76 protein-coding genes (1 of these 76 cut by a window edge) are annotated in these 99,746 nt (G+C 72.2%); 38 read left to right on the top strand and 38 right to left on the bottom strand.

Annotated elements, in window-relative coordinates; genetic code table 11:
* Positions 1-807: Mu transposase C-terminal domain-containing protein (locus tag I8N67_RS02925; RefSeq protein WP_234044855.1), on the top strand; the 807-nt coding region annotated here is incomplete at its 5' end.
* Here I8N67_RS02925 and I8N67_RS02915 read toward each other — a convergent pair.
* The gene (locus I8N67_RS02915) at positions 802-1,641 is read right to left on the bottom strand and encodes an aminoglycoside phosphotransferase family protein (RefSeq protein WP_234044854.1); all 840 of its coding nucleotides are present in this window, start codon (positions 1,639-1,641) and stop codon (positions 802-804) included. The genes I8N67_RS02925 and I8N67_RS02915 overlap by 6 nt on opposite strands.
* Positions 1,642-1,933: 292 nt before the next feature.
* Between I8N67_RS02915 and I8N67_RS02910 the strand changes: the two genes are divergently transcribed.
* Positions 1,934-2,572, top strand: a complete 639-nt coding sequence (locus I8N67_RS02910; protein ID WP_200300954.1) for a PadR family transcriptional regulator — start codon at positions 1,934-1,936, stop codon at positions 2,570-2,572.
* Positions 2,573-2,662: 90 nt separating this feature from the next.
* Here the strand turns inward: I8N67_RS02910 and I8N67_RS02905 are convergent, their stop codons facing one another.
* Complete coding sequence (locus I8N67_RS02905) at positions 2,663-3,091, bottom strand: type II toxin-antitoxin system Rv0910 family toxin (protein ID WP_200300953.1); 429 nt, start codon at positions 3,089-3,091, stop codon at positions 2,663-2,665.
* 279 nt (positions 3,092-3,370) lie between these two features.
* Between I8N67_RS02905 and I8N67_RS02900 the strand changes: the two genes are divergently transcribed.
* Positions 3,371-3,907 carry a Clp protease N-terminal domain-containing protein gene (locus I8N67_RS02900; RefSeq protein WP_200300952.1) on the top strand — a complete coding sequence of 179 codons (537 nt, stop codon included), beginning with the start codon at positions 3,371-3,373 and terminating at the stop codon, positions 3,905-3,907.
* A 105-nt stretch (positions 3,908-4,012) separates the two neighbouring features.
* Complete coding sequence (locus I8N67_RS02895; protein WP_200300951.1) at positions 4,013-5,020, top strand: EamA family transporter; 1,008 nt, start codon at positions 4,013-4,015, stop codon at positions 5,018-5,020.
* Between the two features lie 98 nt (positions 5,021-5,118).
* Here I8N67_RS02895 and I8N67_RS02890 read toward each other — a convergent pair whose 3' ends face one another.
* Complete coding sequence (locus tag I8N67_RS02890) at positions 5,119-5,811, bottom strand: pyridoxamine 5'-phosphate oxidase family protein (RefSeq protein WP_200300950.1); 693 nt, start codon at positions 5,809-5,811, stop codon at positions 5,119-5,121.
* 35 nt (positions 5,812-5,846) lie between these two features.
* Between I8N67_RS02890 and I8N67_RS02885 the strand changes: the two genes are divergently transcribed.
* Complete coding sequence (locus tag I8N67_RS02885) at positions 5,847-7,214, top strand: aminotransferase class I/II-fold pyridoxal phosphate-dependent enzyme (protein ID WP_200300949.1); 1,368 nt, start codon at positions 5,847-5,849, stop codon at positions 7,212-7,214.
* 34 nt (positions 7,215-7,248) lie between these two features.
* Here I8N67_RS02885 and I8N67_RS02880 read toward each other — a convergent pair whose 3' ends face one another.
* Complete coding sequence (locus I8N67_RS02880; RefSeq protein WP_200300948.1) at positions 7,249-8,187, bottom strand: DMT family transporter; 939 nt, start codon at positions 8,185-8,187, stop codon at positions 7,249-7,251.
* Between the two features lie 75 nt (positions 8,188-8,262).
* Between I8N67_RS02880 and I8N67_RS02875 the strand changes: the two genes are divergently transcribed.
* On the top strand, positions 8,263-9,174 hold the full coding sequence (locus tag I8N67_RS02875) for a LysR family transcriptional regulator (RefSeq protein ID WP_200300947.1): 912 nt from the start codon (positions 8,263-8,265) through the stop codon (positions 9,172-9,174).
* A gap of 61 nt (positions 9,175-9,235) precedes the next feature.
* Here I8N67_RS02875 and I8N67_RS02870 read toward each other — a convergent pair whose 3' ends face one another.
* The gene (locus tag I8N67_RS02870) at positions 9,236-9,703 is read right to left on the bottom strand and encodes a pyridoxamine 5'-phosphate oxidase family protein (RefSeq protein WP_200300946.1); all 468 of its coding nucleotides are present in this window, start codon (positions 9,701-9,703) and stop codon (positions 9,236-9,238) included.
* Between the two features lie 106 nt (positions 9,704-9,809).
* Between I8N67_RS02870 and I8N67_RS02865 the strand changes: the two genes are divergently transcribed.
* Positions 9,810-10,475 (top strand): cysteine hydrolase family protein, encoded by a 666-nt coding sequence (locus tag I8N67_RS02865; RefSeq protein WP_200300945.1) that lies wholly within the window; start codon positions 9,810-9,812, stop codon positions 10,473-10,475.
* Positions 10,476-10,500: 25 nt separating this feature from the next.
* On the opposite strand, the gene I8N67_RS02860 is transcribed toward I8N67_RS02865, so the two are convergent.
* A complete protein-coding gene (locus I8N67_RS02860; protein ID WP_200300944.1) occupies positions 10,501-11,016 on the bottom strand; it encodes a Rieske (2Fe-2S) protein in 516 nt (171 codons plus the stop codon).
* Positions 11,017-11,339: 323 nt separating this feature from the next.
* Between I8N67_RS02860 and I8N67_RS02855 the strand changes: the two genes are divergently transcribed.
* From I8N67_RS02855 to I8N67_RS02835, 5 genes are all read left to right on the top strand, one after another.
* Complete coding sequence (locus I8N67_RS02855; protein WP_200300943.1) at positions 11,340-12,497, top strand: ABC transporter substrate-binding protein; 1,158 nt, start codon at positions 11,340-11,342, stop codon at positions 12,495-12,497.
* A gap of 145 nt (positions 12,498-12,642) precedes the next feature.
* Entirely contained in the window at positions 12,643-13,959 is a 1,317-nt protein-coding gene (locus tag I8N67_RS02850; protein WP_200300942.1) for an AMP-binding protein, read from the top strand.
* A 7-nt stretch (positions 13,960-13,966) separates the two neighbouring features.
* On the top strand, positions 13,967-14,680 hold the full coding sequence (locus I8N67_RS02845; RefSeq protein ID WP_200300941.1) for a 4'-phosphopantetheinyl transferase family protein: 714 nt from the start codon (positions 13,967-13,969) through the stop codon (positions 14,678-14,680).
* 27 nt (positions 14,681-14,707) lie between these two features.
* Positions 14,708-15,094, top strand: a complete 387-nt coding sequence (locus I8N67_RS02840) for an ArsR/SmtB family transcription factor (protein ID WP_200300940.1) — start codon at positions 14,708-14,710, stop codon at positions 15,092-15,094.
* The gene (locus I8N67_RS02835) at positions 15,091-15,324 is read left to right on the top strand and encodes a hypothetical protein (protein WP_200300939.1); all 234 of its coding nucleotides are present in this window, start codon (positions 15,091-15,093) and stop codon (positions 15,322-15,324) included. Before I8N67_RS02840 ends, I8N67_RS02835 begins: the two co-directional genes overlap by 4 nt.
* A 57-nt stretch (positions 15,325-15,381) precedes the next feature.
* Here I8N67_RS02835 and I8N67_RS02830 read toward each other — a convergent pair whose 3' ends face one another.
* The 13 genes from I8N67_RS02830 to I8N67_RS02770 form a co-directional block, all read right to left on the bottom strand.
* The gene (locus I8N67_RS02830) at positions 15,382-16,338 is read right to left on the bottom strand and encodes an ArsR/SmtB family transcription factor (protein ID WP_200300938.1); all 957 of its coding nucleotides are present in this window, start codon (positions 16,336-16,338) and stop codon (positions 15,382-15,384) included.
* 74 nt (positions 16,339-16,412) lie between these two features.
* On the bottom strand, positions 16,413-17,354 hold the full coding sequence (locus tag I8N67_RS02825) for an ATP-binding cassette domain-containing protein (protein WP_200300968.1): 942 nt from the start codon (positions 17,352-17,354) through the stop codon (positions 16,413-16,415).
* A 19-nt stretch (positions 17,355-17,373) separates the two neighbouring features.
* Complete coding sequence (locus tag I8N67_RS02820; protein ID WP_200300937.1) at positions 17,374-17,592, bottom strand: MbtH family protein; 219 nt, start codon at positions 17,590-17,592, stop codon at positions 17,374-17,376.
* Between the two features lie 87 nt (positions 17,593-17,679).
* Entirely contained in the window at positions 17,680-19,296 is a 1,617-nt protein-coding gene (locus I8N67_RS02815) for an amino acid adenylation domain-containing protein (protein WP_200300936.1), read from the bottom strand.
* Between the two features lie 74 nt (positions 19,297-19,370).
* The gene (locus tag I8N67_RS02810) at positions 19,371-20,342 is read right to left on the bottom strand and encodes a TauD/TfdA family dioxygenase (RefSeq protein ID WP_200300935.1); all 972 of its coding nucleotides are present in this window, start codon (positions 20,340-20,342) and stop codon (positions 19,371-19,373) included.
* A gap of 398 nt (positions 20,343-20,740) precedes the next feature.
* On the bottom strand, positions 20,741-23,311 hold the full coding sequence (locus I8N67_RS42210; protein WP_200300934.1) for an FtsX-like permease family protein: 2,571 nt from the start codon (positions 23,309-23,311) through the stop codon (positions 20,741-20,743).
* Positions 23,308-24,132: an ABC transporter ATP-binding protein gene (locus I8N67_RS02800; protein ID WP_200300933.1), complete on the bottom strand. Its 825-nt coding sequence runs from the start codon at positions 24,130-24,132 to the stop codon at positions 23,308-23,310. The genes I8N67_RS42210 and I8N67_RS02800 overlap by 4 nt, the downstream gene beginning before the upstream one ends.
* Positions 24,129-25,271 (bottom strand): sensor domain-containing protein, encoded by a 1,143-nt coding sequence (locus tag I8N67_RS02795; RefSeq protein ID WP_200300932.1) that lies wholly within the window; start codon positions 25,269-25,271, stop codon positions 24,129-24,131. The genes I8N67_RS02800 and I8N67_RS02795 overlap by 4 nt, the downstream gene beginning before the upstream one ends.
* Positions 25,268-25,501, bottom strand: a complete 234-nt coding sequence (locus I8N67_RS02790) for a hypothetical protein (protein ID WP_200300931.1) — start codon at positions 25,499-25,501, stop codon at positions 25,268-25,270. The genes I8N67_RS02795 and I8N67_RS02790 overlap by 4 nt, the downstream gene beginning before the upstream one ends.
* Complete coding sequence (locus I8N67_RS02785; RefSeq protein ID WP_200300930.1) at positions 25,498-25,827, bottom strand: ArsR/SmtB family transcription factor; 330 nt, start codon at positions 25,825-25,827, stop codon at positions 25,498-25,500. Before I8N67_RS02785 ends, I8N67_RS02790 begins: the two co-directional genes overlap by 4 nt.
* A 150-nt stretch (positions 25,828-25,977) precedes the next feature.
* A complete protein-coding gene (locus I8N67_RS02780; protein ID WP_200300929.1) occupies positions 25,978-26,517 on the bottom strand; it encodes a flavin reductase family protein in 540 nt (179 codons plus the stop codon).
* Positions 26,514-27,860 (bottom strand): cation:proton antiporter, encoded by a 1,347-nt coding sequence (locus tag I8N67_RS02775; RefSeq protein ID WP_200300928.1) that lies wholly within the window; start codon positions 27,858-27,860, stop codon positions 26,514-26,516. The genes I8N67_RS02780 and I8N67_RS02775 overlap by 4 nt, the downstream gene beginning before the upstream one ends.
* 39 nt (positions 27,861-27,899) lie before the next feature.
* Positions 27,900-29,450, bottom strand: a complete 1,551-nt coding sequence (locus I8N67_RS02770; protein ID WP_200300927.1) for a tryptophan halogenase family protein — start codon at positions 29,448-29,450, stop codon at positions 27,900-27,902.
* Positions 29,451-29,762: 312 nt separating this feature from the next.
* Between I8N67_RS02770 and sbnB the strand changes: the two genes are divergently transcribed.
* From sbnB to I8N67_RS02700, 14 genes are all read left to right on the top strand, one after another.
* Positions 29,763-30,824, top strand: coding sequence for a 2,3-diaminopropionate biosynthesis protein SbnB (gene sbnB, locus I8N67_RS02765; RefSeq protein ID WP_200300926.1), 1,062 nt, complete (start codon positions 29,763-29,765; stop codon positions 30,822-30,824).
* Positions 30,825-30,839: 15 nt separating this feature from the next.
* Positions 30,840-31,817 (top strand): 2,3-diaminopropionate biosynthesis protein SbnA, encoded by a 978-nt coding sequence (sbnA, locus tag I8N67_RS02760; protein WP_200300925.1) that lies wholly within the window; start codon positions 30,840-30,842, stop codon positions 31,815-31,817.
* A gap of 221 nt (positions 31,818-32,038) precedes the next feature.
* Complete coding sequence (locus I8N67_RS02755) at positions 32,039-34,273, top strand: MMPL family transporter (RefSeq protein WP_307835130.1); 2,235 nt, start codon at positions 32,039-32,041, stop codon at positions 34,271-34,273.
* 171 nt (positions 34,274-34,444) lie between these two features.
* Positions 34,445-35,239 (top strand): AfsR/SARP family transcriptional regulator, encoded by a 795-nt coding sequence (locus I8N67_RS02750; RefSeq protein WP_307835129.1) that lies wholly within the window; start codon positions 34,445-34,447, stop codon positions 35,237-35,239.
* 191 nt (positions 35,240-35,430) lie between these two features.
* The gene (locus tag I8N67_RS02745) at positions 35,431-36,396 is read left to right on the top strand and encodes a LysR family transcriptional regulator (protein ID WP_200300924.1); all 966 of its coding nucleotides are present in this window, start codon (positions 35,431-35,433) and stop codon (positions 36,394-36,396) included.
* A gap of 55 nt (positions 36,397-36,451) precedes the next feature.
* Entirely contained in the window at positions 36,452-36,727 is a 276-nt protein-coding gene (locus I8N67_RS02740) for an acyl carrier protein (RefSeq protein ID WP_200300923.1), read from the top strand.
* Between the two features lie 29 nt (positions 36,728-36,756).
* Positions 36,757-37,992: a beta-ketoacyl-[acyl-carrier-protein] synthase family protein gene (locus I8N67_RS02735; RefSeq protein WP_200300922.1), complete on the top strand. Its 1,236-nt coding sequence runs from the start codon at positions 36,757-36,759 to the stop codon at positions 37,990-37,992.
* The gene (locus tag I8N67_RS02730; RefSeq protein WP_200300921.1) at positions 37,992-39,077 is read left to right on the top strand and encodes a beta-ketoacyl synthase N-terminal-like domain-containing protein; all 1,086 of its coding nucleotides are present in this window, start codon (positions 37,992-37,994) and stop codon (positions 39,075-39,077) included. The genes I8N67_RS02735 and I8N67_RS02730 overlap by 1 nt, the downstream gene beginning before the upstream one ends.
* Before the next feature lie 317 nt (positions 39,078-39,394).
* Entirely contained in the window at positions 39,395-40,141 is a 747-nt protein-coding gene (gene fabG, locus I8N67_RS02725; RefSeq protein ID WP_200300920.1) for a 3-oxoacyl-[acyl-carrier-protein] reductase, read from the top strand.
* A 34-nt stretch (positions 40,142-40,175) separates the two neighbouring features.
* Positions 40,176-40,886, top strand: a complete 711-nt coding sequence (locus tag I8N67_RS02720; RefSeq protein ID WP_200300919.1) for a 2-hydroxychromene-2-carboxylate isomerase — start codon at positions 40,176-40,178, stop codon at positions 40,884-40,886.
* A gap of 101 nt (positions 40,887-40,987) precedes the next feature.
* A complete protein-coding gene (locus I8N67_RS02715) occupies positions 40,988-52,561 on the top strand; it encodes a non-ribosomal peptide synthetase (protein WP_200300918.1) in 11,574 nt (3,857 codons plus the stop codon).
* Positions 52,558-53,385: an ABC transporter permease gene (locus I8N67_RS02710; RefSeq protein ID WP_200300917.1), complete on the top strand. Its 828-nt coding sequence runs from the start codon at positions 52,558-52,560 to the stop codon at positions 53,383-53,385. The genes I8N67_RS02715 and I8N67_RS02710 overlap by 4 nt, the downstream gene beginning before the upstream one ends.
* A gap of 26 nt (positions 53,386-53,411) precedes the next feature.
* Positions 53,412-54,698: a cytochrome P450 gene (locus tag I8N67_RS02705; RefSeq protein ID WP_200300916.1), complete on the top strand. Its 1,287-nt coding sequence runs from the start codon at positions 53,412-53,414 to the stop codon at positions 54,696-54,698.
* Position 54,699: 1 nt separating this feature from the next.
* Positions 54,700-55,665: a TauD/TfdA family dioxygenase gene (locus I8N67_RS02700; protein ID WP_200300915.1), complete on the top strand. Its 966-nt coding sequence runs from the start codon at positions 54,700-54,702 to the stop codon at positions 55,663-55,665.
* Between the two features lie 114 nt (positions 55,666-55,779).
* Here I8N67_RS02700 and I8N67_RS02695 read toward each other — a convergent pair whose 3' ends face one another.
* On the bottom strand, positions 55,780-56,571 hold the full coding sequence (locus I8N67_RS02695) for an FkbM family methyltransferase (RefSeq protein WP_200300914.1): 792 nt from the start codon (positions 56,569-56,571) through the stop codon (positions 55,780-55,782).
* 201 nt (positions 56,572-56,772) lie between these two features.
* On the opposite strand from I8N67_RS02695, the gene trpC reads away from it, so the two are divergent.
* On the top strand, positions 56,773-57,576 hold the full coding sequence (trpC, locus tag I8N67_RS02690; protein ID WP_200300913.1) for an indole-3-glycerol phosphate synthase TrpC: 804 nt from the start codon (positions 56,773-56,775) through the stop codon (positions 57,574-57,576).
* 536 nt (positions 57,577-58,112) lie between these two features.
* Here trpC and trpD read toward each other — a convergent pair.
* Complete coding sequence (gene trpD / locus I8N67_RS02685) at positions 58,113-59,198, bottom strand: anthranilate phosphoribosyltransferase (protein WP_372443614.1); 1,086 nt, start codon at positions 59,196-59,198, stop codon at positions 58,113-58,115.
* A gap of 119 nt (positions 59,199-59,317) precedes the next feature.
* Between trpD and pdxR the strand changes: the two genes are divergently transcribed.
* The gene (pdxR, locus tag I8N67_RS02680) at positions 59,318-60,712 is read left to right on the top strand and encodes a MocR-like pyridoxine biosynthesis transcription factor PdxR (protein ID WP_200300912.1); all 1,395 of its coding nucleotides are present in this window, start codon (positions 59,318-59,320) and stop codon (positions 60,710-60,712) included.
* On the opposite strand, the gene I8N67_RS02675 is transcribed toward pdxR, so the two are convergent.
* Together I8N67_RS02675 and I8N67_RS02670 are read right to left on the bottom strand one after the other, a co-directional pair.
* A complete protein-coding gene (locus I8N67_RS02675; protein ID WP_200300911.1) occupies positions 60,687-61,310 on the bottom strand; it encodes an anthranilate synthase component II in 624 nt (207 codons plus the stop codon). The genes pdxR and I8N67_RS02675 overlap by 26 nt on opposite strands.
* Positions 61,307-62,839, bottom strand: a complete 1,533-nt coding sequence (locus I8N67_RS02670; RefSeq protein ID WP_200300910.1) for an anthranilate synthase component I family protein — start codon at positions 62,837-62,839, stop codon at positions 61,307-61,309. Before I8N67_RS02670 ends, I8N67_RS02675 begins: the two co-directional genes overlap by 4 nt.
* 177 nt (positions 62,840-63,016) lie before the next feature.
* On the opposite strand from I8N67_RS02670, the gene I8N67_RS02665 reads away from it, so the two are divergent.
* A complete protein-coding gene (locus I8N67_RS02665; protein WP_200300909.1) occupies positions 63,017-64,387 on the top strand; it encodes a class II 3-deoxy-7-phosphoheptulonate synthase in 1,371 nt (456 codons plus the stop codon).
* On the opposite strand, the gene I8N67_RS02660 is transcribed toward I8N67_RS02665, so the two are convergent.
* From I8N67_RS02660 to I8N67_RS02615, 10 genes are all read right to left on the bottom strand, one after another.
* On the bottom strand, positions 64,359-65,084 hold the full coding sequence (locus tag I8N67_RS02660) for a thioesterase II family protein (RefSeq protein WP_200300908.1): 726 nt from the start codon (positions 65,082-65,084) through the stop codon (positions 64,359-64,361). The genes I8N67_RS02665 and I8N67_RS02660 overlap by 29 nt on opposite strands.
* Positions 65,085-65,474: 390 nt before the next feature.
* Positions 65,475-70,172 (bottom strand): non-ribosomal peptide synthetase, encoded by a 4,698-nt coding sequence (locus I8N67_RS02655; RefSeq protein ID WP_200300907.1) that lies wholly within the window; start codon positions 70,170-70,172, stop codon positions 65,475-65,477.
* 41 nt (positions 70,173-70,213) lie between these two features.
* The gene (locus I8N67_RS02650; RefSeq protein ID WP_200300906.1) at positions 70,214-75,130 is read right to left on the bottom strand and encodes a non-ribosomal peptide synthetase; all 4,917 of its coding nucleotides are present in this window, start codon (positions 75,128-75,130) and stop codon (positions 70,214-70,216) included.
* Positions 75,123-76,106: a 3-hydroxyacyl-CoA dehydrogenase family protein gene (locus I8N67_RS02645; protein WP_307835128.1), complete on the bottom strand. Its 984-nt coding sequence runs from the start codon at positions 76,104-76,106 to the stop codon at positions 75,123-75,125. The genes I8N67_RS02650 and I8N67_RS02645 overlap by 8 nt, the downstream gene beginning before the upstream one ends.
* Before the next feature lie 32 nt (positions 76,107-76,138).
* Complete coding sequence (locus I8N67_RS02640; protein WP_200300905.1) at positions 76,139-81,481, bottom strand: condensation domain-containing protein; 5,343 nt, start codon at positions 81,479-81,481, stop codon at positions 76,139-76,141.
* A 22-nt stretch (positions 81,482-81,503) separates the two neighbouring features.
* A complete protein-coding gene (locus I8N67_RS02635) occupies positions 81,504-83,411 on the bottom strand; it encodes a non-ribosomal peptide synthetase (protein ID WP_200300904.1) in 1,908 nt (635 codons plus the stop codon).
* Between the two features lie 23 nt (positions 83,412-83,434).
* Complete coding sequence (locus tag I8N67_RS02630; protein WP_200300903.1) at positions 83,435-84,484, bottom strand: HAD-IIIC family phosphatase; 1,050 nt, start codon at positions 84,482-84,484, stop codon at positions 83,435-83,437.
* Complete coding sequence (locus tag I8N67_RS02625; protein WP_200300902.1) at positions 84,481-85,728, bottom strand: acyl-CoA dehydrogenase family protein; 1,248 nt, start codon at positions 85,726-85,728, stop codon at positions 84,481-84,483. The genes I8N67_RS02630 and I8N67_RS02625 overlap by 4 nt, the downstream gene beginning before the upstream one ends.
* A complete protein-coding gene (locus tag I8N67_RS02620; RefSeq protein ID WP_200300901.1) occupies positions 85,712-85,981 on the bottom strand; it encodes an acyl carrier protein in 270 nt (89 codons plus the stop codon). Before I8N67_RS02620 ends, I8N67_RS02625 begins: the two co-directional genes overlap by 17 nt.
* The gene (locus tag I8N67_RS02615) at positions 85,978-86,928 is read right to left on the bottom strand and encodes a ketoacyl-ACP synthase III family protein (protein WP_234044900.1); all 951 of its coding nucleotides are present in this window, start codon (positions 86,926-86,928) and stop codon (positions 85,978-85,980) included. Before I8N67_RS02615 ends, I8N67_RS02620 begins: the two co-directional genes overlap by 4 nt.
* A gap of 301 nt (positions 86,929-87,229) precedes the next feature.
* Between I8N67_RS02615 and I8N67_RS02610 the strand changes: the two genes are divergently transcribed.
* From I8N67_RS02610 to I8N67_RS02580, 7 genes are all read left to right on the top strand, one after another.
* A complete protein-coding gene (locus I8N67_RS02610) occupies positions 87,230-87,985 on the top strand; it encodes a HipA family kinase (RefSeq protein WP_200300900.1) in 756 nt (251 codons plus the stop codon).
* A complete protein-coding gene (locus I8N67_RS02605) occupies positions 87,982-88,392 on the top strand; it encodes a DUF3037 domain-containing protein (protein ID WP_200300899.1) in 411 nt (136 codons plus the stop codon). The genes I8N67_RS02610 and I8N67_RS02605 overlap by 4 nt, the downstream gene beginning before the upstream one ends.
* Positions 88,393-88,596: 204 nt before the next feature.
* The gene (gene fabG, locus I8N67_RS02600) at positions 88,597-89,358 is read left to right on the top strand and encodes a 3-oxoacyl-ACP reductase FabG (protein WP_200300898.1); all 762 of its coding nucleotides are present in this window, start codon (positions 88,597-88,599) and stop codon (positions 89,356-89,358) included.
* Positions 89,359-89,370: 12 nt separating this feature from the next.
* The gene (locus I8N67_RS02595; RefSeq protein WP_200300897.1) at positions 89,371-90,138 is read left to right on the top strand and encodes an SDR family oxidoreductase; all 768 of its coding nucleotides are present in this window, start codon (positions 89,371-89,373) and stop codon (positions 90,136-90,138) included.
* 189 nt (positions 90,139-90,327) lie between these two features.
* Entirely contained in the window at positions 90,328-91,908 is a 1,581-nt protein-coding gene (locus I8N67_RS02590; protein WP_200300896.1) for an ABC transporter substrate-binding protein, read from the top strand.
* A 132-nt stretch (positions 91,909-92,040) separates the two neighbouring features.
* Positions 92,041-92,724 carry a uracil-DNA glycosylase gene (locus I8N67_RS02585; RefSeq protein ID WP_200300895.1) on the top strand — a complete coding sequence of 228 codons (684 nt, stop codon included), beginning with the start codon at positions 92,041-92,043 and terminating at the stop codon, positions 92,722-92,724.
* Between the two features lie 242 nt (positions 92,725-92,966).
* Positions 92,967-93,458, top strand: a complete 492-nt coding sequence (locus I8N67_RS02580; protein ID WP_200300962.1) for a hypothetical protein — start codon at positions 92,967-92,969, stop codon at positions 93,456-93,458.
* A gap of 23 nt (positions 93,459-93,481) precedes the next feature.
* Here the strand turns inward: I8N67_RS02580 and I8N67_RS02575 are convergent, their stop codons facing one another.
* A complete protein-coding gene (locus tag I8N67_RS02575) occupies positions 93,482-93,970 on the bottom strand; it encodes a hypothetical protein (protein WP_200300894.1) in 489 nt (162 codons plus the stop codon).
* A gap of 207 nt (positions 93,971-94,177) precedes the next feature.
* Positions 94,178-94,690 (bottom strand): DinB family protein, encoded by a 513-nt coding sequence (locus I8N67_RS02570; RefSeq protein ID WP_200300893.1) that lies wholly within the window; start codon positions 94,688-94,690, stop codon positions 94,178-94,180.
* Positions 94,691-94,764: 74 nt separating this feature from the next.
* On the opposite strand from I8N67_RS02570, the gene I8N67_RS02565 reads away from it, so the two are divergent.
* Positions 94,765-95,673 (top strand): Gfo/Idh/MocA family protein, encoded by a 909-nt coding sequence (locus I8N67_RS02565; RefSeq protein WP_200300892.1) that lies wholly within the window; start codon positions 94,765-94,767, stop codon positions 95,671-95,673.
* On the opposite strand, the gene lnt is transcribed toward I8N67_RS02565, so the two are convergent.
* Together lnt and I8N67_RS02555 are read right to left on the bottom strand one after the other, a co-directional pair.
* Positions 95,594-97,159, bottom strand: coding sequence for an apolipoprotein N-acyltransferase (gene lnt, locus I8N67_RS02560; protein WP_200300891.1), 1,566 nt, complete (start codon positions 97,157-97,159; stop codon positions 95,594-95,596). The two genes, I8N67_RS02565 and lnt, sit on opposite strands and share 80 nt — an antisense overlap.
* 130 nt (positions 97,160-97,289) lie before the next feature.
* Positions 97,290-97,787, bottom strand: coding sequence for a nuclear transport factor 2 family protein (locus I8N67_RS02555; RefSeq protein WP_200300890.1), 498 nt, complete (start codon positions 97,785-97,787; stop codon positions 97,290-97,292).
* A gap of 167 nt (positions 97,788-97,954) precedes the next feature.
* On the opposite strand from I8N67_RS02555, the gene I8N67_RS02550 reads away from it, so the two are divergent.
* Entirely contained in the window at positions 97,955-98,572 is a 618-nt protein-coding gene (locus I8N67_RS02550) for a DUF4291 domain-containing protein (RefSeq protein ID WP_200300889.1), read from the top strand.
* 23 nt (positions 98,573-98,595) lie between these two features.
* Here the strand turns inward: I8N67_RS02550 and I8N67_RS02545 are convergent, their stop codons facing one another.
* On the bottom strand, positions 98,596-99,746 hold the 3' portion of the coding sequence (locus I8N67_RS02545) for a serine hydrolase domain-containing protein (protein ID WP_200300888.1). It continues 76 nt past the right edge of the window; only the last 1,151 of its 1,227 coding nucleotides appear in the window; its start codon lies beyond the right edge, outside the window — the gene reads right to left on this strand; its stop codon occupies positions 98,596-98,598.

Genomic DNA, 99,746 nt, shown 5'->3' with positions numbered 1-99,746 from the left:
AAGCCGCACATCGAGAAGATGCTGGGCTCCGTCGCGACGATGTTCGCCCAGTTCCTCCCCGGCTACACCGGCCGCAACACCGACCATCGCGGTCGGCACCCGGAGGAGGAGAACCTGTGGTCACTGCCCGAACTGCAGGGTCTGCTGGACGAGTGGATCGTCGCCCACTGGCAGAACCGGCCGCACGAGGGGCTGCGTGATCCCGACCACCCCGGACGCCTGTTCACCCCCAATCAGAAGTACGCCGCCCTGGTCGAGGCCTGCGGTTATGTCCCGGTCGCGCTCAGCGGCCAGGACTACATCGAACTCCTGCCCGCGGCCTGGCGGGCCGTCAACTCCTACGGCGTCCGGATCAACAACCGCACCTACGACGCCCCCGAACTCGGGCCGATGCGGCGGCGTGACTCGGGCATCACCGCCAAACGCGGACTCTGGGAGGTCCACCGCGACCCCTACGACGTCTCCCGCGTCTGGGTACGCAATCACCGCGGCGACGGTGAATGGGTCCAGGCGACCTGGAAGTACCTGAACCGGGCTCCGGTCCCCTTCGGCGACCTGGCCTGGGACCACGTCAGCCACCAACTGCCCAAGGCCACCGAGGAAGAACTCGCCGAGGCCGTCGCCGCCCTGCTCACCCGCGCACACGCCGGCCCCGCCCGGCCGACGGCGAAGAAGACTACTCGTTCTTCGTCAGCACGGTCATCGCGGTGCTGGTCGTCGACGCGACGAACTGCTGCCAGCCGGGCAGGACGGTCAGGTACTGGCCGAAGTCGTCGTGCGGGCCGCTGTCGGGCATCGTCGTCATGATCTCTTCCAGGGGTCCTCGAGCGGGTCGAAGAGCCCCAGCGGGATCACCTCGGCCATGGTTTCCTCGTCCTCCGCCGGCTCGTGCGGGGCGGGTTTGTCCTGCGTGCTCAGCGGTGGCGGGGTTGTCGCCGCCGTCGGCGTGGTGGCCTTGGTGCGGGCCGCGACGCGGCGGTCCTTCTTGGCCGTTGCGGCTTTCCTGTCGATGACGCCGGGCAACTCGGCGCGGTCCCCTGCCAAGAGGCCGTAGCTGTCGGCAAGAATCCGCAGCCGTTCGGCCGCATCCAGCCCGGAGGGATAGAGAGCGGCCGCGGACTCGGGATCAAGCATGGGCACCCAATAGCGGGCAGTCATGGCGATGTCCCAGAGGGCACGGCCCGGGGCCGCCAAGTCGAAATCGATCAGGGCCGCGGCGCGACCGTCGCGGAAGACGACGTTGTCCGGGCACACATCGTTGTGACACAACATCGTTCCCCCCTCCGGGTCGGCGAGGTCCGGGGACCACTCGGCGCGGGTGTCGACCGCGACGGCCGCGCTGGTCTCATGCAGACGCCGCAGCAGACTCCCCACCGATTCGAGGGCAGAACTTGTCATCGCCCAGTCCGGGAACGGCGGCAGAGCCACGTCGCCAGGGATGAAAGTCAGCTGCTCATGGCCATCCGCGGTGAGACCGACAGGGGCCGGCGCCGCGTCGAAGCCGTGCTCCTTCAGCTCAAGGAGATAGGCATGGAGGTCGCGCGCGTTGCGCGGTGCCGGTCGCTCCACCAACTCCCCTCGGCGGAAAACTGCCCCCGCGTTCGCCATGCCGCCGACCAGCGCCTCGTCTTCAGCCGTCATGAGGATCACGCTATCGCCAGATCGACGCCGCGCGGGCCGGGCTGCACAAGCGCTAACGAGACCTGCCAGCGCGAAACGACAGAGCCGCCAACGGTCGTCCATGACTGACACGAATCTGCAAGTTGTCATCCTTAACTGACACAGACAGCCATCGATCGCCCTTCAGCGGCAATCGATCAACGTTCACTGGCACAGGTCAGGAGCGATGTTCCGGCGAGGCATTGTCATCCGACAGGTTCCGATATATCGTTGAGGCATCGCGACAGATCAACGATGGAATGGAGTGATTGCGATGCGTTCCCGTGGAGAAGACTTCGGATTCGAGCGTGGACATGGACGTCATGGCGGTGAGCACCGCCAGGGTCGAGGTGACGGCGAGGCGCTGCGTGGTGCCTTCGGGCCTTTCGGGCCGGGCCATGGTGGTCCCGGGCCCTTCGGGCCTTTCGGTGCGGGCCCCTGGGGTGGCCGCGGACGCGGCGGACCCCGGGGGAGGGCGCGGCGGGGTGACGTACGTGCGTCGATCCTGGTCCTCCTCAAGGACAGGCCCATGCACGGTTACGAGATGATCCAGGAGATCGCCGAGCGCAGTGGCGGGGCGTGGAAGCCCAGTCCCGGCTCGGTGTACCCCACCCTCCAGCTGCTGGAGGACGAGGGCCTGATCGTCAGTGAGGCCGAGGGCGGCAAGAAGCTGTTCTCGCTCACCGAGGCCGGTCGCACCGCCGCCGACGAGGGGCCGGAGGCTCCTTGGGAGGAGGCCTCGCGCGGGGTCGACTGGGAGGCGCTGAGCGAGATCCGGCAGGCCGGCTTCGGCCTGATGGAGGCGTTCGGCCAGGTCTGGAAGACCGGCGACAAGGACCAGCGCGACAAGGCGCTGGTGGTGATCAACGAAGCCCGCAAGAAGCTGTACCTGATCCTCGCGGATGAGGACTGACGGGCAGTGGCGGGCGAGTGGTGAGTAGTCGGTAGTGTGTGAGGGTGCCCCGCGGAGGTCTCCGCGGGGCACCCTCGTGTGCGTCGTCCGCTACGTCACCAGGCCGTTCAGCTTGCGCAGGGACTCGCTCAGCGCCGCCGTGGCGGAGTTCTTGAGCTTGCCCGCCATCAGGGAGACGGCGGCGCCGGTGAACCGGCCGTCGACGCGGACCGTGGTGGCGTCGCCGTCGGGGGTGAGGGTGTAGCGGGTGGCGAGGTCCACGGCCATCGGGCCCTTGCCCTGGATGGCGAGGGTGCGGGCGGGTTCCAGTTCGGCGATGGTCCACTCGACCTCCGCCGGGAAGCCCATCAGTTTCAGGTTCTCCTGGAAGGTGCCGCCCACTTCGAGCGTCTCCGGGCCGCCCTTGGGGAAGGCGGTGTGGGTCGTGTTCCACTCGCCGTACGCGGACCAGTCGACGAGCCGGGCCCAGACCTGCTCGGCGGGTGCCTCGATGCGTGCCTCCGCGCTGACATCGGCCATGTGACAACCCCTTGGGTCTCGGACGGTGGTGTCGCGGAACGTAGCCTCGGGGCCCGGAACATTCAATACTGATGGGCCGTCAGGTTCCCGGAACGGACCGGCGGGCGCGGGTGGTTGCGTGTGGGGCGTAGGGCACGGTGGCGCGCGCCCCTTGGACGGGATGTGCGGATCTCATCCGTAGGGAGGAGACGGCGGTCGTCCCTACGCAAGCTGCGTCGGACGGCAAGATGCTTCCTTTCGGGGATGACTCGGGCCAGTGGGACTGATGGGGTGGAGGACGTGCGACCCCGTATTCCCCGGCAGTCGGCCGTAGACCATGGTCCGGACCACGTGGAGATCGAGGGCAGGCTCACGGAGGAGCTGGCCTCGGTGGTCGCCGGTGCGCGCAGACGGGCGCTCCGTGACGGGGACCGGCAGATCGACACGGCCCATCTGCTGCACACGCTCCTGGAGTACGACCCCGGGGCCCGTGCCGTCTTCGACGGCTCGCAGGTCGCCCGGCTGCTCGGATATCTCGTGCAGCGCAGCATCGGTTACGGGCTGCGCTGGCAGATCGGTGTCGAGGACGCAGGCGTCGTCCCGGGCGTGCCGGGTACGCCCGGCTGGTCGCCGGTGGCGGCCCGTGCGATGAATCAGGCGTACGACCGGGCCGTGCGGCGGGGCGAGGGGCGTACCCGTGGCGTCGATCTGCTCGCGGTGCTCGTCTCGGCCGCCGGGTCGCGAGCCGTGGAGGTGCTGGGCAAGGTGGGGATCGATGTGGGGGCGGTGGCGGGGTGGATCACGGAGTGCGGGGTGGGTGGCGGCGGGGGGCGTTGAAGCGAAGGCCGTTGAGGCGAAGGTCGTTGAAGCGCGCTCGCCTGGCGTCCAGCCGGTGAGACAGGTGTCATCTGGGGTGACGCTCCTGTCGTCGGCTGTCATCATGTGCCGGTGCATATGTCTCAGGGGAGTCAGGGGCAGCGGGGGCGGGGTGCAGGGCTGGGGCTCGCGCTCGGGTCCGCGGTCGCCTTCGGCGGATCGGGCACCGTGGCCAAGCCGCTCATCGAGGCGGGGCTCGACCCGCTGCATGTCGTGTGGCTGCGGGTCGCCGGCGCCGCGCTGTTGATGCTGCCGCTCGCCGTGCGCCACCGGGACCTGGTACGGCGCCGGCCCGCGTTGCTCGCCGGGTTCGGACTGCTGGCCGTGGCCGGTGTGCAGGCCTTCTACTTCGCCTCGATCTCCCGCATCCCCGTCGGCGTCGCGCTCCTCGTCGAGTACCTCGCGCCGGCCCTCGTCCTCGGCTGGGTGCGGATCGTGCAGCGTCGGCCGGTGACGCGGGCCGCCGCCTTCGGGGTCGTCCTCGCGGTCGGCGGGCTCGCCTGTGTCGTCGAGATCTGGTCGGGGCTCAGCTTCGACGCGCTGGGCTTGCTGCTCGCGCTCGGGGCGGCCTGCTGCCAGGTCGGGTACTTCGTGCTGTCCGACCAGGGGAGCGGCGGGGGCGCGGAGGCGCCGGATCCGCTCGGGGTCATCGCCTACGGACTGCTGGTCGGGGCCGTGGTGCTCACGGTGGTGGCGCGGCCGTGGGGGATGGACTGGTCCGTGCTCGGGGGTACGGCGCGGATGGACGGGACGGCGGTGCCTGCCTGGTTGCTGCTCGGGTGGGTCGTGCTGATCGCCACGGTGCTCGCCTATGTCACCGGCGTGCTGGCGGTGCGGCGGCTGTCTCCGCAGGTGGCGGGGGTGGTCGCGTGTCTTGAGGCGGTCATCGCGACGGTGCTCGCGTGGGTGTTGCTGGGAGAGCATCTGTCGGCGCCGCAGATCGTGGGCGGGGCGGTGGTGTTGGCCGGGGCGTTTGTCGCGCAGCGGTCTGCGCCGGGGAGCGCGGAGCCTCGGGAGGTCGCGTCCGGGGGCGGTGGAGTCGAGGCGGAGTTGTCGGTGCGCAGTGGCCGGTGAAGCGGCGTGGGGTCCGGTTGTCGGCCGACTCGGGACGTGTGTGGTTGCTCGCGCGGTTCCCCGCGCCCCTGAAGGGGCGCGGTCGGCCGACTGAACCGTCAGCCCAGCAGGGCCTTGAGGTAGCTGGGGAGCTCGGTGTCGGGGGCCAGGTCCGGGTCCGGGACGGGGGCGCTGTAGCCCTTGCGGAGGGGGACGATGCCGGCCCAGTGGGGGAGGGCGATGTCCTCCGGCTCGTCGTTGACGCCGCCGGTGCGGGTCTTGGCGGAGACCTCGTCCAGGTCGAGGCGGATCACGGCGGTGGCGGCGAACTCCTTGCCGTTGGCGGGCCGGCAGTCCCGCGATCGGCCCGGGACGACCTGGTCCACGAGGGCGTCCAGCGCGATCCGCCGCTCCTGCGGGTCGGTGACCTGGTGGGCGGTGCCGTGCACGACCACCGAGCGGTAGTTCATCGAGTGGTGGAAGCCGGAGCGGGCCAGGATCAGGGCGTCCACGTGCGTGACCGTCAGGCACACCGGGAGACCGGGGTCGGCCTGGCCCGTCATCCGCAGCGGGCGCGAGCCCGTCGAGCCGTGCACATAGAGGGTCTCGCCGACCCGCCCGTACAGCGTGGGCAGCACCACCGGGGCGCCGTCGCGGACGAAGCCGAGATGGCAGACATACCCCTCGTCGAGCATCGAGTGCACCAGTTCCTTGTCGTACGAGGCCTTGTGGGCGGCCCGGGTGGGGACGGTGCGGTCGGTGGGGGTGTAGGCGGCGGGCGGCGGTGTCGTCGACTGCGGGGTCCCCGTCATTGCGTTCTCCATTGCGCTAGTGCATAATCTGCTTTGTGCTAGGAGAATACATGGTCACTGGGCGGCGCGCAGCTGAGATCGCGGCGAGCGTCGAGCGCGCGGTGGGGTCGGGGGAGCTGGAGCCCGGTCAACTGCTGCCGCCGATGCGGGAGTTGGCGACCCGGCTCGGGGTGAATCCGAACACCGTCGCGGCCGCCTATCGCACGCTGCGCGAGCGCGGGGTCATCGAGACCGCCGGGCGGCGGGGGAGCCGTGTGCGGCCCCGGCCGGCGACGACGGGGCGTGAGTACATCCGGGTGGAGGTGCCGGACGGGGTGCGTGACCTGGCCGACGGCAATCCCGACACGACCCTGCTGCCCCGCCTCGCGGAGGTGTTCGCGGCCGCTGCCGAGCAGAGTGACCGCGAGCCGGTGCTGTACGGATCGGGGGCCGTGGAGCCCGAGTTGGCGCGGATCGCGCGGGCCGACCTGGACGCGGACGGAGTGCCGGACGGGCCGGTCACCGTCACCTCCGGGTCGCTCGACGCCATTGAGCGGGTCCTGGCCGTCCACCTCAAGCCCGGGGATGCCGTGGCCGTCGAGGACCCGGGGTGGGGCAGCATGCTCGACCTCGTCCCGGCGCTCGGCCTGCGGGTCGTCCCGGTCGGTGTCGACGACGAAGGGCCGCTCGCCGACGACGTACGAGCGGCTCTGGAGGCCGGGGCGCGGGCCCTGGTCGTCACCGACCGGGCGCAGAACCCGACCGGGGCGGCGGTGAGCGCCAAGCGCGCGCGTGCCCTGCGGTCGGTGCTCAAGGCGTATCCGGAGACCCTGCTCATCGAGGACGACCATGGCTACCGGATCGTCGATCAGCCCCTCCACCCGCTGGCCGGCGTCACCCACAGCTGGGCCTTCGTGCGGTCGGTCGCCAAGGCGTACGGCCCCGACCTGCGGCTCGCGGTGCTCACCGGGGACGCCGCCACCGTCGACCGGGTGCGGGGACGGCAGCGGCTGGGGCCGGGCTGGGTGAGCCGGCTGGTGCAGCGGGCCGTTGTACGGCTGTGGTCCGGCGGGGCGGTGGACGCGACGGCCGTGGCGGCGGCGTACGGGCGGCGGCGGGACGCGCTCATCGGCGCGCTCGCGCGGCGCGGGGTCGAGGCGCACGGGGTCAGCGGGATGAACGTGTGGATCCGGGTCCCGGACGAGACCGGCGCGGTCGCCCGGCTGCTGCACGCCGGCTGGGCCGTCGCGCCCGGTGCCCGCTTCCGGATGGGCGCGCCGCAGGGCATCCGGATCACGGTCTCCACGCTCACGGAGGAGGAGATCGGGAGGGTGGCGGACGCGGTGGCCTCGGCCATCGGGTCGGCATCGGGCGGGAGTTACGCGTCGGGTGGGGATTACCTGTCGGGAGGCGGCTACGCGTGACGTGGGAGGTCACGTACGGCCGAGCGGCGCGCTGTCATCTGCGCGGCCTGGCCTGGGTCAGAGCCGCGCCCGCCAGGACGATCGCCGCGCCGACCGGGGTCGACCAGGTCAGGGACTCGCCGAGGAGTGCGACGCCCGCGGCCGTGGCGATCACCGGGATGAAGTAGGTGACCATCTGGGCGGTCGTGGGGCCGGCCTCGGAGACGAGCCCGTACTGGATGAGCATGGCCACGCCGGTGCCGAGGGTGCCCAGGGCGACGACCGCCAGCAGGGGCAGGACCGGGAAACTCGTCGGCAGGGTGGTGAACAGCGGCGTGACCAGGGCCAGTTGGGCGGTGGCGAGGAGGAGTTGGGCGCCGGTGAGGGAGAGGTGCGAGTCGGTGGTGCCGGCCAGGGTGCGGCGGAGGTAGATCCAGCCGATCGGGTAGCTGAGGGAGGCCAGCAGGGCCAATGTGGTGCCTCCGGCGTCCAGGCTGCTGAAGCCCTGCCAGGCGCCGAGCACGGTGAGCACACCGAGGAAGCCGAGGCCGAGACCGGCGACCCGGACCCGGGTCGGGCGGTCCTCGCAGAGCGCGACCAGGGAGAGGGCCATGCCCCACAGCGGTGAGGTCGCGTTGCAGATGCCCGCCAGCGTGGACGGGATCGTCAGCTCCGCGTAGGCGAAGAGCGAGAACGGCAGCGCGTTGAGGAGGAAGGCCGCCACGACGAGGTGCCCCCAGGTACGGGCGCCGCGCGGCAGCCGCTCCCGCTTCACCGCCATCGCCGCCGCGAGGACCAGTGTGCCGAACAGCAGCCGCCCGAAGGTCACCTGGAAAGGCGCGTACGCCTCCGTGCCCACCTTGATCAGGAGGAAGCTGAAGCCCCAGACGAGGGAGAGGAAGGCGAAGCGCAACCGCCGGTCGACGGCGGCGCGACGGCCTTGGGGGCCTTGGGGGGCATGGGCGGGGGTCCGGGTGGGCGTGGCGGCGGTCATGCCCGTAACGATGCCGCCGATCGATCTCGTAGCACAATCGAGAATTCGTGCGCTGCATCTCGTAGCATCACTTACATGTTGAATCTGGAGCGCCTGCGCACCCTCGACGCCCTCGCCCGGCACGGCTCGGTCAGCGGGGCGGCCGACGGCCTGCATGTGACGACCTCGGCCGTCTCGCAGCAACTGGCCAAGCTGGAGCGGGAGGTGGGACAGCGGCTCCTCGCCAAGAACGGGCGGGGGGTGCGCCTGACCGATGCGGGACGGCTGCTCGCCGACCATGCCGCGCAGATCCTGTCCCAGGTCGAGCTGGCGCAGTCCGACCTGGAGGCGCAGCGCGGGCAGGTGGTCGGCGAGCTGCGGCTCGCCGCGTTCCCGTCGGCCGTCCGGGGACTGTTCCCCGCTGCCTTCCGCACACTGCGGGACCACCATCCGGCGCTGCGCGTGCGGTCGCGGGAGCTGGAACCCGAGTTCGCGATCAACGCGGTGCTCCGGGGCGACGTCGATGTCGCGGTCGTCCTCGACTGGTACAACAAGCCGCTGCCCGTGCCCGAAGGGCTCGCCCGGGCCGCGCTCCTCGACGACCCCGTGGAGGTGGCGCTGCCCGGGGGCCACCCGCTCGCCGGCCGGGACGAGATCGACCTGGAGGAGCTGGCGGACGAGCCATGGGTCGCCTGGCCCGAGGGCGAGTTCTGCCACGAATGGCTGCTCTACACACTGCGCGCCAACAGTATCGAGCCCCACATCGCCCACCGGGCGGGCGAGCACCATACCCAACTCGCCCTGGTGGCCGCCGGGTTGGGTGTGTGCATCGCGCCCCGGCTCGGCCGCGACCCGATGCCGGCCGGCGTACGGACCGTGCCGGTGCGCCACCGGGTCCACCGCAGCGTCTACGCGGTGTGGCGCGCGGACGCGGACCGGCGGCCGTCGATCAGGGCGGCGGTGGAGGCGCTGAGGTCGGCCGGGGGCACGTGCGGGACGCAGGGCTGATCAGGGGGGAGGGAGGCTTTGGCTGTCGGCTTCGGCAGTCACCATGACTCGCCTCGCCGGGTCACGGTGACCCCATCTTGCGGAAGTCCCACGAGGCGACCGCCTCCGGGGTCAGTCGCAGCCAGGCGTGCCTGCCGTCGTGCGGCAGCTCGTCGATGCCGAAGTTCTTGCGGGCGAACAGCCGCTCCACCCGGGCGAGTTCGGGGTTCGGCTCGCCCGTGCGCGGTGCCTCGCCGATGAACTCGACGCTGCCGGACAGCTCGACGCCGCGCAGTTCGCCGTACTCCTCGCCCGCGTCGACCACGACGGCGACGCGCGGGTCGCGGCGCAGCGCGGCCCAGCGCTTGCTGCGGGTGATCGAGTACAGCCAGAGCGAGGTGCCGTCCCAGACGAACCAGAGCGGGCTGATGTGCGGGGCCCCGTCGGCCAAGACCGTCGCGACGCGACAGGTCCGCCGGGTGCTCAGGAACTCGTCCAGTTCGGCGGGCTCCATCATGATCTTCCGGCCCCGGCGCTGAGTGACGGTCATGAAAATCCCCTCCGCAGGCGTGGCGTCACAAGAGCATGGGACGTCTTCCGTCCATGTGCAAGGGGCGCTACGCTCGCCCGCCCGCCCTCGGCGACAAGGGGATGCCATGGCGTCGTACGCGATCGGTTCGAAGAGGCACCGGGAGCTGAGCGGGCTCCTCGAACCCGCCACCACCGTCCTGCTCACCGTCGAGTGCCAGCAGGGTGTCGTCGGACCGGACGGCGCGCTGCCCGAACTCGCCCGCGAGGCCCGCTCGTCCGGGGCGCTCGCCAACATCGCCCGGCTGGTCGCCGTGGCCCACGGCAGCGGGGTGCAGGTGCTGCACGCCATCGCCGAGCGGCGGCCCGACGGACGGGGCGCCAACCGCAACGCCCGCCTGTTCCGCGCGGTCGAACGGCTGCCCGTACGGCAGTTGACGGGCACCACGGCCGTACGCGTCGCGCCGCCCATCGAGGTGGCCGAGGAGGACCTGATCGTACGGCGGCTGCACGGGCTGTCCCCGTTGGCGGGCACAGACGTGGACGCGCTGCTGCGCAATCTGGGGTGCCGCACGCTGATCGTCACCGGTGTCTCGGCCAATGTGGCCGTGCCGAACGCGGTGTTCGACGCGGTGAACCTCGGCTACACGGTCGTCGTGCCCGGGGACGCCATCGCGGGGGTGCCCGCCGACTACACCCCCGCGATGGTCCGCCACACCCTCGCGTTGGTCGCCACGGTCGCGACCACGGACGAGGTGTCGGCGTGTCTGGAACGGCCCGATCGCCGGGCATGAGCAACTGGCCGGAATCCGGTCGGAATCAGGCCAGCATGATCGACTCGCCGCTGACGCTGACGTCCTTCGCGGGCAGCGCCTTCGTCGCCGGACCGCTCTGCACGCTGCCGTCGGCGATCGAGAAGTTGCTGTTGTGACAGGGGCAGTTGATCACGCCGTCGGAGATCGACTTCACCGCACACCCCTGGTGGGTGCAGACGGAGGAGAACGCCTTGTAGGTGCCCGCCTCCGGCTGGGTGACGACGACGCCCTCACTCTCGAATATCTTGCCGCCGCCCTCGGGGATGTCGGAGGTCTTGGCGATCTCGGTGCCGCCCGCGCTGTCGCCGCCGCTCGCCTCACTGCTCGCGTCGCTGCTCGCCTCACTGCTCGCCTCGCTGCTCGCGCTGCCGTCGGCCTGGGAGTCGACCGTGGACGAGCTCGACGAGTCGTCCTCCGACCCGCACGCGGTCAGCGCTGCGGCGAGCCCCGCCACGCCGGCCGCGGCCATGACGGTACGGCGGCCCGGAATCGAAGAGGGTTTGATCGTTTCGCTGGTCATGCTGACGGTTCCTTCCGAGATGGCTCTGCACTTTCGCCCATGGATACGGCGAGGCCGTGCTTGAACGTTCAGACAGGTGCACATCTTGACCTGTCCGAGATCACAACGGCGTCAAAAGCAGCTGTCTGAAAGCTGTCGGTAGGAGCGGCGCCCGCCCCGGGCACCGTGGACAACGCCGCGAGCGAGTCTTCAACCGTTCGATTGAACGGGGCCGAACCTTTGGGGCGACGCGCGCCGACCCACCGAGGCGCCCAGCGTGGTGGTGCCCCCGTACGCGACCGCACACGACGGGGTCGGCCGAAGAGCAGGAAGGGACTTCCCCCATGTTCAGCGACTTAAGCAGGCGGCGGGTACTCACGGCGGGCGCGGGAGCCGTGATGGGCGCGGCGTCAGTGGCGTCGACGTCCGTCACATCGGCGGCCGCCGCACCGGCCGGCAGGTCGGCCTCGTCCGGAACCACCGCGGGCCGTGGTGAGGAGACCCGCTCGCTCGACGAGTTGTATCAGGACGCCGTCGCGGAGGGCGGCAAGCTCGTGATCTACGCGGGCGGCGACCTCGCCGACTCGGGAAGCGGCGCGAGCGCGCGAGAGGCCTTCCGCCGGCGCTTCCCGGAGATCGACCTCACGCTCGTCGTCGACTACAGCAAGTACCACGACGTCCGCGTGGACAACCAGTTCGCGACCGGCACCCTGGTCCCCGACCTCGTGCAGTTGCAGACGCTGCACGACTTCACCCGGTGGAAGCGCGAGGGGCGGCTGCTGCACTACAGGCCCGCCGCCTTCAGCAAGCTCCACAAGCAGTTCAGGGACCCGGACGGTGCCTGGGCGGCCGGGATGGTCATCGGCTTCAACTGTCTGTACGACGTGGCGGCGGCCGGGGCCGACGCACCGCGGACACCGCTGGATCTGGTCGACCCGCGGTGTAAGGGCGCCATCGCCTCGTCCTACCCCCACGACGACGACGCGGTGCTCTACCTGTACGCCCTGTACGCGGAGACCTACGGCTGGGACTGGGTGGCCGACTTCGCCGCCCAGCAGCCGCAGTTCGCCCGCGGCTCCTTCTCGCCCGGCTCCGCGGTCGGCGCCAAGCAGAAGATCATCGGCGTCGGGACGGGCGGCAGTCCGCTCAGCACCGGCCCGACGCGTTGGGTGATGCCCGACGGGCACCCGTTCATGGCGTGGGGACAGCGGCTCGCGATCCTCAGGCAGGCCGCCCGTCCCACAGCGGCCAAGCTCTACGTGAACTGGCAGCTGTCCACCGAGCGCCAGACCTCCAGCGGCTGGTCGGTACGCACGGACATCGCCCCGCCCACCGGTCTGAAGCCGATCTGGGAGTACCCGGACGCCAACCTGGACGGCTTCCCCCGGTTCATGGAGGACCGTGCCCGGGTCGAGCAGCTGAAGCAGACCTTCGCCCTGTACTTCGGCGAGGTCAAGGGCGACCCGACCCCGGGGTGGCCGGGCCTTCACCCGGGCAGGTAGCGGGCGGCGCCCTTTCCTGGGAGTTGAACGTGCCGGCCCGGCTTCCGGCCTCGGCGGACATCGGTTCGGATCACTGTCAGTGACACGTCAGCACGGCCCGGCAGCATGACGGTGGGACGAGTGGCCGGACAGGGAGGACGAACCGATGAGCAGCGCACCGCCGAACGGGAACGTTGTCGAGGACCTCCGGGCGGCCGCCCCGCCACCGGCCCGGACGGTCGTGGGCCTGCTGCGCGACCGCGCCACGGGCCCGGGTGCCGACCGGCCCCTGTTCACCGCCCTGGGAGCGGCGGGCGAGCGGATCGCGTGCCTCACCCCGGCCGAGCTCGACGCGCGCGCCCGCGCGGTCGCGGCCGCGCTGCACGAGACCGGGCGGCCCGGCGACCGGGTGATCGTCCCGCCGATGCCGGGCCTGGACTTCCACGTCGCGTTCTTCGGCTGCCTGTACGCCGGGATGGTCGCCGTACCGGTGGCGGACGCGACCGGACCGGTCGCCGCCGCCATCGCCCGGGACTGCCGCCCCGGCGCGGTGCTGGTGCCGGACGCCGCCGCTCCAGGGCCCATGCCGGGCGTGCCCCGGGTCGCCGTACGGGGGCGGGTGCGCGCGTCCCGCCACTGGCGCGGCGGCCCCATGGCCCTGGACCCCCTGGCCCCGGCGCTGCTTCCGTACGCCGCGCGGCCCGACGGGCGGCGGCCGAGCGGTGTCGCCGTCGGCCACGGCGCGCTGGTGGCCGGCCAGGCGGCGGTGCGCGACCGGTGCGACATCGACCCCGGTACGACCGTCGTGAGCTGGCTGCCCCTCTGGCACGGCACGGGACTGGCCACGGCGCTGGTCCTTCCGCTCGTGTCGGGGGCGGCTGCCGTGACCCTGGAGCCCGCCGCGTTCGTGCGGGACCCGCGCGTGTGGCTGCGCGCCGTCGAGGCGGAGGAGGACGTCTTCGCCGCGGCGCCGGACATCGCCTACGAGCTGTGCGTCAGGCGCGTCCCGGCGGCTGAGCGGATGCGCATCGACCTGTCGACGTGGCGGGTGGCCGCCGTCGGGGGCGGTGGCGGGGGCGGGCGGCCGGTCAGGGCCCGGACGCTGCGCCGGTTCGCCGACGCGTTCCGGCCCGGTTTCTTCCGCGAGGAGATGTTCGCCGCGGGCTACAGCACCGGCGGCGGAACGCTCGGCGTCACCCTGGCCCGGCCGCTCCACCCGACAGTGGCCGGGCACTACGACCGCGCGGCCCTCGCCCGGGGGGAGGCGGTGCCCGTATCCCGGGCCGGAGGCGGCGGGGTCGAACTGGTCGGCCGTGGAACGCCGTTGCCGGGCATCGGTGTGCGGGTCGTCGACCCCGCGTCGCGCCGGGCGGTCCCGGAGCGGGTCGTCGGCGAGATCTGGGTGGACGCGCAGGGGGGCGCCGGCAGCCGTACCGGAGACCTGGGTTTCTTCGACGGCGGCGAGCTGTTCGTGACGGGCTGACCCCGGCGTGATCGAGCGGATCCTGCCGCCGTACGTCGCCGCCGTCGAGGCCTTCTCCGACCCGCCGGGCGCCCGGCTCCTCCCCGAGGAACGGGCCGTCGTGGCAGGCGCCGCGGAAGGACGCCGGCGCGAGTTCACGACCGTACGGCACTGCGCCCGCCTAGCCCTCGCCGAACTGGGCCGGCCGCCGGTACCGCTCCTGCCCGACGCCGACGGCGCCCCGCGGTGGCCGGACGGGGCGGTCGGCAGCATGACGCACTGCCGTGGCGGCTACCGCGCCGCCGCCGTGGCCCCGCGCACCGCAGCGCGGGCCATCGGGGTGGATGCCGAACCGCACCGGCCGCTGCGGGAGGGGGTACTGGCGAGCGTCGCACGTCCCGGCGAACGCGCCGGGCTGGCGGCGCTCGAACGCGCGGGCGCGGCGGTGTGCTGGGACCGGTTGCTGTTCTGCGCGAAGGAAGCCGTGTACAAGGCGTGGTTCCCGCTCACCCGCGTGTGGTTGGGCTTCCACGACGTGGAGGTCGACTTCGAGCCCCGTACCGATGTGTTCCGGGCACGGGTGGTGGGGGTCGGGGCGGCCGCCCGGGAGGGGGCGAACGAACCTTCGTTCCTCGACGGGCGGCTGACCGGCCGGTGGGTCGTCGGCCATGGCGTGGCCGCCGCCGCGGTGGCCCTGCCATCGTTTGACATCGGCGCAGGTCGTGGGAAAGTCTCGTCCTAAAGTTTCCCGGGATGTCAGAGGTGGGCCATGACCAGCGAGGAGCTTCTGGCTGTTCTCGCTGCCGTGGGTCACGCACAGCGCCTCCGCGTCATCGCGGAGCTCTCCGAAGGCCGGATGTACGTCAGCGAACTGGCCCGCCGCCTCGGGATGTCCCGCCCCCTGCTGTACATGCACCTGGAACGGCTGGAGAAAGCCGGCCTGGTCGTGGGCAACCTGGAGCTGTCCGACGACGGCAAGGCGCTGAAATACTTCGAACTGGGCGCGTTCGACCTGCACTTGAATGTCGATACGATCCTCGCGGCCGTACGGGCCGACGCCCGGGCGGTGGACGCCGGTGCCGCGCCGGAGCGGGCGGACGCGGAGGGCCCGCAAGACCAGAAGGACCTGAAAGACGTGAAGGGGAAACGCACATGACCGGGGCCGTCATCGCCATCGCCGTCGTTCTGATCATCGTCGGCGGCATCACAGCGAGCGTGGTCGCGTACTTCAGACTGCAGCGCCACCGTGCCGACGCCGTGGCCATGGCCTCGTACCGCAAGCTCGCCGAGGAAGCGGTCGCCCAGCAGGAGTCCCTGCGGTCCCAGCTCGCCGAACTCGGCGACCGCGTCAAGGCCGTCGAAGCGCTGCTCCGCAGCGTCGACTAGCTTGATCTTCGACCTGTGCGCGGGGGCGCGGGGCTCCTGCCTGTGCGGTGTGCGCGGTTACGAGGCGCGTCGCTGCCGGGGGACGGTCTCCAGGGGCGATCGCCCCCGCTGGCGAACGAGGTTCTGGGGCGGGAGCGTCCGGACGACCCGGCCGTCCAGCAGGGCGACGCCCAGCGGGGTCACCGTGTGCAGCACGGTGTTGCGGATGCGGCGGGTGGTGATCAGGCCGGTTTCGCGCAGCACCGTGGTGTGCTGGCTCGCGCCCGCCGCGGAGATGCCCAGATGGTCGGCGAGTTGGCTGGTGGTGCAGGTGGCCCGCAGCACGCGCAGCGCGGCCGCCCGGGTCTGGCCCACCAGGGCGCCGAGCGACTGCGGCCGGCCGTCCGGCTCCTCCCACAGCGCGGCGGCGCGCGCCAGGTCGGGCGGCGCGGCGAACGCCAGCACCGCCTGCTCGTTCTCCGCCGTGGCCGACATCAGCCGGCCCGGCCGGTGGTTGAGGAACACCGACGGCGTGAGGACCAGGCCCCGCCCGTCGAGGTGGATGTCCTCGTCGGGCCCGCCCGGGATCTCCAGGACGGGGGAGCGCCAGGTCATCCGGGGGTGCAGCGTGGCCAGCAGTTGCTCCACTCCTCCGGCCATCACGATCCTGCCGCGCGCCTCGCACTCGGCCTCCAGATAGGCGCGTACCTGGTCCCAGTACGGGGCCACCGCCGCCTGCCACACCTCCGGCAGTTCGGCGGGCCGGCCTGCCGTGGCGGTGTCCTCGCCGTACCACTCGGCGTACCGCTCGGCGTGCGCGATGAGCAGCTCCGGGTCGAGGACGCCACCGCCGTGCGCGGACGGCGACGACCATCGGGGCAGCCGTTTGGAGACCTGGCTGCGCCACCGGGCGTAGGGCGCCCCGACGCTGCGGCTGAGGAGGCCGGCCGCGAAGGCCGTCTCCACGAGCGGCCCCACGGTGGGCCGCAGCCGGGTTCTGGCGAAGTCGGCGGCGTCGAAGTGGATTCTCTGCATGGTGGGCCCCCGTAGTCCCGCGGCCAGGCGCGGGAAGAGAAAGAAAGAAGGTGGGAGAAGACGCGGAGAAACGTTTAGGCAGAGCGGCCGGTGAGGGAGACGAAGACATCGTCGAGAGTCGGCCGCCGCAGTGCGAAGTCGGCGACCTCCACGTTCTCCCGGTGCAGCGCGGCAGCCGCCGTGGCGATGTCGTGCATGCTGTCCATGCCGTCGCCGACGGCGATGGAGACGACCCCCTTCTCGCGGTCCACCACCGGCTCGGCGGCGGTGGACCGGCGCAGCGCCGACACCGCGGCGGGCACCCCGTCCGGGTGCGTGACAACGATTTCCAGCCGCTCCTCGCCGACCTTGCGCTTCAGCTCGTTCGGCGTACCGTCGGCGATCACCCGGCCCGCGTCCACGACCACGATCCGGTCGGCGAGGTAGTCGGCCTCCTCCAGGTACTGCGTCGTCAGCAGGACGGTGACGCCGTCGGTGACGAGTTCCCGCACCGCCGACCACAGGGCCATCCGGCTCGCCGGGTCCAGACCGGTGGTGGGCTCGTCGAGGAAGAGCACCGACGGCCGCGCGACCAGGCACGCGGCCAGGTCCAGGCGCCGCCGCATGCCGCCCGAGTAGGTACGGGCCGGCCGGTCACCCGCGCCCGTCAGGTCGAACCGGTCGAGCAGCTCCGCCGCCCGCGCCCGCGCGGCCCGCCTGCCCAGGTGCAGCAGCGTGCCGATCAGCACCAGGTTCTCGCGGCCGGTGAGGAGTTCGTCCACCGCCGCGTACTGGCCGGCCAGGCCGATCCGCCGGCGTACCTCGCGGGGCCGGCTCACCACGTCGTACCCGGCGACCTCGGCGCGGCCGCCGTCCGGGACCAGCAGCGTCGCCAGCGTGCGTACCGTGGTCGTCTTGCCGGCGCCGTTCGGCCCGAGCAGACCGAGCACCGTACCGGCCGGCACCGCGAGGTCGACCCCACGCAGCGCCTGGGTCCGCCCGTACCCCTTGCGCAGCCCCTCCGCCTGAATCGCCATGTCCACGGGTCAGGGTCCCTCAAGAGGCCTGCGGGGCACTGGCCTCGCGCAGGCTCAGGGGGCGCATGTCCGTCCAGTTCTCCTCGACGTACGCCAGCGCCGCGTCGCGCGGGCTCTCGTCGAGGGCGACGGTCCAGCCGTCCGGCCGCTGGGCGAAGGCCGGCCACAAGGAGTGCTGGCCCTCGCCGTTCACGAGTACGAGGAACGTTCCGTCCTGGTCGTCAAAGGGGTTCGACACGTCGCCCACTCACTCCCGTATCCGAGTCGTATGTCGCGCACGTCGTATGCCCGACGCATTGTCATGCTGTCGGATTTCACTGACACGTCACTGACCGTCCGCTGATACGGAGTCCTGCCCCGCCCAACGGGCCGGGTGCCCCGACTGCCGCCGTGTCGCGGCCACATCACACTTGCCGTTGGAGTTGAACACGAGCTCCCGGACGACGTGCACCTCATTGGGTACGAGGCCCGAGGGCAGTGCCTCGGAGAGCGCCGCGCGCAGCGTCCCGGCGAGCGCCTCGCCGTCGGTGCGCGCCGGGTCCGTGGCGCGGACGAACAGCTCCAGGCTGTCGACGGGGCCCCGCACGACGTCGAAGGCCGCGTCGGCGACGCCGGGCACGGCCAGCACGTGGTGGCGCAGCTCGCCCAGCTCGACGCGGTAGCCGTTGACCTTCCACTGGTCGTCCCGGCGCCCGAGGTGGAGCAGGAGCCGCTCGGGGAGCAGCTCGGCCATGTCGCCGGTACGGTACGCCGGGCCCGGCGCGCCGCCCAGTTCCCGCTCGTCGATGAACCGGTCGCCCGCGCCCGCGCCGCCCAGGTATCCGGCGGCGACGGCGCGCCCGGCGATCACCAGTTCGCCGGGCCGGCCGGGTGGCAGCGGCCGCAGCTGCTCGTCCACCACATAGGCGCGGGTGTTCCAGGCGGGTGTGCCGATGGGCACGGTGGGCGTACCGGGCAGGGCGGTGTTGTCGAAGCGGTGGGCACAGCAGCCGATCGTCGTCTCGGTAGGGCCGTAGTGGTTGACGAGCCGCACGCCGTCGAGCCGGGAGCCCAGCGCGATGATGAGTGCCGGGTCGAGCGCCTCGCCCCCGAACATCAGCAGCCGGGTCGTCCGGTCGTAGCGGGGCGGCTCGGCGAGGGCCTCGAAGAACCGGGCGTGGGAGGGGGTGAGCTTGACGAAGGTGTACGGGTCCGCCCCGGCGCCGAACAGCGTGGCCTGGTCCCACAGACCGGGCACGGTCACCACCCGCGCGCCCTGGGCCAGCGGCACCCACAGGGACGTCATGGCCAGGTCGTAGCCGAGGCTGGCGAACAGCGGGCTGCCGCTCCCGCCCGCCCCGACGAGCGACCCGCACCAGGCCACGTAGTTGGCGAGCGACGCGTGCGGGACCATGACGCCCTTGGGCGTGCCGGTCGAGCCGGAGGTGAACACGACGTACGCGATGTCCTCACCGCGCGGCAGTTCGTGCTCCGGTGGGGTGCGGACGTCCGCGAGCTCCGCCACGTCGATGACGGGTACGTCGACGGCGGGCAGCCGGCCCGCGGCCACCGGCCCGTCGTGGACGAGGGCGGCCGGCCGGGCGCCGGCGAGCACCGCGGCGACGCGCTCGGCGGGGTGGGTCGGATCGATGGGCACGTAGGCGGCGCGCAGGGACATGGCGCCGAGCGCGGCGGCGATCACCCCGGCGGTCCGGTCGGCCCACACGGCCACCCGGTCGCCGGGGCCCACCCCGGCCTCCCGCAGCACGGCGGCCACGACGAGGGCGCGGTGCCACAGCTGCCGGTACGTCCAGGACGTGCCACCGGACCGGACGGCCACGGCGTACGGGCGCACGCGCGCGTGCGCCCGTACGAGCCGCACCACCGAGTCCGCTCCGATGTCGCGCACCTCACCGGACAGCATGCCGGGGTGCGCCGTTGACGAGACCGCTGACGAGACCATCGCTGCTCCTGTTGTCGGCTGTCGGGGCCGGGCGCGGGCGCCCGCGCCCGGCCCCGGCGAGACGGGATGAAGGGTCAGCTCAGCGCGGCACGGCTGACCATGTCGCCCATGGCCACGATGATCTTCCGTTCGCCCTCGAAGGGGTCCCGGCCGTGCGAGACGAGCATGTTGTCGATGATCGCCACATCGCCCCGCTCCCACAGGAAGCGCTGCGCCAAGGAGTCGTAGAGCGAGCGCAGCAGGGTGACGGTGGCCTCGTCGATCGGGGAGCCGTCACCGAAGAACGCACTGCGTGGGTACGCGGTCTCGTCGTCGCCGAACAGCGACCTCATGACCTCCCGGACGGACGGCTCCAGACAGGCCGTGTGGTGCAGGAAGAGCTGGTTGAAGAAGACCTGCTCACCCGTGCCGGGGTGCTGGACGACGGCCGGCGCGTTCTGCGTCGTCCGCAGGACGCCGTCGGGCAGCCACTCGCACTCCACACCCTGGGCGCGGCAGCGCTTCTCCACCTCGTCGCGGTCGCTGGTGCCGAACATCTGCTCCCAGCCGACGTCGAGGCCGGGGATGAAGTTGCGTACGTAGCGGATGCCGAGCGCCTGGAAACGGCCGCGCGACTCGTCCGGGAGCGCCTCCCACACCTTGCGTCCGTCGACGATCGGCGTCGCACCGCCCTTGCTCGACGGCTGTACGCAGCAGAAGAACTGGCGGCTGGGCCACTGCGGCATGTGGGAGCTCTCGTGGTGGAACAGGATCGACTGCTGGGCCGGGTACGGCGTCGACTTGTAGACCCGGTCGGCGTCCTTCTCGTGCGGGAGATCGCCGTAGTCGCCGTACAGGGTGTTCACCAGGGAGGAGGCCACTGCCTCGAACGCGTCGGCGTCCGCGACGCCGAAGCCCCGCAGGAGGACCGCGCCGTGGGTGAGGAGCAGTTTGTCGATGGCCGGGCGGTGCTGTGCCGCCCACTCCACAGCGTCGAGGTCCGGTGTCTCACACCGGAGCAGGGGCGGATAGATCTCGTCGTTCAATGAGACGCCAGGACCGAACATTCCCGACCATCCCTTCCGCTCGTGATCGCAGACACCGGCCGCGCCTCGTCCGAGGCCGCTTCGGTCTGCCCGACGGAGTGACACCGCCGGGGGCCCGGCGGCACCATGGGACGTGTTCGGCTTCTGGTCGTGCGTCAACTGGCTTGGCATCGTGCTCAGTAGGAACGGACACGAGTCTAGGAACGCGGGTGTGGCCCGGCCATGCTCTTAAGTTCCGGGCGAAAATCGCAGGTCATCTCTGGTTCGAAGCGTCAGCGGCGCAGCGGCACAGCGGCGCAGTGGTGATCAGGTGGGCCGGGGACGACAACGTCGGCGTTCAAGACCACGACCGGGTCTTGAACGCCGACGTCACGCGTGACCCCCAGTCGACCAACAGGGCCTTTCACGCCTGGCGTTCGCTACTCGCGCACGCCCGCCATCTCGCCGGGCTTGCCGCGCAGGACCAGCCTGGCGGACAGCAGCGTGGTGGCGAGGGTCAGGCCCAGCGCGGCGCCGACCACCCCGACGAAGATCCACGGGGAGCCGTCCGGGACCGGCGAGCCCAGCACGCTGATGCTCAGCGGTACGAGTGTGAGCGCCGCGACCAGCACGCCGAGCACGATGCCGGCGGCGGCCACCAGGAACGCCTCGACCGTCATCATCTGCATCACCTGGCGACGCGTGGAGCCGATCAGCCGCTGGAGCATGAACTCCCGACGCCGCTCGGTCGTGGAGATGACCTGGGTGTTCACCAGGGCGATCGTCGCGTACCCCACCACCATCCCGAGCAGCAGGTACGACATCCACGTCTGCGTGTCGTCCGACTCCGCCTGGACGACGGCCAGCGCCGCGCGGTCGGCGACCCGGAGGCCCGGGTGGTCGGCCGCCAGCTTGGACAGCGTTCCGATGAGCTCGGCCTGGTCCGCTCCCGGCTCGGCCTTCACCATGATCTGCGGCAGCAGACCCGAGTCGGTGTGCGGCACCAGAAGGGCGGCGGGCAGCAGCGCGGTCTCGTACCCGCGCCGGCCGTCGAGCGTGGCGACCAGGGTCAGTTCGGCGCGGGTGCCGTCGCCCAGCCGCATCGGCACCTGGTCGCCCAGCTCGTGCCCGGACTCCTCGGCGAACGCCGTCGGCAGGGCGACGGTGTCGCCGGTCAGCTCCGCCAGGCTGCCGCTGGAGGCGCGATACGCGGTCGTCCGGTCCAGGCCGGCGGGGGTGACGCCCTGGAGGGGCACCTCCGTGGGCTCCGGCTCGTCGGGCTCGTCGTCCGCGTCCTCGCTGCCGGGCGTCGGCTTCTCGGGCGTGGGCGGGTCGATGTAGCCGATGGTGGAGACCTGGGCCGACGCGGCTTCGACGCCGGGCTGGCGGGCCACGGTCTCGACCAGGTCCAGCGGCAGGCCGCCGCTGACGGAGGTGACGACCAGGTCGGCCCGCAGGTTCTCACGGAACGCCCGCTCCGCGCCGCTGGACTGGGTGGTCTGGAGGTAGATCAGCGCCAGGGCCAGGCCGCTGGCGAGCATGACGGGCATCACCGCGCCCGCGAACCGGCTCGTACGGGCCTTGGCGTTGAGCGAGGCGAGCGAGCCGGCGAGGCCCGTGAAGGCGCGCAGCGGCCCGCGCAGCACCGCGGTGATCATCTTGGCGAGGCCCGGACCGAGCAGGCCGAAACCGGCCGTCCACAGCATCGCCGCCGGGGTCGCCGTGCTGCCCGCCGACGGGCCGGCGATGTTCGCGGTGACCAGGGCGAGCGCGGTGCCGCCACCGAGGAAGAGCAGCGCGAAGACCAGCCGGGACTTGCTGAACCAGCGTTGCTGGAGCGAGGCTTCGGCCAGCGCCTCGGTCGGCCGGGTACGGGTCGCGGCCCGTGCGCCGAGGAACGCCGCGCCGAGCGCCGTGAGCAGCGCGGTGGCGACACCGACGGCCATCGGGACGAAGCCCGCGCGGAAGGCGATCGTCTCGGGGACGACCCCCGCACCGGCGAAGGCGTCCAGCAGCCACCGGCCGATCATCGGGCCGGGGAAGCATGCGAGCGCGGTGGCGAACACGGCGATGAACAGCGTCTCGCCCAGCACCATCCGCCGCAGCTGGGCCGGGGTGGCGCCGATCGCCCGCAGCAGCGCGGACTCCCGCTGCCGCTGGTTCAGCGACAGGCCGACCGTGCTGGAGACGACGAAGACGGTGACCGCGGCGGACAGACCGCCGAACACGGAGGCCAGGGTGACGAGTTTGCTGCCCTCGGCGATGACGTCGGGGTTCTCCGCCCAGCCGCGCTCGTCCCCGGACAGCACCTGCGCCGGCGCGTCGCCCACCACCTTCTCGACGGCCTGCTCGACCGGTCCGAGGGCCGTGCCCGGCGCGGTGAACACGCCGATGGAATCCGCCCGGCCGGGCCGGCCGGTGGCCTCGGCCGCCTCGGTGTCGGTCAGGAAGACCGTCGCCGGGTCGCCGGAGCCGGGGCCGGAGACCAGCGCGGTGACGCGGTGGTCGCCGGCCGTGCCGCGCAGCGCCAGGCGCAGTTCCTGGCCGACGCGTACGCCGTTCTCTCCGGCGAACCGCGCGTCCAGGGCGATCTCGCCCGCCGCCGACGGCGCCTCGCCCTGCTCGATCCGGTACGGCGCCAGCTTGGCGGACGACCAGCCGTGGCCGGTCAGTTGGGCGCCGGCCTGCTCGTCGCCCAGCACGGCGGCCGGGAACGAGACGTCCGCGACGGCGTCGCTCACGCCTGGCACGGCCTTGATCCGCTCCACCAGCGCGGTGTCGACGCGGATGCGCTCGGGGAACATGTCGCGCCGGGTGCCGGGGTAGCGCTGGTCGCCGGTGACGACGACCTGCGCGGCGGCGAGGCGCTCGGGCGGGGCGGCCCTGTGCAGGCCCGTCTCGAAGAGGCCACCGCATCCGACGACGATCGCGGCGCCGAAGAACAGCGCGATGAACGTCGCGATGAAGCCGCCCTTGTGGAACCGCAGGGTCTTGAGCGCGAGCCTGATCACCGCCGTGCCCCCCGGCCGTGGGAGGTGCCCGGAGCGGCGGTGGGCTCGTTGCCCCAGGCCCCGAGGTGGGTCATCCGTTCGGCGACCTGGTCGGCGGTCGGCTGGTCCAGGGAGCTGACGATCCGTCCGTCGGCCAGGAACAGGACGCGGTCCGCGTGCGCGGCGGCCATCGGGTCGTGGGTGACCATCACGATGGTCTGCCCGGACCACTGGACGGCCTCGCGCAGCAGCGTGAGCACCTCGCGCGCGGTGTACGTGTCCAGGGCGCCGGTCGGCTCGTCACCGAAGATGACGGCGGGCTTGGTGATCAGCGCCCGCGCGATGGCGACCCGCTGCTGCTGGCCGCCGGAGAGTTCACCGGGGCGGTTGCCCCGCCGGTCCGACAGGCCGACGCGGTCGATGACCTCGTCGACCTCGGCCCGCTTGGGCCGGCGGCCGGCGAGGCGCAGGGGCAGGGTGACGTTGTCGACGACGCTCAGCGCGGGGAGCAGGTTGAAGGCCTGGAAGATGAAGCCGATGCGCTCCCGGCGGAGCTTGGTCAGTTCCTTCTCGCCCAGCGGGGCGAGGTCCACGCCGTCGAGCAGGACGGTCCCCGACGTGGGCCGGTCGAGCCCGGCCGCGCAGTGCAGGAACGTGCTCTTGCCGGAACCGGAGGGGCCCATGACCGCTGTGAAGCTGCCGCGCGGTAAGCCGATGGTCACGCCGTCGAGGGCGGCCACCTGGTTCTTCGAGCCGCCGTAGACCTTGCGTACGGAGTCGAGCTTGACGACCTCGTAGCCGCCGTGTCCTTCGTGACCGTGCGGGCTCGGTGTCCCGTTCATGTGCGGTGTCCTCCGTGTGCGGTGGGCCCGGCGGCCGGGCGTGAGGGGGTGAGGGAGAGCGGGCCGGGCGCGGCGAGCACGTGTTTGGCCTCGGCGAGCGGGTCCGGCGGGGGGCGGAGCAGGGCGTGGGCGACGGTCAGGTGGAGCCGGGCGGCCGCCACCACGGCGTACGAGGCGTACATGGCCAGGGCGAGGAAGACGGCCGAGGCGATCAGCGCGGCCGGCCAGGTGTCGATCCAGATCCCGGGGCCCGTGCCGTCCGACCGGCCGAGCCGCACCCCGTCCGCGAAACTCCCGTCCGCCTGCCGGGACTCGACCGCCCAGAACCACAGGGGCAGCGAGACCCCGGTGAGCAGGGGCAGCCAGAGTGCCAGCGTGAGCGCGTCGAGGAGCAGCAGGAACGGGTGGAGCAGGATCAGGTAGCAGCAGTCGCGGTAGAAGACGGGATCGGTGCAGCGGGCCTTCAGGTGTCCGACGAGCCCCGGTTCCGTGACCTCCTGATAGGCGTACGGGATCGGCGCGTCGACCAGTACGGCCCGGCCGCGTTCGACCTGGGCGCAGCACCGGACCACCCACACCGAACCGATGGTGAGCGCCACCGTCACGGTGAGCTGGCTGAAGACGATGCCCACGAGGACGGCGGCGGTCGCCACCGCGAAGAACACGCTGCCGGCCATGACGTACCCGGCGAGGTACCCGGTCGCCCGCCACGGGGCGGCGGACACCAGCATGCGCACCGGGTTCCCCTGCCGGGGCATCCGGCGCGCGGGCAGCAGCGAGGCCCTGAAGGCCGCCACGAGGGAAGGCCGCGAGCGCGTGGACGCGGCCCCGCCCTTGTGCCGGGCCGGGTGCGGGGCGGAGCCCCCGGGCGGGTTCCCGGTCGCCGACGAGGCGGACGGGCCGCCCGAGGCGGGCTCGTGGAGCGTTCCCGGCACGGGCCCGAACGGGTCGCCGGAGACCGGGGCCCCCGGTGCTGCACCGGGCGGGTTGCCGGGCGCGGCTTCGAACGGCGCCCCCGGCGCGACGTCGAACGGGGTGCCGGGCGCGGCTTCGGGCCGGGCTTTCGGCGTGGTGCCGGGCAGGGGGCTGGGCGAGGTTGCGGGGGTGGCGCAGGGCGGCGGTGGTTCGGGCGGTGTCATCCCACACTCCGGAGCAGGGTCTCGATCGACTTGAGGCGGTCGTCGAGGGCGCCCAACTGCCGGCGGAGGGCCTCGTGTCCGGCGCTCGCGTCCTCGGCGAGCCTGCGATAGGAGGCCATGGCGACGGCGTCGGCGCGGTGCCGCTGGAGCCGGAAGTAGGCGAGGACACCGAGGGTGCTGCCACCGGCGATGATCAGGATGATGGCGATCGTGATGACGGCGCCGGTCATGTGGGGATTCCCTTCACGTCACTGACTGTGCCTTTCGCGTCCGCCGCCACGGCCGCGGCTATCGTCTCGGCGTTCACATGCAGGTCGAACGGCGCCAGTTCGAAGTACTTCAGCGCCTTGCCGCTCTTCGACAACTCCAGGCTGCCGACCACCAGACCGGCCTTCTCCAGCCGCTCCAGGTGCATGTACAGCAGCGGTCGCGACATCCCCAGGCGGCGGGCCAGCTCGCTGACGTACATCCGCCCCCCGACGATCTCCGCGATGACCCGGAGGCGCTGTGCGTGGCCCACGGCGGCGAGCACGGCCAGCAGCTCCTCGCTCGTCATGGTCCACGCCCTCTCACTCCAGGAAGCATGTAAGTCGAGACTTACATATGACGTTGAGGGCTGTCAAACGTCATGCGGGACCTTCTCCTGTCCGGGCAGTGCGAAGGCCCGGCCCCCGAGGGGGGACCGGGCCTGGCGTACGACGGGTCGTCACATGGCGGACCAGGAGCGGAACTGCCGCAGCCCGTAGAGGAGTGGAGGACGGGAGTGCCGTTCGACGATGTGGCGCGCGGCGCCGAACACGGTGACGTGGCTGCCGATCTTCTGGGTCAGGACGACATCGCAGTCCGCGACGGTGTGCGCGTCCCTGGACAGATGGGGGCCCGCCATGTCCGGCGTCTGCTCCCACGGGAGGAGGTCGAAGCGGCGCGGGTTGCCCGAGGCGAAGAGCTCGGCGGCCTCCCGCGCGCCCTCGTGCAGCAGGTTGACCGCGAACACGCCGCTCTTCACGATCGCCTCCAGCGTCGGACTGCCGTCGCGGAGGCAGACCAGCAGTGTGGGCGGATCGAGCGACACGCTGCACGCCGCGGAGCACGTCATCCCGCGCGGCGCGCCCTCGTGGTCGGTGGTGGTCACCACGCAGACACCGGTGGGGAATCCGCTCATCATGGCGCGGAAGCCGTCGGGGGTGGCCCGAGCGGGCACCGGCGGGGCGGCCGGGGGCGGGGTCCGTATCGCGGGGTCGGTCATCGCGTACCGCCTTCTGTCTCTACGGGAAGCTTGTCGCGGTCGGAACGGTGCTGGGGGATACGCCCCGGGAGGCGCACGGTGAGGCGCTCCGTGCGGCGCCGGGCGCGGCGTTCGTCGCGGCGGTCGAGCGCGTTCAGCAGCGGGCCGGTCATGGCGGTCGTCACCAGGGCCATCACCACCAGCGCCAGCACCAGCGGCGCCGACAGGACGCCCGCGCTCAACCCGGCCTGTAGCACGATGAGTTCGGTCAGACCCCGGGTGTTCACCAGCACGCCGATCCGGCACGCGGTGGAGCGCGGCAGGCCGCCGAGGCGGGCACCGGCGTAACCGCCGAGCACCTTTCCGGCACAGCCGAGCACCACGGCCACCGCGATCAGCGACCAGGAGGCGGCCGCGAACGCCCTGGTCAGCACGGTGATGCCGGTGACCACGAAGAACGCGGGCGCCAGGGCGCGGCCCACCCGGGACACCGTGGAGACCGCGCCGGCCCAGGGGGCCCGCTCGTCACCGGGCACGGCCAGCCCGACCAGGGCCGCACCGAGGATGGCGGTCATGCCCAGGTGCTCCATGACCAGCGCCACGCCCAGCGCCGAGGCGCCGAGCGCGACCGCCGTGGTTCTCGGCAGCCGTACGCAGATGCCGCGGGCCGCGCGCGTGCGCAGCCCGTACCGGACCGCCAGCGCGCACACCGCGCCGAACAGCAGCGCCCGCGCGGAGTGCAGCGACCCCGTCAGGTCGCCCGCGCCGAGGCTGATCGCGACCGTGAGCAGCAGCCACCCGACCGCGTCGATGGCGATGGCCGACGCCAGCGCGAGCCGGCCCGCCGGCGACTCGCCCATGCCCCGGTCGGCGAGGATCCGCGACATCACCGGCACCGCGGTGATCGACATGGCCACGGCGACCATCAGGACGAAGGCGGGCAGCGGTGCGGTGCCCCTGACCGCCGCGCCGCCGGTGAGGCTCACCCAGCCGGTCAGCAGCAGCCCGGTGAGCAGGGGCGGCACCAGAGACCCGGCGACCACCCAGCCCATGGTGCGGTGCGGCGGCCGGTCGGGACCGATCCGCAGCTTGTGGGCGAGGCCGACCAGGAACAGCACCAGGCCGGCCTGGCCGAAGAGGGTGAGGATGTCGAACACGGGGCCCGGCAGCACCGCGTCGAGGAAGGCCGTGCCGAACAGGGCGATCACAGCGGGCCCGGCCAGCAGGCCCACCGTGATCTCCCCTATGACCTCCGGCTGACGCAGCCTCCGGGCGGCCGACCTCCCCGCCGCGGCGAACAGCAGCACGACGGCGAGCGCCGCCACCGCGTGCGTGGTCCGCAGCAGGAGGTCCAAGACGTCCATGGCGTGGGGGTCCTTCCCGATCGGCTCGGTGCGCGCGGGTCAGCTCAGCTGCGTGAAGTAGTCGTAGGCCTTCGGCAGCGCCTCGGTCAGCCGCTGCGTCTTCTCCCGGATCTGCTCGAACTCCCGCTGTGCGGCGCCGCCGTCGGCCAGGGCCAGCGCGGGCGACGGCTTGAGGTCGATGCCGCCCATTCCGAGGAGGATGCACATGTACGAGTACGGCGGCAGTCCGTGGTAGTACGGGTAGACCGTCTCCGAGTCGGGGAGCTGCACCTTCCACTTCTCGATGCGCTCGGCGAGGGAGTCGGGGATCTGCCGGGTCTTGGTGTCGCGCCAGTACTGCGTGTCGTTCCGCTTGGCCGCCACGTAGTGCAGCACCAGGAACTCCCGTACGCCGTCCATGACATGGGAAATGGTGTTGTTGTACAGATCGCGGTGCATGGAGTTCCAGTCCGCGCCCGGGAAGTTCTTCACCAGCTGCTCGATGGCGTGGTGGATGAAGAAGATACCGGTGGATTCCAGCGGCTCGACGAATCCACTGGACAGGCCGATGGCCACACAGTTCTTGACCCAGGAATTCCGGCTGCGGCCGATGCGCATACGGATGTGATTGGCCTCGACATCATCGGCGGCCGGGCCGACGAATTCCCGCAGGGTGCGCTCCGCCTCTTCCGGGGAGAGGTAATCCTTGGCGTACACGTAACCGGTGCCGACGCGGCCCGTCAGCGGAATCGTCCAGATCCAGCCGGCGTCCTGGGCGGTCGACGTCGTGCAGGGCAGAATGCCGCGGCGCTCCATGTCCATCGGCACCTGGAGAGCGATCGCGCTGTCATTGGGGAGGGTGTCCTGGTAAGAGATGAAGGGCTCCTCCAGGGCCTGGTTCAGCAGCAGCCCGCGGAATCCGGTGCAGTCGATGAACAGGTCGCCGGTGAGGTCGCCGTGCTCGGCGGTGCGCACCTCGGTGATCCAGCCCCGGTCGTCCAGGGAGACCTCCCGGACGTCGTCCACGATGTGCTTGACGCCGCGCTCCACCGAATACGCCGTCAGGTACTTGGCGAGCAGCGCGGCCTCGAACTGGTAGGCGTACGGGAACTGCGTCTTACCCTGGTGCTCGGACATCGTCAGGCCCTGCATCTCGTCCACGCCCTCGTCGAAGGGCTGGTCGATGAGCCTGCCGTCCCGGTGGCGCGGGCTGAGACCGGCGTCGATGACGGACGCCATCACGAAGCAGTCCTTGTCGAACCGGTCCGTCGGGCCCTGCTTGAGCCACCAGTCGGTGAGCGGGAAGCCGTTGACCGACCGCATCTGCTCGAAGGGGTGGTAGAAGTAGTGCCCCTTCTCGCGCCAGTTCTCGAACCGGACGGCGAGCTTGTACGTGGCGTTGCAGGCCGGCATCCAGTCCTTCTCCTTGAGCCCCAGGAACTCGAAGAAGTGGCGGATGTCGCTGAACGTGGCCTCGCCGACGCCGACGGTGCCGACGTTCCCCGATTCCACGAGGGTGATGTTTATTCGGTCACCGAACGCGGCCTTGAGATAGGAGGCCGTCATCCAGCCCGCCGTTCCGCCGCCCACGATCACTACGTTGTTGAGCACTGGTTACTCCCGTCGGTAGCTCCACGATTTCCGGTTCCGGAAGGCCGGATTGCCGGTCGCAGATGGCACCGGCCCGACCGTGCGGTTCTCGGGGTGGCGCCACCGAGGAAGAACCCTAGGCAGACGGGGAAGTGCGGGACAGATCATTAAGTGTTGGGCGAAAATCGCAGGCCATCACGGCGGTTGACGCGATGTCAGCAGTATGTCAGCGGGAAGCAGCAACATTGCCGCGCCAATGGTGGCGGGCGTCGGCCGAGTGTCGTTCCGCCCGGGGGTGGCAACGGGTCGCCCGCCTACTGCAATGGAGTTTGCATGACACAGCAAGTCCATGTCCCGCCGTTCGCCGTGATTCCCGGCGCCCAGGTGGACCGTGTGCTGTCCGGCAACGAGAAGGGCACCGTCGACCTGGTGGAAGCGGCGTACCGGGTGCACGGTGAGGGCGACACGGTCAACCCGCCCTCGTACTTCCTGCGCTTCCCCGACCGCCCCTCCGCACGCATCATCGCCCTGCCCGCGTCGATCGGCGGCGGTACGCGGGTCGAGGGGCTGAAGTGGATATCCAGCTTCCCGCAGAACGTGGGCCGGGGCGTCCCCCGGGCCTCCGCGGTGCTGGTGCTCAACGACTACGACACGGGCTACCCGTTCGCCTGCCTGGAGAGCTCCATCATCAGCGCGGCGCGCACCGCCGCCTCGGCGGCGCTGGCGGCCGACCGGCTCTCCCGCGACCGCACCCGGCCGGCCCGGGTGGGCTTCATCGGGACCGGGCTCATCGCCCGCCACATCCACACGTATCTGACCCGGACCGGCTGGGACTTCGACGAGGTGGGCGTGCACGACCTGTCCGCCGAGCACGCCGCCGGCTTCCGCTCGTACCTGGAGGGCAGCGGCGCCGGCGGTCGGATCACCGTGCACGAGCGCGCCGAGGATCTGGTGCGCTCCAGCGACCTGGTGGTGTTCGCGACCGTCGCCGCGGCTCCGCACGTCACCGACCCGGACTGGTTCGCGCACAACCCGCTGGTCCTCAATGTCTCGCTGCGCGACCTCGCGCCCGAGGTGCTGCTCGCCTCGGCGAACGTGGTCGACGACATCGAGCACTGCCTGAAGGCCGACACCTCCCCGCACCTGACCGAAAGGCTCACCGGCAACCGGGACTTCATCGACGGGACGCTGTACGACGTGCTGACCGGACGGGTCCGGATGCCCGCCGACCGGCCCGTGGTCTTCTCCCCGTTCGGGCTCGGCGTCCTCGACCTCGCGGTCGGAAAGCACGTGTACGACATGGTGCGCGCCGGCGGGGACCTGCATGTCGTCGACGGCTTCTTCCACGAGACCGACCGCTACGGGCGCGCCGGCGAGGCCGGCGGCCGTACCTGAGACGGGGTGGTCGCAGTGCCCGTGATCTCCGCGCCGGACGCCTTCCATGTGGACGATCTCTATGTGGACCTCCGGCCGGCCCTCGACACGTCGCTCTACCTGAAGTGCGAGGGCTTCAACTTTGCCGGGTCCATCAAGCTGAAAGCGGCGGCGTCGATGATCGCCGACGCCGAGAGAAGAGGGGCGCTCACCGGCGACTCGGTCATCGTGGAGTCCTCGTCGGGAAACCTCGGTGTCGCACTGAGCATGATCGCGGCCGACAAGGGCTACCGCTTCCTGTGCGTCACGGACACCCGCTGCAACCTGGTCACCCGGCGGCTGATGGAGGCGATGGGCGCCCAGGTGCACATCATCACCGAGCCTCATCCGGAGACCGGGTTCCTGGGCGCCAGACTCGACCACGTACGCCAGCTCTGCGCGTCCGACGACCGTCACCTGTGGCTGAACCAGCACGCCAATCCGTACAACTGGCTGGCCCACTACCGGACGACGGCCCCCTCCATCGCGACGCACTTCCCCGAGCTCGACGTCCTGTTCGTCGGCGCCGGCACGACGGGCACGCTGATGGGGTGCGCGCGCTACTTCAAGGAGTCCGGCCGACCGGTGACGGTGGTGGCCGTCGACTCGGTGGGCTCCGTCACCTTCGGCGGGCCGGCGGGGCCGCGGATGATCCCGGGCCTCGGTGCCGCTGTACGGCCGCAACTGCTCGACGAGTCGTTCGTGGACGACGTGGTGCACGTACCGGAGGTGGAGGCGATCCGGGTCGCTCACCGGCTGGCGACGGCCGGTTTCCTGTTCGGCGGCTCCACGGGGACGGTCGTGGCGGGGGCCTCGGGCTGGCTGGCCGAGCACCGTCCGGACGGGCGGGCCACGGCGGTGGCGATCTCGCCGGACCTGGGGGAGCGGTATCTGGACTCGGTGTACCAGACCAACTGGGTCAGTGACATCTACGGCGCCCACGCGCTGGACCGGGACGCGATCCGGTCCCGCTGAGAACCGCCTTTCGCAGGTCAGCACGGCTTCCGTCTCCCACCGGAGACGGGAGCCGTGTCGTCGTGCCCGCCGCCGGGCGACCGGCGCCCGGCCGTCGGATCCGCGCCGGGCCGGCACCGATCCGGCCAACCGTCCGGGCTTACGGTTGACGCATCTCTCCATCACCTGTCATCGTCGACTTACACCCGTTGGGCGGTCATGACGCGACAGGAGCTGGGACAGTGAAGAAGCAGCCGATCACCGTGAGGGTGGCCAGCTGGAGCGCCTTACATCCCGGGCGTGCGATCGCCACATGGTTCGCGTTCGTGGCCCTGTGCCTCGCCGTGGGCATCGCGGTCGGCACCAACAGCGCGGTCGCCAAGGACTACCAGGTGGGCGAGTCCGGCCGCGCCGAGGCCATCGCGACCGAGGCGGGCCTGGAGCGCAAGCCGAGCGAGCAGATCATGTTCAGCGCCAAGTCCGGCGAGCTCGACGAGGCGAAGGCCCGCGAGGCGGCCCAGGACCTCACCGGCCGGATGGAGGAGCTGCCCGAGGTCCTCGAGGTCGAGGAACCGGTCCTCTCCGAGAACGGCCGGATGCTCATGGTCGAAGTGACCATGAAGGGCGTCAAGCGCGAGGCGATGGAGCACGTCGACCCGCTGCAGGAACAGACGGCCGCCGTGCAGAAGGCCAACCCCGACCTGGTCGTCGAGGAGACCGGCGACGCCTCGGTCAGCAAGGGCCTCAACAAGCAGCGCAGCGACGACCTCGCCAAGACCGAGATGATCACCTTCCCGGTCACCCTGGTCACCCTGCTGATCGTGTTCGGCTCGCTCGTGATGGTCGGCGTCCCGCTGCTGCTGGCGCTCTCCTCGATCGCCGCCGCGGTCGGCCTGTCCATGGTCGTCTCGCACCTGATCCCCGACGCCGGCGTCGGCATGAACGTCATCCTGCTCATCGGCATGGCGGTCGGCGTCGACTACACGCTCTTCTACCTCAAGCGGGAACGCGAGGAACGGGACAAGGCGGCGGGCAGCCTCAGCCCCGAGGCGCTGGTCGGCATCGCCGCGGCGACCGCCGGACGCGCCATCATCGTCTCCGGCCTCGCGGTGATCATCTCCAGTGCCACCCTGTTCCTGGCCACCGACATCATTTTCTCCTCGCTGGGCACCGCCACCATCCTCGTCGTCTTCGTCGCCATGGTGAGCTCGGTGACCGTCCTGCCCGGCCTGCTGGTCAAGATCGGCCGGCGCACCGACCGCCGCGCCGCCCGCGCCGCTGCGCGCGGCAAGCGGCTGCGCCAGCGTCACCCGGAGCGCACCGGCCGGGTGTTCACCGCCCTGCTGAACCCGGCACGCAAGCGCCCGGTGGCCACCCTGATCGTGTCCACGCTGGTCATGCTGGGCCTGGCGCTCCCCACGCTCGGCATGGAGCTGCGCGTACTGAACAAGGACACGCACTCCCGGGCGATCCCCGAGATGCAGACCTACGACAAGCTCAACGACGCCTTCCCGGACCGCCGTTCCGAGCACTGGGTCGTCGTCCGCGCCGACGGTGACCGGCAGGGCGAGGTCGCCACGGCCCTGGACGCACTCGCCCAGCGGGCCGAGAGCGACCCGATGTTCTCCAAGAACGCGCCGGCCGTGCGGACGTCGAAGGACGGGCGGGTCAGCGTGATGACCCTGGCCGTGCCGCACCGGCTCAGCTCACCCGAGGCGACCGGTTCCCTGGAGCACCTGCGCCAGGACTACCTGCCGACCACGCTCGGCAAGGTGCAGGGCGCCGAGTACGGCGTGGACGGACCCGTCGCGGTCGACGTCGACTACCTCGCGCACCAGAGCGACAAGCTGCCGATCGTCGTCGGGTTCCTGCTGCTGCTGACCTTCCTGATGACCGTGCTGGTCTTCGGCTCGGTGGTCATCGGCCTGGTGGGCGTCCTGCTCAACCTGCTGTCCGTCGGCGCGGCCTTCGGCCTGGTGGTCGTCTTCTTCCAGTGGGGCCTGGCCTCGACCGTGTTCGGGTTCGACGAGAGCGCCACGAACGCCATCGGCTCGCGGGTGCCCCTGTTCCTCTTCGTGATCCTCTTCGGCCTGTCGATGGACTACCAGGTCTTCGTCGTCAGCCGCATCAAGGAGGCGGCGATGAACGGGGTGCCCACCCGTCAGGCGGTCCTCGAGGGCGTCGAGAAGTCGGCCAAGGTCGTGACCAGCGCGGCCGTCGTCATGGTCACCGTGTTCGGCAGCTTCATGTTCCTGCACCTGGCCGAGATGAAGCAGATCGGCTTCAGCCTCGCGGTCGCCGTCCTGCTGGACGCCTTCATCATCCGGGTCATGATCCTGCCCTCGGCCCTGATCCTGCTGGGTGACGCCAGCTGGTGGCCCTCGAAGAAGATGCGGCGCGCGCAGACCGCCGCCGCGTCCGGAACCAGTGGTGGTCAGCCGGCCACCACGACCGCCCCGGCGGCTCGCCTCCGCTAGCCGCCGGCCCATGGACGGGCGCCGGACCGGATCCCCCGCCGGTTCGGTGCCCGTTCCCCTCGGCCCCATACCATTTCGGTGCGCGAACGCCACCGAGATGGTATTTCCTCCGGTCGAGTGATCCGGGGCAGAATTTCCAGCGGTTGCCGATAGCTATGGGGGTTTCAGGCTGTGGAGATCAACCTGCTGGGATCGCTTTACCTGACGCAAGGCCGCGAGCGGTACACCATGGCGTCGAAGCGGGCGAGCGTCGTATTGACGCTGCTGGCGCTCTCGCCCGGGACGCCGGTTCTCTTCGACCAGATCGTGGACGAGTTGTGGGCGGACCGGTCGATGACCAACGCGCGCAACGCACTCCAGGCCAACGTCGGTCGGCTGCGTAAATTCCTGAAGATGGTGACGGGCCTGGACGGCGACTCGCTCGTCCGAACTGTGGGCAACGGTTACGTACTCGATGTTTCGGCCAATGTTGTGGACACGTACCGGTTTGTCGAGTTGGCCGACACGGGCGCCGCGCTTGTCCGGCGAAACCCGGTCGAAGCCATCGCGAAGCTCGAATCGGCGCTCGCGCTCTGGCGCGGGCCGGCGCTCCTCGACACGAGCGACGGTCTGCGGTGCCGTGTCCAGGCGGCATACCTGGAGGAGCGCCGGATCACCGCGTACGAGGACCTGACGGCGGCCAGACTGCGGGTCGACGCGGAACGCGTCCCCTTGGCCGAGTTGCGACAGCTGGCCATTGAACACCTGGGTCGCGAGCGGCTCAGCGAACTGCTCATGCTCGCGCTCTACCGTGACGGCCGGCAAGCGGAGGCCCTGGAGGTCTTCCACGGCGCGCGCCGCAGGCTGGCCGACGACCTCGGTCTCGAACCGGGGCGCGGACTGCACCGGGCGTACCAGGCGATCCTGACCCAGGACGATGTCCTCGGGGAGCCGCGTCAGGTCCTGCTCCACGCGGGACACAGATAGGGCGATCCCCGCTCAACGGCTTGTTCCGTCCGATCCCTGTTCACGTGACAGCATTCGGGGCAAGCTTTGTGAAGTCTCCGTGGCGAGATGTGCGGTGGACGTCGTGGGGGCGTCCTGTTAGCGTGTGAATCACCTCGGCATTTTCATGCCGGGATATCGCACGTTGAGCAATCAGGTGCCACGGGGGTTTTGTGAATATAGAGTTGCGCCATGCCAGAATAGTGACCGTCATAGACCAGGCCGGGAGCATATCGAAGGCGGCGTCCGAGTTAAGTGTTCCGCAACCCAGCCTTACCGCACAGTTAAGACGAATTGAAAATGCGGTGGGCGGCAGGCTCTTCGTCCGATCCTCCTCCGGTGTCGTTCCCACCTCGCTGGGTGAACGCCTGATCCCCATGCTCACCGAACTCGTCCAGCGTGCCGACCTGGTCATTGTCGAGGCGGCGGCCCATGCCTCCAAAGTGTTCCGGTTCGGGAACTCGGAATGGACGCCACCGTCCCTGCACAGTGCTCTCCAGTCCTCGCTGCCCTTCACCGAGGTGCAGACCGAGACGCTCAGCCCCGCCGCCGCCGTGGACGCGGTGCGCCGCGGCTGGCTCAGCGCGGCGCTGGTGCCGTGCATATCGCTCGTCGAGCCGGGCGGCGGGGCCGAACTGGGCCTCGACACCGCCGTCATCGTGCGTGAACCGGTCTGGCTCGCCGTGCCCCAGGGTCATCCGCTGTCCGACGAGCCGGCCCTGGAGACCCGCCACCTCGCCTCCCTCAACTGGGTCTGCTACGCCCGCGACCACTGGTTCCACCCCATCGAGAAGCAGCTGTTCACCAGGTTCCCGCGCACGGAACCCGAGGTGCTGCACTACGTGGACGGCCACCACGAGGCGATGAGCTGGGTACGGGACGCCAATGCGGCCGCCCTGACCACCCCCACCGGCGCCACCAGCGACGTGTCCCTGGTGCCGATCTCCGGCACGGAGAGCACCGAGATGGTGATGGTCTGGCGCAGCGGCTCCGTCGGCCGCGCCACCCTGGCCAGACTCGTGAAGACGGTCCGCGGCCACTACTGCGCGTACGCCCGGACGATCCCGCGCTACTGGGCCTGGATGAAGGAGCACCCCGCCGACTTCCCCGAGTTGCTCTGCTACCTCAAAACCGCTTGAGGGCTGTCAGTCGGTCATCAGCCCGCTGTCAGGGGGGTTCGCCAGCATCGTCGGCATGACGACAGCGAACCGCGTGGACGCCGACGGCCGTGCCACGATCAAGGAAATCATCTGCGACATCCTCGAGATCGACGCGGACGAGATGACCGACACCAGCCGCTTCAAGGAGGACCACGAAGCGGACTCGATGGGCGCCATCGAGATCCTCTCCCAGCTCGAGCGCGCCTTCGGGATCGACATCGACCAGGCCGAACTGGCCCGGATGGTCAACCTCGAAGGCGTCGTCACCGTCGTCGGTGAAGCCGTGGCGGCCAAAGCGGCCTCCCACTAGGCATCGGCACCGGACGACGGGAGCGCAAGGTGTACGACAACGATCAGCGGCCGCCGCGCCGAGTGGTGATCACCGGGCTCGGCACGGTCAGCAGCATCGGGCTCGGCGTCACGGCCTTCCTGGACGGACTGCGGTCCGGACGCAGCGGGGTCAAGCCGATCACCGCCTTCGACACGACGGGTTTCGCGCACGCCAACGGGTGCGAGGTGGACGACTTCGACCCGGCCGACTGGATCCGGCGGGTCGACCCCGAGGAGCTGGGGCGGGCCACCCAGTTCTCGGTCGCCGCCGCGCACCTGGCGGTGGCGGACGCGGGCCTGTCCCTGGAGGAACTCAGGGAGCGCCGGGCGCTGGTCTCCGTCGGCACCACCGACGCGGAGTCCCGCGACCTGGACGCCCTCGTGGACATACAGCTCAAGGACGGACCCGAGCACCTGCCGCCCGGCGTGGTGCGCCGGGCGCAGGCGGGCCGGCTGTCCACCGGCATCGTGCGGGAGCTGGGCCTCACCGACGTCGAGGCCCTCACCATCCCCACCGCCTGCGCGGCCGGCAACTACGCCATCGGCAGCGGATTCGACGCCATCCGCGGCGGCGAGGTGGAGGTCGCGCTGTGCGGCGGCGCCGACGCGGTGTGCCGCAAGACGTTCGCCGGGTTCTACCGGCTCGGCACCATCGCGCCCGAGGTGTGCCAGCCGTTCGACAAGGACCGCAAGGGCATCCTCACCGGTGAGGGCGCCGGCATCCTGCTGATGGAGAGCCTCGAATCGGCGCGGGCGCGCGGCGCCCGGATCTATGCCGAGGTGCTCGGGTACGGGCTCAACTGCGACGCCCACCACCCGGTCGCACCCGACCGGGGCAGCCTCGCCCGGTGCATGGAGGTCGCGCACCGCAACGCCGGGGTGAAGCCCGAGGACATCGACTTCATCTCGGCGCACGGCACCGGCACCCGGGCCAACGACGTGACGGAGGCCGGGGCCATCCGGCAGGTCTTCGCCACGCCCCCGCCGACGATCTCCATCAAGTCCATGATCGGCCACTCCATGGGCGCGGCCAGTGCCCTCGCCTCGGCCGCCTGCGCACTGGCCATCACCGAGGGCTTCATCCCGCCCACCATCAACCACCGGGAGACCGACCCGGAGTGCGGCCTGGACTGCGTACCGAACAAGGCGCGGCCCGCCGAACTGAACGTCGTCCAGAACAACGCGCTCGCGTTCGCGGGCAACAACGCCGTGCTGATCCTCGGCCGCTACCGGGAGGCGGAGTGATGTCCCCACTGGTCCTCTCCGCCTGGTCGGCGGTCTCTGCGTACGGGGTCGGCAGCGCGCCCTTCAGCGAAGGGATCAACGCCGGGCGCAGCGCCGTCGGGACGCTGGACCGCACCGTGTACCCCGGCCCCTTCGAGCGTGGCGGTCTTGTCCCGGACTTCACCGCCGCCGAGTACGTCGGCAGGAAGGGCACCCGGACGATGGACCGGGTGACCGCCATCGCCGTCACCGCGGTCGGCCGGCTGCTGGCGTCCTGCGACGCCGAACCGGCCCGGCGGCCCGAGCAGACCGCTCTCGTCCTGGGCACCGGCTCCGGCAGCGTCCAGAGCATCATGGACTTCACCCGCGACTCCCTCGCCGGCGAGCGGCCGTACCACGTCGACCCGGCCCGCTTCCCGAACACCGTGATGAACCGGGCGGCCGGGCAGAGCGCCATCTGGCACGGCATCAAGGGGCCGAACACCACGGTCGCGGGCGGCTGGCTCACCGGGCTGCTCGCCCTGAGCTACGCGGTGCGGCTGCACCGTGGCGGGCACTGTGCCCGGGTGCTGTGCGGCGCCGCCGAGGAGTACTCCACCCAGCGGGCCTGGCTCGAATGGCACGGCCGCACCGCCGAGGAGCGCTCGGCACCGCTCGGCGAGGGCAGCGCGGTGTTCCTCCTGGAGATGCCCGAGGACGCGGCGGCCGCCGGACGGGCACCGCTGGCCCGCATCCGGACGACCTGCTTCCGGGCCTTCGGGGAGCAGGGCGAGGCCCGCGCGGCCCTCGCCGCCTGCGTACGCGACGCCCTGGAGACGACCGGCGTGGCCGCTGGGGACGTCCGCCTGGTGGCCCCGCTCGGGGCCGGCGGCGAACTGGCCGCCCTGGAGGAGGCCGGCGTCACCGACGCGCTCGGCGCGACGGACCCCCGCTGGATCCGCTGCCGCCCCCTGCTCGGCGACACCTCCGCCGCCTCCACCAGTCTGCAACTCGCCGCCGTCCTCGCCGCCGCCGGCGAGTCGGGCCTCGCCCCCGGCGAAGCCGCCCTGGTCACGGGCATCGAACGCGACGGCACCGTCGGCTGCGCCCTGCTCACGGGCGCGTAGCCCTGCCGGGCGGGCGAGGGCGGGTGCCGTCACGGGGCGTTGCCCCGGCGGCTAGGCCGGGCCACCGCCAGGCCCCCCGGCCGGCGCCGCGCCGGGGCGCTGCCCACCGCCATCGCTGGGGCCGGGCGGTGCGCCCGCGTCCGGCGCACGCCATACCCGGGCACGCGCGGCGCCTGGGTGCACGCCCCTCTCGGGGCGGCACCCCACAGCGGCCCCACGCGGGGCCCTGAGCGAGCCGGGCCCGGGGCCGCTGAGGCCCCACGCGGGGCCCGGCAGTCACAGTTCCCGGCAGTCACAGCCAACGAGGAGACATCAGCATGTCCGCAAACGACCGCCCCGTCGCCCTGGTGACCGGAGGCTCCCGGGGGATCGGCCGTCACGTGGTGACCCGGCTCGCCCGGGACGGGTACGACGTGGCGTTCTGCTACCAGTCGAACAAGGAGGCCGCCGAGGCCGTGGCCGAGGAGGCCGGCGCGGACGGGGCACGGGTGTACTCGGCGCAGGTCGACGTGGCCGGGCACGACGCCGTACGCGGCTTCGTACGCGACAGCGAGAAGGCGCTCGGCCCGCTGCGCACGGTCGTCTCCTGCGCCGGCATCGTCCGCGACAACCCGCTGGTGATGCTGTCCGAGGCCGACTGGGACGCGGTGCTGCGGGTCAACCTCGACGGCACGTACAACGTCTGCAAGGCAGCCGTCTTCGCCATGATGAAGCGCCGCACCGGATCGGTGATCACCCTGTCCTCCGTCGCCGGCGTGTACGGAAACGCCACGCAGACGAACTACTCGGCCACCAAGGCCGGGATCATCGGGTTCACCAGGGCGCTGGCCAAGGAGTCCGGCCGCTACGGCATCCGCGCCAACGCCGTCGCCCCCGGCTTCATCGAGACCGACATGCTCTCCGGCCTCGCCGACGACCACGTCGCCAAGATGACCGAACGCATCCCGCTCGGCCGGTTCGGCCGGCCCGAGGAGGTCGCCGATCTGGTCGCCTTCCTGGCCTCGGACCGCGCCTCCTACATCACCGGCCAGGTCCTCGGCGTCGACGGCGGCCTCGTCGTCTGAGCCACCACCCCACGGAGTAAAGAGGGACACCGCCATGCCCAGGAAGAACAAGACGCCACGGTTCTACTTCTCTCTCCGCAGCCCCTACTCCTGGCTCGCGTACCAGGAACTGACGACCCGCCACCCCGAGCTGGTCGACCACCTCCAATGGGTGCCGTTCTTCGAACCGGACCCCGAGAGCGCCGGCCTCCTCGCGGAGCAGGGCGGCACCTTCCCGTACTCCGAGATGTCCCGCGAGAAGAACCGGTACGTCCTCCAGGACGTCGGCCGGCTCACCAAGGCCCGCGGCATCACCGTGACCTGGCCCGTCGACCGCAAACCGGTGTGGGAGGTGCCCCACCTCGGCTACCTCGTCGCCACCCGCGAGGGCCGCGGCCACGACTACATCGCCGCCTGCTACCGGGCCCGCTTCGGCGAGGGCCGCGACATCTGCGACCGCGCCACCATCGCCTCCATCGGCGCCGAACTCGGCCTCGGCCAGCTGCGGCTCGCCGACGCGAGCGACGACCCCGAGCTGCGCGCCGAGGGCGTACGCGCCCTGCTCGACGTGTGCGAGGACGGCGTGTTCGGGGTGCCGTTCTTCGTACACGGCTTCACCCGCTTCTGGGGCCTCGACCGGTTCGACGCCTTCGTCGAGCACCTCCGTTCCAAGGCCCTGCCCGCCGCCTCCGTACCGGAACCGCTCGTCGGCGCGGTCGGCCTCGGCAGGTCGGCCGACGACGGCCACGCGGGCGGCTGCGGCTGACCAGCCGGACCGGTCTGCGCGTCAGCTCGCGGTCAGCCCGCTGTCAGCGCGCTCGTCGACGATCGACGGATGAACTCGATGACCTTCGCTAGGGGATTGGTATGACGACTCACCTCCATACGGCCGGCCTGCCGCTCACCGCCGGGCAGAAGGACATCTGGTTCGACGAGAAGCTGTCCGGCGGCGGCGCCACCTACAACACCGCCATCTACTGGGACATCCGCGGCCCCCTCGACCAGCGGCTCTTCCGCGCCGCGCTGGAACGGCTCGTGGCGGAGTCCGAGTGCCTGCGCCTCCGCTTCACCGAGGTGGACGGCGAGCCCCGGCAGTTCATCGAGGAGCTCACCGGACTGCCGCTGACCGTCACCGACGTCAGCGGCGCCGACGACCCCGTGGCGGCGGCCCGGGAGGCGATCCGCGCCGACCTCCGCGTACCGCTCGTGCCGACGGCCGACCCGTACGTGCCGCTGTTCCGGCTGAGCGTGTTCACCCTCGCCGAGGACCGCACGTTCTTCTGCCTCCTCAACCACCACCTCGTCTCCGACGGTTTCAGCTACGTCATCTACTGGCAGCGGCTGTCCGCCATCTACGAGGCGATGCTCGCCGGCACCTCCCTCGACGAGGGCCGCTTCCCGCCGCTGAGCACCCTGATCGACGCCGAGGCCGCCTACGGCGACTCGCCGCGCGCCGAGCGGGACCGCGCCTACTGGGAGGAGCGATTCGCCGACCGCCCCGAGCCCGTCAGCCTCGCCACCCGCGACGCCGAACCGGCCCAGGCCTTCCGGCGCGAGGAGACCGTCCTGCCGGAGCGGACCGCCGACCGGCTGCGCGGCGTCGCCTGGGACGCCCGGGTCACCTGGCAGACCGTCCTGGTCGCCGCGCTCGGGGCCTACACCCGGCGGATGGCCGGCACCGACGACGTCATCCTCTCCCTGCCCGTGACCGCCCGGGTCGGCGGCACGATGCAGGGAATACCCGGCATGGTCGTCAACTACGTGCCGCTGCGGCTCCCCGTGACGCCCGGCATGACCCGTGGCGACCTGCTCACCGCGACGTACCAGGCCTTCTCCCAGGCACTCAGGCACCAGCGCCACAGGGTCAGCCGCATCCGCCGCGCCATGGGCCTGGCCAGCGACGACCGGCGGCCGTTCGGCCCGTTCATCAACATGATGCCGCAGATCGAGCGGCTGGCCATCGGCCCCTGCGACGCCACCCTGTACAGCCCCTCCACCGGCCTCGTCGACGACCTGGAGTTCACCGTCGCCGACAAGGGCGCCGACGGCATCGGCGTCGACCTCAGCGGCAACGAGTCCCGGTACGAGCAGGCCGAAGTACGCGCCCACCTGCGCCGCTTCACGGACTTCCTCGACCGCTTCGTCACCATGGCCGCCGACGCGCCGCTCGACACCCTCGACCTGCTGGCGCCCGGCGAGGCCGAACTGCTGGACGCCGCCCTGACCGGTCCCGTACGGGCCGAGCCCTACCGGGGCGTCGTCGAGCGCGTACGGGACCACGCCGCCACCCGCCCCGACGCACCGGCCGTCACCGACGACGGCGGCACCCTGACGTACGCGCGGCTCGCCCGCCGCGCCGGCGCCCTGTCCCGCCGCCTCACCGACGGCACCGGGCCGGTGGCCCTGCTCACCGAACCGGGGCGCGACTTCGTCACCGCCGAGCTCGGGGTGCTCGGCTCCGGCCGCGCCTTCCTGCCGCTCGACCCGCGCGCCCCGCTGGCCCGCCTCACCGGCCTGCTCGCCGACAGCGGCGCGACCCGCGTGCTGGCGGACACCACCCACCACGCCCTCGCCCGGCAGGTGGCCGGCGACCTCCCCGTCCTCCTCCTGGACGGTGCCGAGGACCCCGTCGACAACCTCGCCCCCGTCGTGGGCGGGCCGCTGGACCTGGCGTACGTCATCTACACCTCAGGCTCCACGGGCAAGCCCAAGGGCGCCATGGTGCAGCGCGGCGGCATGGTCAACCACCTGCTCGCCAAGGTCGAGGAACTGGGCCTGGACCACACCGACGCGCTCGTCCACAACGCGCCCGTCACCTTCGACGTCACCGTCTGGCAGACCCTGACGACCCTGCTCGTCGGCGGCCGGGTCCGTGCCGTCTCCCGCGACGCCGCCGCCGACCCGGACGCCCTGTTCGGCGTCATCGCGGACGAGCGCCTCACCGTCCTGGAGGTCGTGCCCTCACTGCTGCGCGCCACCCTGGACGCCTGGGACACCACCGGGAACGCGCCCGAACTGCCCGCCCTGCGCTGGATGATCTCCAACGGCGAGGCCCTCCCCGCCGACCTGTGCACCCGCTGGTTCGCCCGCCACCCGCACATCGCGCTGGCCAACGTCTACGGCCCCACCGAGTGCTCCGACGACGTCACCCACGCCTACGCGCGCACCGCCGCCGACGTGCGGGCCGACGACGCCTCCATGCCCATCGGCCGGCCGCTGCGCAACACCCGGCTGTACGTCCTCGGAGACGACCTGCGCCCCGTCCCGCAGGGCGTTCCGGGCGAACTGTTCATCGCGGGCACGGGCGTCGGCCGCGGCTACCTCGGCGACCCCGGCCGGACGGCCACCACCTTCGTACCCGACCCGTTCGCCGCCGACGGCACCCGCATGTACCGCACCGGCGACCAGGTGGCGCTGCTCGCCGACGGGCAACTGCTGTTCACCGGGCGCCGCGACCACCAGGTCAAGATCCGGGGCCAGCGCATCGAGCTGGGCGAGGTCGAGTCCGCCCTCCGCGCGCTGCCGACGGTCTCGGACGCCGTGGCCGCCGCCGTCACCGACCCGGCCGGACACCAGCGACTGGTCGGCTACGTCGTGACCGACACCACCGACGACACCACCGGCACCACACACACCACCGGCAGCGCGGCCGTACGCGAGCGGCTCGCCGAGGTGCTGCCCGAGCACATGGTGCCCTCGCTGCTCCTCGCCCTGCCCGAACTGCCGCTGACCCCGCACGGCAAGGTCGACCGCAAGGCCCTGCCCGCCCCCGACTTCGCCGCCACCCACACGGGCGGCGCGGCGCGCACCGACGCGGAACGGATCCTGTGCGAGGTGCTCGCGGAGGTCCTCGGCCTGCCCCGGATCGGCGTGGACGACAGCTTCTTCGCCCTCGGCGGCGACAGCATCAGCGCCATCCAGGTCGTCAGCCGCGCCCGCAAGGCAGGCCTGAGGGTCACCTCCCGGGACGTCTTCCAGCACCGCACAGCCGCCGCCATCGCCGGCGTCGCCCGGCTGACGGGCCGGCGGGCGGAGACGGTCGTCGAGGACGGCGTCGGCGAGATCCCGCTGACGCCCGTCATCGACCAGTTCCGCGAGGAGGTCTCCCACCTCCCCGCCGCCACCCGCGAATACGCCCAGTACGTGACCGTCTCCGTCCCCGACACCGCCGGCCCCGCCCGCCTGGAGGCCGTCGTCGGCGCCCTCCTCGACCGGCATGACGCGCTGCGCATGCGGCTCACCGCGCCCGTACCGGGCCTGTGGTCCCTGGCGGCGCTCCCGCCCGGCGCCGTGGCCCCCTCCGACGTCCTCAGCACGGTCCAGGTGCCGGCCGGCGCCGACCCGGACACGGTCCTCGCCGAACAGATCGAGGCCGCCCGTACCCGGCTGAGCCCCGAGGCCGCCCGGCTGATGCAGGCCGTCCTCCTCGACGCCGGCGACGCGGCCCCCGGCCGACTGCTCCTGGTCGTCCACCACCTGGCCGTCGACGGGGTGTCCTGGCGCATCCTGCTAGGCGACCTGGACACCGCCTGGCAGGCCGTCACCGCCGGACGGGACATCCGTCTCGACCCGGTCCCCACCTCGTACCGGCGCTGGGCACGCACCCTCACCGAGCAGGCGCACGCCGCCACCCGCGTCGCCGAACTGCCCCTGTGGACCGCCCACTGCGAGGGTGACGCCGTCGAACTCGCCGACCGTCCCCTCGACCCGGTCCGCGACATCCACGGCACCGCCGGCCGGCTGCGGATCGAACTGCCCGCCGACCGGACGGCAGCCGTCCTCACCCGCGTACCCGCCACCTTCCACGCCGAGGTCAACGAGGTCCTCCTCACCGCCCTCACCCTCGCCCTCACCGACCACGACCGCCGCCGCACCGGCCGGTCCGCGACCCGCGCCCTGATCGAACTGGAGGGCCACGGCCGCGAACACCTCGGAGACGACACCGACCTGTCCCGTACGGTCGGCTGGTTCACCAGCGTCTTCCCCGTCGGCCTCGACGTCGGCACACTCGACCGGGCATCCCTGTGGAACGGCGGCGACGCCTGCGGCACCGCGCTCAAGCGGGTCAAGGAGACCCTGCGCGCACTGCCCGACCACGGCTTCGGCCACGGGCTGCTGCGCCACCTCAACCCCCAGACCGCCGGCGTCCTGGCCCGCCGCACCACACCCCGCATCGGCTTCAACTACCTGGGCCGCTTCAGCACCGACGCGGGCGGCGACTGGTCCATGCGGGCCGGCGCCTCCGGCCTCACCGCGGCGCCCGACACCCCGCTGCGGCACGTCCTGGAAGTCGTCTCGATGACCGAGGACCGCCCCGAAGGACCCGTGCTCGTCGCCGAATGGACCTGGGCGGGCGGCCTCCTCGCCGAGGACGACGTCCGGCGCATCGCCGACGACTGGTTCCGCGCCCTCGACGCCCTCGCCACGCACGCCGCCCGGCCCGGCGCGGGCGGCCGCACCCCCTCCGAGTTCCCGCTGGTCACCGTCTCCCAGGCGGAGATCGAGGCGTACGAGAACGACACCGACGGGCTCCAGGACATCCTGCCGCTCTCCCCGCTCCAGCGCGGCCTGCTCTTCCAGGCCCAGTTCGACCGGCACGGCATGGACGCCTACACGCTCCAGGTCGTCATGGACGTCGACGGTCCGCTCGACCGGTCCGCGCTGCGCGCCGCCGTCGCCGCCCTCCTCGACCGCAACCCCGGCCTGCGGGCCGCGTTCCGCGAGCGGGACACCGGCGACCCGGTCCAGCTCGTCCCCGCCGCCGTCGAACTGCCCTGGACCGAGGTCGACCTGACCGGCGTCCCGGCGGCGGACGTCGACGCCGAGGTGAAGCGGCTCACCGACGAGGAGTGGCTGCACCGCTTCGACGTCACCCGCGCCCCGCTGACCCGCTTCACGGTCCACCGGCTCGGCGACGAGCGGCACCGCGTCGTGTGGACCGCGCACCACATCCTGGTCGACGGCTGGTCGCTGTCCGCCGTCCTCGCCGAAGAGCTGGTCACCCTCTGGTCCAACGGCGCCGACCCGTCCGCGCTGCCGCCCGTCGCCCCCGTACAGGCCTACCTGGAGTGGTCCGCCGCCCAGGACAAGGAGGCCGCGCGGGAGGCCTGGCAGAAGGAGCTGGCCGGCATCGACGAGCCGACCCGGCTCGGCCCCGCCGACCGGAGCCGCGTCTGCGTCCTGCCCGCGACCGTCTGCGTCGACCTGCCCCAGCGGCTGACCGACGCCGTGACCGCCTGGGCCCACGCGGGCGGCCTGACCATGAACACCGTCGCGCAGGGCTGCTGGGCCGTCGCCCTCGGGCGGCTCACCGGCCGGCAGGACGTCACGTTCGGCGCCGTGGCCTCCGGACGTCCCGAGGAACTCCCGGACGTCGAGCAGATGGTCGGCGCCTTCATGCACACCCTTCCCGTACGGGTGAGGCTGGACGCGTCGCTGACGCTCGAAGCGATGCTGGCCGACCTCCAGGAACGCCAGCTCCGCCTGGAACGGCACCAGCACCTCGGCCTCGCCGACGTCCAGCAGGGCGCCGGGATCGGCGAACTGTTCGACACGGTCGTCAGCTTCCACAACTACCCCTCCGGCGTGCTCGACCGCATCGGCGAGCGCGTCCCGGGGCTGAGCATGCGCGCCTGGGAGGCCCGGGTCATCGCCGAATACCCGCTCGCCCTCGGGGTGTTCCCCGGCTCGCGGACCGGTGAGCCGATGCGCCTGGAGGCCCAGTACCGGCCCGACATCTTCGGCGCCGACGAGGCCGAGGCGATCCTGAGGCGGTTCACCCGTGTCCTGGAGACCCTCGCCGACGCACCCGGCACCACCCTCGCCACCCTCGACGCGCTCGGCACCGACGAGCGCCGCCTGCTGCTCGACGACTGGTCCGGCGCGGCCGCCACGGCCGCGGCGGCCACCACGCGGGCCACCGACGTCTTCGAGGCACGCGCCGCCGCCGCGCCGCACAAGGAGGCCGTCGTCCTCGGCGCCGAGCAGGTCGGCTACGCGGAGCTCGACGCCCGCGCCAACCGCCTCGCGCGACTCCTCACGGACCGGGGCGTGGGCCCCGAGCAGGTCGTCGCCGTGATGCTGCCACGCACCCCCGAGATGGTCGTGGCCGCCCTCGCGGTCCTCAAGGCGGGCGCCGCGTACCTGCCCGTCGACTCCGCCTACCCCGTCGACCGCATCGCCTACATGCTCGACGACGCCCACCCGGTCGCCCTGCTCACCGACACGGCGACCGCCGGGCGCACGGCAGACCTGGGCGTCGACACCCTGGTCCTCGACGAACCAGGCACCGCCCAGCGGCTCGCCGCACTGCCCGGCACGGACCTCACCGACGCCGACCGGGTGAGCCCGCTGCGGCCCGAGCACCCGGCGTACATCATCTACACCTCCGGCTCCACCGGCCGGCCCAAGGGCGTCGTCGTGGCGCACACCGGCCTGCTGGGCATGGTCGACAGCCTCGTCGAGCGCTTCGGACTCGACAGCGACACCCGCGTGCTCCAGTTCGCGTCCTTCAGCTTCGACGCCTCCGTCTGGGAGTTCATGCTGGCGCTGCTCACCGGCGGCACCCTGGTGATCGCCGACGAGGAGTGCCGTACCCCCGGCGCGCCGCTCGTCGACCTGATCAACCGGGCCCGGATCAACCTCGCCGGACTGCCGCCCGTCGTCGTCGGCGGACTGCCCGAGGGCAGCACCCTGCCCGCCGGCCTGCGGCTGGCCGTGGCCGGCGAGGCCGTCCCCGCCGAGATCGTCGAGCGCTGGTCCGCCCACGTCCGGCTCTACAACGGCTACGGCCCCACCGAAGCCGTCGTCAGCTCCACCGTCAGCGGCCCGCTCACGGGCACCGGACGCCCGCCCATCGGCCGGCCCACCACCGCCCACCGCGTCTACGTCCTGGACCGGCACCTGAGGCCCGCCCCCGTCGGGGTCGTCGGGGAGCTCTACGTCGGCGGCGGCCTCGCCCGTGGCTACCTGGCCCGCCCCGAGCTCACCGCCCAGCGGTTCGTGGCCGACCCGTTCGGCCCCGCCGGGGAGCGCGTGTACCGCACCGGCGACCTGGTGCGCTGGCTGCCTGACGGCGAACTGGACTACGTCGGCCGCGCCGACGACCAGGTCCAGCTGCGCGGCTTCCGCATCGAACTCGGCGAGATCACCTCGGCGCTGCTGGCCCAGAGCGGCATCGACCAGGCCACCGTGATCGTCCGCGAGGACGAGGCGGGCGACCGCCGCCTGGTGGCGTACGTCGTGGCGGCCGACCCCGCCGCGCTGTCCGACTCCTCGCTGGGCGGTACCCTGCGCGAACGGCTCGCCCAGTCGTTGCCCGACTACATGGTGCCCTCGGCGGTCGTCGCCCTGGAGACCATGCCGCTCACCCCGCAGGGCAAGCTCGACCGCAAGGCGCTGCCCGCGCCGGACCTCGCCGGAGCGGCGCGCGGCCGTGGCCCGCGCACGCCCGTCGAGGAGATCCTCTGCGGCCTGTTCGCCGACATTCTCTCCGTCACCCACGTCTCCATCGACGACGACTTCTTCGAGATCGGCGGGCACTCGCTCCTGGCGACCCGGCTGATCAGCCGCGCCCGCACCGCCCTCGGTGTCGAGCTGCCGATCCGCGCCCTGTTCGAAGCGCGGACCGTCAGCGCCCTCGCGGCCGTCGTCGAGGGCGCCGCCCACGCCCGGCCGCCGCTGCGGCCCGCGCCGAAGGAGACCGAACGCCCGCTGTCGTTCACCCAGCAGCGGCAGTGGTTCCTCAACCGGCGCCAGGAGCGCGCCGACGGCACGTACAACACGCCGATGGCCTTCCACCTGACGGGCCGGCTGGACGCCGCCGCCCTCCAGGCCGCCCTGACCGACGTGGCCGAGCGGCACGAGGTGCTGCGGACCGTCATCCCCGACACCGACGGCGTGCCGTCGCTGCGGGTGCTCGACGCACGGACCGGCGGACCGGTGCTCAAGGCCCGCACGGTCACCGAGGGCGGACTGGCCGCCGCGCTGGCCGCCGAGGCCGATCAGGGCTTCGACCTCACCGCCGAACCGCCGCTGCGCGTACGGCTGCTGTCCACCGGCCCCGACGAGTGCGTGCTGCTGCTGGTCTTCCACCACATCGCGTTCGACGGCTGGTCGATCGTGCCGCTGCTCACCGACGTGTCCACCGCCTACCGGGCCCGCTGCGCCGGGCGCGCCCCACGATGGGCGACGCTGCCGGTGCAGTACGGGGACTACGCGGTCTGGCAGCGCGAGCTGCTCGGCCCCGAGGACGATCCGGACAGCGTCGTGGCGGGGCAGCTGGCCTTCTGGCGGGACGCCCTCGCGGGCCTGCCGGAGGAGCTCGCCCTGCCCATGGACTTCCCGCGCCCCACGGTGGCCGGCTCGTCCGGTGACGTGGTGATGTTCGACCTGGAACCCGAACTGCACGGGGCCCTGGTGGAGATCGCCCGGCAGAGCGGGACGACCGAGTTCATCGTCTTCCAGGCGGCCCTGTCGGCGCTGCTGACCCGGCTGGGCGCCGGCACCGACATCCCGCTGGGCGTCTCGGTCAGCGGACGCACCGACGAAGCGCTCGACGACCTCGTCGGGATGTTCATCAACTCCCTGGTCCTGCGCGGCGACACCAGCGGCGACCCCACGTTCCGCGAACTGCTCGACCGGCTCCGGGAGACCGACCTCGCGGCCTACTCCCACCAGGACGTGCCGTTCGACCAGGTCGTCGACGCGCTCAAGCCGGCCCGTTCGCTGTCCAGGCACCCTCTGTTCCAGGTCGTGCTGAGCGTGCAGAGCCAGGGCGACCAGCCGCTGGCGCTGCCCGGCCTCACCGTGAAGCCCGAGTACGTCGGCTCCGACCGGGCCAAGCTCGACCTGGTCATGGAACTGCTGCCGTGGCCCGGCGAGGGCGGCATGCGGGGCCTGTTCAACTTCAGCACCGAGCTGTTCACCCGGGCGACCGCCGAGCGCATGGTCGCGCAGTTCCAGCAGGTGCTGCGCACGGTGGCGGCCGACCCCGACGCCCGGCTCAGCGGCCTGGAGCTGCTGACCGGCGACGAGCGGGAGCGGGTGCTCCACACCTGGAACGACACCGCCCGCGAGCTGCCACCGGTGACGCTGCCCGACCTGTTCGCCGACCGGGCCGCCCGTACCCCGGACGCGCCCGCCGTCGGGACGGGCGCCCACGCCCTGACGTACGCCGAACTCGACGCCCGCTCCCACCGGCTGGCCCGCCACCTGATCGCGTCGGGCGCCGGCCCCGAGCAGGTCGTCGCGGTCGCGGTGCCCCGCCCCGCCGACCGGGCGGTCGCCGTACTGGCGGTGCTCAAGGCGGGCGCGGCGTACGTGCCGCTGGCGGCGGACGAGCCGGCCGGCCGGATCAAGGCCCTGTTCGCCGAGACCCGCCCGGTGTGCGTCCTGACCACGGCGGGCCTCGCCGGCAGGCTCCGCAGCACCGGCGTGACCACCATGGTTCTGGACGGGCCGGAGGTGCGCGCCGGCTCGGCCGGGCCGGTGACCGACGCCGACCGCACGAGCCCGCTGCGGGCCGAGCACGCCGCCTACCTCGTCCGCACCGAGGACGCGGCGGGCCGCCCGCGCGGCACCGTCGTGGAGCACCGGGCGGCCGCCGGCCACCTCGCGTGGGTCCTGGAGACCGGCGAGGCCGCGTCGACGGGTGGCCTGTTCGCCCCGCTGCTCTCCGGTGCCGGGGTGCCGGCCGACGAGCCGCTGCCCCTCGACTGGGCGACGCCCCCGGCGTTCACGCCCGGCCGGGGAGCCTGGAACACCCGGGTGTACGTCCTGGACGAGTGGCTCACCCCCGTACCGCCCGGCGTGGTCGGCGAGTTGTACGTCGGCGGCTCCGGACTCGCCCGCGGCTACGCGGGCCGGCCCGGCGCCACCGCCGAACGGTTCGTGGCCGACCCGTTCGGCCCGGCGGGCGCACGGCTCCACCGGACCGGCGAGCGCGTGAAGTGGGACACGGAGGGCAACCTCCTGGCCCCCGACGCGTCGACCGCACCGGCGCCCACGGACACGCCCTCCGGGACGATGCCGACGCAACTCAGCCCGGCGGAGGGGGTGTTGTGCGGGATCGTGGCGGAGGTGCTGGGTGTGGAGGTGTTCGGTGTCGAGGAGAACTTCTTCGAGGCGCCGGGGGCGAGCATGGACAGCATGAAGTCGCTGCGGCTGGTGAGCCTGGCGCGTAAGGCGGGGCTTCAGGTGAGCATCGCGGACGTCTTCGTCCACCAGACCGTCCGCGCCCTGGCGGCCACGCTCGCGGTGGAGCGACTGAGCCCGGCGGAGGGGGTGTTGTGCGGGATCGTGGCGGAGGTGCTGGGTGTGGAGGTGTTCGGTGTCGAGGAGAACTTCTTCGAGGCGCCGGGGGCGAGCATGGACAGCATGAAGTCGCTGCGGCTGGTGAGCCTGGCGCGTAAGGCGGGGCTTCAGGTGAGCATCGCGGACGTCTTCGTCCACCAGACCGTCCGCGCCCTGGCGGCCACCCTCACGGCGCAGCCGCCGGCCGCCTCGGAACCCGCCGCCACACAGGCACCGGCGCCCACCCCGCGTCACAGCACCCGCGTCATGGCGGACGCCATCGACGAGACCGACCGCCTCGACCACGCCGACCCGTTCGCCCCGGTGCTGTGCATCAAGCCGACCGGCGGCCGCCCGCCCGTCTTCTGCCTGCACAGCGGCGTCGGATTCGCCCTGTCGTACCTGCCGCTCACCCGCCACCTCGGCGAGGAGTACCCGCTGTACGGCATCCAGGCGCCCTGCGTCGTCGCCGACGCGCCGCTGCCCGGCAGCATCGAGGAGATCGCGGCCGACTACATCCGGATGATCAAGGAGGTGCGGCCCGAAGGCCCGTACCACCTGCTCGGCTGGTCCCTCGGCGGCCTGCTCGCCTACGAGATCGCGGTCCAGCTGCGGCTGGCCGGGGACGAGGTCGGCCTGGTCGCCAACCTGGACTCCTACCCGCGCACCGGCGTCACCGACGAGCGGGACGAACAGAGCCTGCTCGCCTGGCTCCTGGAGGGCATCGGACACCACCGGTCGGAGTTCGGCGACCGCGACCTCGTCGCCGGGGACGTCCTCGACGCGCTGCGGCGCGACAACAGCCCGATGGCACGCATGGGGGAGCGGCGCATGACCCGCATGGTGGACCTGATGATCCACCACCAGTCGCTCAACACCCGCTACCGGCCCCGCGACTTCGACGGGACGATGCGGCTGTTCCTCGCCGAGCACTCGGTGTGGGGCGAGGCCGGCACCGGCCAGGTGGAGAACGGCCCCGACAAGGACCGGCTCTGGAAGCCGTACTTCAGTGGTGACCTGCGCGTCCACCGGCTGGCCTGCACCCACGACGACATCCTCGCCCCCGGCCCGCTCGCCGAGCTCGGCCCGGTCGTCGCCGCAGACCTGGACCGGTTCCACCAGGAGCGGGACGGACGTGACGGGTCATGACGACGGCCACGTACACCGAAACCGGCCGCCCGGGCGCCCTGGGCGCGCTGCTCACCGAGGTCCTCGCCGTCACCGGCCGCCGGCTGCACCACCTGGGCCGGGCACCGGGACGCGTGGTCGGCGTGGTGCTCAGCCCGCTCGTGTCGATGGTGATGCTCGGCTACCTCTTCCGGGACGCCATCAGGCTCCCGGCCGACGGGGAGTACGGCGAGTACGTCTTCGCCGGCGGCGCCGTCCAGGTCGCCCTGGCCTGCGTAGGGCCGACCGCCGTCTCGGTCGCCATGGACTTCAAGGGAGGACTGGTCGACCGGTTCCGGTCGCTGCCCATCAGCCGGTCCGCGGTGCTCTTCGGGCACACCCTCGCGGACCTGCTGGTGGGGCTCCTCGGACTGACCGTCGTCACCGGCGCCGGGCTGCTGCTCGGCTGGCGGACCCGCACCGGCGTCCTGCCGACGCTCGCCGCGTTCGGGCTCATCGCGCTCTTCGTGTACGTGATGCTGTGGCTCGGCGTCCTGCTGGCGATGACCCTGCGCAACGTGGAGACCATCAGCGTCGTCACCCCGTTCATCGTCGTGGTCCTGCCCTTCCTGTCCAACGCCTTCCTCGCCCCGCAGTCCATGCCCGCGCCGATCCGCCCCATCGCGGAGTGGAACCCGGTCAGCGCCGTCATCGCGGCCTGCCGCGACCTGTGGGGCAACCCGGCGACGTCCGGGGGCAGCTTCCCCGCCGAGCACCCGGTGGCCGTGGCCGCCGTGACGCTGGGCGCGCTGTTCGCCGTCTGCTCCGCCGTGAGCCTTCGCCGCTACCGCACCGCGGGCTCCTGAACCCGCCGCCTGGAGGAAAACCAGCCATGACCACACAGCGGCCCGCGCCCGCGGGCACGACCGGCACCATCGCACCGCCCCCGCTCGGCGCGTACGACCTCACCGATCCGCAGACGTTCCTCGACGTCGACCCGCACGCCCTGTGGCGCCGGTTCCGCACCGAGAGCCCGGTCCACTGGCACCCGACCGACACTCCGGTCCCCGGCTTCTGGGTGATCTCCACGTACGCCGACGTCGTCACCGTCTACCGGGACAACAAGCGGTTCACCTCTGAGCAGGGCAACGTCCTGGCGACCCTGCTCCAGGGCGGTGACTCCGCCTCCCGCAAGATGCTCGCCGTCACCGACGGGCCGCGCCACCGCGAGATCCGCAATCTGATGCTCAAGTCCTTCTCGCCCCGCGTCCTGGAACCCGTCGTCGCGGGCGTCCACCGCCGCACCCGCGAACTCGTCGCCCAGGCCCTGGAACGCGGCGAGCTGGACTTCGTCACCGACGTCGCCGACCACATCCCGATCAACACGATCGGCGACCTCATGGACGTACCGGCCGCCGACCGGGAACGGCTCGTCGAGTGGAACACCCAGACCCTGTCCCGGCACAGCTCCGACGACAGCGTGCTGGACGAGGTGATGGCCCGCAACGAGATCCTGCTCTACTTCTCCGAACTGGCCGCCGAACGCCGCCGCAACCCCGGCGACGACGTCATCAGCGCCCTCGCCACCGCCACCGTCGACGGCAAGCCGCTGTCGGAGGAGGAGATCGTCTTCAACTGCTACAGCCTCGTCCTCGGTGGTGACGAGTCCAGCCGCATGTCCTCCATCGGCGGCCTCATCGCGTTCTCCGAGAACCCCGAGGAGTGGCGCAAACTCAAGGACGGCGAGGTCGGCGTGGACAGCGCCACCGAGGAGGTGCTGCGCTGGACCACCCCCGCCATGCACTTCGGGCGCCGCGCCCTCGTCGACGTACCCGTCCGCGACCAGGTGATCCGCGCCGGGGACGTCGTCACCCTGTGGAACAGCGCGGCCAACTTCGACGAGGACGTCTTCCCCGACCCGTACCGCTTCGACATCGGCCGCGCGCCCAACAAGCACGTGGCGTTCGGACACGGCCCGCACTTCTGCCTCGGGGCCTTCCTCGGCCGGGTCCATGTGAACGCCATGGTCGACGCGTTGCGCACCATGGTCCGCGGCATCCGGCTCCAGGGCCCGCCGCAGCGCCTCTACTCCAACTTCGTCCACGGTTACAGCGGACTGCCCGTCGCTCTCACGGCCGAACCGGCGACGCCGACCGCGGCGGGGAAGGTGACGGGCTGACATGCGGGGCACTGACATGCGGGAGGAGAGGCGGACGACGGGTGGCACCACGCTGGCCGTCCTGCACATCGAGGGGCGCGTCGAGTCGTGGGACACCGGCCGGCTGAGCGAGGTCCGCCACCGGGTGGAGGAGCTGCTGGCCGAGTGCGGCGCGGTGATGTTGCGGGGGCCGGGTGTGGCGGACGCCGACGAGTTCCACCGGGCCGTCACCGCCTTCGGTGACCCGCTGATCGACAGCTACCGCGGCGGCAACACCCCGCGGATGACGGTCTCCGACGGCGTGTTCACGTCCACCGAGTACCCGGCGCGCTTCGACATCTCGCTGCACAACGAACTGTCGTACGCCCACCGCTGGCCCAGCCGGCTGTTCTTCTGCTGCCTGGTGGCACCGGAGACGGGCGGGGCCACCCCGGTCTGCGACGGCCGCGCCCTCCTGGAGGACCTGCCCCCGAAGGTCCGGGAACGCTTCGAGTCGGGGGTCGTCTACCGGCAGCACCTGCACGGCGGGCTGGGGCTCGGCAAGTCCTGGCAGGACACCTTCGAGACCGACGACCGCGGCGTGGTCGAGGAATTCCTGGACGCCTCGGAGGCGGAGTACCGGTGGACCGCCGAAGGCGGCCTGCGTGTCAGCCAGCACCGTCCGGGCGTCCGCACCAACCCGCTCACCGGCCGGGACGTCTGGTTCAACCAGGCCGACCAGTGGCACCCGTCGAACCTGCCCGGCGACGAGGGCGAGACGCTGCTGTCGCTGATCGACGACGTCGACGACCTGCCGCACTGGGTGACCTACGGCGACGGCACGCCCATCCCGGACGAGGACCTCGCCGAGGTACGCGCGGCGGCGCGGCGCAACAGGCTCGTCGAGCCGTGGCGCGGCGGCGACATCATGATCGTCACCAATATGTCGGTGCTGCACGGCCGGGAGGCGTACACGGGACCGCGGAAGGTCGTCGTCTCGATGACGTGAAGTGAAGCGAAGCGAAGTGACGTGACGCGCGGGGAGTATCCGATCGTCGTACGGAGGCTCGGTCACGGTGACCGAGCCTTTCGTACGCGCCTACGTGCTTACGTGCTTACGCGCTTACGCGGGACGCGACGCGAAGACCGAGTAGCGGCCCGACTCCACCAGACCGTCGTCCCCGAGCGGGGCGACGGTGAAGCCCCGGTCGCGCAGCTCGGCGCACAGCACGTCGAGCCGGCCCTCCGTGGTGGTGCCCGGCTCGTCGTGCACCTCCAGGGCGATCCGGCGGATCAGCGGCCAGTGCGCCTCGTCCACCCCGCGCAGCACCTCGGCCTCGGCCCGCTGGACGTCCACCTTGAGCATGTCGACGCGGTCCACGCCCTCTTCCACGATCACGTCCGACAACCGCCGGGTCGGGCACACGTACGGCACCTCCCGGAACTGGTACGCCAGCATCTCGTCCAGCAGGTCCACGTCCTCGCCCAGTTCCACCACACTGGGCCCGCCGAGCACCTGGCGCCTGATGAACTCCCGGTCCGCCTCGGTCGCCGCGTGGGAGGAACGGGCCGACATCGTCGTATAGCCGGGGTAGAAGGTGAAGTCCACCTCGCCGTCGGTGTCGGCCAGCGCGCACGGGAAGAGCTTCGCCGGTACGCCGTGGGCGGCCAAGTTCCGCTCCAGCTTCTCGAAGACCGGCGGCAGTGGCTCGAAGGCGTGGATCGTGGCGTCCGGGCACACCGTGCGCACGAACAGCGAGTAAAGACCGATGTTCGCCCCCACGTCGAAGACCACGGCGTCCGGCGGCAGGGTCATCCCGTCGGGGAGGTAGGCGCGGCGGACGAAGATCTCCTCGTAGAGGAACGCGGTCTCGTGTGCGTTGACGCCGGCGATCCGGCTCGGATCGATCCTCATGGCGCTCTCCTGACTGGTCGCGGACGGACGGCGATTGCCAGGGTGCCGAAGCGTGCTGACGGCGGGCTGACGCCGGACACTGCCGGAGCGCCGCTGCCACCAGGGACTTTCGCCGGATGCTTAAGGAGGTGGTCGCCTCCGGCCCGCCTCCCTAGGGTCGTTCGGGTCCCATGGTCCCTTTCTGGCTGCCGGAGGCACACGATGAGCGTTCTCGACGAGATCGTCGAAGGGGTGCGTGCCGATCTGGCGGTACGCCGGAAGATGGTGCCCGAGGCGGCACTGCGCGAGCGGGCGGCCGCCGCCGGACCCCCGGTGGACTGCGCCGCCCTGCTGCGCACGGGGGAGGGGCCCTCGGTCATCGCCGAGGTGAAGCGGGCCAGCCCCTCCAAGGGCGTGCTCGCCGAGATCGCCGACCCGGCGGCCCTCGCCGCCGAGTACGCCGCCGGGGGCGCCGCCGCGATCAGCGTCCTGACGGAACAGCGCCGTTTCGGCGGCTCGCTGGACGACCTGGACGCGGTACGGGCGCGGGTCTCCGTCCCGGTGCTGCGCAAGGACTTCGTCGTCGGTGCCTACCAGCTCTGGGAGGCCCGGGCGCACGGTGCCGATCTGGCGCTGCTGATCGTCGCCGCGCTGGACCAGCCCCGGCTGGCCGACCTCGTGGCGCTGGCCACGGAGATCGGCCTGACGCCGCTCGTGGAGGTGCACGACGAGGCGGAGGCGGCGCGGGCCGTCGCCGCCGGGGCCCGGGTGATCGGCGTCAACGCGCGCGACCTGCGGACCCTGGACGTGGACCGGGGGACGTTCGCGCGGGTGGCGCCGTACCTCCCGGACGGTGTCGTCAAGGTCGCCGAGTCGGGGGTACGCGGCCCGGTCGACGTCGCCGGGTACGCGATCGCCGGCGCCGACGCGGTCCTGGTCGGCGAAGCCCTGGTCACCGGCCCCTACCCCCGCGCCACGCTCGCCTCCCTCCTCTCGGCCACCCGCCCGGCCCTGGACCCCCACTGACGGCCGGCCGACCCGGCCGCCGGGGCTCCGCCCGCCGCCTCCCCCGTGTGGGTCCCGCCCCTGGGCACTCCGCCACCTCCCGCCCACGAACCGGCCACCGCCGCCCTCGTGCGCGCCTGCCCCCCCGGACCCCGCTGTCCCGGGCCACGAGTCCGGCCAGGGGGGAGTCCTGACCGCCTGTCGTTCCATGAGCCGCCGCTGATCCCGCCCCGGGGCTGAGCCCTGGCCACCGCAGGTGTGCGTCTGCCCCCGGGCCCCGCCGTCCTGGGCCACGAGTCCGGCCAGGGGGGAGTCCTGACCGCCCGTCGTTCCATGAGCCGCCGCTGATCCCGCCCCGGGGCTGAGCCCTGGCCACCGCAGGTGTGCGTCTGCCCCCCCGGACTTCGCCGTCCTGGGCCACAAGTCCGACCAAGGGGGAGCCCCGCCCGCCGATACCGACCGCCCCGGTCCCCCGACCGCCCAGGTCCCCCGGCCATGCCGGGGGACCGTACCCCCCCGCGCGATCACCTGTCGGCTCGCCCACCCGCCCGCGACTCTCAGCCCGTCACCGCCTCCGACCGTTTCGTCGTGACGGCGGCCCACCGTTCCAGGACCGCCGCCGCCGCGCCCGAGTCGATGGATTCGGCGGCCCGTTCGACACCAGCCGCCAACCGCTCCGCGACGGAGCACGAGCCGGGGCCAGACCCGCCCGGCCGGTCGAGCGCCGCCAGGCCCGCCGCGGCGGACAGCAGGACCGCGTCCCGGACCGGGCCGCGCGCACCGGCGAACACCTCCCGGGCCACCCGGGCGTTGTGGGCCCGGTCCCCGCCCCGCAGGGCGTCCGGGCGCGCGAGCGCCATGCCGAGGTCCCGCGGATCGAACACCTCGGTACGCACCGCCGAACCGCCCACCGACCAGACCGTGGAGGTCGTGGTGACTGTCAGCTCGTCCATCCCGTCGTCGCCCCGGAACACCAACGCCGAGACTCCCCGCCGCGCCAGCACACCCGCCAGCAGGGGCGCCAGCCGCGCGTCCGCCACGCCCAGTGCGAGGGCCGCCGGGGCAGCCGGGTTGACCAGCGGCCCCAGGGCGTTGAAGACCGTGCGCACACCGAGCTCCCGGCGCGGCCCGGCCGCGTGCCGCATGGCCGGGTGGAACTCCGGCGCGAAACAGAACGTGATGCCCGTCTCCTCCGCCACCTCCGCGACATCGGCCGGCGGGAGACTCAGCGCCACGCCCAACTCCTCCAGCACGTCGGCCGATCCGCACGCCGACGACGCCGACCGGTTGCCGTGCTTCACCACCCGGGCCCCGGCCCCGGCCGCCACGACGGCCGACATCGTCGAGATGTTGACGCTGTTCGAACCGTCCCCGCCGGTCCCCACGATGTCCAGCGCCGGCCCGGGCACGACGAGCGGTACGGCATGCCGTCCCATGGCCCGTACCAGGCCCTCGATCTCCTCGACCGTCTCGCCCTTGGCGCGCAGCGCCACCAGCAGCCCGGCCAGCCGCACGGGCCCGGCGGTGCCCGACATCACCTGGTCCATCGCCCAGTCGGTTTCGTCGGCGGACAGACTTCTGCGCTCCAGCAGCGCGTTCAGCAATTCCGGCCAGCTGGGGGGAACCTGCGATTCGGCGGTCACGGGAATTCTCCTTGGACGGCACCTGAGGAAATTTCTCCGTCCAGTCTCCGAGTGAGCCCGAGCACCCACCAGACCACTGCCCGTTGAGATATACGGTCCAATCGAAGGGGGAAGGGTCCATGGCCCTGCACATGGCTGTCGAGGTCGTCAGGGATTCCGAGAAATCTCTGACCGCCCAGATCCAGAGCTTCATCAAGAGAGAGATTTCCGAGGGAATTCTCCATCCCGGCACCCGCCTGCCGTCCAGCCGCAGGCTCGCCCACGACCTGGACGTCTCGCGCAGCGTCGTCGTGGAGGCGTACGGCCAGCTCGTCGCCGAGGGGTACCTGGAGGCCACGCAGGGCGCCGGCACCCGCGTCGTCGCCCACATCGACGCCGCGCCGCCCGTCGTACCGACGCTGCTGGAGGAGGGCCATGTGCCCGCCGTCCGCTGGGACCTGCGCACCGGCGGCCGCAACCTGCCCGCCTTCCCGCGCCGCGAGTGGCTCGGCTGCTACCAGCGTGTCCTGCAGTCCGCGGCGCCCGCCGACCACGACTACCCGCCGCTCGCCGGCGAACCGGGCCTGCGCGTCGAACTCGCCCGCTACCTCGGCCGGGTACGCGGCGTGCGCGCGAGCGCCGACCAGGTCATGGTCGTCGCGGGGTTCGCGCAGGCGCTCGGCCTGCTGTGCACCGTGCTGCGCCAGGACGGCATCGACGCCATCGGCATCGAGGACCCGGGCCACCCGGGGCAGCGGCAGTTCCTCCAGGAGAGCGGACTGCGCCCCGTCCCCGTCCCGGTCGACGCGGAGGGCATCGATGTCGACGCGCTCGCCGCGACCGGGGTGCGCGCGGTCCTGGCCACCCCCGCCCACCAGTTCCCCACCGGCGCCGCCCTCTCCGCGCGCCGCCGCGAGGCGCTCGTCCGCTGGGCACGCGACGTCGACGGCCGGATCATCGAGGACGACTACGACGGCGGCCTGTGGTACGAGCGCGGCCCGCGCCCCCTCGCCCTCCAGCGCCTGGCCCCCGACCACGTCGTGTACGCGGGCACGGCCAGCAAGACGCTCGCCCCCGGTCTGCGCCTGGGCTGGCTGGCCGCGCCCCCGGACCTGCTCGCCCGGCTGCTGCGCGCCCGCGCCCGCCACGACCTGGGCACCGAGAGCCTCACCCAGCTGGCCTTCGCCGAACTGCTGCGCAGCGGACTGTTCGACCGCCACCTGCGCCGCCTCAACGCCCGCTGCCGTGACCGCCGCGACGCCCTGGAGGAAGCGGTACGCCGGTTCCTGCCGGGCGCCTCGGTCATCGGCCGGGCGGCGGGCCTGCACGCCTACGTCACGTTGCCTCGCCACACCGACGAGGCGGCGCTCGTGGCCGCGGCGCCACGCCGCTCGGTCGTGGTGCGCGGCGGCGGCGCCTTCCACGTCCGCCCCCGGTGGGACGCGCCCGCCCTGGTGGTGGGCCACGCGCACCTGCCGCGCTCCGGGGTGGCGGAGGCCGTTCGGGCCATCAGCGAGGCGCGCCGCCTCCGCTGAGGGCCGCCGTCGCCCCCGTACCACGGGCCGTCGCCAGGAAGTTCTCCATCATGGTCAGCCCACCGGTCGTCATGATGCTCTCGGGGTGGAACTGCACGCCCTCGATGGGCAGCGTGCGGTGCCGCAGGCCCATCACATAGCCGTGATCGACGGCGACGGCCGTGGTCACCAGGTCGGACGGCAGCGGCTCGGCGACCACCAGCGAGTGGTACCGGGTGGCCTCCAGCGTGTGGCCCAGCCCCGCGAACACCCCCGCCCCGTCGTGCCGCACCGTGCTGGTCCGCCCGTGCATCACCTGGTCGGCCACCTCGATCCGCCCGCCGTGGGCGAGCGCGATCGCCTGGTGGCCCAGGCACACCCCGAGCAGCGGCACCCGCCCGGCGAACCGGTGCACCAGCTCGACATGGCCGGACTCGGCGGGGTGCCCGGGCCCGGGCCCGAGGACCACCGCGTCGGGCCGGGAGGCGACCAGCTCCTCCGGGGAGCGGGTCAGCGACCGCACCACCTCGGTCCGGGCGCCCAGCGTGCGGAGGTACTGGTCGATGATGTGGACGAAGCTGTCGTACGCGTCGATCAGCAGAACCCTCGTCCCGTTCACGGCAGCAACTCCTCACCGGTCAGCGCCCAGTGGGCGGCCCCCATCTTCGCCAGCGTCTCCCGCCACTCCGCCTCCGGCTCCGACTGGGCCACCATGCCCGCCGAGCTCTGCGTCGAGTACGTCGTCCCGTCGTACTCGACCGTGCGGATGCACAGCGCGAACTCGCTCCACCCGCGCACGTCGGCCAGCCCGACCGCCCCCGCGTAGCTGCCGCGCCGCTCCCGCTCCAGGCCGTCGATGATCTCCATGGCCCGCACCTTCGGCGCACCCGTCATCGTCCCCGCCGGGAACGTCGCGCGCACCGCCTGCCAGGTGTCGACGCCCTCCTCCAGCCGGCCGGACACCGTCGAGACCAGGTGGAAGACGTGGGAGTAGCTCTCCACCGCCATCAGCCGGTCCACCGGCTGGGTGCTGGGCCGGCTCACCCGGCCGATGTCGTTGCGGCACAGGTCGACGAGCATGATGTGCTCGGCCTGCTCCTTGGTGCTCTCGCGCATCTCCTTCACGCGCCGCTGGTTCTCCTCCTCGTCCGCGCCGCGCCGCGCGGTCCCCGCGATCGGGCGCATCAGGATCTCGTCGCCCTCGATCCGGAAGAACAACTCCGGGCTGGCGCCGATCAGCGTGCTGCCCGCCCGGGGCATCAGGTACATGTACGGGGAGGGGTTGCGGGCGCGCAGCCGCCGGTACACGTCGATGGGCGTCAGCGTCGTCGTCACATCGATGCGGTGGCCGATCTGGATCTGGTAGATGTCACCGACCCTGATGTGTTCCAGACAGATGTCGGCCCACTCGAGGAACGTCTCGCGGCTGACGCTGTCGCTCACCGACAGCGGGACCGGTGCGTCGGGAACGGCGGCCGGACGCCCGCCGGTCCGCTCCCGGGCAGCCTCGCGGGCCATCGCCGGCACCGCGTCCGCGGTGCCGGCCGCCGCCGTCCGCTCCCAGAACGCGGCGCTCTCGGCGCACAGCAGCCGCACCTCACCCGTCGTCAGGTCGTACCAGACGGTGTCCCGGAAGAGCGTGAGCGTGATGTCGGGCCCGTTCGGGGCCTTGGTGCGGGCGGGCAGTGTCTCCATGTGCCAGACGGACTCGTACGCGAACGAGGTCAGGAACCCGAAGGCGTACGACGTGACGGGGACGTCCGTGTCGACGTCGAACAGCCCCTGTGCCCGCGCCAGCAGCTCCCACACCGCGCCGTCGTCACCGGGCAGGCTCAACCGGTGCGCCGCCCCGCCCGGCGTCGTCGGCCCGCGTTGCAGGCCCGCCTCCTCGGCGGCCGTCGCGAGGGCTTCCAGCACGCCGGGGGCGCCCTCGATCTCGGCGTAACCGTCGAACACCCGGATCTCCGCAAGGCGCCCGAACCCGACGACGGCCCACCGGCGGTCGGGCTCGGCGCCGTCAGCGCTCTCGAAGAGGAAGACGTCCTCCTCCCCGCGAGCGGCGCACAGCCGCTCGTACACATCAAGGGAATCGTGGTGGGGCAATCGGGTCGCGGTGACCCGCACCGCGATCCGTTCCGCTTCTCGCATGGTGAACTCCCGTCGAAAACAATGCGATCAGCAAAACAGCGGGCGTGACGGCCGTGCCAGACCAATCAATCTCCGTTCATGCGGACCACTTGGCCAATCTCTTGACCCCGTACGCCGGTTGCACTGAGCTGATCCGTGTTTGCACTCGGCGATCAGGAACAGCGAAGGGAACCGGGAATGATGAATTCACCCACGGAATCCTGGCGGGCTTTCCCCGCGGCCCAGCAGCCGCAGTGGCCGGACCAGGCGGAACTGCGCGCCGCGACCGGGTGGCTGATCACCGCGCCCCCGCTGGTCTTCGCCGCCGAGTGCGACCTGCTGCGCCGCCGCATGGCGGCGGTCGCCCGTGGGGAGGCGGTCCTCCTCCAGGGCGGTGACTGTGCCGAGACCTTCGAGCGGGTCACCGCCGACGAGATACGCGGCAAGCTCCAGACCCTGCTCCAGATGGCCGTCGTGCTCACGCACGCCACCGCCCTGCCCGTCGTCAAGATCGGCCGGATGGCCGGCCAGTACGCCAAGCCCCGCTCGTCACCGGTCGAGAGACGGGACGGGACCGAACTGCCCAGCTACCGGGGCGATGCCGTCAACGGTCTGGAGTTCACGGCCGAGGCGCGGCGCCCCGACCCGTGGCGCATGCGGCGGATGTACGAGAGCTCCGCCATGACCCTCAACCTGGTACGGGCCCTCACCACCGGCGGTTTCGCCGACCTGCGGCAGGTGCACGCCTGGAACCAGGGCTTCGTCGCGGACTCGCGGGCCGGCGAGCGCTACGAGCAGCTCGCGGACGAGATCGACCGCAGCCTCGCCTTCATGCACGCGTGCGGCGTGGACACCGGCGAACTGGGCACGGCCGAGTTCTTCGTCGGCCACGAGGGCCTGCTGCTCGACTACGAAGCGGCCCTGACCCGCGTCGAGCCGGACACCGACCGCACCTACGCCACCAGCGGCCACCTGTTGTGGATCGGCGAGCGGACCCGCGACCTCGACGGCGCCCATGTCGAGTACTTCTCCCGCGTGCACAACCCCATCGCCGTCAAGCTCGGCCCGACCACCACCCCCGACACCGTGCTCGGCCTCATCGACCGGCTCGATCCCCGGCGCGAACCCGGCCGGCTGACCTTCGTGGTCCGGGCCGGCGCCGACCGTGTCCGTGACGTGCTGCCCGACCTGATCGAGAAGGTCACCGCCGAGGGCGCCCTGGTCTGCTGGGTCAGCGACCCGATGCACGGCAACACCATCACGGCGCCCAGCGGCCACAAGACCCGCAGCTTCGACACGATCCTCGACGAGGTCCGCGGCTTCGTGGAGATCCACCGGGAGCTGGGCACCCATCCGGGCGGCGTACACGTCGAACTCACCGGCGACGACGTCACCGAATGCGTCGGAGGCGGCAACGCGGTGCTGCCCGAGAACCTGCACCGCCGCTACGAGACGGCCTGCGACCCGCGCCTGAACCACACCCAGTCGCTGGACCTGGCGTTCCTCCTCGCCGAGATGTACCGGGACCGGGCCGGCGCTCTCAACTCCCGGCCGACGCCTCGTCGATGACCGCGAAGGGCGGCTCCCCGGCCAGGTAGAAGTGGTCGCCGGGGAGCGTCCGGAACCGGAACGGCCCCCGCGTCCGGTCCCGCCACGCGGCGACGTCCTCGACCCCGACCCGGGGGTCGCGGTCCCCGACCAGCGCCGTGACGGGGCACCGCAGCGGTGTGCTCCTGCTCGGCCCGTACGAGGCCAGCATGCGGAAGTCGGCGCCGATGTAGGGCATGACCAGCTCCACGAATGCCGGGTTGCGCAGCAGTTCGGCATCCGTGCCGCCCAGTTCCACGAGCGTCTTCGCGATCGACTCGTCGTCCCAGGTGGTGGCCGCGTCGGGATCCGGCCGCAACAGGTGCGGCGCCCGGGCGCCCGAGGCGACGAAGTGCGCCACCCGGGCCCCCTCGTCCTCCAGCGCCCCCACCACCTCGTACGCGACGATCGCCCCCATGCTGTGACCGAAGAACACGGTGGGCCGGCCGTCCATCCACGGGCGCAGCGACCTGGCGATGTCACCCGCCATCGCGGCGAGCTCCGTGGCGGGCGGCTCCGCGATGCGTTCGGCACGGCCCGGATAGCACACCGCGTGGACCTCGAATCCCGCGAGCGCCTTGCCCCAGCCCCGGAAGAAATAGGGCGAGCCGCCGGCATGGGGAAAACAGATCAGCCGCCGGTCCGCGAACGGCCGTGGCTCGACGCACTGTGTCCACATCTTCCTGCCCCCAAGGCCCCGCGTCCGGTGTGTCGCCTCCACGATCCTGACTGGGACTGACACACCGCTGACACAGCCACGTCGCCCCGGCCCGCCGGGGAGTGGATCGCGCGGCGGACCGGTTCGGTGACGGGGTCGTGCTGCGGCCCGGGATGAGCGCAGGCGTCCCAGGGCGACCGGTCCGAATACGGCGGGCCGGTCACGCGGCAGGGTCAGCTCCGGGCTTGCCGTGCCGCCGTCGGCGAGCATCATTGCCAGGTCGACGGCGACCCGGCCCGGGGCATGCCCGGTGCCCCGTGGCCGCAAGATCCGGACGTCACCGCAAGTGACCCCCTGCGCGGCGAGCCGAGCAGTCGGCCGGTTCGCGCGCGTGCGGCTGGTGAGCGGCCGTCAGCGTTCCTTCGGCCCTGACAGGTCGATGTCGTGGACCGGGATGTCGGGGGTGGCGGCGGCCGTACCCAGCAGCCGCGTGAAGCGGGTGCAGAGAGCCTCGACGGTGGGCCGGTCGAACAGCTCGGTGCGGTATTCGACCACACCGTCGAGTCCGCGGCAGGTGCCGTCGGAGTCCCGCCGCTCGAACAGGCCGAAGGTCAGGTCGAACCCGGCGGAACCCCTGCCGACCAGGTCCACCGTGGCGGACACGCCCGGTAGCTCCAGCCTTTCGGGGAGGGACGGGGAGAGAACCAGCATCACCTGGAACAGGGCCCGGCCGAACACGGCCTGCCCGCTCGCCGCCCGCCGCGGCCCCTGCGCCTCCACGACCAGGTCGAAGGGCACGTCCTGGTGGGCGAAGGCCGCCAGATCGGCCCGCGCGACCCGGCCGAGCAGCTCACGGAAGGTCGGCTCTCCCGAGGTGTCGGTGCGCAGCGCGAGCGTATTCACGAAGAAGCCGACGAGGCCGTCAAGCTCCACGTCCGCGCGGTCGGAGACCGCCGTGCCGATCGGGATGTCCGTACCCGCGCCGAGGCGGGTGAGCAGCGCGGCCAGTGCGGCATGCACCACCAGGAAGAGGCTGGCCTGCTCCTGAGCGGCCACCTCCAGGAGCCGCCCGTGTACGTCCGCGGGGACGGTGAAGGCGACCGTGTCGCCGGCGGTGTGCGCCGGGCGCCCGGACGGCGCCCGCTCCGGACGGTCGGTGGGGAGCGGGATACGTTCCGGCAGGCCGGCCAAGGCCTTGTTCCAGTAGGCGAGCTGACCGGCCCGCAGGGCGCTGGGCTCGCCGTCGGTGCCGAGCAGTTCACGCTGCCACAGGGTGAAGTCGGCGTACTGGGTGGGCAACGGCGACCAGTCAGGGGCGTGACCGGTGACGCGGGCCCGGTACGCGGTGCCGAGGTCGTCCAGCAGTCGCGGCAGCGAGGCGCGGTCGCAGGCGATGTGGTGGAGCAGCAGGAGAAGCGTCTGCCCGCGCGAGGTCTCCGTGGTGAAGAGGACCGCGCGCAGGGGGAGTTCGCTCTCCAGGCGGAAGGGCCGGCCGGCCGCGGCGCTCAACGCGTCCGGCAGCCGGTCCGGGGCGACGGGTTCGACCGTGAACGCCGGGCGCGCGGCCGTGACCGGCAGGATGTGCTGGACCGCCCGGCCGTCCCGCTGCTGGACAAGGGTGCGCAGGGTTTCGTGCCGGGCCGTGAGGTCGCCCAGGGCGGCACGGAGCGCCCCCTGGTCCAGCTCGCCGTCCCAGCGCAGCACCAGGGGAACGTTGTAGGTGCTGTCGGGGCCGGCGAGCTTGTGCAGGAACCAGAAGCGCCGTTGGCCGAAGGAGAGCGGGACCGGCTCGGCGCCCCGGTCCTCGGCCGTCGGAAGCCGAGGGACGGGCCGGGGCCCCGATGCCACGGAGGTGTCACCCGAATGATCGGTGTCGCCCAGATGAGCGGCGAGCCCGGCGACGGTCGGGTGGTCGAAGACGTCCCTGACATCCAGCTCCGCCCGGGCGCCGAGACCGGCTCGGCGCACCATGGTGACCAGCCGCGTCGCCCGCAGGCTGTCGCCCCCGAGATCGAAGAAGTCGTCGTCGGCGCCCACCTGTTCCACGGCGAGCAGGTCGGCGTACAGCCCGGCCAGTTCGGCTTCCAGCGGCGTGTCCGGGGCGCGTGACGGCGTGTGCGCGCGGGCGTCGGGGGAAGGGAGCGCCGCCCGGTCCAGCTTCCCGTTGGGGGTGAGCGGCAGCCTGTCGAGCGGGACGAACAGGGACGGGACCAGATGCGCCGGAAGCCGCTCGCGCAGCCATGTCCGCAGCCGGGCGAGAGCCGGCCCGGGATCGTCCGCCGCCGCCTCCCGGGTGAGAACGACGTAGGCCACCAACCGCGCGGCCCCATCAGCTCCCTGATCGCCGTCCGCCCCTGCCCGGGCCGGACCGTGCGGAACACCGGAGCTCGCCAGCACGGCGCCGCCCGCCACGCCGGGGGCGGCCAGCAGCGCCGCCTCGACCTCGGCCGGTTCGATCCGGAAGCCACGGATCTTCACCTGGTCGTCCGCCCTGCCGACATACTCCAGCGAGCCGTCCTGACGGGCGCGTACGAGGTCGCCCGAGCGGTACAGCCGGGACCCGGCGGGGCCGAAGGGGTTGGCCACGAAGCGTTGCGCCGTCAGCGCGGAACGGCGCAGATAGCCCCTGGCCACACCGGAACCCGCGACGTACAGCTCACCGGCCACCCCGGGGGGCACCGGGCGCAGCCGGTTGTCCAGTGCGTACAGCCGGGTGCCGGCGATGGCCTTGCCGATCGGGACGACCCGCGCCGTACCGTGGTCGTGGTCCAGGTCGAGCCGGGTCGAGAGGACCGAGGTCTCGGTGATGCCGTACATGTTGACCAGGACGGGCGCGGAGTCCTGGTGCCGCCCGTACCAGGAACGCACGACGGCAGGAGCGAGCGCCTCACCGCAGAAGATGACCCAGCGCAGGGCCAGTTCCCGCCCCCGCTCCGGCAATTCGGCGTCGGCCCGGTCCAGCGACCGGAAGGCGGAGGGCGTCTGGTTGAGCACCGTCACACGTTCCCGCACCAGCAGGTCGAGAAAGGCGCCGGGGGAGCGGCTCACCTCGCGGGGGACGACCACCAGTCGGCCACCGCGCGCGAGGGCGCCCCACATCTCCCACACGGAGAAGTCGAAGGCGCAGGAGTGGAACATCGCCCAGGTGTCGTCGGGGCCGAAGCCGAACTCGGCGGCCCCCGCCCGCAACAGCGCCACCGGACCGCGGTGCGGGACCACCACGCCCTTGGGGCGGCCGGTGGAGCCGGAGGTGTAGATGACGTATGCGGCATGGTCGGGCGTCAGCGGCCCCGTGCGGTCCGCGTCGGTCAGGTCGGCGTCGCCGTCCGCCGAGTCGGCGTCGCCCGTCGCCGACGAGGTCGTGGCCGCGGCGGCTCCCGTCGGGTCCGTCTCGGAGAGAACGCATACCGGCTGGGCGTCGGCGAGGATCCGCTCCGTGTGCTCCGGCGGCCATCCCGTGTCGAGCGGGAGGTAGGCCGCGCCGGTCTTGGACACCGCCAGGATCGCGATGACCGCGTCCACGGAGCGGGGGAGCAGGACGGCGACTGTGCGTTCGGGTCCCGCGCCGCGCCGGATCAGCGTCCTGGCCAGCCGATTGGCGCGTGTGTTGAGCTCGGCATAGGTGAGCCGCCGGTCGCCGTGGCCGACCGCCGGGGCGTGCGGAGTGAGCGCGGCCCAGTACTCGAACAGCTCGGGGAGCGTATGGGGCGAAGGGGGCACGGGTGTGCCGACGCCCGGTACGAGCAGCCTGCGCTCTTCCGGTGCCAGCAGATCCAGCTCTCCGACGGGGCGGCGGGGTTCGTCGATCAGCTGGTCGAGCAGGCGTACGCAGCGGTCGGCCTCGGCGGCGACCTCCGCGGGCTCGTACCGCCCGGCGTCGGCGTGCACCTCCACCATCAGGCCGGCCCGGCCGCGTTCCGGCCTGATCATGACGGAGAGGTCCTCCACCGCGCCGGTGTTGAGCTGTCTGAGGGTCATCGGCCGCCCGGCGAAACCGCGGCCGAAGCTGAAGGGGACGATGTTCGCGGTCAGTTGGTACGGCGCGTGCGCGGACCCGGTGAAGCCGAGGTCACGGCGGAGGTCCTCGTACCGATAGCGCTGGTGGCCGAGGGCGAGGGCGGTTGCCTCGTCAACGGTCCGGATCAGTTCGGCGGTCGGCCGGCGCGGGTCGACCGGTACCCGCAGCGGGAGCACGTTCGACGCCGCACCGGTCACGGCGCCCGCTGTCTTGGAGGTGCGGCCGGCGACGGGGAACCCCACGACGACCTCGTCGCCCCCGCCGGTGCGGGCGTGGTCCAGCAGGACGGCGGAGGCGGTCGCCACCGCCGTCCAGGGCACGTCGAGTGCGCGTGCGCGTGCGCGGAGGGCGGCCACCCGGTCCTCGGGCATCCGGGACGCGACGCGCACCGGTGCCCCGCCCGTCCGGCCGATGCCCGTCCGGCCGGGTGCGTCCTGGCCGGGTGCGTCCCGGCCGGGTGCGGCGGGTCGGGACATACCCGGTCGGACGGCTCCCGGCCACCCGGCCATCTTCGCCATCCAGAACTCACGGTCTGCCTCGAAGTCGGGCGTGGCGCGGTAGGCCCGCTCGGCGTCGAGCAGGGTGTCCAACGGCACCTGGTGGCCGGGCTTCGGGGACTCGCCGCGCTCCAACGCCGCGTAGATCTCGCCGAGTCGTCGGGCGAACAGCGCCAGACCGAAGCCGTCCACCACCAGGTGGTGGGCGAGCAGATACCAGCAGACCCGGTCCTCGGCGAGGCGCAGGAACGCGGTCCTGAACGCCGGGCCGTTCTTCAGGTCGAGCGGGCGGGGGATGTCCGCCCGCATCCAGTCCAGCGCGGCGGCCATCGGTGCGGGTTCCCGCTGGAGGTCGACGACCGGTATGTGCCAGGCGGGGAGGGGGCCGGCCCATTGCCTCGGCTCCCCGGAGGCCGTGACGGCGAACCGGGACCTGAACGGTTCGGTCTCCGTCACGGCGAACCGGAAGGCCGCCTCGTACAGCTCCGGATCGAGATCTCCGGCGATCTCGAACGCACTCGCCAGTTGGTACCGGACCGGAGGCGCCAGCCGCTGCGCCATCCAGATCCCGTGCTGCGTCGTGGTGAGCGGCATCGACGGGTGATCTGCCGCGCGCGCGTGCTCCGGCTCGTTCCTCACGGAGTGTTCACCGACCCCTTCAGCGGTGCCTTGGAGGCCCACTGTTCGACGAGTACGCGGCCCACGTCGCCGAGCGCGGCGGGGCCTCCCATCTCCATGTGCGTGCAGTCGACCGGCAGGACCTCCAGCGACCCCTTGACCAGCGGGCGCCACAGGCCGAGCGCGGTCTCGGGCGAGTGGTCCCGCGCGGTGAACATCACGGTGTTCCCGCCGAACGGGCGAGGCGCGTGCAGGCCGGCGACCCGCGCGTTGTTGGTGAAGGTCCGGGCCAGCGCGGCGATCCGCTGCTCGTCGAACGAGGCCAGCAGTCCCTCCCGCGCACGGGTGATCTCCACGAACCGCGGATACGTCAGCGACTCGCCCGCCCACAGGGAGGGGTCGTATCCGAAGAATTCCAGGAGCATCGAGAGGATGTCCCGGCCGGCGACCGAACCCGGCGCGGCCTCGGCCGAGGCCGCGGCGTCGGCGACGTTCGTGCCTGCGGCCTCGGCGACGTTCGTGCCCGCGGGGTGGGCGTCCAGGATCGCCAGCGTCTCCACCGACTCGCCGCTCTCCTCCAGCTGCACCGCCATCTCGTGGGCGACCACCCCGCCGAAGGACCAGCCGAGGAGGTGGTAGGGGCCCGTGGGCTGGACGGACCTGACATGGTCCAGGTAGTCCGCCGCCATCTCCCGCAGGGACGCCGGCAGAACCTCGGGGCCGTCCAGGCCCCGGGCCTGCAGGCCGTACACCGGCCGATCCGCGCCGAGCGGCGAGGTGAGTCCCGCGTAGCACCAGGAGAAGCCCGCCGCCGGGTGCACGCAGAACAGGGGCGCCTTGTCGCCCGACTCCCGCAGCGGCAACAGGACTCCGCCGCCGGCTTCTTCGGACCGCTCCTGGACGCCCCGCCCCCTGCTGCCCGCGGTGCCGTCGCCCGCCTCGGGCGAGAGGAAGGAACCGACGCTTCTGGCGGGCTCGGCGGCCGCTTCGGCCAGCAGCGTGGTGAAGCGTCCCGCGAGCGCGACGATCCGCTCGCGGTCCAGCAGGTGCGGGCGGTAGTCGAAACGCAGCAGCAGCTTCTCGCCGCCGGCGGAGACCACCAGGACCAGCGGGAAGTGCGGAGCGCCGCCACCATGGGCGTCCATGAGATTCCGGCCGGCCGCCGGCCCGGCCGGCTCATCGCGGTCCGGCGGGTGGCTGTCGAACACCATCACGGAGTCGAAGGAGCCGCCCACACCGGTGATCCGACGGATCTCGCCGAGGCCGATGTGCCGGTACGGCAGCAGCGCGGCCTGCTCCCGCTCCAGCCGGCTCAGCAGCGCCCCGAGCGATTCCGCCGGGTCCAGCCGCACCCGGGTGGGCACCGTGTCGCCGAAGAGCCCGGCCATGGTCTCCGCTCCGGCTGGCTCCGTGGGCCGACCGGAGACGACCGAACCGAACACGACGTCGGTGTCGCCGGTCTCCCGCCCCATCAGGATGCCCCAGCCCGCCTGGAGCACGGTGTTGGCCGTGACGCCATGCCCGCGGGCCACGTCGGCCAGCGCGGCGGAGGTCTCCACGTCGACCTCGAAGATGAAGTTCCGTGCGGCCGGCGGTTCCTCGGAACCCTCCCCGGGCGCCGCATCGGTGGTGGTGTTCAGCCCGTCCAGGGCCGCTCGCCACACGTCCTCCGCCTTCGTACGGTCCACGGCCTCCGGGCTCCTCGTCCGGTTCGTCTCGCGCACGACCCGGGCCAGCGCTCCGACCGTCTTGTGCTCGAAGATGTCCTGCGGGGTAAGGACGAGACCCACCCGACGCAGTCGGCTCAGCAGCTGGATCGACATCATGCTGTCGCCGCCGAGGTCGAAGAAGCTGACGTCCGTGGCGACTTCGGGGAGCCGGAGCACCTCGCGGAACACCCGCGCCACGTGCTCCTCCCGTGCTCCATCGGCGGTCATGGGGGCACCTCCCAGGCCCCCAGGGCCTGGGGGAGGGTCGGCCTCCAGCGGCCGTACACCCGTCGGCGGCTGCTCGCGGTCGAGCTTGCCGCTGCCCGTACGCGGCAGCATGGAGGCGGCCTTCAGCTCGGCCGGGACCAGATGCGCCGGCAGCCGCTCGGCCGCCCAGTCCCGCAGCGCGTGGCGGCCGGGGAGGCGGGCTCCCTCCGTGGGCACCAGGTGGGCCACGAGCCGGGCGTCGCCACTCGGCCCGTTCCGGACACAGGCCATGACCTCGGTGACGGCGGGATGCCGGGCGAGCACCGCCTCCACCTCGCCTAGTTCGACGCGGAAGCCGTTGACCTTGACCTGGGCGTCCGCACGGCCGAGGAAGTCGAGCAGGCCGTCGGGGCGCCAACGGGCCAGATCGCCGGTCCGGTACATCCGCTCGCCGGGCGGGCCGAAGGGGTCGGCGACGAAACGCTCCGCGGTCGGCCCGGGCCGGCGCAGATATCCCCGGGCAAGACCGTCTCCCGCCAGATACAACTCGCCCTGGCGGTCGGCCTCCACATGGCGGAGCGAGCTGTCGAGCACGTAGGCGAGTACGTGGCCCAGCGGCCGTCCGATGGGCGGTGCGCCCTGAGGCACAGGACCGTCGCCCGTCGAGGCGGGGGCATGGACGGTGGCCGCGGTGGCATAGACGGTGGCTTCGGTGGGCCCGTACACGTTGAGCACCCGGGTGCCGGGCATGGTCTCCCGGATCCGCGCGGCGAGAGAGGCGGGGAGTGCCTCACCGGCCATCGAGAGCGTCGTGGCCGACACCTCGAGACCGCCGGTCTCCAGCAGCTTGGAGAACACCGAAGGGATGGCGCACAGCAGACCGCCCGACCAGCGCGGCGGGTCACCGTCGAGCAGCGACAGGAGATTGTCGACCACCTCGACGCCGCCGCCGCCCGCCAGCGCCGGGAAGATCTCGGCCACCGACACGTCGAAGCTGAAGGAGCTCGCCGCCAGCACGTGTGCCAACGACTCGGCGCCGAACTCGGCGGCCGCCCAGTCCACCAGCGCGACCACACCGGAGTGCGGCACCACGACCCCCTTGGGCGTACCGGTGGAGCCCGAGGTGTAGATGACGTACGCGGGATGCGAGGGCCGCAGCGGCTCGGGGCGGTCGGCGTCGGACGGCGCCGTGGGTGAGAAGCGCTCCAATTCCCGCGCGATCGCGGGGTCGTCGAGCCGGATGGTCGTGGTCCACCCGCTCGCGGCGTCCGCGGCGTACGCGTTGATGGCGGTGTCGGTCAGCACACAGACCGGTTTCGCGTCCTCGACCATGAAGCGGAGCCGCTCGGCGGGGTAAGCGGGGTCGAGCGGCAGGTACGCGGCGCCGGTCTTGAGTACCGCGAGCATCGCCACGAGTGTCCCGGCGCACCGGGGGAGCAGCAGCCCGACGACCGACTCCGGCCCGGCACCCCGGTCGAGCAGGAGCCGGGCCAGCCGGTTGGCACGCTCGTGGAGTTGCGCGTAGGTGAGCTTGTTGTCGGCGCCGATGACGGCGACCGCGTCGCAGTGGCTCCGGGCGGCCCTCTCCAGCAGGTCGGTGAGCGTTCGGCGGGGTGCTCCGCGGGCCGTGCCGCCCGTCCGGGAGTGAACGGCCGCCCGCTCGTCCGCCGCCGGCAGGTCGAAGGTGCCCAGCGGGCGCCCCGGGCCGGCCACGGCCAGGGACAGCAGACGCCCGAAACGCCTGGCGTGCGCGTCGAGTTCGGCTGCGGAGAAGCGATCCGCCGCGCCGCTGAAGACGACCCGCAGCCGCTGGTCCGCGGGGTCGTCGTCGAGTACGACGCGTATGTCGTGGACCGGGTCGGGCACCAGGTCGTGGACGGTCGCGGACAGTTCACCGAACCGCACGAGGGGCCCGGGGGTGCGGATGTCGGCGATCGGCCCGAACAGCCGGTGCCGATCGTCCGGCGCCCCGGCCTCGCGACACAACTCCCGGTGGCCCAGCCGCTGGTGCCTGACCGCCTCGCGCGACTCCCGGGCGACGTCCCGGACGAGCTCGGCGAAGGTGGCGGTGGACCGTACCGTCAGCCGGAGCGGCACGATGTACTCGCTCGCGTCCGGGACACGCCTGCTCACCCGGCTCGGCCGGCCGTCCACCGGCATGCCGATCACCACGTCCGTGGCGCCGCTCAGCCGGTGGGCGTAGGCCGCCACGGCGGCGGACAGCACCACCCGTGCCGGCACACACGCGTCACGGGCGGTGGCACGTACACGTTCCGTGTCGTCGGCGCCGAGCGTCACCGGGCGGGAGTTCACCGGTGCCCGCAGCCCGTCGGTGTCCCGGGCCGGAGCGGCCGCGAAGGTCACCGGCTCGGGGAGGTCGGGGAACCGCCGGCGCCAGTGGGCGCGATCGGCTTCCTGCGCGGCGGATCCGGTGTAACCGGCCGTCGCCGAGGCCAGTTGGGCCCGGGTGGCCAGGGCACCGTCAGCGGCCGGGCGGCCCTCGGCGAGTGCCGTGTACACCTCGGAGACCCGGCGGGTGATCAGCGCACAGCCGAAGCGGTCGACAACGGCCCGGTGGTGCCGGTGGAACCAGTGGTGACGGTCCGGGCCGAGCCGCAGCAACGCCTGGGTCGACCAGGGCTGCCCGCTCTCCTCGCCGCCCCGTGCGAGCTCCGCTCCCCGCTCGAGCGCCGCGCGTGTCCACGCGTCGGCCGCGCCCCGCGGGTCCGCCTCCGTGCTCAGGTCCACCACGGGCAGCGGCACGCCGTCCGAGATCTCCAGGGCGGGCAGCCCGTCCGGCCCCTCGCCGGTGAAGCGCACCCGCAGTGCGGCGGCCTCGCCCACGACCCGGGCGACCGCGTCGCCCAGCAGAGTGAGGTCCAGGTCGCCGTGGATCTCCACGAGCTGGGCCGTGTGGCTGCCGGGGGCGGTGGGCCCTGCACCCGAGTCTCGTACGGCACGCCAGGTGTCCTGTCCGGCGGCGGACATGTCGGTGGGCGCGCCTCGGCGGTCAGCCATGGTCGGTTCCTCCCCGCGCGACGAGGTGCTGTGACGCGTACTGGTAGAAGCCACTGCCCGACTTGCGTCCCACCTTGCCTTCGGCGACGAGACGGGCCAGCAGGGGGCAGGGCCGGAAGCGGTCCTCGCCGGTATGCCGACGCAGCACCTCCAGCGAGTCGGCGATGGTGTCGAGACCGATGAGGTCGGCCGTGCGCAACGGCCCCATGGGGTGACCGAAGCAGTCCTGGAAAATTTGGTCCACGGTCTCGGCGTCGGCGGTTCCCTCGCCCAGCACGGCGGCCGCCTCGTTGAGCGTCAGCATCAGCACCCGGTTCGTCACGAAGCCGGGGGCGTCGCGCACCACGAGGGCGTGCTTTCCGACGCGGGCGAGGAAGCCTTCCGTGCGCTCCAGGGTGAGATCGCTGGTCTCCGGCGCGCGGATGACCTCCACCGCGTCCTTGAGCGGCGCCGGGTTCATGAAGTGGGTGCCGATGACCCGGTCGGGGCGACCGGTGAAGGATCCGAGGCGACCGACCGGGATGCATGAGGTGTTGGACGCGAAGATCGCCTCGGCCCCGCAGATCCGGTCCAGTTCGCGGAGAATCCCCTCCTTGATGTCCTCGTCCTCCCGGGCGCACTCCACCACCAGGAGAGCGGCCGCCATGTCGGCGAGCTCGGCGGACCAGGTCACGAGGGACTCGGCGCTGGACACGGGCGCGCCCGCCCGCGCCTGCCGGGACCCCCGGCGCAGCAGCGTGGCCGTCCTGATTCCGGCGCGGAGCCGGGCCGGTCCCGAGGCCAGCGCCCCGGGGTCGTTGTCGACGACGACCACGGGGTGGCCGGCTTCGGCGAAGCACTGCGCCACACCGATCCCCATCGTGCCCGCGCCGACGATGCCCACCAGTGACCCGGCCGGAACGGCTCGCGCGGCCCCCACGGCCCCCACGGCCCGCGCGGGCTGCGCGGTCTGTCGAACGTCTGTCTGATCGCCCACTGTTGCAGGTCTCCTTCGTCGGCCGAGCCGCGTCAGTCGGTGTGCGCGGGCCGTGCCGTGGCCGGCTTCGCGGGTGTGCTCGCGCTGGTCGTCGTGCGGAGGGGCCACAGGCTGGACAGCGGTGCGCCAGGGGCGCGGGTGGCCGCCCGCAGCATCGCGAGCAGTCCGTCGAGCAGAGCCCGGGCGCTCGACCGGTCGAAGAGCTCGGTGCGGTAGTCCAACGAGATGGACAGCTCGCCGCGCCCCGGCCCTTCGACGACGGACCAGGAGAGGTCCAGCTCGCTGCGGCCGGGCGGCAGCGTGAGCCGTCCCGCGTCCGTGCCGGGCCACCGCACGGGGGCCGCTTCCACCCCGGCCGCCGAGCCGAGTGCCGCCGGCAGCGCTTGGTAGGAGTACGCCACATCGAACAGCGGTGCCCTGCCGGGCTCCTCGGGCAGTCCGGCCGCGCGCACGATGTCGGCGAACGGCACATCCCGGTGCTGTTCCGCGCCGGTGATGGCCCGCCGCACCCGGTCGGTGAGCTTCTCGAAGGACGGGTCGTCGGCCAGAACCAGACGCAGCGGCAGACTCCGCGCGAAGGGACCCACCCGAGTGCGGGAAGCCGGGAGGGGAAGCGCTGTGCCGGTCAGCCCGATGAGCGCCTCGTCCGCCTCCGTGCGCAGGGCGAGCACGGCGGTGAGGGCCGCCAGCACGCTCTCCCTGGTCCCGGAACGCCCCACCGCGTGGGCGAGGCCGTCGGGAACCCGGGACCCGAGGGTGGCGGTGGCGCGGGTGCCGTGGACGGGCCGGGCCCGGTCCAGCGGCGGCGCACCATCGGCCAGTCCCGTCAGCGTCCCTCTCCAGTAGGCGAGTCGGTCCTTCCTCTGGGGGCCTGCCCAGGGCTCGGTGTGCCCGCCGGACAGCGCGGGAAGCTCGGGCGGCTCGGCCCGGCGTCCGTCCGGGCGGGCGCCGTACAGCGCGAGCAGGTCCCGGAAGAACACCTCCGGCTGACCACCGTCGTAAGCCCGCTGGTGGGTGGTCACCAGCAGGACGTGCTCGGCCGGGCCCGTCGTCGCGAAGAGCGCGTGGAGCCGGCGGCCCGATGCCGGATCGAGTACGAGTGCGGCCTCGGCCCGCGCGATCTCCCTGGCCCTGAACAGGGGCTCGCTCTCGCCGGAGACGTCCGCGGTGGTGAGGAAGCCGTCGCCGAGCAACGAGCCGTGCCCCACGGCCTCGACGGTCCTGGCACGCAACACCTCGTGCTGCTCCGCCAGTTCCTCCAGCGCCGTGCGCAGCGCGGGGAGCCGCACCTCGCCACGCAGCTCGACGCAGCTGACGACGGGGGCGGCGACCGGGACCACCGGGGCAGGCGGCGTGTCCGGTCGGTCCGCGACCGGTCCGGTCGCCGGGGGAGGACCGCCGGGGAGGTCGCCGTAGGACGTGTCCTCGTTGTCCGCGACGGCGTGCAGCAGCTCCAGGAACGCCTCGGACATGGCGGAGATCGTGCCGGCGTCGAAGAGCCGCGTCGCGTACTCCATCATGACCACGAGCTCGTCCTGGTCCGCCAGCTCGCCGACGACCATCGAGAGGTCGAACTTGGCGGTGCCGGGGGGCAGTCCGGGGAAATGCGGGAGGATCTCCGGGGCGTGCGCCGGTCCCAGCACGATCTCGCCGAAGGCGGCGGCCGGTGGCAGCGTCTGGTGCACGTACATCACGTCGAAGAGCGGGTTACGGCTCGGATCACGGTCGGCCGCGACCTCGCGCACGACCTCGTCGAACGGGATCTCCTGGTGATCGAGGGCGCCAAGCACCACCCCGCGCACCTGGCGCAGCAGCTCGCGGAAGCTCGGGTCGCCCGACAGGTCCGAGCGCAGCGCGACGGTGTTGTTGAAGAAGCCGAGCAGATCCCACAGTTCGGGCCGGCTACGACCGATGGTCGGGGTGCCGACGACGATGTCCCGCTGGCCGGACCAGCGTGCGAGCAGCACTTTCAGCGCGGTGAGCAGCACCATGAACAGAGTGGCCGTCTCCTGGGCGCCCACCTCGCGCAGCCGCTGCACCAGTGCGCCCGGGATGGTGAACCCGTGGGTCGTACCCGCGAAGTCCCTCCGGCCGGGGCGCGGCCGGTCGGTGGGCAGCTCCAGTGTGGGCGGGTCGCTCAGCTGTTCGTGCCAGTAGCTCAGTTCACCGTCGAGGCGGGAGCCGGCCACCAGCTCGCGCTGCCAACGCGCGTAGTCCGCGTACCGCACCGGCAGCGGCTCGACATCGGGGGCACGGTTCTCCAGGCGGGCCGTGTAGAACTCCAGCAGTTCCCGCATATGGATCTGCGGAGCCCAGCCGTCGTTCACCGCATGGTGCATGCACCAGCAGACGATGTGGTCGTCATCGCCGAGCCGCACGACGGTCACCCGTACGAGCGGTTCGGCGGCGATGTCGAAGACCCAGCGTGTGGCAGCGGCGACGACCGCACCCGCCGCGGTCTCCGGGGCGTCCTCGCCCACGACGTCCAGGTACGTGAAGAAGTCGCCCAGCTCGGGCCGGATCACCAGCTCGGGCCTGCCGTCGGCCTCGACGAAGTTGGACCGCAGCACCTCGTGGCGCCGCGCCAGGTCCTCCCAGGCGAGCCGGAACCTCTCGACGTCCAGGGGCCCGCGGTACCGGGAGGCGCCGGGGAGGTTGTAGAGCGTGGTCGTCGGGTCGAGCTGGTGGTGGAACCACATGCGCTCCTGCCCGTACGACAGCACCGGCTCGCCGCCCGGGACGATCGGCGGCAACTCGGCGTCGGGCACCTCGGGGACGACCGGGCCCGTCGGCGCGTCGGCGGCGCCCGGCGATCGCGGCGTGGGCGCGTGCGGCACCCGGTCGTCAATGGCCTGCGCGAGCGAGCTGACGACGGGGTGGTCGTAGATGTCCGCCAGCTTGAGCCGGACCCCGTGCCGCACTCGTACCCGCTCCACGAGCTGGAGAGCGATGACGGAGTTGCCGCCGATGGAGAAGTAGTCCGCGTCGGCCGGGACCTCGTCCGCGTGCAGCAACTCGACGAGGGTGTCCCGCAGCCAGCCCAGTACGGTCCGGGACTCTTCGGTCCCTCGCCCGCCGGGTGCGCGGACCGGTTCCTCGGCGGCAGGCGCAGGCGCGGGCGCGGGTGCAGGCACCGGAGCCGGAACGGGAGCCTGAGCGGTGGGCCGACGGAGTACCTCGTCGAAGGACAGCACCTCACCCAGTGGCCTGGCCCAGCAGCGAACGCCGGTGAACGGATGTCCCGGCAGCGGAACCCGGCCCGCCGACGGATGGGCTCGCAGCACCGGCCAGTCCAGGCTGACGCCCTCCTCGTACAACCTGCCCAGCAGCTCCAGGACGGCGGCGTCGGCGTCGGTGGCACCGGGCCGCAGACAGAGCACGCGGGCGTCCGCGCGGTCGTGGAGGTGGGCCGTCAACCGGTCGCTGATCTCGCCGCGGGAGGCCAGCTCCACGAACACCACGGGGCCGTCGGAGAGCTGCTCGTCCGCCGCCGCGTGGAGCTGCTCCACCCGCAGTGGGTCGCCCGCCACCGCCGGGTCCTGCCCGCTGTGTGCCCGCCGCAGCGTGGCGGTGTCCTCGGCGCCGATATCGCCCCGCAGGTACCGGGCGGTGTAGCGGGAGATCCCCGAACTCATCAGCCCGTCCGGCGAGACGCCGGCCCGGACCAACCGCCGGTACGTCGCGAGCTGCCCGCCGACCATCGCGGCGCGGTCGGCCGGTGCGGGCAACTCGTCCGGTAACTGCTCCGGCGACTGATCGCGCGGCTCGTAGGGTGTGGCGTCCGCCGAGAGAAGAAAGACCACCCGAGGTACGGCCCTGGAGCCGGCGTGGGCCGCCTCGCCCGCCTCGCCCGCCTCGAGCCGACGCCAGGTGACCTCGGCGGCCAGGCGTGCCGCGAGCTCGGAGGTGTCCCGGGCGACCACGGACGCACGGTGGGGGTCGTGGTCCCTTCCCTCGTTCAGCGTCCGCGCGACGTCGGCCAGCGGGTGGGCGGTGTGGCGCAGTTCGAGCGACAGCAGCTCGCACTGGGCGAGCAGGTCCGCCCCGCTGCGGGCGGACACCGCGATCAGCTGCGGGGCGCTGACAGCGGGGCGTACCGGGGCGGTCGCCGGGGGCTGCTCCACCACGCAGTGCGCGTTGACGCCGCCGAGGCTGAACGAGCTCACGCCCGCCCGGCGCGTCTCGTCGTCCCACCGCTCGAGCGAGGCGACGACCTCCAGGCGGGCACCTTCGAGGTCGACCTCGTCGGCGGGCTCCTCGAAGTGCAGCGAGGGGTACAGCTCGCCGTGGCGCACGCTGAGTACCGCCTTGACCAGCCCGGCGATTCCCGCGGCGTGGTCCAGGTGCCCGATGTTGGTCTTGACCGAGCCCACCTTCACCGTACGGTCGCCGTCGGGACGGGCGAGGGCCAAGCCCTCGGCTTCGACCGCGTCGCCGAGCCGGGTGCCCGACCCGTGTGTCTCGATGTATCCGGCGGTCGCCGGGTCCAGCGAGGCATTGCGCCACGCCTTGGTGATGGCCCGGGCCTGCGAGCGGGCGCTCGGGGTGCTGATGGTCGCGGAGTGCCGGCCGTTGTGCACCACGGCGCTGCCGCGGATCACGGCGTGGATGAACGAGCCCTCCGCCACCGCCCGTTCCAGCGTGGTGAGGAGCACTACCCCGCCGCCCTCGCCGGCGCCCGCCCCGTCCGCGGCACGGTCGAACGCGCGGGACCGGGCGGTGGGCGAGGCGATGCCGGGGAAGTCGGCCACCGCGGCCGCCGGCGGCACGATGTGGCGCAGGTTCACCCCGCCCACGACGGCGTAGTCCGCGTCGTCGTCGCCGAGCTCACGGCAAGCCTGGTGAACGGCGACGAGTGAGCCGTTGCAGCCGGTGTCCACGCCGTAGCAGGGGCCGGTGAAACCGAAGAGGTGGGAGATCCTGGCGGGCAGGGCGCAGGGAATGTTTCCGCTCATGCCGAGGGTGCCGTGCTCACGCACCAGAGGTGCGTAGCCGTTGCTCGGCGAGCTGAAGATCACCGCCGTCCGGCTGTCCCGGAGCCCGGACGGGGCGTATCCCGCGTTCTCCAGCGCCTCCTCGGTGAGCTGGAGCGCCAGCCGGTGCTGCGGGTCGGTCACCTCCGCCTCGCGCCGGGAAAGACCGAAGTGCTTGTGGTCGAAGAGGTCGATCCGTTCGAGGTAGCCCTGCTCCGGATAGTCCTGCCGGGGATCGAGCCCGGTGCTCCGGATCCGCTCCGGAGGGATCGGGCGCACCGAGTCCCTCCCCGCCCGCAGGTTCGCCCGGAAGGCGGCGAGGGAATCCGCCTGCGGGAATCTCGTGGCTATGCCGATCACCGCGACGGCCGGTCTGCCGTGTGCCACGCCCGTACCGCTCATGTCACCTCTCCCTTCACGCGTGTCAGAGCTCGTATGTGGCCGGTGGGGCGTCTTCCTCGCCTTGCGCGCGCTCGCCCTGGCGGTCGGCGATGAGCTGCGCCTGGGTGGCGATGGTGATGTAGTCGAACAGCTCGCCCACCCGCAGCGCCTCGGGCCATCGCCTGTCCAGCCTGTCGTGCAGGTCGATGACCTTGATCGAACTCCCGCCGACGGAGAAGAAGTTGTCGTCCGGGCCCGCGCCGGAGTGCCCGAGGACCTCCGCCCAGATCCGGCCGACGGCGAGCCGGTGCCCGCTCCAGTCCCCGCCCGCGGTGCCCGCGGAGGCCTGCCGGTCCTTCGGGATCAGCTTGCGGAGCGCGGCCCGGTCCGCCTTGGTGCTGTGGTCGAGCGGCATGTGGTCGACCGGTACGAACAGGGTCGGTGTGGCCTGCTCCACCAGTCGGCCTCGACAGTGTTCGCGCAGCTCCGAGGCGTCCGGCGGCCCGCTGCCGGGTGTCGGTAGTACGAAGGCGATCACCTGCGGCTCGTCCTGCCCCGCACGTTCGCAGAGCACCACGGCCTGCTCCACACCCGCATGGCGTTCCAGCACGCTCGCGATCTCGCCGAGTTCGATCCTCGTACCGCGGATCTTGGCCTGCTCGTCCGTTCTGCCGTGGTACTGCAGCGCGCCCCGCTCGTCGACGCCGGCGATGTCCCCGGTGCGGTAGAGGCGCCCGCCCGGCCGCCCGTACGGGTCCGCGACGAATCGCTCGGCCGTAAGGGCCGGCTGGTTGGCGTAGCCGAGTGCCACCAGGGAGCCGCCGACGTAGAGCTCGCCCCGCTCCCCGGCCGGGACTTCACACAGCCGCTCGTCCAGGACCAGGGTCCGCGCGCCCGGCCAGGGCCGCCCGATGGCGATACGGCCCCGGGTCGGGTCCGGATCGGTCTCCACCGTGCAGGCGATGGTCGTCTCGGTGGGCCCGTACTCGTTGACGATCCGGGTCCGTGGCAGTCGCTCGTGGTGCGCGCCCACCAGCTGGGGGGTGCACTCCTCACCTCCCACGACCACCAGCCGCAGGGTGTCGGGCAGGCCGCCGGGATCCTGGAGCACCGCCCGGTAGTAGGAGGGAATGTTGAACAGGTGTGTCACCCGGTGTTCCCTGGCCAGCCGGGTGAACTCCGCCACCTGCACGAGCTGTCGGGGGTCGGGCAGCACCAGCGTGTGACCGCGGGTGAGCGACCAGAACATTCCGCCGAGAATCCCGTCGAAGGACAGCCGCAACGCGATCAGGAAGACGGAGTGCTCGGTGCCGTACACCGGCCCCCGGCAGCTGATGGACGCCGCGAGCTGGCCCCGGCTGACCATCACGCCTTTGGGCACACCGGTGGATCCCGAGGTGTAGGCGACGTAGGCGGGGCTCTGCTCGGGTACCGGTGGGTACGGGTCGCTGGGCAGCTCCTGGCCCGCCTCGACGAGCCGCGTCACCCGGAGGTCCGCCGCGTCCACGACCGTCGGCGGGGCGGGCATCGCCGAGAGCACGGAGGCCGGCACGGCGTCACCGCCCTCGCTCAGCACCACCGCGCAGTCGACGTCCCGGCACAGCGCCTCGAACCTCCCGACGGGCAGGTCCGGTTCCAGGACCGCCCAGGTGGCACCGGTGCGCAGTGCGGCGAGTATGGCGACCACGGACAGGGCGCTCTGCCGCGTCCGGACACAGACGACCCGCCCCGGCCGCAGCCCGTGCCCCCACAGCAGCCGCGCCAGACCGGCCGAGGCATGGTCGAGTTCGCGGTACGTCAGCGAGACCCCGCCGATGATGAGCGCGGTCGCCTCGGGCACCCTGACCACCTGGCTTCGGAAGGCGGCCCACACCGGCCGTACCTCCGCCGGGGCGTCCGCCGGGCCGTCCACGTGGATGAACTCATCGGTGCCGTCGGGATTTCGGGTCATCGCAGCCTCGCTTCCTGTGCCGTTCACGCCGCACCGGCGATCACGCGCGTGTGGCCGGGGGCCTTGGGCAGCGGGCGCTCCGGGTCCACGGTGAGCACGAGGCGGTCCTCGTCGGTGACCGTCGCCTCGTAGCCGGCGAAGCGCATCGTGACCAGCATGTTCCGGTTGGCCTCGGTCGGGATGAAGTGCGCGACGGGGCGCCGGCCGGCCGCCAGGGCCCGCTGGATCAGATGGTGCAGCAGCACGCTCCCCGCACCGCGCGAGGCGACTCGGCAGGACATCAGCATCAGCCGCAGGACCGAGTCCCGCCCGACGAGTTCGGTGACGGCCAGGCCGATGATCCCGTAGTCACCGAAGCGGTCGCGGAGCGTGGCCAGCAGCACCTGATGGTCCGGTGCGGAGCTCAACCGGCGCAGCTCGTCGATGCCGTAGGTCAGTCCTGTGCTGTTGAGCTGGTGCGTGCGGACGGTCAGCTCGCTGGCCCGGGACAGGTCTTCCTCGGTGGCCGGGCGCAGCTCCATGACCAGGCCGAGCGAGTCGAGGAACGCCTGGCGTCCTGCGGTGAACTCCTCTTCGGCCTCCCGCCGTTGCCATTCGGCCCGGTAGAGCCGGCGTCGCCCGGTGGCCTCCGCGGTGATGTGCGTCGGCCGGAACTCCGGGTATTCCGGCAGCTGTCCGACCTCCGCCGCCGAGTAGCAGCGGACCATGGGGAGTTCGCTCGCGACCTCCGCCCGCTCCACCGGGTCGTTGTCGACGAACGCGATGGTGTCCAGACCGATGCCGAGGGCCTTCGCGATCCGGCGCACCGCGGCGGACTTGGTGCCCCAGCCCACCTCTGTCGCGCAGTACCAGTCGGCCAGCCGGCGTTCCGTCAGATGGCGTTGGGTGACGGCGCGTTCGCCACGGCTGGCGGCGGCATGCAGGATGCCGCGACGGTCCAGCTCGGCCAGGGTCTTAAGCGCCGAGGGGAAGGGGGCGGGATCGTCGCCCTCCAGCACCACCCCGTCCCACAGGGTGTCGTCCAGGTCCCACACCAGGCACTTGACGGTGGGCGCGCCCGCTGCCGCCGTCACGGCGACTCTCCGGGAAGCCGGGGCCGGACGTGGCGGTCCGTGCCGCGCGCGGCATCACCGAAGCGCCGCAACAACCGCTCGGCTATGTGAAGTTCGGACACTTCCTGTGCTCCTTCGATGATCTCCATGACCTTGGCGTCCCGGAAGTGACGGGCCGCCCTGCTGTCGGGCGCGCAGCCGGCCGAGCCGAGCACCTGTACGGCGTCGCGGCTGCCCGCCGCCGCAGCGGCAGCCGCCGCGTACTTGGCCATGAGCGTCTCCGACACCCCGTGACCCGGGCCCGCGGCCCGCGCCTGAGCGGCCCTGCGGGCGAGTTCCCGGGCCCCGGCGGCGTCCACCGCCGCCCTGGCCAGCAGTGACCGGACCAACTGGTGGTCGCCCAGGGGGATGTCGCCCTGCCGACGGACCGCGGCGTGGGTGGCGGCGTCCTCGACGCACGCCTCCGCCATGCCCACGCATCCCCAGGCGACCGTGAACCGGCCGTGGTCGAGCGCGGTGCCGACCACATGGGAGAGCCCCAGGCCGGGAGGGGCGACGAGCTGACGCCGGGGCACCCGCACGCCGTCGAAGGACAGATGGGCGATCCGGGCGCCCCGCATGCCGAGCTGGCCGTTCACCGGCTCCCGCCGCACACCGGCGCGCTCCGCGTCCACGAGCACGGCGGCCGGCCTTCCCTCGTACTTGCCGAGGACCAGGAACACGTCGGCGACCGCACCGAAGGTGACCCACCTCTTGTGGCCGCTCACGACCAGTTCCCGGTGGCCCGACCGGCCCGACGCCTCGATACGGGTTTCCACCGACCCCAGCGCGCTGCCGGCGCCCTGCTCGGTCGCCGCGAAGCCGGCGGTCAGCTCGCCGCCGGCCAGCCTGGGCAGCCAGTCGGCCCGCTGTGCCTCGGTGCCCCAGCGCAGCAGCGCCGCCGCGACCATGCCCTGTACGGTCAGCAGCCCGCGCAGGGCACTGCACTCACCACCGATCCGTGCGGTGATCTCCCCGAGCGCGAGCGGATGGAGGCCGGCGCCCCCGTACCGCTCGGGCAGGTCCGCGGCGAGCAGTCCCGACGCGGCGACCTCCTTGCGCACCGAATCGGGCAGTCCGCCGTCCTGGTCCCAACGAGAGGCGCGGACATGTGCGTCGGCCGCCAGATCGGCCGCGACCCGGGACAGGTCCCCGGACTCCACGGGCTCCCCGGGCGGCACATCCGTCGTCGTAGCGTCGGAGCCGCTCTCAGGAACCCTCGGCATGTGCCTCTCCCGACTCGGGCGCTCCGGTCTTGCGCCGGACGAACTCCGTGATGCGGTTGGCGGTCCTGAAGCTGTCCAGATCCAGGTCCTCGACCTCGACGGTGAGGGCGAAGCGGCTCTCGACGAAGGTCACCAGCTCCAGCGCGAACAGTGAGTCGGCGAAGCCCTGCGCGAAGTAATCGTCGTCCGGCTCGACCCGCCGACGAAGAGCCGCGCTCAGAAAGCCGGTGATCTGCGAGGTGACGTCGTTCATGCCGTGTCCTCCTGTGGACCTGTCTCGACCAGCAGCAGACTCCAGGCGGCTACCGGGCTCACGTTGATCAGGACCGCGAGGTCGCCGGGGGCCAGCTCCTCGCGGTCGAGTGCCGTGCGGAGATTGAGGAAGACGTCATTGGGACCGAGGTGTCCGTACTGCCGGAGGTTCTCCCGGCACGCCGGCAGAAGTTCGATGTCCAGGGAGTCCTCGAGGAAGGCGAAGCTCCCGGCGGACAGATTCTGGCTGACGAAGCCGGCGACGTCCCCCTGGCCGATTCCGTTGCGCCGCAGCAGGCCGCCCAGCATCGCGGAGAGTTGGTTGCGGGTCTCCATGGCCAGGCGGAAGGAGTAGGTGCTGGGCTCCGTGCACTGTTCGCGCCACTGAGCGGTGGGGCGGTCCCGGTAGTCGACGTGGAAGAGGTCCCAGTAGCGCCCGTTGGTCAGCTGCGCGATGTCGCGTACCCGTATCGGCCCGCTGCGGGAGAGCAGCAGCGCCTGCCCGCCGTCGCCGTTCACCGTGACGGGGTGGCGGTAGCGCAGGGCGGCGGCCGGCTTGCTGCCGTGCACGACCAGGACATGGTCCAGGGCAGGGTCCGCCGCCAGCAGTCCGCGGGCCGTCAGCAGGGCCGGGGTGATCGAGACACAGCCGAGCCCGCCCACCGAGAAGGTGGTGGCGTCGTCGGCGCCGAGTCGGTGCTGGAGCCTGGTCACCTCGGAACTGAGGAACGTCTCCTGGACGCGCGACTCCACCATCACCAGGGCGCCCAGGTCCCGGGCGTCGAGCCCCGCCTGTTCGAGCGCCCGGCGCGCGGCGCGTTCGGCGAGAGTGACGGAGCTCAGCCGGTCGTCCGCCCGGACCGTGTCGATGCCCAGACCGTCGCGTGTGGCGCGCTCGATCTCGTCGAGCGTCCGTACCTCGGTGATCGGCAGAGTGTGCTCGGGCATGTACCAGGCGGCGCTGCGGATCGCGACAGGCGCCGCGCCATGCTGGAGGGCCTGTGGGGACACGGTCGCTCCCTCTCGTCTACGGCAGGACGTCCGGCCTGTCAGCCGATCTGGTCGTATCGCCTCCGGATGAATGCGTTCGTCGGGTGTGCCGGATTCTCCCGAGGACAACTGACGCCGAACTGACGGACCGCTGACAGCACCCGAGGGCACTCTCTTCCACGTGCCGCGGCACCCGGTCACTCCTCGCCGGTGATCACCCGCGGTTACTATGCTCACTTCATGCCGGAGGACTGAGGAAATGCTGAGAAGGGTCGCTGCAACCCGCTACATCACACCCCTGCGTGAGGGCGGCTCCCTCCCGGGGCTCGTCGAGGCCGACGATCTCGGCACCTACGTCCTGAAGTTCACCGGCGCCGGCCAGGGCCGCAAGACGCTCGTCGCGGAGGTCGTCTGCGGGGAGCTGGCCCGGCGGCTCGGCCTGCGCGTTCCCGGCCTCGTGACCATCGGCCTCGACCCGGTGCTGGGCCTCGGCGAGCCCGACGAGCGGGTGCAGGAGCTGATCAAGTCCAGCGGCGGCGCCAACCTCGGCATGGACTTCCTGACCCGCGCGATCGGCTTCGACCCGCTCGCCTTCGAGGTGAACCCCGGGGAGGCCGGGCGGATCGTCTGGTTCGACGCGCTGATCAACAACGTCGACCGCTCCTGGCGCAACCCGAACCTGCTGATGTGGCACGGCGAGCTGTGGCTCATCGACCACGGCGCCACCATGATCTGGCACCACCACTGGCCCGGCGCCCGCACCTCCGCCGCCAAGCCGTACGACGCCTCCGACCACGCCCTCGCACGCTTTGGCCCCGAGGTCGCGGCGGCCGCCGCCGACCTCGCGCACCTGGTCACCGAGGAACTGCTCGCCGAGGTGACCGCCGAGATCCCGGACGGGTGGCTGACGGACGAGCCCGGCTTCGAGACGCCGGACGCGCTGCGGCGGGCGTACGCGGAGCCGTTGCTCGCGCGGGCCGCCGACGTCCATGAACGCATCGAGGGGATCACGTGAGCGACCGCTTCCTCGCGACCGGGGCGAGTGGGCAGGACGTCTACGAGTACGCGCTGCTGCGGGTGGTGCCGCGGATCGAGCGCGGCGAGTGCTTCAACGCGGGCGTTCTCGTGTACAGCCGCTCCCGGGCCCTCGTGGCCGCCCGAACGCATTTGGACGAGGGCAAGCTGCTCGCCCTGGACCCGGGGGCGGACGTGGCAGGCGTACGCGCCGCGCTGCGCGCCGTCGAGGGCGTGTGCGCCGGGGGCGAGGCGGCGGGGCAGGCCGCCGGCGACGACGCCGGACGGCGGTTCCGGTGGCTGGTCGCGCCCCGTTCGACGGTCGTCCGGGCCGGGCCCGTGCACACCGGGTTCACCGCGGATCCGGCGGCGGAGGCCGAACGGCTGCTCACGCTGCTGGTGCAGTGACCGGCCTCCCTCGGCGGGGATCGCTGACCCGCCGTCGCCGGAGTGCTCACCCGCCGCCGAGGGCCGCCGTCACGGATCACACCTGGTGGAGCGTTGACACCGGGTGCCAGGGCTTCTAGCGTCACGTACGGCGAAGGTACTAAGCGGTCGCTCACCATATGGGTGTGCCGCAGGAGCCGCATCCAAAGGCGAGGAGAACCAGCAATGTCCACCACTGAGCAGCGTGTCGCCGTGGTCACCGGTGGCGCGCGCGGCATCGGGGCCGCGACCGCCGTACGACTGGCCGCCGAGGGCCGTGCCGTCGCGGTGATCGACCTCGACGAGGCCGCGTGCAAGGACACCGTGGAGAAGATCACCGCGGCCGGCGGCAAGGCACTCGCGGTCGGCTGCGACGTCACCGACGAGGCGCAGGTCGCGGCCGCCGTCACACGGATCGCCGAGGAGCTGGGCGCCCCGACCATCCTGGTGAACAACGCGGGTGTCCTCCGCGACAACCTGCTGTTCAAGATGAGCACGTCCGACTGGGACACGGTCATCAACGTGCATCTGCGCGGCGCCTTCCTGATGGCCAAGGCCGTCCAGCAGTACATGGTCGAGGCGAAGTTCGGCCGGATCGTCAACCTGTCCTCGTCCTCCGCGCTCGGCAACCGCGGCCAGGTCAACTACTCCGCCGCCAAGGCCGGTCTGCAGGGCTTCACCAAGACCCTCGCGATCGAGCTCGGCAAGTTCGGCGTCACCGCCAACGCCGTCGCGCCCGGCTTCATCGTCACCGACATGACCGCCGCCACCGCCTCCCGCGTGGGCATGGGCTTCGAGGACTTCCAGGCCGCGGCCGCCACCCAGATCCCCGTGCAGCGCGTGGGCCGCCCGGAGGACATCGCCGGCGCCATCGCCTACTTCACGGGCGAGGACGCCGGATTCGTCTCCGGCCAGGTGCTGTACGTCGCCGGCGGACCACTCGACTAGGGGATCAGGAACATGACTTCGGTGGAACTTCCCGAGCTCTCGGGCAAGGTCGCCCTCATCACCGGCGCCAGCCGCGGCATCGGCCACGGCATCGCCGAGGCCCTCGTGGCGCGAGGCGACCGGGTGTGCATCACAGGCCGCAACGAGGACGCCCTCAAGGAGGCCGTCGAGCAGCTCGGCGCCGACCGCGTCATCGGCGTCGCGGGCAAGGCCCACGACGAGGCCCACCAGGCCCTCGCCGTCGAACGCGCCATGGAGGCCTTCGGACGCGTCGACTTCCTGGTCAACAACGCCGGTACGAACCCGGTCTTCGGCCCGATCGCCGACCTCGACCTGAACGTGGCGCGCAAGGTGTTCGAGACCAACGTCGTCTCGGCCCTCGGCTTCGCCCAGCGGACCTGGCACGCCTGGCAGAAGGACAACGGCGGCGCGATCGTCAACATCGCCTCCGTCGCCGGTGTCTCCGCGTCGCCGTTCATCGGCGCCTACGGCATCAGCAAGGCCGCCATGATCAACCTGACCCTGCAGCTGGCGCACGAGTACGCGCCGAAGGTGCGGGTCAACGCGATCGCGCCCGCCGTGGTGAAGACCAGGTTCGCCCAGGCGCTGTACGAGGGCCGGGAGGCGGAGGCGGCCGCGGCCTACCCGCTCGGCCGGCTCGGCGTGCCCTCCGACATCGGCGGCGCCGCGGCGTTCCTCACCTCCGAGCAGTCCGACTGGGTCACCGGCCAGACGCTCGTGGTCGACGGAGGCATCTTCCTCAACGCCGGGGTCGGCTGACCTGTCGTTCCGGGCGCCGGTGGCTGTTTCACCGAACCTCACCGGCGCCCTCCCGTACTCTTCACCAAAGCTCGACCGGGCCGTCACCAGCATGCCGATCAAGCCTTCTGTCAACCGGACGGGATCGGTCCCCGGGGCCTGCGGTATCGTTCGGCCACTCTTGTGTACGGCATTTCGAGGAGCATGCACGTGTTCAACCGGAACCGGTATTTGCCGCCACTGGCGGCGATCGCGTCCATATCCATGGTGGCGGGGTGCGGCGTGTTCTCCTCGGATGCCTCGGAAGACGCTGACCCCATCATCGTGGGCACCACCAGTGCGCCCAGCACACTGGATCCCGCGGCGGCCTGGGACAGCTCCTGGGAGCTGATGCGCAACGTCTACCAGACGTTGCTGAACTACTCTCCCGGCGCCACCGAGCCCGAACCCGACGCCGCCCAGAGCTGTGAGTTCACGGACAGCTCCAGCACGGTGTACAGCTGCACGCTGCGCGAGGGCCTCAAGTTCTCCGACGGGCACACGCTGGACGCCCAGGCCGTCAAGTTCTCGTTCGACCGGATCAAGAAGATCAACGTCAACGGTGGCCCCGCCGGTCTGCTGAGCACCCTTTCCCGGGTGCAGGTGAAGGGCGACCGGGAGGTCGTCTTCCACCTCAGCCAGCCCGACGCCACCTTCCCCCTCGTCCTCACCACGCCCGCCATGTCGATCGTGGACCCCGAGGACTACTCCGCGGACAAGGTCCGCGAGGACGGGAAGATCAGCGGCTCCGGCCCTTACAGCCTCGCCTCCTACGAGGACGGCGACAAGGCCGAACTGGTCGCCAACGAGAACTACGAAGGCATCGCGGAGCTCAAGAACTCGTCCGTCACCATCCGCTACTTCCAGCAGTCGGACAAGCTGGTCAAGGCCCTCAAGGACAAGCAGATCTCGGTCATCTACCGAGGTCTCGGCGCCGCGGACATCGTGGACATCGAGGCCAACCACGAGGAGGAGCAGCTCCAGATCGTGGAGAACCCCACCTCCGAGATCAGCTACCTGGTGTTCAACCCCAAGGACACCTGGGCCAAGAACCCGGCCGTCCGCAAGGCGGTCGCCCAGGTCCTCGACCGTCCGGCGCTCGCCCACAACATCTACAAGGACACCGTCGAGCCGCTGTACTCCATGATCCCCAGGGGTCTGGTGGGCCACACGACGGGCTTCTTCGACGACTACGGCAACCCCAGCGCGACCAAGGCCAGGCAGATCCTCACCGACGCGGGGATCACGGAAACGGTTCCTCTCACTCTCTGGTACACCTCCGACCGCTACGGCTCTCAGACCAAGCCGGCCTTCGAGGAGCTGAAGCGGCAGCTGGAGGCATCCGGCCTGTTCGACGTCACGCTCAAGAGCCGCCCCTGGAAGACGTACTCCCAGGGCTACCAGAAGGGCGAGTACCCGGTGTTCGGGCGAGGCTGGAACCCCGACTTCGCCGACGCCGACAACTTCATCGCGCCCTTCGTGGGCGAGCAGAACGCGCTCGGCACGCCGTACGACTCCCCCAAGATCACCGACACCCTGCTGCCGGAGTCGCGCGCGGAGAGCGACCGCGGTGCCGTGGTCGAGGAGTTCGAGGAGGCCCAGAAGATCCTCGTCGACGACGCCCGGCTGATTCCGCTGTGGCAGGGCAAGGCGTACACGGCCGCCGACGAGGAGATCGCCGGTCTGGAGAACGTCATCGACCCGGCGACGATGATGGCGATGTGGCAGCTGTCCTGGAAGACCAGCTGGTAGTTCCGGGGGGCCGGCCCGATTGTCAGTGGGCGCCTGTAGGTTCTGTGCTCTGACGACGGCCGCGCGAAGCGCGGCCGTCCATGGCCGCGTGTTCCGTGGCTGTGAAGTGAGCGCACACCGGAGGAAGTTGACGTGACCGACATCGCCATGCTGCCCGAGTCCTGGCGCGGGGTCCTGGGGGACGAGCTGCAGCAGCCCTACTTCAAGGAACTCACCGAGTTCGTCGAGGAGGAGCGTGCCAGGGGTCCCGTCCACCCTCCGCGCGAGCAGGTCTTCGCCGCCCTCGACGCCACACCGTACGGACGCGTGAAAGTCCTGATCCTCGGCCAGGACCCGTACCACGGCGAGGGCCAGGGCCACGGACTGTGCTTCTCCGTGCGGCCGGGTGTGAAGACCCCGCCCTCCCTGCGGAACATCTACAAGGAGATGCAGGCCGAGCTGGGCACCCCGATCCCGGACAACGGCTATCTGCTGCCGTGGGCCGAGCAGGGCGTGCTGCTGCTCAACGCGGTCCTCACCGTCCGCTCCGGTGAGGCCAACTCGCACAAGGGCAAGGGCTGGGAGAAGTTCACCGACGCCGTGATCCGCGCGGTGGCCGACCGTCCGGATCCGGCCGTCTTCGTGCTGTGGGGCAACTACGCGCAGAAGAAGCTCCCGCTGATCGACGAGGAGCGCCACGTGGTCGTCAAGGGCGCACACCCCTCGCCGCTGTCCGCCAAGAAGTTCTTCGGCTCCCGCCCGTTCACGCAGATCAACGAGGCCATCGCCGGGCAGGGCCACGAGCCGATCGACTGGACGATCCCGAACCTCGGCTGAGCCGCCCGCCGCCCGCCGCTTGCCCGTCGCCCGCCGCCCGCCGCTTGCCCGTAGCCCTCTGCTCGCCCGCCCCTGCGAGCCGCCCGCCCGTACGGCCGCCGGGGCGCCTGCGCGGCCGTACGGAGCCGCCTGACCGCGATTGTCAGTGCCTGCCGTTAGCGTCGGCAGGGACAGGCGGGACAGGGGCGACGAGTGTGGAGGACCCCGCGGTGGAGCGACAGGAGCAGGCGGCGACGGACGCCATGATGACCCGGATCGGGCAGGTGGTCATGCTGCACCACGCGGGTGACCGCGAGGAGGCCCGCGACCGATTCCTGAAGCTGTGGGCGGAGATCGGCGAGGACGGCGACCCGCTCCACCGCTGCACGCTGGCCCACTACATGGCGGACACCCAGGACGACCCGGACGACGAACTGGCCTGGGACCTCAGGGCGTTGTCGGCGGCCGACGAGCTGACCGACGGCCGCGTGGCCGAGCACCACGACGGCCTCGCGGTACGCGCCTTCTACCCCTCGCTGCACCTGAACCTCGCCGCCGACTACGCCAAGCTCACCCGCCATGAGGCGGCCCGCAGCCATCTGCGCCTGGCCCGGGCCGCGGTCGGCACACTGAGCGACGACGGCTACGGCGACGGCATCAGATCCGCCCTGGCACGGCTGGAGTCCCGACTCGACGAGGCGGACCCGGCCGGAGGGCAGACGCCGGGGCCGCCGAGACAGCGGCCCCAGCGGTGACGGCCGGCCGGGCCCGGGACGTCTCAACGGCCGTAGACGTCCTTGCAGATGGCCGCCTGCGGGGTGTCCTTGCCCCAGCCGCCGTACTGGTGGCCGAGCGCGCACACGTCGGAGTTCTTCGGCGGGTCCGTCGGGATCGTCTCGGTCATGGGCGGGATCTCGACACGGGGCCGGCGCTCGGGCGGCTCGGGCCGCTCCGGGGGAGCGGGCCGTTCGTCGTCGGGGCGGGGTGCGGTGAGGGTGGGTGTGGCGGCGGGAGCCGAGGTGGCGGGCTTCGGCGTCGAGGATGTGCTCGGCGTGGGTCTGCGTGACGGGCCGATCAGCTCCAGCGCCTCCAGTGCCGGGGCCTGCACGATCTGGGTCTCGGTGGTGCCGTCCGGGCGGGGTTCGGTCGGCCGGGTCGGCACGGGTGACGCCTCGGGCGGGGGTGGGTGGGGCGCGGTCACGCAGCCGGTGAGGGCCGAGAAGGCCACGGTGACCAGGAGCGTCGCGGTGGTGGTCGGTCGATACACGCGCGCAACTCTGCTGTGTCCGGGCAGCTTTGGGGGCGGAGCAGGCGGAGGATGCCCCACACGGGTGACGCGCGGGCCCGCCTGCGACGCCGCGCGCCCGCCCCGACGGCCCCCGGCACGCGCTTCGACCCCGGGCACGCGCTTCGACCCCGAGTTCCGTACGCAGGGCTCCGTACGCCGGGACCCCGGGCGGCCACCCGTCTCCGCTCAGTACCCCGTGGCCCCGTCGATCCGCTCCCGGATCAGATCCGCGTGCCCGTTGTGCCGCGCGTACTCCTCGATCATGTGGGTGTAGATCCACCGGAGGCTCGGCGGCTCGCCCGCGCGCCGGTGCACGGCCTTGCTGATGTCGTCCAGGGCGAAGCCCTCCGCGTTGCGCCGGGCGATCGCGATCTCCTCCTGCCAAGTGCCGTACGTGTCCGCCCAGGTGTCCCGCTCGGTCAGGTGGAACTCCCCGTCCGGGTCCGCCTCGCTGAAGTACAGGGGCCCCTGGTCGTCGTCCACCAGCACCCTGCGGAACCAGATGCGCTCCACCTCCGCCATGTGCCGTACGAGCCCCAGCAGCGACAGTTTTGAGGGTGGCACCGAGGCGGTCCGCAGCCGGGCGTCGTCCAGGCCCTCGCACTTGATCGCGAGAGTCTCGCGGTGGTAGTCGAGCCAGCCTTCGAGCATGGCCCGTTCGCCGGCGGTGACGGAGGGTTCGGTGCGCGGGATCGTCATGCCGGCCATCTTCGCAGCCCACGTATGCTGCCGACGAGGCATATTCGACGGCACACCGTGGACGGGAGACCCCTGTGAAGGTCGGCTGCATCGGACTCGGCGACATCGCGCGGAAGGCTTATCTGCCGGTGCTCGGCGCGCAGCCGGGGATCGAACTCCATCTGCAGACGCGGACACCCGCCACCCTCACCCGGGTCGCCGACAGCCTCCGCCTCCCACCCGCACAGCGGCACGCGGACCTCGACGCACTGCTCGCCCAGGACCTCGACGCGGCCTTCGTGCACGCCCCCACCGGGGCCCACCCCGAGATCGTCCGGCGGCTGCTGGAGGCGGGCGTCCCCACGTACGTCGACAAGCCGCTCGCGTACGAACTCACCGACTCGGAACGGCTCGTACGGCTCGCGGAGGAGCGGAACGTCGGCCTCGCCGTGGGCTTCAACCGCCGGTACGCGCCCGGGTACGCGCAGTGCGCCGACCATCCGCGCGAGCTGATCCTCATGCAGAAGAACCGCATCGGCCTTCCCGAAGAGCCACGCGTGATGATCCTGGACGACTTCATCCATGTCGTCGACACCCTGCGGTTCCTGGTGCCGGGGGAGATCGACGACGTGACCGTGCGCGCCCGCACCGAGAGCGGGCTGCTGCACCACGTCGTCCTGCAGCTCTCCGGGGACGGGTTCACCGCGCTCGGTGTCATGAACCGGCTCAGCGGCTCGGCGGAGGAGGTCCTGGAGGTCTCCGGCCAGGACACCAAGCGGCAGGTGCTGAACCTGGCCGAGGTCGTCGACCACAAGGGGCAGCCGTCCGTCAGGCGGCGCGGCGACTGGGTGCCGGTGGCCAGGCAGCGCGGCATCGAGCAGGCGGTGCTCGCCTTCCTCGACGCCGTACGCGCGGGCAAGGTGCTCAGCGCGCGGGACGCGCTGGCGACCCATGAGCTGTGCGAGCGGGTGGTACGGGCGGTGGAGTCCCCGTCCGCCGCCTGAGCCGCACGGCCCGTACGCCCTCGAACGCGCCCCACGCGACCAGGGTCAGCAGCGCCGCGTGGACCGGCCAGTCGCCGAACCGGACGTACGGCGTCGTACCGCTCGCCAGCGGCACCTCGTACACCGCCGTCGTGCTCTCGTCCGTGCCGAGCCGGGCACCGACGCGCTCGCCCTGGGGGCCGTACACCGCGGAGACACCGGTGAGCGTCGCGTGGACCATCGGGCGGCCGGTCTCGGCGGCCCGCAGCGCGGCCAGCGAGGCGTGCTGCTCGGGCGCCCAGCTCTGCTGGAACGTCGAGGTCGCCGACTGTGCGAGCAGCAACTCGGCGCCGTCCCGGGCGAGATGGCGGCTCATGTCCGGGAACGCGGACTCGAAGCAGATCATCGGGCCGATCCGCAGCCCCTTCCCGGAGTCGAAGACGACCTGCTCGGCGCCGCGCCTGCGGTCCTCGCCTGCCGCCTCGCCGACGGAGGCCGCCCAGCCGAGCAGCGAGCGCGCCGGGATGTACTCGCCGAAGGGGACGAGCCGCATCTTGTCGTAGCGGTCGCCGGTCGGGCCCTCGGGGCCGACGAGCACCGAACTCTTGTAGATGCCGGGGCGGTCGGAGCGGCGGGCGTCGACGTTCACGAGGATGTTCGTGTCCGTCTCGCGGGCCAGCGCGGCGATCCGGTCGGCGAGGTCGGGCCGGTCGGCCAGGTCGAAACCGACGCTGCTCTCGCCCCACACGATCAGGTCGAGGTCCTGACCGGCGAGCCCGTGGGTGAGCGCCTCCTCGCGGGCGAACCGGTTGTCGGGGCCGTCGGTGACACCGGGCTGAACGACGGCGACCCGCACCCCGCCCCGCACCTCGGGGCGCGGTGACCACAGCCAGACCGCCGAGGTCGCGATGGCCGCCGTGACGAGACCGGCGAGCGCCGGCGCCCGGGACCGCCGTACCGAAACCAGCACGGCGACCGCCACGTCGACCGCCACCACCAGGAAGCTGATCAGCCAGACCCCGCCGACCGAGGCCAGCCGCAGCGCGGGCTCCACCTGCCACTGGCTGGAACCCAGCAGGCCCCACGGCCCGCCGAGCCCCTGCCAGGAGCGGACGAGCTCGATCGCCAGCCAGCCCGACGGCAGGACCAGCAGCGCGGCGGCTATCCGCCCGGACGAGGGCGTACCGGCCAGGAAGCGGCGCACCAGCCACGCCCAGGGCGCCCACAGCGCCCCGAGCAGACCGGCGATGACAAAGGTGAACACATGCAGGTTCGGCAGCAGCCAGTGGTGCATGGCCAGCATGAACCCGAAGCCGCCGAGCCAGCCGTCGCGCAGGGCCCGCCGCCCGGTCGGGGCCGCGCGGACCAGCAGCATCCACGGCACCAGCGCGACATACGCCAGCCACCACAGGGCCGGCGCCGGGAACGCGAGCACAGGCAGCGCACCGGCCACGGCGACGGACGCACGACGCCGCCATGGGGAGGCGAGCCAGTCGGGCGTCTTCATACAGCGCCTCCCTCCCCGGTGGTGCGTCTCTCCAGTGTGCGCGCCGGGGACGATCTCCGACAGGGGGCGGGGGAACGACGAAGATGGAGCGCGGGTGGGGGGGGTGGGTGCGCGGACAGGGAAAGGGCGCTCAGGTCGCCGAGGACGGGTGCCGGTCGGGGGTGAGGCCTTCCGGGGCACGGCGCCACTTCTCCTGCACCACGACCTCGCTCAGGCGCCAGCCGTCGCGGGTACGGACCAGGGCGAAGGCGTACCGCCCGCCGCACACGAAGTCGGGGGCAGTGGAACCGCCGTCGTGGCCGGCGAAGCGCATCGGGTTGATGTAGTCCGCCTGGACGTGGGCGGTGTCGCCGGTGTCCTGCTCCAGGTGGCCGAACCGCACTCGCCGGTTGACGATCAGATGCTGCCGCATCGGGAAGAGCTCCATGCTCCGGGTCAGCCATCCGGCGACCTGGGCGGCGTCGCCCTCGATACCACCGGCCGAGCGGTAGTCGGCACGGCCGTCCGGGGCGAACAGGCCCCGGTACGCCGCCCAGTCGCCGTCGTCCACCGCCACCGCGTACTCGGTGATCAGGCCGTCGACGGCGAGTCGGTCCATCACGGTCGCGAGCTCCACGCGCTGCGTCATCGGCTCAGTGTTGGGGTACGGGACGCGCCACGCCAAGGGGCGTGCGGGCAGATGGGGGATATTTCAGGGGTCAGGCCCACCGGCCACGGTCCGCGGCCGTCGATAGCTGCCGATATTCGTCGATATTCGGTGGCCTCGGGATGCCTCGGTGATCGAGTCTGAACCCCGTGAACGAACATGAACGCGTAACGACGACGGAGCCCAAGTTCCGGATCCGGGCCCGCCACACCGAGGACACGGTCACCGTCTACCAGGCGTACCGTCCCGAGATCGGCGGCCCGGCCGCGCGGGCCGGCCGTTTCCCGGCGGCCTGGAAGCGGGACCGGATGACCTGGATCAAGCCGTCCTTCCTGTGGATGATGTACCGCTGCGGCTGGGGCCTGAAGGAGGGCCAGGAGACGGTACTGGCCGTGGAGATCGGCCGCGACGGCTTCGAGTGGGCGCTGCGCAACTCCTGCCTCTCGCACTACGTGCCTGACCTGCACGAGAGCCAGACCGCCTGGCAGCGGGAGCTCCGCGGGTCGCCCGCGCGGGTGCAGTGGGACCCCGAGCGCGACCTGCGGCTGAACACGCTGCAGCACCGCTCGTTGCAGCTGGGCCTGGCGGGCGACGCGGCGGCCCGGTACGCGGACGAGTGGATCGTCGGCATCGAGGACGTGACGCCGCTCGCCAGGGAGATACACGGCCTCGTACGGGCGGGTGACCTGGACGCGGCGACCGGACTGCTGCCCGAGGAGCGGCCGTATCCCGTCGCGGACGAAGTGCTGGAACATCTGCGCCGCTGAACGCCCGGAGCGCCGGGACGGGGTCAGCCGTGGTCGTGGCGGAGCAGGACGCAGACCGCGTTCTCCTCGATCGTGCGGAGCTTCGCCAGGAGGTCCGGCTTCGTCGTCCTGTTGATCTGGGTGGTGAGGGAGAAGGTGAGCGACTTCCGTCCGTCGGGGGTCGCGGCGATCAGCTGCGTGTAGCCGGGGAAGTTCCCGGTGTGCCCCAGAACCACCCCGCAGCGGGTGCTGTAGCGGAAGATGCCCAGTCCTGCCGTGTTGCGGCCGGGTCCGGCCGGCTCGGACGCCCCCTCGATCCAGCGCCGCTGCTCGCGCAGAGCCGCCGCGGAGGTCAGTTTTCCGGAGGCGTAGGCGCGGATGAACCGCGTCATGTCACGCGGTGTGGAGACGATCCCGCCCGAGGCCCACACACCGGAGGCGCTGAGCGCCTCGCTGACATCCTCCGGCGGCTCCGGCGGGTCGACGGCGTAGCCGTGCATGAACGGCTCGGGCATCTCATAGCCCAGGGGAAGGCTGGTGTCGCGCAGTCCGAGCGGCCGCTCGACGATACGACGGAGCAGCTCTTCGTACGGCAGGTGGGTCGCCGCCTCCGCCATCAGCGCGACGGCGATGTTGTCCGAGTTGGAGTACCGGTACTCGGAGCCCGGGGGGAAGTGCGGCGGTTCGTCCCGTACGAAGTCCAGCAGCCGGCGGGGGTCGAAGGTCCGGCGCGGGTCCGCCAGGAGCAGTTCCAGGAACTCCGGGTCCTCGCTGTAGTCGGGCAGCCCGCTCGTGTGGTTCAGCAGCTGCCGGAGCGTCACCGACCGCCACGCGCGCGGCAGCCGGTGCAGGGTGCGCCCGATCCTGGCGTCGAGGTCGAGCACACCGCGCTGCACCAGACGCAGCGCCACGGCGCCGCTGAACGCCTTCGCCGTACTGGCGATCCGCATCTTGTCGGTGGGCTCGATCGGCCGGCCGGACTCCAGGTCGGCGACCCCGGCACGTACGACTCGTGACGCCTCCCCCCGCTGCAGTACGACGATCACACCCGGCGGCCCACCGGGTGTGGTGACCAGCTCTTCGAGCTGCCGTCGCAGGGCGCGCTCGCCTCCGTCGTGAGATCCGCTGCCGTCAGCGGCACCCGCGGTCGGAGCGACGAGCAGGCCACCGAGGCAGGCGGCACCGAGCAGGGCGA

The sequence above is a fragment of the Streptomyces adelaidensis genome (assembly GCF_016598475.1).
Taxonomy (GTDB): domain Bacteria; phylum Actinomycetota; class Actinomycetes; order Streptomycetales; family Streptomycetaceae; genus Streptomyces; species Streptomyces adelaidensis.
Note: the sequence above shows the minus strand (reverse complement) of the source record. Positions and strands in the feature narration are given on the sequence as shown.

Excerpts from the sequence above, each read along its gene's own strand:
- I8N67_RS02580 (WP_200300962.1), top strand. The coding sequence starts at position 92,967 with ATGATGACCCGGATCGGGCAGGTGGTCATGCTGCACCACGCGGGTGAC.
- I8N67_RS02875 (WP_200300947.1), top strand. The coding sequence starts at position 8,263 with ATGTTGAATCTGGAGCGCCTGCGCACCCTCGACGCCCTCGCCCGGCAC.
- I8N67_RS02655 (WP_200300907.1), bottom strand. The coding sequence starts at position 70,172 with ATGCCGCTCACCACGACGCAGCACGGGATCTGGATGGCGCAGCGGCTG.
- fabG (WP_200300898.1), top strand. The coding sequence starts at position 88,597 with ATGTCCACCACTGAGCAGCGTGTCGCCGTGGTCACCGGTGGCGCGCGC.
- I8N67_RS02790 (WP_200300931.1), bottom strand. The coding sequence starts at position 25,501 with ATGACCGGCGCCGTCATCACGATCGCCATCATCCTGATCATCGCCGGT.
- I8N67_RS02870 (WP_200300946.1), bottom strand. The coding sequence starts at position 9,703 with ATGACCGTCACTCAGCGCCGGGGCCGGAAGATCATGATGGAGCCCGCC.
- I8N67_RS02615 (WP_234044900.1), bottom strand. The coding sequence starts at position 86,928 with ATGCCCGAGCACACTCTGCCGATCACCGAGGTACGGACGCTCGACGAG.
- I8N67_RS02785 (WP_200300930.1), bottom strand. The coding sequence starts at position 25,827 with ATGACGAGCGAGGAGCTGCTGGCCGTGCTCGCCGCCGTGGGCCACGCA.
- I8N67_RS02730 (WP_200300921.1), top strand. The coding sequence starts at position 37,992 with ATGTCCCCACTGGTCCTCTCCGCCTGGTCGGCGGTCTCTGCGTACGGG.
- I8N67_RS02905 (WP_200300953.1), bottom strand. The coding sequence starts at position 3,091 with ATGGCCGATGTCAGCGCGGAGGCACGCATCGAGGCACCCGCCGAGCAG.
- I8N67_RS02780 (WP_200300929.1), bottom strand. The coding sequence starts at position 26,517 with ATGACCGACCCCGCGATACGGACCCCGCCCCCGGCCGCCCCGCCGGTG.
- I8N67_RS02620 (WP_200300901.1), bottom strand. The coding sequence starts at position 85,981 with ATGAACGACGTCACCTCGCAGATCACCGGCTTTCTGAGCGCGGCTCTT.
- I8N67_RS02775 (WP_200300928.1), bottom strand. The coding sequence starts at position 27,860 with ATGGACGTCTTGGACCTCCTGCTGCGGACCACGCACGCGGTGGCGGCG.
- fabG (WP_200300920.1), top strand. The coding sequence starts at position 39,395 with ATGTCCGCAAACGACCGCCCCGTCGCCCTGGTGACCGGAGGCTCCCGG.
- I8N67_RS02650 (WP_200300906.1), bottom strand. The coding sequence starts at position 75,130 with ATGGCTGACCGCCGAGGCGCGCCCACCGACATGTCCGCCGCCGGACAG.
- I8N67_RS02815 (WP_200300936.1), bottom strand. The coding sequence starts at position 19,296 with ATGGTCTCGTCAGCGGTCTCGTCAACGGCGCACCCCGGCATGCTGTCC.
- I8N67_RS02890 (WP_200300950.1), bottom strand. The coding sequence starts at position 5,811 with ATGACGGGGACCCCGCAGTCGACGACACCGCCGCCCGCCGCCTACACC.
- I8N67_RS02665 (WP_200300909.1), top strand. The coding sequence starts at position 63,017 with ATGATGAATTCACCCACGGAATCCTGGCGGGCTTTCCCCGCGGCCCAG.
- I8N67_RS02705 (WP_200300916.1), top strand. The coding sequence starts at position 53,412 with ATGACCACACAGCGGCCCGCGCCCGCGGGCACGACCGGCACCATCGCA.
- I8N67_RS02715 (WP_200300918.1), top strand. The coding sequence starts at position 40,988 with ATGACGACTCACCTCCATACGGCCGGCCTGCCGCTCACCGCCGGGCAG.
- I8N67_RS02555 (WP_200300890.1), bottom strand. The coding sequence starts at position 97,787 with ATGACGCAGCGCGTGGAGCTCGCGACCGTGATGGACCGACTCGCCGTC.
- I8N67_RS02570 (WP_200300893.1), bottom strand. The coding sequence starts at position 94,690 with ATGACGATCCCGCGCACCGAACCCTCCGTCACCGCCGGCGAACGGGCC.
- I8N67_RS02800 (WP_200300933.1), bottom strand. The coding sequence starts at position 24,132 with ATGAACGGGACACCGAGCCCGCACGGTCACGAAGGACACGGCGGCTAC.
- I8N67_RS02740 (WP_200300923.1), top strand. The coding sequence starts at position 36,452 with ATGACGACAGCGAACCGCGTGGACGCCGACGGCCGTGCCACGATCAAG.
- I8N67_RS02595 (WP_200300897.1), top strand. The coding sequence starts at position 89,371 with ATGACTTCGGTGGAACTTCCCGAGCTCTCGGGCAAGGTCGCCCTCATC.
- I8N67_RS02640 (WP_200300905.1), bottom strand. The coding sequence starts at position 81,481 with ATGAGCGGTACGGGCGTGGCACACGGCAGACCGGCCGTCGCGGTGATC.
- pdxR (WP_200300912.1), top strand. The coding sequence starts at position 59,318 with ATGGCCCTGCACATGGCTGTCGAGGTCGTCAGGGATTCCGAGAAATCT.
- I8N67_RS02670 (WP_200300910.1), bottom strand. The coding sequence starts at position 62,839 with ATGCGAGAAGCGGAACGGATCGCGGTGCGGGTCACCGCGACCCGATTG.
- I8N67_RS02795 (WP_200300932.1), bottom strand. The coding sequence starts at position 25,271 with ATGACACCGCCCGAACCACCGCCGCCCTGCGCCACCCCCGCAACCTCG.
- I8N67_RS02865 (WP_200300945.1), top strand. The coding sequence starts at position 9,810 with ATGGCGTCGTACGCGATCGGTTCGAAGAGGCACCGGGAGCTGAGCGGG.
- I8N67_RS02720 (WP_200300919.1), top strand. The coding sequence starts at position 40,176 with ATGCCCAGGAAGAACAAGACGCCACGGTTCTACTTCTCTCTCCGCAGC.
- I8N67_RS02915 (WP_234044854.1), bottom strand. The coding sequence starts at position 1,641 with ATGACGGCTGAAGACGAGGCGCTGGTCGGCGGCATGGCGAACGCGGGG.
- I8N67_RS02850 (WP_200300942.1), top strand. The coding sequence starts at position 12,643 with ATGAGCAGCGCACCGCCGAACGGGAACGTTGTCGAGGACCTCCGGGCG.
- I8N67_RS02695 (WP_200300914.1), bottom strand. The coding sequence starts at position 56,571 with ATGAGGATCGATCCGAGCCGGATCGCCGGCGTCAACGCACACGAGACC.
- I8N67_RS02880 (WP_200300948.1), bottom strand. The coding sequence starts at position 8,187 with ATGACCGCCGCCACGCCCACCCGGACCCCCGCCCATGCCCCCCAAGGC.
- trpC (WP_200300913.1), top strand. The coding sequence starts at position 56,773 with ATGAGCGTTCTCGACGAGATCGTCGAAGGGGTGCGTGCCGATCTGGCG.
- I8N67_RS02910 (WP_200300954.1), top strand. The coding sequence starts at position 1,934 with ATGCGTTCCCGTGGAGAAGACTTCGGATTCGAGCGTGGACATGGACGT.
- I8N67_RS02635 (WP_200300904.1), bottom strand. The coding sequence starts at position 83,411 with ATGACCCGAAATCCCGACGGCACCGATGAGTTCATCCACGTGGACGGC.
- I8N67_RS02625 (WP_200300902.1), bottom strand. The coding sequence starts at position 85,728 with ATGCCGAGGGTTCCTGAGAGCGGCTCCGACGCTACGACGACGGATGTG.
- I8N67_RS02840 (WP_200300940.1), top strand. The coding sequence starts at position 14,708 with ATGACCAGCGAGGAGCTTCTGGCTGTTCTCGCTGCCGTGGGTCACGCA.
- I8N67_RS02810 (WP_200300935.1), bottom strand. The coding sequence starts at position 20,342 with ATGTTCGGTCCTGGCGTCTCATTGAACGACGAGATCTATCCGCCCCTG.
- I8N67_RS02830 (WP_200300938.1), bottom strand. The coding sequence starts at position 16,338 with ATGCAGAGAATCCACTTCGACGCCGCCGACTTCGCCAGAACCCGGCTG.
- I8N67_RS02825 (WP_200300968.1), bottom strand. The coding sequence starts at position 17,354 with ATGGCGATTCAGGCGGAGGGGCTGCGCAAGGGGTACGGGCGGACCCAG.
- I8N67_RS02855 (WP_200300943.1), top strand. The coding sequence starts at position 11,340 with ATGTTCAGCGACTTAAGCAGGCGGCGGGTACTCACGGCGGGCGCGGGA.
- sbnB (WP_200300926.1), top strand. The coding sequence starts at position 29,763 with ATGACACAGCAAGTCCATGTCCCGCCGTTCGCCGTGATTCCCGGCGCC.
- I8N67_RS02610 (WP_200300900.1), top strand. The coding sequence starts at position 87,230 with ATGCTGAGAAGGGTCGCTGCAACCCGCTACATCACACCCCTGCGTGAG.
- I8N67_RS02710 (WP_200300917.1), top strand. The coding sequence starts at position 52,558 with ATGACGACGGCCACGTACACCGAAACCGGCCGCCCGGGCGCCCTGGGC.
- I8N67_RS02860 (WP_200300944.1), bottom strand. The coding sequence starts at position 11,016 with ATGACCAGCGAAACGATCAAACCCTCTTCGATTCCGGGCCGCCGTACC.
- I8N67_RS02700 (WP_200300915.1), top strand. The coding sequence starts at position 54,700 with ATGCGGGGCACTGACATGCGGGAGGAGAGGCGGACGACGGGTGGCACC.
- I8N67_RS02660 (WP_200300908.1), bottom strand. The coding sequence starts at position 65,084 with ATGTGGACACAGTGCGTCGAGCCACGGCCGTTCGCGGACCGGCGGCTG.
- I8N67_RS02835 (WP_200300939.1), top strand. The coding sequence starts at position 15,091 with ATGACCGGGGCCGTCATCGCCATCGCCGTCGTTCTGATCATCGTCGGC.
- lnt (WP_200300891.1), bottom strand. The coding sequence starts at position 97,159 with ATGAAGACGCCCGACTGGCTCGCCTCCCCATGGCGGCGTCGTGCGTCC.